We start from the raw sequence: 113,920 nt of genomic DNA on the forward strand, positions 1-113,920 counted from the left end.
CCTTGATGAGGCCGTACAGGCTCTCGCTCGCCCCATAGGACTCCCGCACCAGGAAGACGCTGAGGACGTTCACCGCGCACATCGCGGCGATCACCGCGCTGAGGCCGAAGACCATCGCGGTCAGCAGCCGGTCGCCGCCCAGGCGCCACGCCACGCGGCCCGCGCCGGCGTGAGCGGTGAGGTCGCGGCGCACGCCGCCGCGGCGGGTGCGGATGTCGCAGCACAGCAGCACCCGCGTCACCGCGCAAGCGGCCGCCATCCCCAGCGCGGCCCCGATCCCGTTGGCGCCGATGAGGAACCCGGCGGCGGCAGGACCGGTCGCCAGGCCGACGAGCGTGCCCGTCTGGACCATCGCGATCGCGCGCGGCAGGTCCTCGCTCCTGGCCATCACCGGCACGAGCGCGCTCACGACCGGCTGGGTGATCGCCGTGCCCGACGCGTTCAGGATGACCAGCGCGAACAGCACGTACAGGTTGTCGGTGAACGCCATCGCGACGATCGCGGCCGTCTGGAGCAGCCCCGAGGCGGCCATGAGGGTGCGGCTGTCGAAGCGGTCGGCCATGCGCCCGGTGAGCGGCGCGAGGACGACCAGGGGGAGGGTCGCGCAGATGATCAGCGCGGCGACGGCGAAGCCGCCGTACCCCTCGCTCTGGAGGCGGAGGGTGAGGGCGAAGTCGGCCGTGAACATGGCCGTTCCGGCAAGGAACGCGCAGGTCGCGGCGGTGTAGACGTCGGACCAGCGGGTCCCGTCGACGAAGGATGTGAAAGACATATTTCGAAGATACGCCTTCACAGTCAGATGCGAAAGAGGTTTTTCAGATTTTCTGAAGGAAGTTTTTCAGACTTCGCGGTCCGGGTCCGCCGCCTTCTCATCCGGACTCGCGGCCCGCTGGTCCAGGTGCGGGAAGAGACGGAACAGGTAGTTGAAGACCTCGGCGCCGTCGTCGACGTCGACGCCCTTCTCGGCCCGCTCCCGCGTGATCTCCCCGTACTCGTTCTCGAGCTCGTGGAACCGCCGAATGAACTCCCTCGCCTCCTCCATCGTCAACCGCAGCCGCCCCTGCGAGGTCACCGACGCGTCGCGGTACTTCGGATCCATCTCGAGCCGCAGGTCCAGCCAGCGCTGGAAATTGCGCTCCTGCTGGTCCGTGAACGTCTGCCCCATGGCCCGCTCGATGATCAGGTCCCCCTCCGAGGCGTTCTCCTCGGCCGAGATCGAGAAGCTGTGCAGCTTCAGGCGCCACACCCGCTCGCGGGCGTCACCGCGGCTCGGGGCCTCCTCGATGAACCCGGCCTTGGCCAGGGTGCGGAGGTGGTAGCTCATCGCGCTCGGCGTCATGCCCGCGACGTCGGCGATCTCGGTCGCGGTCGCCCCGTCGAAGCCCTGGACGCGCCGGGTGCCGAGGAAGTCGAACACCGCCATGCGCGCCGGGTGCGCCAGCGCCTTCATCCGCTCGGGGTCGGAGATCTTCTCCTGCTCCGGGAACCGCTTCCCGCGCGCCGGCGGCGTCGGCGGCGCGGGCGGCATCGGCACCGCAGGCGGCGCCAGCGCTTCGGGCGGCACCGGCCCCGCCAGCGGCGTCGGCCGCTCGGGAGGCGCCGGCGGGACGGGCGCCGACGGGGCGGACGGCCTCGTCGACCCCTCGTCCGGATGCGAAGCAGATGTTTCAGACATGGCTCAAGCTAACCACGCCGTCGGCCGTCGCCGTACGGCCGTTCCGGGATCAGCTCCCCGAATAGGTCGCGGCGCTGGCGGCGGTGGCCGCGGTGACGGCCGCCATGACCGCCGCCTGCGCGGCCTTGACCGCCGCGACGGTCGCCTCGCTCGCCCATGAGCCTTCGCTGATCGCCTTGAGCGCCTTGCGGGTCTCGGACTTCTTGCGTTCGGGGAAGACCACGCGCTCCATGTTCAGCGCGTACACCAGCGACGCGAGCGCGGCGGTCCGCACGTCCCCGGCCCGCCTGAGGTCGACCGCCGAGTTGAGCCGGAGCCGGACGGCGGCCTCGGAGCCCCGGTCGCGGGGCAGGTGGCGGCTGTACGGGAAGAGCCCGAGCGCCTTCTCGCGCTCCTCGCGCAGCAGCCCCCGCGCGGTCATGTCGGCGAGGACCCTGCGCTTGAGGCCCTTCGCGAGGCGTTCGACGGTGGACTTCGGCTTGCGCGGCTTGTCGGCCGCCAGAGCGGCGAGCGCCTCGTCGAGCACCCGTTCGCCGACCGGCGCCCGGTCGCTCACGCGCACCCTCCCGTCGGCCACCTCGACGCGTTCGGCCAGCGCCAGTTCGAGCACGACCGCCCCGGCCATCCCGAATTCCAGGTAACCGGCGCGGCTGCGTCCGGTCCTGTCGTCGTAGGCGAGCAGGACGAGTTCATCGACAAGCGTGACCATGTCCTCCAGACTAGGCCGCGCCCGCACGCCGTGGGGTCTGCGCGTGGTCCGAATCGACACGGCCGGCGCGAGGCCGGGGCGCCGCCGGGGCGGGCGGTGTCAGTTCGGGGCGCCGCCTTCGCGGAGCGCGGCGAGCCACGCGGTCGCGTCGGCGAAGTCGCCGTCGGACAGGCCCTCCGGCGGCGCCACGGGCCGGTCCGAGTGGTCCCTGGGGTAGGAGCCGAGGTAGCGCACGTCGGCGCAGATGCGGCGCAGGCCCGTGAGCGCCTCGCCCATCCGCGCGTCGGCCAGGTGTCCGGTGCAGTCGAGGAAGAACGCGTACCGGCCCAGGCCCTCGCCGGTCGGGCGCGACTCGATGCGGGTGAGGTTGATGCCGCGGATCGCGAACTCGGTGAGCACGGCCAGGAGCGCGCCGACCCGGTCGTGGTCGATGTAGACGGCCAGGGAGGTGATGTCGTTCCCGCTCGGCTCGGGCGGGGCGGTGGGGCGCACGACGTGCACGAAGCGGGTCTCGGCGCTGGAGGAGTCGCCGATGTCGAAGGCCTGCACGGGGAGTCCGGCGGCTTCGGCGGTGAACGGCGCGCACACGCAGGCGTCGAACTCGCCGTCGACGACGCGCTGGGCGGCCTGGGCGGTCGAGAGGGCCTGGTGGACGACGGCGTCGGGCAGTTCGCGGCGCAGGTAGCCGCTGACCTGCGCGAGGGCGTGGGGGTGTGAGGCGACGGTGGCGATCCGGCCGGGGGCCTTGGCCGAGGCGAGCACGAACGTCACGGGCAGTACGACTTCGCCGACGATCACGAGCGGGTCGCCGCTGACGAGTTCGTCGACGGTGACGGTGACCGTGCCCTCCTGGGAGTTCTCGAGGGGGACGAAGCCCGCGTCGACCTCGCCTCGCCGCACGGCCTCGAGGACGTCGACCTGTGAGGCCATCGGAGTGGTGGTGGCGCCCTTGGCGGCGGGCAGTCGGCGGAGCGCGGCCTCGGTGAAGGTCCCGCGCGGTCCCAGATAGGCGAACTCCATGGGCCAACGCTAGCAAGCGCGGCCGGGCCGGGGCCGCGAGCTGGGCTTCGACGCCGCGGCGGACCGCCGCTCCTGAGACCGCCGTCTCATCGGCGACCCGCCGCAGCCCGGATCGCCGCTGTCGCGTATGCTTGTCGAGCCCGAGCGGAATTCCGCGGTGGTAAGCCAATGAAATCGAATTGCGGCACTTGATGCCTCATGCCAGGATCATTGAGCGCCCCCATCGTCTAGGGGCCTAGGACGCCGCCCTTTCAAGGCGGTAACACGGGTTCGAATCCCGTTGGGGGTACAGGCCAGACGCGGCGCCGGTCACACGGCGGGCGGATGGTATAAATGAATAGGTCTAACGACCTGAGAAGGGCTCGAAAGAGTTCCGGACAAGGTCCCGTAGAGCAGCTAGGAGTGCTCGCCACCCTGTCAAGGTGGAGGTCGCGGGTTCAAATCCCGTCGGGACCGCAGTGAAAACCCCCAGGTGATCCTGGGGGTTCTTTCGTGTCCCGGGCATCTTCGGCAGCCGTCTTCGGCGTCCATATTGCTCGGGCGGCGGCCGCGCCCGGCGACGCCCCGGCCCGGTCAGGGCCGGATCCGCGGCGGCGCCGGTTCGTCGGGGAGCGGCTCCCCGGAGTCCGGGTCCTGCGGTTCGGACGGCTCGTCCGGGATCGGGTCGCCCGGGCCGGGTCCTCCCGGCTCGTCGGCGACGTCCGGTTCCTCGGCGGCCAGCTCCTCGTCCAGGGACGGGCCGCGGCGCTCCTCCTCCGGCGTCATGCCGAAGGCGGCGGCCTCCCGGTACCCCTCGGCGTTGAGGATGTCGTCCTCGAGCGACTCCTCGTTCTCCTCCTCGTCGTCGATGAAACCGAAGGTCTCCTGCTCACCCGCCGCGTACGGCGTGTTCTGGTCGGACATCGCAACCTCCCTGCTCGGTCCTCTCGGGCCATGATCGCGGCATACCCGCCGCGGCGCGGGGTATTCGCGCGTTCGGGGGCCTCGGGCGGCCAGGAGGTGAGGGGGACGGCCGGTTCCCGGCCCCGGGACGGGTCCAGAGCGCACCGGGCGGCCGACGCCGCCCACGGGGGCAGAGTCGGGCCCGCGCAACCTGGAGGACATCTTCGAGCGCGTCCGCCGCGGCCCCGGTGCACCGCGCCGGGCCCGTCTTCGCGCGATCGCGGGGCGCCGCCGCCGCCGGGGAGGGGCCGACCTGCTCCGCGAGCGTATCGGCGGCGCCGCCGGGCGGGGCCCGACCGCGCCCCGACGGACGTGATCCATTTTGGTCACGGCCTGTGATCTCATGATCGCGAGTGAATTTCAAGGCACGTTCACCGCAGGTTCACTTTCTTCGTTAACCTTGTGATGTATGACGAATAACGACCCTGTTCCCCTCGTAGAGGCCGGTTTGCCGCCCGACCGGTTCCTCGACCGGGAAGAGAGCTGGCTGCGGTTCAACGGCCGGGTCCTGCGCCTGGCGCAGTCTCCCGAACTGCCGCTGCTCGAACGGGTCAGATTCCTCTCGATCTTCTCCAACAACCTCGACGAGTTCTTCATGGTCCGCGTCGCCGGGCTCATGCGCCGCCTCGCCACCGGCCTGCCCGTGCGCACCTCCTCGGGCCGCTCGCCCCACGCGCTCCTCAACCGCATCGCCCGCCTCACCCACCAGCTGAGCCTCGAACAGGCCGAGTACTTCCGCGACGAGATCGCCCCCCTCCTCGCCAAGGAGGACATCGCGATCGTCCGCTGGGCCCACCTCGAGGACGCCGAGCAGGCCCGGATGCACGAGCTGTTCCGCACCCGCATCTACCCCGTGCTCACCCCGCTCGTCGTCGACCCCGCCCACCCCTTCCCCTACATCTCCGGGCGGTCCCTCAACCTCGCCGTCCAGGTCCGAGACCCCCGCAACGGCGTCAGCCGCTTCGCCCGCGTCAAGGTCCCGCCGCTCCTGCCCCGCTTCATGGCCGTCGCGCCCGGGCGCTTCACCCCACTCGAGGACGTCATCGCCGCGCACCTCGCGCAGCTGTTCCCAGGCATGGAGGTCCTCGGCCACCACACGTTCCGCGTCACCCGCAACCAGGACCTCGAGATCGACGAGGACATCACCGAGAACCTCCTCCAGACCCTCGAACGCGAACTGCTGCGCCGGCGCTTCGGGCCGGTCGTGCGCCTCGAGGTCGAGGACACCATCGACCCGCGCGTGCTCGACCGCCTCACCGCCGAGCTCGGCGTGGACGAGGAGGCCGTCTACCAGGTCCCCGGCCCGCTCGACCTCGCCGGGCTCGACGCGCTCGCCGACCTCGAGCGCGCCGACCTGAAGTACCCGCGCTTCCGGCCCTCCGAGGCGGTCCTGCCGCCCGACGCGGACCTGTTCGCGGTCATGCGCGACCAGGACGTCCTCGTCCACCACCCCTACGACTCGTTCACCGCCTCGGTGGAGCGGCTCATCGAGGAGGCCGCCGCCGACCCGCAGGTCCTGGCGATCAAGCAGACCCTGTACCGCACCAGCGGCAAGTCCCCCATCGTCGACGCGCTCATCAGCGCCGCCGACGCCGGGAAGCAGGTCGTCGTGGTCGTGGAGATCAAGGCGCGCTTCGACGAGCAGGCCAACATCGACTGGGCCCAGAAGCTGGAGCAGGCCGGGTGCCACGTCATGTACGGGATAGTCGGCCTCAAGACGCACTGCAAACTCGCGCTCGTGGTGCGGCAGGAGTCCGACGGGACCCTGCTGCGCTACAGCCACGTCGGCACCGGCAACTACCACCCCACGACCGCGCGCCTCTACGAGGACTTCGGGCTGCTCACCACCGACCCGAAGGTCGGCGAGGACGTCAACGCGGTCTTCAACCACCTCACCGGGTACTCCCGGGACGAGGACTACCACCGGCTGCTGGTCGCCCCGCACTCCCTGCGCAAGGGCCTCATCGAGCGGATCGACCGCGAGATCGAGAACCACCGCATGGGCCTGCCCGCGCGGCTGCGGTTCAAATGCAACTCGCTCACCGACGAGGGCATCATCGACGCGCTCTACCGGGCCTCCCGGGCCGGCGTCGAGGTCGACCTGTTCCTGCGCGGCATCTGCGCGCTGCGCCCGGGCGTGCCCGGCCTGTCCGAGAACATCCGAGTACGCAGCGTCCTGGGCCGCTTCCTCGAACACTCCCGGGTGTACGTGTTCGAGAACGGCGGCGACCCGGAAGTATGGTTGGGCAGCGCGGACCTCATGCACCGCAACCTCGACCGCAGGGTCGAGGTGCTCGTGCGGGTCGAAGGGGACGCCCACCGCGCGCAGCTGACCTCGCTGCTGGACCGCGGGATGGACACCGACATCCGGACCTGGAGGCTGGGCCCGCTGGGCCTGTGGACCCGGGAACGGGGCGGGGGCGACCTCCAGGAACAACTCATGCAGGAGCACCGTTGATGCAACCCGAGATCTTCGCCGCCGGCGCCGTGCTGTGGCGCCCGGGCGAGGACGGGCCGGAGCTGGCCCTCATCCACCGGCCGAAGTACGGCGACTGGACCTTCCCGAAGGGGAAGCTCAAGCGCGGCGAGCACCTGCTCGCCGCCGCGCAGCGGGAGGTCTTCGAGGAGACCGGGATCCGGCCGGTGCTCGGACGCCCGCTCGCGCCCTCCTTCTACGACAAGGAGGGCCGGCTCAAGCGCGTCGACTACTGGTGCGCCACGCCCGCCGCCGAGGAGGCCGTGGGCGAGGCGGTGGACCCCCGGGAGGTCGACGACCTCGAATGGGTCCCCCTGGCCGACGTGTCCGACCGGCTCACGTACGAACGGGACCAGCCGGTCCTGGAGGACTTCTCCCGCGAGGCCGCCCGCGACACGGTCCCGCTCATCTTCATCCGGCACGCGCTCGCACTGTCCAAAGCGGACTGGTTCGACCAGGACGAGCTGCGGACCCTCAACCAGCGCGGGCGCGAACGGGCCCAGCAGCTCGAGGTGCTCCTCTCGGCCTTCCCGACCGGGCAGGCGTTCAGCTCCACGAGCGCCCGCTGCCTGGAGACCCTGCTGCCGTACTGCGCGGCCGAGGGCATCGCCTTGACCGGCCTGCCCGAGTTCACCCCCGGCACCGCCAAGCCCGGTGACGCGACGGCCCGGCTGGACGAGGTCATCGCCTCCGGGAAGCCCGCGGTCATCTGCGGGCACGGGGAGAGCATCGACGAGCTGGTGGCCTACGCGAGCGGGAGGCTCGGCACCCCGGTCCCCGTGGGCCCCTTGGAGAAGGGCTCGTTCGTGGTCTTCCATACGTTCGAGGGCCGCCTGGTCGCCACCGAAGTGCACGACTGAGGCCCTCCCGGGGTCGGTACTGCCCGGGCCGTGGCCCGGTGGGATCTGTTTCGTTGCGCGTGTTCGATGCGGTCGGTCTGGCGCGCCTGTTGTTCTGGCCGGTGGGGTGTCGGGCTCGGCCGAGCCCGACACCCCACCGCCGCTCCGCGGAGGAGCCGGCACCGGGCGGGGACCGCGCGCGGGTGGATTCCCGCGCGCGGCCGCGGTATGGCGACGTTCGCGAATACCCTCTTGTCGCCGCCATCCCGCCGGTGCCGAATGGCTGCTTTTTTGCTATCTATGCAACACGAAGCGCCACCGAACGGCAACAGAAAGTTCGCCGCCTGTGGATAACTTCGTCGTCCTCAGCGTCTCAGCTGCTCAGTCGCCTGTGGATAACTCCTACCGGGTCAGGCGGATCGATTCGACGTAGACGCCCCCGGCCCGGAAGCGCAGGAACAGGTGCTGCGTGCCCGCCGCGCCCTCGAGGGGAGCGGCGACGTCGGTGAAGGCCTGGCGGTCGCCGGTCTTCGGGACCTCGACCTCCGCCAGGAGCGGGCCGTCCGGGCCCGCGGCGCGGACCTCGATCACCGGGTCGGCCAGGTCGGCCCATGCCGCTCCCGTTGTGGCCGTGCGCAGTTCGATGCCCGTGGCACCGTCGAGGGCTACGTTGGTGAAGCCCACGTAGTCGCCCGCCCGGCGGGACGCCGTCGAGTGGTAGCCGCCCTCGCGCTTGAGCGTGTGCAGCTTCGAGACCTCCCAATAGGTCACGCCTTGCGCGATCGTGGCCTTCTCCCAGACGTTGGCCGCCTCCGAGAGGTCGAGCGGGGCGATCGTCTCGCCCTCGATGCGGATCTCGGCCCCGGGCCCCGAGCCGTTGCCCGCGACGACCGCGTACGTGCCGGTCTCCACGACCCGCCTGCCGTTCACCACGTCCCACACGAACAGGTCCTGCGGGTCGACCGTGATCGCGACGCGCCGCGTCTCGCCCGGGGCGACGTCCTTGACGCGCTGGAAGCCCGCGAGCTGGAGCCCGGGCACCTGATCGCCGTACACCGAGTCCTTGGACGCGGCGTAGACCAGCGCGACCTCGTCGCTGGTGCGGTCGCCGGTGTTGCGCAGGTCGAACGAGACCTGGAACGGCGTGCGGGCGTCGGCCGACGCCGGGACGTCGAGCGCGCCGTATTCGAACGTCGTGTACGTCAGGCCGTGCCCGAAGGCGTACACGGGCTCGGCCTGCGAGTAGCGGTAGGTGAGCCCCGCCGCGATCACGTCGTACTCGAGCATGTCGACCTCGTCGACCCGCCACGGCTCGGTGTTCGGGCCCGGCTTGGGCAGGGAGGCCGTGTCGGCCAGCCAGGTCGAGGTGAGGCGCCCTGCCGGCGCGTAGTCGCCCGCCAGGGCCTCGGCCAGGGCGGTGCCGGCGGCCTGGCCGGCGTGCGAGGTGTAGAGGATCGCGGCGACGTTCGGGTCGGCGGCGATGTCGCCGATCGCCAGGGGGTAGGCCGAGACCACGACGACGACGGTGCGGGCGGGTTTGGCGGCGGCGACGGCGCGGACGAGGTCGGCCTGGCGCGGGGCGAGGTCGAGGCCGGGCCGGTCGAAGCATTCGCGGGCGTTGACGAGCGGGTGGTTGCCGACGAAGACGACGGCCCAGTCGGCTTCGGCCGCGACGGCGGCGGCCGCGGCGGGGCCGTCCTCGACGAGGGTCTCGGTGAGTTCGGTGCCGTGGTCGCCCTTGCTGAGCGGGAGGGTGCCGTCGGCGGCGAGGCGGGGGCGGTAGGGGCCGTCGGGTTCGGAGGGGACGTGGTTCATGCCGAACAGGTCGGCGGTCTCGGCGCCGCGCACGTAGTGGAAGTTCTGGTGGGTGAACCAGGCGTTGGCGTCGATCATCGCGTCGTCGTCGGCGCGCAGGAGCGGGCCGGTCGCCTCGCCGGAGGCGCCGGCCTGGTTGGCGAAGCTGGCGGGGCCGTCGTCCCGTTGGAGGAGGTTCGCGGCGATGAAGCGGCCGGTGCCGTTGTGGCGGAACATGTGCTGGTCGTGGGCCCAGTCCCAGACTTCGAAGGTCTCGTCGTCGCCCAGGGTGTCGGCGGTGGCGGCGAGGGCGCCGTCGTCGCGGACGGTGACGTATTTGCCGCCGGCTTTCCAGGCGATGCGGTCGCCGCCGGTGTGGTGGGTGAGGTCGGGGAATCGTTCCTTTAGCGCCGCGAGGGGGGTGGTGCGGCGTTCGGCGGGGACGAGGGGGCTGTAGTAGTCGCGGAGGTTGAGGTCGGCGAGGGGGCCGAGGACGGCGATGCTCGCGTTGTCGGGGAGCGGGAGGGCGCGGTCGGCGTTCTTGAGCAGGACGAGTTGTTCGCGGGCGGCCTGGAGGGCGAGTGCGGCGGCCTCGGGGCGCAGGTGCGGGCGGGGGTCGGCGGGGATGCGGTTGTACTCGCAGGCGTCGCCGTCGAGGAGGCCGGTGCGGACGAGGAAGGTGAGCCAGTCGCGGGCGGCCCGGTCGATGTCGGCGGCGGTGAGGCCGAAGAGGCCGCGGCGGACGGCTTCGGCGGCGCCTGCGACGAAGGGCAGGTCGGAGCCGTCGTGGAAGTGGGTCTGGCCGGCGTGGAGCATGAGGCCGGAGGCGTAGACGCCGATCTCGTCGCGGTCGATGTCGCGGCCTTCTTCGGCGGCGAGGGCCTTGGGGTAGGGGAGGTCGGCGTCGGGCTGCTCCCAGGTGTCCCAGGGGGCGCCCTTGGCGGTGTGGAGGTTGACGCCGTCCCAGCCGTCGGGGAGGAAGAAGAAGACGCCGTCGGGGGTCCATTCGTCGCGGAGGGTCGCCAGGATCGGGGAGATGATCGAGGGGACGCCGTTGACGAGGTTGTAGGCGGTCATGGCGCCGTGGACGGCGCCGGCCTCGACGGGCTTGCGGTAGGGGACGGCCTGGTACTCGTGGAGGGCGCGCACGCTCATGGACGCGGAGGTGCGGTGGCGGTGGTATTCGTGGTCGTAGCCGAGGAAGTGCTTCATCTGGGGGAGGATGCGCACGTAGTCGGGGTGGCGTCCGCGCAGTCCCCAGGCGTAGGCGGTGGTCATGGCGGCGACGTGGAGGGGGTCTTCGCCGAAGCCCTCTTCGAAGCGGCCGGCGAGGGGGTTGGAGCGGATGTCGGCGACGGGCCCGAAGCCGGCGTAGACGCCGGTGTCGCGGGCGCGGGTCTCGTGGGAGACGACGTCGCCGATCTGTTCGAGCAGGTCGGTGTCCCAGGTGGCGCCGAGGCCGATGGCCTGGGGGAAGAGGGTGGCGTCCGCGTGGTGGCCGGAGCCGTGGAGGACCTCGTTGAACCGGTTCTGGAGTGCGGGGAGGGTGAAGCCGTCGGCGAGGACGGTCTCGGGGACGCCGTTGAGGCAGGCGGCCTTCTGCTCGTCGGTCATGAGGGCGAGGAGGGCCTCCACGCGTTCGGCGACGGGCCGGTTCGGGTCGAGGTAGTCGGGAGCGCTCATGCTCGTCCAATCGGTCGGCGTCTGATGTGATACCCCGACATTACGACGGACGACCGAACTAATTCAAGTGAGTTGAGGCGAGACCCGCATGAGCGCCCGGACACACCAGCGCACGGCAGGGCACGGCGCGAGGCCGCACCGTCCTACGCCGGTTGGTTACGATTCTCCCCATGAGCCCCGGCCCCCAAGGAACTTCGCTCGGCGTCGACTTCGGCACCTCGCACACGATCGCGGTCGTCCGCCGCGCCGACGGGAGCGTGCGACCGCTGCTGTTCGACGGCGCGCCGCTGATGCCCTCCGCGGTGTGCGCCGACCCCGACGGCGGGCTCCTGGTCGGCCGCGACGCCGTCCATTCGGGACGCCGGCACCCGGAGCGGTTCGAGCCCAACCCCAAGCGACTCATCGACCGCCCCTCCACGCTCCTGGGCGAGCGCGAGTACCAGGTGGCCGACCTCATCGCGGCCGTGCTCGACGCGGTCGCCGACGAGTGCCGCCGCGTGGTCGGGCACCCCGCGCAGGTCACCCTCACCGTCCCGGCCGAGTGGGGCCCGGCGCGCCGCCGGGTCGTCGAGGACGCCGCCGCCCGCTCGGGCCTGGGCCAGGTCCGCCTCGTCCCCGAGCCGGTCGCCGCCGCCACCTACTACGCCGAGGCGCTCAAGCACCGCATGGCCGTGGGCGCCTCCATCGTCGTCTACGACCTCGGGGCGGGCACCTTCGACGCGAGCGTGGTGCGCCGCACCGGCGACGGCTTCGAGACCGTCGCCCTCGACGGGCGAAGCGACCTGGGCGGCCTGGACATCGACGCGGCCCTCATCGAGCACCTCGGCGTCACCTACGGCACCCGCGACGGCTGGAAGCGCCTGATCAACCCGACCACGATCGAGGAGCGCCGCCACTTCCGCGAGTTCCAGGAGGAGGTCCGCAGCGCCAAGGAGCGGCTCTCGCGCCATCAGCAGGCCGACATCGCGATCCCGCTGTTGGACGTCGAGGCGCACCTGACGCGCACCGAGCTCGAGCGGATCGCCGCGCCCCACCTGGAGCAGACCATCCGGGTCACGCAGGCGGTCATCCGCTCCGCGGACCTGGACGTGGCCGACAGCGCCGGGGTGTTCCTCGTGGGCGGCGCCAGCCGCATGCCCCTGGTCGCGACCATGCTCCACCGCTCGCTCGGCCTGGCCCCCACCGTCCTCGACCAGCCCGAGGTCGTCGTCGCCGAAGGCAGCGTCCTGTGGACGCAGGCCGGCCCGGGCACCGCCACCTTCCCCCTCCAGTACCCGGCGACGCCGGCGGCGAGCGCCTACGCCCCGACCGCGCTCACCCCGCACGCCTCGCCCCAGCAGGCGCCCCCGCACACCGAACCCGCAGCGCCCCAGCAGCTTCCGTCGGCTCCCTACCGGCCCACCCCGCAGGCCGCGCCGTCTCCGCAGGAGGCGCGGAACGCCGCGCCCGTCTCGCCCCCGGGCACGAACTACCAGCCGCCGCGGCAGGACCCGGGCCGGGCCCTGCCGCCGCGCGCGCAGCAGACCCCGCCGGTCGCGGTGTCCGGCGGCGACGACCCGCCGCCGCGGACCGAGGCGCAGCGCCTGCGCGCCAGGCGCGTCGGCAGGCGCCTCATCGCCGGGTTCATCGCCGTGGACCTGGTCATCATCGCGGGCCTCGCCTGGTACTTCAACCGCGACAACGGGGACGACGACTCGGGCGGCTCCTTCGACGTCGAGGCCGGCGGCTACTTCGACGCGGACTGGGATCCCGCCGTGGCCGGCACCATGGTCAGCGAGGCCGTCGGCGCCCACGACGGCGCCGTCATCTCCTTCGCCGCCGTCGACACCGAGGACGGGCAGATGCTCTTCTCCGCCGAGTCCGACGGCACGATCAAGCAGTGGTCGATGGACGCCGGCGACCTCGTGAGCACCTACACCGTGGAGGACGGCATCGACCGGATCGAGGCCACCGCGACCTCCGAGGGCGAACCGATGATCGTCGCGGTCGACCACGGCTACTCCCCGCACGTCTGGACGCCCTCGACGCAGGAGTTCCGCTACTCGGGCACCCCGGAACTGGCCGGCGACGTCGGCCGGATCGCCGTCGGCATCGACGACGGGACACCGGTCCTGGGCATCCTCAACGAGGAGTCGTTCGAGCTGTTCGGCATCGAGGGCGGGGGCACCTTCGGCGTCAGCCCGATCCCCGGCAACAACGGCTGGCCGAACTTCTTCACCTCGACCGAGGGCGGGTATACCGGCCTGGTCGCGGTGGACCCGTCCCACCGGCTGTCGGAGATCGACAGCTCGGGCGCGGGCATCGTGGGCTACCTCGATGACACCGGCGACTGGCCCGAGGACGTCGCGGTGGCGGCGCTGCGCGTCGTCTACTACGACGGCGCCGCGCACGCGATGATGCTCGGCGAGGACGAGACGCTGTACTTCTGGAACCTCGAGACGTACGAGCCGGCGTTCAACCCGGTCCTGCACGCCGGCGCGGGCGACCGGTTCCACGACCGGATCCTCGACACCGAGGCCGGCCCCGCGTTCATGTACGTCGACGCCGCGGCCGACGCCTACCTCCAGGACTTCGCGGCGTCCGAGCCGATGCCCCTCGACAGCGCGACCACCGGGGACGTCACCGGCCTGGAGGACCTCACCGCCAACGACCAGCGGATCGCCGTCACCGGCGACGCGGACGGCAACATTCAATTCTGGAGTCTGGGACTGTGATCATCCTGGTCGTCGCGGCGGTCATCGTCGCGGCCGCAACCGCATACGCCATCTGGGCCATGGGCCAAGAGCGCCGCATCGAGACCACCGTGCGCCTCGACGCCCGCGCGAACGAGGTCTGGGCGGTCCTCACCGACTTCCCCGCCTACGGCGAGTGGAACCCGTTCCTCACCGCCGTCTCCGGCCTCCTCGCCGAGGACGAGCGCCTCGACGCCACCTTCACCCAGGCGAACGGGAAGACCAGCCGCTTCCGGCCCCGGGTCCTGCGCGTCTCCCCGGCCCGCCAGATCCGCTGGCTCGGCAAGCTCGGCCCCGGCGGCCTGTTCGACGGCGAGCACTACTTCGTGCTCGCCCCGCAGGAGGACGGCACCACCGTCCTCACCCACGGCGAACGCTTCACCGGCGTCCTCGTGCCGCTCCTGGGGCGGCTCCTGGCCGACACCGAGCAGGGCTTCACGGCGATGAACGACGCGCTCGCCGCCCGCCTCGCGGCCCTCGGCGACGGCCCGGACGGCGACGCCCTCGACGACTGAGCCTGGCCGCGACCGCAACCGGCGCGTTTCGACCCCGCCCGGTTCGACCCTGCGCGTTTCGACCCCGCCCGGTTCGACCCTGCGCGTTTCGACCCTGACGCGACGGATCGCGCCGCGGCAGGTGCCGCGGCGCGATCCGCCTCATGCAGTCCCCCGGAACCGGGCTGCGCCGCAAACGGCGCGCCCCGGCCTCCGCGGTTTAGCCCAGCAGGCCCGCGCCGGCCAGTTCGGTCGCGCCGGAGACCGTGTCGGCCGCCGAGCCAGCAACACCTTCGGAGGTGGTGTTGCTGACCAGGCCGCCGGTCAGGCCGCCGACGACGGGCACGTTCGAGGCCACGCCGCCGACCGTGTCGAGACCGGGAACGGGGAGCGCCTCTTCGTTGAGGTCCACGTCGGCCGCCTCGGCGGTCGCGAGCTCCTTGTGGCTGTCGTGGTGGTCGTGGCCGCCGGGGATCTCCGCGTCCGAGCCGCCGTCGCACGAGGCGCTGGCGTAGCCGAGGATCGCGATGGCGTTGCCGCACACGTTGATCGGGGCCTGGATCGGGGCGAAGACCTGGTTGCCGTTGCCGAGGCCGACGTTGTCCTGCGTGGTGAGGTCGCCCGCACCGGCGTAGTCGGCGTCGGCGCCGCCCTCGCAGCCCGCGTCCGAGACCCCGCCGATGGCGACGGCGTTGCCGCAGGCGTTGATCGGGGCCTGGATCGGCGCGAGGAGCTGGTTGCCCGACAGCGCGCCCCAGTTGTTCTGGGTGGTGGTGTCGTGGCCGGTCGACTCGGTCGTGCGCCCCGACTCGACGGTGCCGGATTCGAGCGTGGCGCTGGAGCCGCCGTCGGACCAGCCGTTGGCGACGCCGCCGACGGCGGCGGCGATGGCCGAGACCTCGACCGGCGCCTGGATCGGGGCGAAGACCTGGTTGCCGTTGCCGAGGCCGGTGTTGTTCTGCGTGGTGAGGTCGCCCGCACCGCCGAACTCGGCGGTGGAGCCGCCCTCGCAGCCGGCGTCGGCGGTGCCGAGGACGGCCGCGGCGACGCCGCAGATGTTGATGGGCGCCTGGATCGGCGCGACCACCTGGTTGCCCGACACGGCTCCGACGTTGTCCTGCGTGGTGACGTCAGGACCCCAGGCGTGAGCGGTGCCGGCGCCGGCGACGAGGACGGCCCCCGCAGCGACGAACCCGGTCTGCGCGGTCTTGCGTGCCCATGAGTAGTTCACGAAGTTTCACCTTTCAGGGAAATCGTTCTTGCTGTTCCATCACGTGTCCCCCGTGAAGCTCCGTGGCTCCAATAGCTTTGTGCGCGTTCGAGAAGGCGGGCTGGGTCTCGCCTGAACGGGGTGCATTGAAACCGGGAGAGTTATCGATTCGGCGGCGGGCCGCCCGGGCGGCGCGTGCCCCGGCCGCGTTCGCCCCCTGCGACGGTGCACCGTCGCGGGGAGGTCGTGCGGTCTGGAGCGCGGCCGGACCCGGGCGGGTCCGCGAGCCGTGGTCGGCCGCCGGCTCTGCGAGCGAGGCGGCCGGTCGTGTACGCCCTAGAAGGGCAGCGGGACCGGAAGGCCGCCGCCGAGGCCGCTGAGCAGGTCGCCCAGCGGGTCGCCCGCGTCAGCGGGCTGGTCCTTGTCACCCTTGTCCGGGTTGACCTGGTCGACGGTCTTGTCGACGTCCTTGGCCTCGGCGTCGGGGCCCGAGGGCATCACCGCGCCCAGGCCCGGGATCGCGTCGACCGGGATCGCGTTGAGCCCGGGCACCTTGTCGGTGACGCCGCCGGCCAGGCCGGTCACCGCGTCAGGAGAGACCGGGAGCCCCCCGAGGGCTTCCGGCGTCGCCATGACCAGGTCGTCGGCCGATTCCTCGACGTCGGCGGTCCCGGCGGCCTGAGCGGCCGTACCCGCGAGCAGCAGAGCCCCCGTGGCGAGGCCTCCGACGAGGCCCGCCGTACGCGCAGTGCGCATCTTCATCTGCTTTGTTGCCTTTCTCCGTACCGCGGAGCATTGGTCGGCGCTGGGGAAGCAGCACGAATCGACCGCCGCGCGGTGCAAGATCGCTGAATTGTCAGTCGTTCACCAGCGGGTCGGGCAGTACGTTCGCCGTGGGGCGCCCGCTGCTGCCGACGGCGGCTCTCAGCCGCGACCTCGCCGGCTGGATCTCCGGCGGATCGAGAACCGCTCTCGCTGTCCGGTGGACCGGTGACACTCCGGCCCGGCCGCGTCGGGTTGGTGACGCGGCCACCCTGACTAACTGGAGTGGCACGGAGGCGGTTACGCCCAGACGCGAAGAAATTCGAAAAAGATGCGTTGTTGCGGCCCCTGAATGTGGGGATGACTCATATGCCCGTTCCGGACGCGAAGCGGCCCTCCACGCGAATGTGAAGGGCCGCAACTCGAAAGAAGGATCAGGCGCTCATCGGCGCCACTGCTCGTGGCCGTTCGGCGGCGCGGCCTGCGGGTACGGCTCCACCTTGCGCAGGATCATGGTGTCCGTGCGCCCCGCCCCGCCGTCCCGGTCGCCGCCGCCGCGCCTCTTGCGGATCAGCTTGACCGTGCGCGCGACGACGAACCACAGGAAGAGCGCTCCGATGACGCCGAGCACGAGCTTGGAGAGGATGCCGGAGTACTGGTCGATGATCGGCTGGATCGTCGGCCCGAACGCGAAGCCCAGGCCGATCCAGATCGAGTTCCACACCACCGACCCGACGAGCGTGTAGCCCGTGAACTTCCAGAAGGGCATCTTCTCGATGCCCGCCGGGACCGAGATGGCGCTGCGCACCAGCGGCAGGCAGCGCCCGGCCAGGACCGCGATGCCGCCCCATCTGGCGAAGACCTTCTCCGAGCGCTCGAAGTCCTTGAGCTCCAGCAGCGGAACCTTCTCGAACAGCCACCGGGTGCGCTCGCGGCCGAACGCGTAGCCCACGTAGTACAGGATGTACGCCCCGAGCATCGACCCGATCGCGGCGCAGAGCATCACCAGCCAGAAGTTCATCTTGCCGTCGTAGGCGAGGTATCCGGCCACCGGCAGGATCAGCTCGGAGGGGATCGGGGGGAAGACCGACTCGATCGCGAGGGCCAGGCCCACCCCGACCTCGCCCAGGCTCTCCATGAGCCCGAGCACCCACTGGATGAAGTCGCCCTGCCCTTCGGCTTCGGGAATCTCAGTCGACGCGGTGGCCATTGCCAGGCCTTGGCTGAGGAAGTTCACGCCGCCAGCGTATCCGGCTCGCGTTCGGCCCCGCTTCGGTCGTCTGACCGACTCCCGCGCACCCGCTCGGGGCCGCCGCCCGACCCGTCGCGGCCGGGTGTCGCGCGATGTGCGGGCCCGGGCCATACTTAGTGGTAATTCCGCGCTTCTTACGGCTCGCACGCACACCGTCGGCCCGATCAGCGCTGTCGGATCGCAGTTGGAGGGGCTTCGATGAGCCGCACGGTCGGGCCGTACCGGGACGTCGCGACCGCCCGCGTCGAAGGCGCCTACGAGCTGTGCGAGGGCCAGGACGAGAACGGACGCCCCGTCCAGATCCTCACCCTCGGATCGACCTCCTCCAAGGACCCGGCCCGCCGCGGCCTCCTGTCCGACACCGTCGCCTGGGCCTACGCCACCGCCGGACCCGAGGACGCCCCGATCCTCGTCGCCGACCTCGAAGCCGAGCAGCCGTACGTGGTCGTCCTGCGCGACGCGCGCCTGCGCGGCGCCGACCGCATCATGGACCGGCTCCTGGCCCTCGGCCCCGCCACCGGGCCGCTCCCGGTCGGCCCCGCCGCCGCGGCCCAGCGCGCCGCCCACCAGCTGGCCGCCGCGCAGCGGTCCGCCGCGCCCGCCTCGCCGTCGGGCCCGCCCTCGCCGCCCATGTCGCCGCCGGTCATCATGATCGCCCCGCCCAAGAAGCGCTCGCAGCTCAAGCCGATCCTCATCGGGATCGGCTCGGTCGTGGTCATCCTCGCGCTCGTCGTCGGCTTCTGGGTCCTGCTCTCCGGCGGCGACGCCGACGAACCGGACGGCTCGGTCGCCGAGGACACCGGCTCGGCCGCGCTCGACGAGGACGCCGGCCAGCCCACCGAGGGCGCCGAGGCCGAGGAGGGCGACCGGACGCCGCACTGGGACGCCGAGGCGCCCTCCGAGCGCGTCGGCGGCACCGTGTTCGACGAGAACGCCGACACCCAGGTCATCGCCTACGAGAACTGGCCGTTCGCCTTCAAGGTCCCCGCGGGCTACGCGTGCGTGCAGGACGGGCAGTCCGCGGTGTGCACCGCCGGCGAGTCCGACTCGGCGATCACCGTCGGCTGGGAGGAGTGCCGGGGCGAATGCCCCGAGGCCGCCCGCGAGGCGATGCGCGAGGCGCTGCCCTACCAGCCGCTGAGCAACCTGGGCAACGGCGACATCGGGCTCGCCGAGCGCACCGAGGTGTACGGGCGCTGGCGCGGGTCGATGAGCGTGTTCGTGACCTCCTCGGACGGGGCCTTCCACGCGTTCACGAGCGCCGACGTCGAGACCGACCGCACCGAGGAGACCTGGCAGGTCTTCAACGACGTGCTCAACCAGGCGATGGCGCGCACCGAGGCGTCTTAGCGGTCCGCGACCGGACCGCCGAGGGCCTCAGTCGCCGCGTCCGTCCCAGGCGGTCAGCGCCGCGTCGATGATCTCGGTGGACGAGGGCGCCGGCTGCGGGATGGCGCCGCCGAGGCCGTGCTGTGCAAGCAGCTCGAGGTAGCGCTCGCTCGCGTAGGAGCGCAGGAGGTTCTGCGCGGCCTCCTGCTCGTCCTCGGACAGGCCGGCGCGCACGAGCATGGGGTATTCGAACTGGGCGACCTGCGCGGACCCGGTCGGGATCTGGAGTTCCGCGCCGCCCGCCGCGTTGGCGGCGGCGACCTCGGGGGCGGACATGACGGGGGTCCCGTCGCCGCCTTCGACGGTGTGGCCGTCCACGCCGAACAGGATGATCCACATCAGGCTCGCGGCGTGGGCGCGGGGGTCCTGGAGGGCCACGTCGGCCTCGTCGGGGAGGAGGTCGTCGGTGCCGGTCCCGGCGGGCACGGCCATGCCGACCGCGGCGGTGGCGGTGGACTCCTGGAGGACGTCCCACTGCCCGGGGAGGTCGGAGCCGGGCATGTTGCGCCACAGGGCGGTCTCGGGGACCCACACGTCCGCGTCGGACGCGCCGATGTCCCCGGAGGCGACGGCCTCGACGGTGATGTCGGCGCACACGTCGGAGCCGCGCGAGGGGGCCCCGCCGCCGGCGGCGACGAACTCCTCGATGACGGCGGCCATCTCCGGGGCCGCGGCGACCGTGAGGTCGACCTCGGTCCCGCAGGACTGCACGTGCGCGATGGCCGCGTTGAGCGTGTAGGCCGTTACCGGCGCGAAGACGGCGAGCAGGGCCACGCCGCCGAGGAGGCGGCGTCCCTCTTTCGAGAGGCGCCCCCGTCTGCGGTGAATGCCGGCCATGTGACGAGTGTATGACTTGGCGGGAGCGCAGTCGAGTTCGCGTTTTTCAGTTATCCCATGCGGACCGTGAGCGACAGCCCTTGCGGGGCTGCGGGACGGCGTCCCCCGCCATGGTCTCGGCCGGGGTCCGGCTCAGGCCGACCCGGCGCCTCGCCAGCTGGTCGAGACCGGTTCGGCGCCGGTCGGCCGTTCGCGTCCGCGGGGCTTCAACGGCGCCGGGGGCGCCGCTTCGGCGGCGTCAGCAGGTCGGCCACGATCCGCATCGTCTCGGGGACGAGGCGGAAGTAGGCCCACACACCGCGCTTGTCGCGCTGCACGACCCCGGCCTCGGCCAGGATGCGCAGGTGGTGGCTGACGGTCGGCTGCGACAGCCCGAGCGGTTCGGTGAGCTCGGCTACGCATGCCTCCTGCTCGGGAGCCGCTTGGATGAGGCTGATGAGCTGGAGACGGTTCGGATCGGCGAGTGCTTTGAGGACACCCGCGATGCGCTCTGCGTCGGATTTGGAGAGCGTTTCGCCGCTGACCGGCGAGACGGGAGTCTCAGCCTCGACGGTGACTCGCACCATGATCGTGTTCCTTCCGGATTGGTTCCAGTCGGTACTGGATCGGCCGCACTGCCATTAATCCAGTTCCAACCCTGAATATGCCCTCGCGTTGTGGCCGGGCGGTAACGACGACGCTTCCGGCTCGCAAAGGGTTTCGGTTCCTATGGATCGCGAGGGGACTGCACCAAGTTCCGCTTCGGATCCACCGCCGAGATTACGCCTGCTCCGCCAGTGGGGGCTACCGCCGCCACGGGATCGGTTCGCAGGCCACAGGATCGTTTATTCAGTTAATACCAGGCTACCAGGAGTTATATCTAAATTCCCCTATATTTAAGCGGTTGCCGCATGTTCGGTGAGAGCCGATTCACGTGCCGACACGAATCGAAGTCCCAACATATAGAACATCCCTGATCATGGAGCTTAGCGCGAGGCGCGCCGGATTGCGGCCCGCATATGTTTCGGCGCGGTTACATGGGCTTGAGAATCCACACATTCGAGAGGGTCTGACATGAAAAAAGGACGGGGCCGCCGGCCCCGTCCGCGTCGCATTCCCATTCAGTCCCGGGGGCGGGCGGTGGATCCGCGCTCGATGAGCTCGGCCTCGACCATGAGCTCCTCGGGGTAGTCCTCGTCCTCGACCAGCGCGGCCTCCAGGGCCTTGACGCCCATGTCGTGCAGCGGCAGGGCGACCGTGGTGAGCGAGGGGGTGAGGTCGCGCACGACCGGGATGTCGTCGAAGCCCGCGACCGAGACCTGCCCGGGGATGCTCACGCCGCCTTCGCGCAGCGCCGTGCACAGGCCGGTGGCCTGCACGTCGGAGGTCACGAACACCGCGGTGGGGAGCTTGTCGCCGTCGAGGAGGCTGCGCCCGGCCTGGTAGCCGCCGTCGCGGCTGAACTCGGCGGGGACGTGCACGATCTCGGCCTCGTCGGGCAGGGCCGACAGGAAGCCCTCGCGCCGTTCGCGGACGACCTGGAGCTGCTCGGGCCCGGCGACGACGGCGAAGCGGCGGTGGCCCAGTTCGGACAGGAACCGCGCCAGGGCGGCGGCGCCCTCGCGGTTCGCCGGGCGCACCACGCGCCCGGGCAGTCCCGGCTGGCCCACGCTGACGACGGTGGCGCCCAGTTCCAGCAGGTCCGACAGGTGCTCGGAGAGGCGCTGCTCGGCGGCCTTGTCGGTGGTGCGCGAGCCGGCCACGATGACCGCGCGCGGCCGGTAGCCGCGCAGCGAGTCCAGGTGCTGCACTTCCGAGTCGGGGTCGATGCCGGTGTCGGCGATGAGCACGCGGACGTTGCGGCGGGCCGCCTCGGCGAGGACCCCGCCGGCGATCTGGCCGAAGTAGGGGTCGGTCACGTCGTGCAGGAGCAGGGCCACGGTCTGGGACGTCGCGCGCGCGAGCACCTGGGCGCCGACGTTGGGGGCGTAGCGCAACCGGCGGGCCGCCTCCCGCACCCGTTCGCTGAGCTGGTCGCTCACCCGGTGCGGGGAGCCGTTGAGCACGCGAGAGGCGGTGGCCACCGAGACGCCGGCGGCTCGGGCGACATCGGCCAGTCGGGCCGGTTGTTTGCGTTCCATCTCGCTGAGGCTACTCATCTGCGGAAAGCGCTGCTCAAGCGGTCCTCAGGCGCCGTTCTCTCCACACTCGCCACACCACATACGCCACGGCAGCAACGCCGACGCCGGCGGCGGCGACCTTGACCGGACTGGGTCCGGACAGGGGCTGGCGCAGGGCCACGGGGCGCCGGAACGTCAGCTGCGGCCACCCCTCCTCCTGCGCGAGGCGGCGCAGTCCGCGGTCGGGGTTGACCGCGCGCGCGAAGCCGACCGCCCGCAGCATCGGCTCGTCGGTGATCGAGTCGGAGTAGGCGAAGGAGGCGCCGAGGTCGATGCCGCGCTCGTGGGCGAACCCGCGCATGGCCGCGGCCTTGGCCGGGCCGGCCGCGTAGAAGTCGATCTCGCCGGTGTAGCGGCCGTCGTCGCCGATGACCATGCGGGAGGCGATGACGTCGGTGGCGCCGAGCATCCGCCCGATGGGCGCGACCATCTCCTCCCCGGAGGCGCTGACGAGGACGACCGCGCGTCCCGCCGAGCGGTGGGCCTCGATGAGGGCGGCGGCCTCGGCGTAGACGGCCGGGGCGATGAGCTGGTCGAGGGTCTCCTCGACGATCGCGCGGACCTCGGCGGCGGGCCAGCCGCGCGAGAGCTCGGCGATGGAGTCGCGGGTGCGCGCCATCTGCACCTCGTCGGCCGAGCCGCCGAGGCGGAACAGCAGGTGCGAGTAGGCGACCTTGAGGACGTCGCGGCGCGCGAGCAGCCCGCCCTGGTAGAGCGGGCGGGAGAAGGCCAGGCTGCTGGCCTTCGCGATGATGGTCTTGTCGAGGTCGAAGAAGGCCGCTCCCGGACGCGACCGGGACGGCGCCAGAACCGGTTCGAGCGAGAGTGCCGGCGATCCGTTGATCGGCTCCGCTGCGTTCATGCCGCAAGTCTAGACACGGCGGCAACCCCGTTTCGACCTCTTGTCCCGCAGCGCCCGCGGTGTCGCACCGCCGTCCCGCGGCCGACCCCGAGGGGAGGCGCGGGGGGCTTTCGGCGGGCGCGCGGGCAGCGCCCGGGGGCCGGAGCGCGGGCCCCCGAAGACCAGGGTGCCCGCGGGGTGCGACAGTTCGGGCCCGCCGCGGCCCGGCCCGTGTCCGAGGCCACGTCCAGCGGGTACGGCCGCAATGGTTCACCGCGGCTGTCGGTGCCGGGCCGTAGGCTGGCGCCATGTCGAAGAGCCAGCGAATCGCCTACGCCTGCGGCGCGTGCGGAGTCCGCGTCCCCAAGTGGGTCGGGCAGTGCCCCGACTGCGGCGAGTGGGGGTCGATGGAGGAGACCGCCGCCCCGCCCCGGCAGGGCGTCGGCGGCGGCACCTCGGCCGCGCCGACCGCCCGGCGGCCGGCCAAGCCCGCGATGCGCATCGGCACCGTCTCCGCCGCGCAGGCCGCGAGCCTGCCGACCGGCATCGGCGAGTTCGACCGCGTCATGGGCGGCGGCCTCGTCCCCGGCGGCGTCACCCTCATCTCCGGCGAGCCCGGCGTCGGCAAGTCCACACTGCTCCTCGAAGTCGCCCACCGGTTCGGCGAGGCCGGGTACGGCAAGGCCCTCGTCGCCACCGGCGAGGAGTCCGCCTCGCAGGTCCGGCGCCGCGCCGACCGCACCGGCTGCCTCTCCGAGGAGCTCTACCTCGCCGCCGAGACGGACCTGGGCGCCGTCCTCGGCCACGTCGAGGACGTCAAGCCCGGGCTGCTCGTCCTCGACTCGGTCCAGACGGTCATCGCCCCCGACACCGACGGCGTCCCCGGCGGCGTCACCCAGGTCAAGGCCGTCGCCAGCGCGATCACCGCTGAGGCCAAGGCGCGCAACATGGCCGTGATCCTCGTCGGTCACGTCACGAAGGACGGCGGCATCGCCGGGCCGCGGGCGCTGGAGCACCTGGTCGACACGGTCGTGCACTTCGAGGGCGACCGGCACTCGATGCTGCGGCTGCTGCGCGGGGTGAAGAACCGGTTCGGGCCGGCCGACGAGGTCGGGTGCTTCGAGATGACCGAGGACGGGATCGTGTCGCTCGCGGACCCCTCGGGGCTGTTCCTCGACGACGCGCCGACGGAGCCGACGCCGGGCACGTGCGTGACGGTGACGATGGAGGGGCGCCGGGCCGTTCCGGTGGAGGTGCAGGCGCTGCTGGGGAAGTCGGTGAAGGACGGGGCGATTCCGCGGCACACGGTGTCGGGGCTCGACCAGGCGCGGTTGAACATGGTCCTGGCGGTGCTGACGCGGCGCGGGGGGATGCGCCTTCTGGACCGGGAGGTGTACGCGACGACGATCGGCGGGATCAAGGTGCGCGAGCCGGCTTCGGATCTGGCGCTGGCGCTGGCGCTGGTGAGCGCGGATCAGGAGATCGCGGTGAGCGCGGACCTGGTGGCGATCGGGGAGGTGAGCCTGACCGGGCAGGTGCGGCGGACGGTGAACGCGGACCGGCGGATCAGCGAGGCGGCGCGGCTGGGGTTCAAGTCGGCGATCGTGCCGAAGGGTTCGGTGTCGGAGCGGCACAGGGGGATCGAGGTGGTTGAGGTCGAGACGATCATCGACGCGAAGCAGGCGGCGGCGCGGGCGTGGGCGCGGCGCGGCTGATCGGTTGAAGGTCGGGGGTTCCGGGCCTGCGGTGCGCGGGTGAACGATGCTTCCGGTGAGCCCTTGACGGGCGGCGGCGGTCGCGGATCTGGGTGCGGAGCGGCTCGTGCCGCGGGCGCGGACCGCAACTGAGGCGGGTGCGGTCGGCGGCTTCGGCCGGCTTGGTTCCCCGAACGGGTGACCGTCGGCGGCCGGCGGGCCCGGATTGTCGGACCCCCGGGGCACCATGGAGAACCGGGGGGCCAACCCCGAGGTCCCGGTGGACGTTCGCGCTGCCCGGAAGGTGACCCGGCTCGCGGCCGTCGTGGCGCCCGTGCGGCGCCGGATCGTCGGACCCCGAGGGCACCATTGCAGACCGGGGGCCCGTCCCCGCGGGTCCCTTCGGTTTTCGGGGTGCCCTCGAGTGGAGCGGGGCTCTTACACTCGGTTCATGGAATTCCCCTTCAGCGCCTCGACGTTCGTGCTCGGCGTCGTCGCCCTCGGCGTGCTCATCAGCATCGGGCTGTCCTTGACGCCGCGAGCGCGCGCGGACAGGGCCGCGGCCCGGCTGCACCGGCAGGAGATGACCGAGCTGCGCTCGCGTGTGGCCGCCAACGCCCGCCGGACCTACGACAAGCAGTTCCGCGGCTCGGCCCGAAACGTCCACCGGCGGCGTTACTCGTCGCACTCGTCCGGCGGGGACGGGGGCGGGGGCGGCTACGGCGGCGACTCCTCTTGCGACTCGGGGGGCGGCGGAGGCGACGGCGGCGGGTGCTGACCCGTCCTCGGTCCGCGCGCCCGACGGCCGCTTCGGCGTCGCCGAGGGGGCGTTCGCGGGCCGCGGCCAGGCCGTCGAGCCGGTGGTCGAGTGCCCTCCCCGCCCGGCGTCCGTTCCCCGGGCGCTAGAGGCCGAGCTTGGCCAGGTCGGTCCGGGAGGCGACGCCGAGTTTCGGGTAGGCCTTGTACAGGTGGTATCCGGCGGTGCGGGGGCTCAGGTACAGCTGCTCGCCGATCTCGCGGTTGCTCAGGCCCGCCGCCGCGAGGCGGACGACTTGCAGCTCTTGGGGAGTGAGCTTGTCGGCCAGGGCCGGGGCGGCCTCGACGGGGCCCGCGTCGCCCGCGGCGCGCAGCTCCCGGCGCACCCGCTCGGTCCACGGTTCGGCGCCGAGTCGCTCGAACACCGCTGCGGCCGAACGCAGGCGGGTCTTCGCCTCGTTGACGCGCCGGGCCCGGCGCAGCCATTCGCCGAGCACGAGGTCGGTGCGGGCGGTCTCGAACGGGAAGCCGTCGTCCTCCTTGTGGAGTGCGGCGGCGCGCTCGAAGTGGGCCCCGGCGTCGGCGTCGGCGTCGGCGGCCAGGAGCCCCCTGGTGCGTTCGACCACGGCCGCCAGGTGCGTCTGGCCCGAGGCCTCGGCCCATTCGGTGTACCAGGCGAAGGCGCCCGCGACGCGGTCGGCCTCGCCCGTCCGCACGGCCGCCTCGACGGCCACGGGCACGAACACGAGGGCGTCGCCGGGGGCGCCGGAGTCGAGGTGGCCCATGAGCCGGTCGAGCGCTTCCTCGTTGCGTCCCAGTGAGAAGTCGAGGAGGGCCTGGGCGATGTCGATGGTGACGGCGGTGTCGGCGGGGGAGGCGGCACGGGCGGCCTCGACGAGGTCGCGCACGCGCTCCTCGTCGCCGCGCAGCGCCGCGATCGGGGCGAGGATGTAGGCGCGGGCCTTCACCAGGCCGATGGGCTGCCCCAGTTCGGCCGACAGGCCCATGGAGTCGGCGGCCATCGCCTCGGCGTCGCGCCACCGTCCCCTGTGGAACTCGGTCATGCCGTTGAGGGCCAGCGCGCGCGGCAGGGCCCCGGCCGCGCCGGTCTCGCGCGCGGCGCGCACCGTGGCGGAGGCGGTCCGCTCGGCGGCGGCGATGTCGCCGGTGAGCGTCTGCCACCAGGCGACCATCCCCCGGTTCTCCGGGCTCACGGCCGCCCCGAACGCGGCGTGGATGTCGGTGAGCCGGCGCAGGGCCTCGACCGCCTCGGTGATCGTGACGGCGCAGGAGCGGTTGAACCCGGCGGTGGCCTTGGCGAGGTCCCGCACCCACGGGGAGTGCTCGATCGCGAGGCGCTCGGCGTGCTCGGCGGCGACCTCCGCGCGGGAGAAGTCCCCTGCCTGCCAGGCGAGTTCGACGGCGCGGAACAGCGGGTAGCCGGCGGCTTCGGGCTGCGTGGCCGTGTAGTGGTCGGCCGCCTCCATGTAGAGGCGGTAGGCCTCGCGGACGTCGTTGTTCCAGGACGCGACCATCGCGGCGATGAGCGTCGCCCGGGCGTGCACGGACCGGTCGCCGGTGGACCGCCCGATCTCGGCGCACAGCGCCCACGCCTTGGGGCCGTTGCCGCCCGCCGCGGCGGCCTCGGCGGCGCGCAGGAGCCGGCGGGCGCGTTCGGGCCCTTCGGGAGTGAACGCGGCGGCGCGCTCGAACACCGCGTACTCGACGTTGTGCCCGCCGCACGAGGAGATGCACTCGGCGGAGGCCTCGAGTGCGGCGGCCACCTCCTCGTCCGGTCCGGTCGCGGCGGCGGCCAGGTGGAAGGGGCGGCGGTGGTCGTCGTGGTCCATGACGTCGGCGAGGACCCGGTGGGCCTCGATGCGGCGGAAGACCGGCGCGCCCTGGTAGGCGGCGGTGCGGATGAGCGGGTGGCCGAACGCGAAGTGCCCGGCCTGGTAGCGGACGAGGTCGTCGGCCTCGGCCGGGGCCAGGTCGGTCAGCCCGGCGCCGAGCTTCGCGGCGGCGTCGAGGACCAGGCCGGTGTCGGCGGTGTCGTCGGCGCTGATGAGCAGCAGCAGGGTGCGGGTCGGTTCGGGGAGGCGGTCGATGCGGTCGCCGAAGACCTGCTTGAGGCGGCTCGTGGTCGAGCGCGAGCCCGTCCAGTCGGCGGCCATGCGCGCGTCCGACTCGACCGGCGGCAGTTCCAGGAGCGCGAGCGGGTTGCCCTCGGCGGAGCGCAGGATCCGGCCGCGGGACGAGGGCGGCAGGGCGCCGAGGCGTCCGGCCAGCAGCGCTCCCGCGGACTCGTCGTCCAAGGGGCCCAAGCGCATCTCGTCGAGGCCGGGCGTGGGGAAGTCGGGCGCGTAGCCCTCCCGCACGGTCAGGAGCACCCCGACCGCCTCGGCCGTGAGGCGCTTGGCGAGGAACAGCAGCACGGCCGCCGAGTCGGGGTCGAGCCAGTGGGCGTCGTCCACGACGCACAGCACGGGCCGGTGCGAGGCGGCCTCGGCGAGCAGGCTCAGGGCCGCGAGGCCGACGGTGAACTGGAAGTTCGCGGGCGGGGCGGCCTTGTCGGGCGCGGCGGCGAGGCCGAGGATCCGCGAGAGGACGCACGCGTGGTGCTCGGGGATCGCCTCCAGGTGGCCCGACAGCGGCAGCAGGAGCGCCTGGAGTCCGGCGAAGGACCAGGCGTGCTCGGATTCGACCCCGGTGCAGCGCAGCACCGTGAAGTCCCCGGCCCTTTCGGCGGCGGCGGCCGCCAGGCTCGACTTGCCGATCCCGGCCTCGCCGCGCACCACGAGGGACCAGCCCCGCCCCGCCCGGGCGGCGGTGATGCGGTCGTCGAGGGCGGCGGTCTCGGTGTCGCGTCCGTACAGCACGCGTCCAACGGTACCGCCGCCCGTCCGTTTCGCCCGGTCCCCGGACCGGGTACTAGGACGAATGGACTAGAACGGGTTCGGCATCGGGGTCGCGGACCGCGCGTTCGCCAGCGCGCGCCCCCACCAGTGCAGCTCCTCGAGGAGGGTCTTGGCGGCGGGCTCGTTCTCCGCGAACTTCGTGAACTGGCCGCGCTCGTCGAAGTCCTGGTAGAAGCGGGGGAACGCGATGGTGTTGCGGATGGTCATGGTGCGCAGCTCGGGGAAGATCTGGCGCAGGTGCTGGGCGGCGTTCTGGCCTCCGGTGATCTTGCCGCCGTAGGTGATCATCGCGACGGGCTTGGCGGCCCACTCGTTCATGTAGTAGTCGATGGCGTGCTTGAGGGACGCGGGGATCGACATGTTGTACTCGCCGGCGACGACGACGAACGCGTCGGCGCGGTGGAGGCGCTCGGACAGGGCCGCGACGGGCGCGGACGGGTCGCTCTCGGTGGACCACATGTCGTGCTCGGTGAGGTGCTGGGGCAGGTCGGCGTCGAGCAGGTCGATGAGGTCGACGTCGAAGCCGCCGTGGCGGCGGGCGACGCCGGTGATCCATTCGGCGGGGGCGGGGGCCCAGCGGCCCTCGCGGGTCGAGCCGATGATGACGGCGAGGTTGAGTCTGTCGCTCATGGTGTTCCGATCCTTGGCCTGGTTGGTACGCCTTCGACGGTATGGGCGGTTCGACGGGCGGGACATCTGTCGGCCGACTGGGCGGCGACTGGACCGGCGGGTGACGGATGGCCGGTCGCCGGTGCCGGTCGGGTGACGGATGCGGGGTCGGTCGCCCTCTTCGTAGCGTGGCGTCCATGACTTCCACTGCTGCGGCCCCGGAGGCCGCCACCGCGCCGTCCTCCACCCGATGGGCGACGATCCTGGCCGTCGGCTTCGCCCAGCTGGTCGTCGCCGGGGGCATGTCGAGCCTCGCCGTGGGCCTGCCGCCGATCCGCACCGAGTTCGCCGTGTCGGAGGCGGCCACCGCGTGGGTGCTGCTCGCGTACGCCCTCCCGATGGGGGCGGTCGCGATCGCGGCGGGGCGGCTCGCCGACCGCGCCGACCTGCGGGCGGTGGCCGTGTTCTCGATGAGCGCGCTGATGATCGGCTCGGTGGCCGCCGCGCTCGCTCCGACGTTCCCGCTCCTGTTGGCCGCCAGGGCGGTCGGCGGTCTGCTCGGGGGGCTCCTGTTCGGCATGACCGGGCGGATCATCGTCACTTCGGCGGCGGCGCACCAGCGGGGCCGGGCGATGTCGGTGATCGCGCTGCTCATGACGATCGGGGGCATGGGCATGGTCGGCGCGGGCGGGTTGATCATCGCCGCGTTCGACTGGCGGGGCCTGTTCTGGGTGTTCACCGCGTTGTCGGCGGTGGCGGTGGCCGCGCTGGCGATGGCGGTGCCGAGCAACGGGACGGGGCTGCCGCGGCCGGACCGGCCGCTGCTGGTCGACATCGCGACGTCGGGCGGGGCGATCGCGGCGTTCCTGCTGGCGTTCGAGTACCTGGACTCGGCGCCGTGGGTCTCGCTGGGGGTGCTCGCGGTGAGCGCGGCGCTGGCGACGGTGTGGGTGCGGCAGCCGTCGTCGGGGCCGACGGTGGCGCTGCTGCGGTCGCCGGTGATGGCGGGGGCGCTCTTGTCGCTGACACTGCTGTCGGCGGTGACGGGTCTGCTGAACTTCAGCATCCCGTTCCTGATGACCGACGTGCACCGGGTGCGTCCGGAGCTGGTGTCGATGGTGATGCTGACGTTCATCGGCGGTGTCGGGGCGATGACGCCGCTGGCCGGGTGGCTGGCCGACAGGTTCGGGCCGGGGCGCGTCTCGCTGGGCGGGGCGGGCCTGGTCGTGGTGGCGATCGTGCCGCTGCTGTTCGTGGACGGGGAGACGGGCCTGGTGGACCTGGGTTCGCGGATCGCGTTGCTGGGCTTGGCGTTCGGGATCTTCAACACGCCCATGAACACGCATCTGCTCGCGTCGGCTCCCGCGGAGCAGTCGGGGACGGCGGGCGCGTTCATGGCGACGACGCGGACGGTCGGGACGTCGCTGGGCCCGGTGGTGGCGGCGCTCATGTGGGGTTTGGGGGCGACGGCCCTGGACGGCTACCGCATGTCGGCCTGGGCGATCGCGGGGATCCTGGTGCTGGGGGCCGCGCTCCAGCTGACGACGAAACCGTGGCGCACGCCGGTGCCGGCCGCGGCCTGAGACGAGCGGCGGGCGGAGGCGCCGGCGGGCGCCCCCGCTCCGTTCTCTGCGACTTCGCCAGGTCGGATTCGCGCGGTTCGGCCTCGCACCGTTCGGTTTCGCGCAGTTCGGTTTCGCGCTGTTCGGCGGGGGTTTCGCGGGCAGCGCGGAGCGGGCTTTTCGAGCGGATCTCCCGACTTATTCGCGGGCCCCCGGTTCAACGACCGTGCCACACGGGTACGACAAGTCGTCGAACGGCGCACGGGTCCCGCGCGTTTCGGCGCAGGACCCGTGCAGTGCTCGTGTTCGGGGTCTAGAGGTCGAGCTTCGCCAGTTCGGTGCGGGAGGAGACGCCGAGTTTCGGGTAGGCGTTGTAGAGGTGGTAGCCGACGGTGCGGGGGCTGACGAAGAGCTGCTCGCCGATCTGGCGGTTCGTCAACCCGTCCGCGGCCAGGCGCACGACCTGGAGCTCCTGCGGGGTGAGCAGTTCGGCGAGGTCGGGTTTGGACTCGATGGCGGTCGAGTCGCCCGCGGCGCGCAGTTCGCCTTGGGCCCGTTGGGTCCACGGGACGGCGCCGAGCCGTTCGAACACCTCGGTGGCCTCGCGCAGGTGCGCTCGCGCCTCGTTGATGCGGCGCACGCGGCGCAGCCATTCGCCGTAGACCAGTTCGGTGCGGGCGCGTTCGAACGGGTCGATGTCGTCGGCGCGGTGCAGTTCGACGGCGCGCGCGAAATGCGTCCCCGCCTCGGCCTCGGTCGCCATGAGCGCCCGGCACCGCTCGACGAGGGCCTCCCAGTAGGAGCGGCCCGTCGCGTCGGCCCAGTCGGCGAACCAGTCGAAGGCCTCCTTGACCTCCGCGAGCCGCCCGGACCGGAACGCGGCCTCCACCAGGGTGGGCACCTGCGTGAGCACCTCCATGGGGGTGACCCCTTCGGCGATGCGCAGCAGCCGGTCGAACGCGGCCTCGTAGCGCCCGAGCCCCAGCTCCAGCAGGCCCAGGGCGGTGTCCGCGGGGATCACCGAGTCCTCGGGGGCGTCCTCGATCGCGGCGGCCACGAGTTCGCGGCAGCGCCGCTCCTCGCCGCGGATGGCCGCGATCGGCAGCAGCACCCAGATGCGGCCCTGCATGAGCGCCCGGCGGTCGTTCTGCTCGTGCGCCAGCTCGATCGCGCTGGAGGCCGACGCCTGCGCGTCCGCGTACCGCCCGTAGTGGAACTGCGTCTGGGCCTGCACCAGGAGCGCCTGCACGAGCGGGCTCAGCGCCCCGCGCTCGCGGCAGGCCCGCACCTGCTCGGCCGCCGCCTGGTACGCCGCCGGCACGTCGCCCGCGAGGAACCGCCAGCGCGCGGCCAGGACCTGGTCGAACGCCTGGAAGTCCTCGTGGAGCGGCTGGTAGTAGTCGTAGAGGGAGCGCAGCGCGTCGACCGCCTCCCCGGCGGTGTCGTCGGGCTGGCGGTTGAGCCCGGCGGCGGCGCGGGCGAGCCGGCGCACCCACGCGTTGTTGGAGCCGCCGTACTTGGAGGCCAGGCCCGAGGCGTACTTGACCTTCGCGAAATCGCCGGTCTCCCAGGCGTTCCACACGCCCCGCAGCAGCGGGTAGCCGGTGTTCTCGTGCCCGGTCGCGGCGTAGTGCTCGGCCGATTCCATCCACACGTCGAAGCCCTTGGAGTGACCGGCCCAGGAGAGGATCGTGGCCCGGATGAGGGCCGCGCGGGCGAGGAGCACGTGGTCGTCGGTGAGGCGCTCGGCGGCCTCGGCGAGTTCGATCGCCTTGCCGGTCATCCCTGCGGCGTAAGCGCATTGGGCGGCCTCGACGAGGCGGCGGCCCCGGCGGCAGGGGTCGGGGGTGAAGCTCGCGGCGCGTTCGAGGGCGGCCATCTCGGCGACGCAGCCGCCGCGTTCGGCCTCATAGGACGCGATGGATTCGAGTGCGGCGGCGGCCTTCTCGTCGAATCCGGTGGTGGCGGCGGCGAGGTGGCGCGCGGCGCGGATGTCGTCGTCGCCGAACGCCTCGGAGAGCGCCCGGTGGGCCTCGATCCGCCTCGCCCGCGGCGCCGAATGGTAGGCGGTGGAACGGATCAGCGGGTGGACGAACTCGATGCGCCCCCGGTGGTACCGCAGCAGATCGTCCACTTCGGCCGGTTCGAGGTCGGTGAGGCTGGCGCCGAGGAACTGCGCGGCCTCGGCGATGACGGCGGTCTCGCCGGTCTCCTCGGCGGCCGCGAGCAGCATGATCGTGCGGGTCGACTCGGGGAGGGCGATGATCCGCTCGGTGAACGCCTGCTTGATGCGCGAGGTCGTGGAGTAGCGGCTGTTCGAGGTGTCGGCGCCCAGCAGCGACTCGTCGTTGTCGGCGGCCGGGAGCTCCAAGAGCGCCAGGGGGTTCCCCTCGGCCATGCGCAGGATCCAGTCGCGGCCGGTGAACGGGATCTGGTCGGCGCGCATGTCGATGATCGCCTGGGACGCGGGCAGGTCGAGCGGCCCGAGGGTGAGCTCGGGGATGCCGGGGGCCGGGAAGTCGGGGGCGAAGCCGTCGCGCACGACCAGGACCATCGTGATCGACTCGGTCGACAGTCGCCGGGCGGCGAACAGGAGCGCGTTGGTCGAGTCGCGGTCGAGCCAGTGGGCGTCGTCGATGACCACGTACACCGGCTGCTTCGCGGACGCGTCGACCAGGAGGTTCAGGAGCGCGAGGCCGACCTGCAGCGAGTGGGCGCCGCCGGTGCCGTCGCCCATGCCCAGGGCGGTGCGCAGCGCGTCGGCCTGCGCGGCGGGGAGGCGGTCGATGTGGTCGAGCAGCGGGTGGAGCAGCATCTGCAGGCCCGCATAGGACCAGGTGTGCTCCGCCTCGACGCCGAGGGTGCGCAGGACGGTGAAGCCCTCGGCGCGGGGGATGACGGCGTCGACGATCGCGGACTTGCCGATGCCCGGCTCGCCCCGGACGACGAGCGCGCCGCCGTGGCCGAGGCGGGCGCCGTCCATAAGCGCCTGGATCGCGTCGAGTTCGACGTCGCGTCCGACCAGCGCGGTGCGCGGCGTCGCGGGGTCCCAGTCGGGAGCGTCGTCCCGGGTCTGGCGCGCGGCGGACTGCGCGGCGGGGCCGGATCTGAACTGCACGGCGTCTCCATCCTCAGGACGACCGGGGACGCCGCAAGCGTATCCGCGCCCCGGCCCCGGTCGCATCTGTCATTCGACTGGGGTCGACCGGGGCCGCCGCCACCTGGTCGAACGCCCGGGCCTACCGGGTTCGCGCACCAGTCGCCGGGACCGGTCGTTCGACCGGGGCGCCCGGACGCGAACCGCCCTAGCGTCGTTCCCATGACCGCTACGACTGAGACCCGCATGGACCGCCGCAGGGCCCGCGACACCGCGCCGCCGCGCTGGGCGCCGGCCCTGTGGGGCGCGTACGCCCAGGCCGTGGCCTTCGCGGCCGCCGCGGTGACCGCGTTCCTGTCATCCGACGTCGCCGCCGGCTTCGACGCGGAGGCGGCGACGCGGTGGTGGCCCCTGGCGGCGTTCGCGGTCGGTTTCGTCGCCGCCTCGAACGCGGTGCGGCACACCGGCGGGCTTGCCGGTGCGCGGCGGAACGGTTCGATCGCCTTGGCGGTCATGGTGTTCGCCGCCCTGGCGCTGGCGCTCGCCCCGTTCTTCGCATTCGCGGTGGGCGCGGCCGGAGTGCTGGGCGCGGCCGCGGGCCTGACCGTGATGATCGCGGGGCGGGTCGTGGCGGCGGCCGAGATCGGGGACGGTTCGGCCTCGGTGACGCTGTCGGCGGCGGCCCTGCTGGGCGGCATCGCGGCGGGCGTGGGGGCGCTGTTCGCGCTGCCGCTGTACGGATGGCGCGGCGTGTTCGGGCTCGTGGTCGTCCTCGCCGCCCTCGCCGCGTGGCAGTTCGCCGCGTATGTCCCATCGGAGCGTGAGCGTTAGCGAACCGTGACGTGAGCTTCGACAGAAGTACGTGTGGTCTTTGAGGTTCGAATGCAACGATGAGTCGTCCGGGTATTCGGAGGTTTTACCCGGCACGCGGGCACCGGCCGTCCTGTGGCGGTGTCCGAACGAGGGCCCTGGGGAGGTTCGAGACCCCGGGGCCCTCGCCATGCCCCCGCTCGACGGCCGCTTGCGGGCCGCTCGGCCTGAAGGGGGCTTCAGGCCGCTTCAGGTCCGCTTAAGGTTTCGGTGACAGACTCGTCCTGGGTCCGGCGCGCAGCACGCCGGATTCGAGGGGTCGGCTCACGATCTCCTGCGCGAGTCCGGCGGTGCGGATGAGCGCGTCGAGGTCGATGCCCGTGGCGACGCCCATGTCGTGGAGCATGTGCACGACCTCCTCGGTGGCGACGTTCCCGGTGGCGCCCGGCGCGAACGGGCACCCGCCGATGCCGCCGACGCTCGCGTCGAACTCGGTGACGCCGCGGTCGAGCGCGGTGAGCAGGTTCGCGAGCGCGGTGCCGCGGGTGTCGTGGAAGTGCATGAGCATCGGCAGGCCGGTGCCGACGGCGTCGAGCAGGTCGGTCACGCGGCGGGGCGTGCCCATCCCGGTGGTGTCGCCGAAGGCGACCCGCCCGGCCCCGGCGGCCTCGGCCGCCTCGACGATGCGCGCGACCTGCGCGGGGTCGATGTCGCCTTCGAAGGGGCAGCCGAAACTGGTGGCGATGATGACCTCGACCGAGGCCAGGTGCTCGCGGGCCAGCGCGCAGATGTCGGGCAGTTCGGCGAGGGACTCGGCGACGGAGCGGCCGACGTTGGCGCGGTTGTGGGTCTCGGAGGCCGAGACGACCACTTCGACGGCGGTGAATCCCGCGGCGAGGGCGCGCTCGACGCCTTTGCGGTTGGGCGCCAAGGCGGAGTAGCGGATGCCGGAGTGCTTCTCGACGGCCGCCCAGACTTCGGCGGCGTCGGCCATCTGCGGCACGGCCTTGGGGCTCACGAAGCTGACGGCCTCGATGCGCGACAGGCCGGTGCGCGAGAGGGCGTCGATGAGCCGGATCTTGTCGGCGGTGGGGACGGGCGGTTCGTTCTGGAGTCCGTCGCGGGGGGCGACCTCGCGCAGTGAGACCCGGTCGGGCTGGTGCATGGTCGCCTCCTGGGGCCGCCGTCGGCCGTCGCCTACGAGCCCATGCTAACCCGAAGTCCCGCATCGCGGGACGGGCGAGTCGCGGAGCGTCTACGCGAATCGGACATCCGGAGCGCCCCCGACTCAACGGTCCCTCGGGGGTCCGACGATGCGCGAGGGGATCGGCGCGAGGGGATCGGGAGTGTCTCGGCGGATCCCGGCAAATCGGGCGCCGACGACGCGGCCGCCGCCGCTCGGGCAGGCGGGAATCAACGGCCCGGCGGCCTCGGCGTCCTAGCCCGGGTCGAGGGCCCGCAGGGCCGCCGCTCGCAGGAGCGCGGCGGTCTCGTCGGCGCTGACCTCTTGGCCCAGCGACAGGTACGGCGTCGAGTTCATCAGACCGAACGCCCCGTGCGCGAGCACCCTCGCCTGCTCCGGCTTCAGGCCCGGCCGCAGCCGGCACAGCACCCCGACCCACTCCTCGACGTACACGCGCTGCAGCTTGCGCACCTCCCGCCGCGGCTCCTCGGGGAGCCGGTCGAGCTCGTGCAGGTGCAGGATGACGATCTCGGGCGAGTCGATGACGACCTCCAGGTGGAAGTCGACGAGGGCCTCCAGCGCCGCCTGCGGCTCGTCCGAGTGCAGCGACGCCCAGTGCCGCCCGCCCGACAGGAGCCGCTCCGAGACGGGGATGAGCGCGTCGGCGAGCATCTGCTCCTTGCCGCCCTTGAAATGGTGGTACAGCGCCGGCCCGGTGATGGAGGCGGCCGCGCCGATGTCGTCCATCGACACCCCGTGGTAACCGTGCTTGGCGAGCAGTTTCACGGCGACGTCGAGGATCTCGCGGCGGCGTTTGGAGCCGCCCCGCCCATCGGCTGCATTCATTTCCACCCCGATGAGGTTACTCGGGCGTAGTCGCCGGAGGAGGGAGCAAAAGCCCACTTTCGCCGGCGCACGCCCCCCGGAAACGCACCGGCCGCACCCCGATCCCGGGATGCGGCCGACTGTCGAGCAGCGCCCTGGTGCGAGCGTTGCGGTACCCGCCGCGGGAGGCCAGACACATCGCCTCCCGAGGCGTTCGCTACTGGTCGGGGCCGCGCATGCGGCGCTCGGCCTCGCCCATCGCACCGGTCGCCGGAGCGGCCGGAGGCGCCGGGGCCTCCCCCATCGTGCCCGGCGCGGGAGCCTGCGTGTCCGCGGCCGCCCCGTAACGCTCCGAGCTGTAGGTCTGCGACATCGACCGGGCGGTCGGGTCCTCGGAGGTGTTGGCGTCCTTCATCTTGGCCGCCTCGTCCTCGGCGCTGGAGAGCATCCGCTCCCAGCGCTGGCGCATCGGCCCGATGAGGCCGCCGCCGACGCCGACGATGGTCACGCCCGCGACGATCGACAGGACGGTCCACATGATCGGCGTCGTCACGGTGGTGGCGATGCCGACCTGGCCGAACGCGGCGACCGCGCCGAAGAAGATGATCGCGACCTGGCTGATGCGCGCGACGGTCTTGCCGTAGCTGGTGTCCGAGAGCATCCCCTCGACCAGTGCGTACACGGCGTTGGCGATCGCGAAGGCGACCACGACGATCACGAGTGCGACGAACAGCAGCGGCAGCCAGCCCACGAGCTGGTTGAGCAGGGTCGACACGGGGTTGTTCCCGAACGCCCCGAACGCGAGCTGGAGCGTGAACAGCAGCAGCGCGAAGTACACGAGCTTGCCGAGCAGGTCGCTCAGTTCGAATTTGCCGGTGAAGCGCCGCAGGCCCGACCGCTCGCCGAGCCTGTCGAGGCCGACGCGGTTGAGCAGCTTGCCGACGAGCCTGCCGATCAGTTTGCTGACGAACCAGCCGACGACGAGAATCGCGAGGAACGCCAGCGCACGCGGCAGGAACGCGACGACGCTGTCCATCATGTTCTGGAAGCTCTGCGAGATGTCCATTACCGCAGGGTAGGCCCGATAGCACCGTTGTTCAGGCGTTTCGGGCCAGAAACCGATGACACCGGTGTAAGCACGAGCGCGCCGTGCGGCGCGGGCGGCCTACGTCGGCCAAGTGCGCCAATGCATCCAGGACTTCGAGGGGGTGGGGCCGCGCTGGTCCTGGTAGCGGGAGAAATGCGCCCCGGCGCCGTAGGGGCGCTCGGCGGGGCTGGTGAGCCCGAACAGGCACAGCTGGCCGATCTTCATGCCCGGCCACAGCGTGATGGGCAGGTTCGCGACGTTCGAGAGCTCCAGGGTCACATGTCCCGAGAAGCCCGGGTCGATGAATCCGGCCGTGGAGTGGGTGAGCAGGCCCAGGCGCCCGAGGCTGGACTTGCCCTCGAGTCGCGCGGCCAGGTCGGCCGGGAGCGTGATGACCTCGAGGGTGGAGGCGAGGACGAACTCGCCGGGGTGGAGCACGAACGGCTCGTCGTCGGCGACCTCGACCGCGGAGGTCAGGTCGTCCTGCTGCTTGGACGGGTCGATGTGGGTGTACTTCTGGTTGTTGAAGACCCGGAAGCGGCGGTCGAGGCGCACATCGATGCTGGAGGGCTGCACGAGCTCGTCGTCGAACGGCTGAATGCCGAGGCGGTCGTTCTTGACGGCATCCAGGATGTCGCGATCGCTAAGCAGCATGCGCCCAGGCTAGTTGAAGCCCGACTCCCAGCTCACGGGCCCCCGGGAGGGACGGCGTAGGCCACGGTGCCGAGGTCGTGGAAGTCCCAGCCCTCCGGTGTCAACCGCTCACACTGGTCGATGTCCTCGGCGCAGACGATCGCGTCGACGTCCTCGGGGTCGGGCGGCTCGAGGCCGGGCACGACCGAGTCGAGGGCGACCAGTTCGGTGCCGTCGGGCAGGAGGATCCACCACGGGTACTCCCAGGAGTCGTTGCCCTGGACGATGCCGACCGTGTCGGGGTCGGTCGCGGCGACCGCGGCGGCGGCCTGCTCGTACTGCGGGAGCCATTCCTGGCGGCGCACGAAGCGCTCTTCGAGGTCGGTGAGGCTGAAGACCGAGAACGTTCCGGCGAGGCGCCGCGGGTAGCCGTAGGCGACGGTGAGGAGCCCGGCGAGGGACGCGGCGACGGCGACTGCGGTGATGAGCGCGCACGCGGCGCGGCGGCGCCTGCGGTCGGCGACCGTGGTGGCGATGCCCTTGACGAGTCCGGCCGCGAGGAGTCCGGCGGCGGGGGCGCCGAGGACGATCAGGAACACGACGAGGCGGTTGACCCACGGCTGCCACGAGACGGTGCAGACGAACCCGAGAAATGCGACGGCGAGGGCCGCGGCGTACCAGCGGCGCAGGCGCGGGCCCTTGGCGGCGAACCAGATCAGGCCCGCGAGGGTGGCGAGGCCGGTCAGCGGGTAGGCGGCGCGGTCCTCGTCGGGGTACCAGGCGGGGACGGGGAACTCGGTGGTGCCGAAGGTGATCCGGGGGTCGTTGACGTCGACGCCCATGAGGCCCGCGAGGCCGCCGATGGCGGCGGCGACGCCGTCGGAGAGGAACGGGATCGGCGTGTCGAGGCCGGTCTGGGCGATGCGCAGCGCGTTGACCAGCAGCAGGCGCGGGTCGGCGGTGTGGACGCCGATGGACTCGCGCAGGACCGGCGGGCCGAGCGGGTGCCCGAACGCCTCGTGCATGCGCAGCAGGAAGGGCCCCACCAGGATGAGGCCGATCGCGACGATCGCGAGCGAGGCGGCCACCGTCGCGGCCCGCGAGGCGAGGGCGCGGGAGGCGTCGGGGCGCGAGCAGCGGCCGGGGCTGCGCCCGCACAGGCACGGGCGGCGGCGGTGCCCGTCGCGCACGAGCCGTCCGACGCCCCAGATGAGCAGGAGCGGGCCGGCCGCGAGCAGGCCGGTGGTCTTGGTGACGGCGATGAGGCCGAGCGCGAGCCCGAGGTAGAGCGCGTCCGCGTGCGGGGCCGCGGCGCGCAGCAGCGGGCCGGAGCCCGCGCCTTCCCCTGGGCGGGTGAATTCGTCGAGCACGATCGTGGCGAGGCACGCGACCCATGCGGCGGCGACGAGGTCGACCTGGGTGCTGGAGGCCTGGAGGAGTACCTCGGGGGTGGTCGCGATGACGAAGACGGTCGCCAGCTGCGCGACGGGACCGCCGCCCAGCTGCGCGGCGATCCGGGACGCGGCCAGGATCGCGCCGACGCCCGCGAGGTACTGGAGCAGGTTGTAGGCGCCGTCGCCGCCGGAGAGCAGCCGCAGGTGGGTGAGGAGGTATTCGGAGCCGGGGCCGAGGTCGGCCTGGCGGTGGATCTCGGTGGGAAAGACGGCGACCGAGGCGTTCTGCACCCAGTGCTCGATGCGCGGCAGGTGGTAGGTCTGGGAGTCGAAGTTGTTGGGGGAGGAGCCGATCGCGAGCACCGCGACGGCGATCGCGAGGATCGCGATGACGCACGCGAGGCCCCACTGCCACGCGGGGGCGGCCGCGGCGGCGGACTTGGTGCGCCGCCACGTGCGCCGGGTGGCGCCGCGCCGGCTGCGCAGTTCCTCCCGGATCGCGTCGAGTGACTGCCCGCCCGAGGGTGCGACATCTCGGACACAGCGGACGAGAACGGCCGCAACGATCGCGACAGAAGCCGCAATCCAGGCAATGAGGACAGTGGTCGCGGTGAGCGCGGTGAAGGCCGAGGCGGCTTCGACGACCGCGACGGCGAAGGCGCCCAGGACGAGCGCCGCGCGCAGGACCGCCAGGCGCGCGGGCGCGAGCACCGCCCCGTCGCGGGGGCGGACGGCGTAGGCCAGGGCGGGAAGCAGCACGAGGAGCCACAGGACGAGCAGCACCGCTCCATTCAACACGACCGTCCCGGCCGGTGCCGCTCTGGCGGTAGCGCGTTATGGTTGTGCAATCGTGTTCGGACGCGCGGGGATGGAGCAGCGAGATGCTGTTGTCGATACTCGTTCCGGTATTCAATGAGGAACGCCTCGCCGCCGGAACCCTCAAGGAACTGCTCGCGGTGGACTTCCCCTGCGAGACGGAGGTCGTCGCCGTCGACGACGGCTCCCGGGACCGCTCCTGGGAAGTTCTCCAATCCTTTGAGGACAATGAGCGGGTGCGGCTGATCCGCCACGACCGCAACAAGGGCAAGGGCGCGGCGATCCGCACCGCGGCGAAGGCCGCCCACGGCGACTACGTCGTGGTCTTCGACGCCGACGGCGAGTACGACGCCGCCGACCTGCCCCGCCTGCTCCTGCCGGTCCTGGAGGGCAAGGCCGAGGTGGTCTACGGGTCGCGCTCGTTCGGCTCGCACTCGGCGTACTCGTTCTGGTACGTCATGGGCAACAAGGGCATCACCCTCGCGGCGAACATCCTGTTCAACTCGTACATCTCCGACCTGGAGACCTGCTACAAGCTGCTGCCGCGCCAGATGTACCTCGACATGAACATCCGCTCGGGCGGCTTCGGCATGGAGGCCGAGCTGACGGCGAAGCTCCTCAAGAAGGGCGTCAGGCCCTACGAGGTGCCGATCTCCTACACCGCGCGCAGCCGCGAAGAGGGCAAGAAGATCACCTGGACCGACGGCGTCCAGGCCCTGTGGCTCCTCGGCCGCGAGCGCATGCGCCGCTCCAAGCGCTGACCGACACTCCTTCCCCGGCTTCCGCGCGCCTGGCCGTACCGCAACGCGACCGGTCGACCGACAGATGTCGCTACCGTCGCCCCGTTCGTAGCCTCGGCGAGGACAGGCCGCCGGAGCCCCGGCGGCCCCTCACCGAGGAGGCGCCATGAACGACCAAGTGCGGCAATGGATCGGGGCCAACGCCCATCCCCTGCACGACCTCAGCGCCCTGCCCGGCATCGTCGGCGACGCCGCGATCGTCGGCATCGGCGAGACCACCCGCGCGGCGCACGAGATCGACCGCCACCGGCTGCGCGTCTTCCAGGTCCTGGTCGAGGAGCTCGGATTCCGGGCCCTCGCCGTCCACGACGGCGAGATCATCGGCGAGCGCATGGACGACTACGTGCGCGGCTCCGGCGAGGACCCCGAGACGATCCTCGGCGCGGCCTGGCCGCCGTGGCGCACCCGCGAGACCGTCGAGGGCCTCGATTGGATCCGCTCCTACAACCGCGAGCACCCCGCGGACCCGGTGCGCGTCTTCGGGATCGACCCGGCCGGTGCCCAGGCGTTCCACTACGACGCCGTCACCGACTACGTCCGCCGCACCGCGCCCGAGCGCCTCGACGCGCTCAAGGCGCACCTCGCTCCCCCGCGCAGCGCGCACCGGATCGACGAGCACGTGCAGCGCTTCCGCGGCATCCACCCCGGCCGGCCCTTCGCCGACTCCGCCCGCGACGCCTACGACCTCGTCGCGTCCCTGCCCGAGGACGCCGAGCGCGAGCACATCCTGCGCTATGCCCGGATCCTGGTCGACCACCACGCGAACTCGATCGCCGCGGGACTGGACTTCGGCGCCTACATGGCGGACGCCGCCGCCGCGATCCTGCGGTTCCACCGCGCCACCGGCGCCAAGACCGTGCTCTGGGACGGCGTCGCGATCACCGCGAACGCCCGACGGGCGAGGGTCGCGATCAACCCCGGCAAGGCGTTCGCGAGCGTCGGCGGGCACCTGCGCGAGGCGCTCGGCGCCGGATACCTCTCGATGATGATCGGGTTCGGGGAGGGGGAGATCCACGAGGGCGTCCGGGTCCCCGCCCCGCCCGCCGACTACGTCGAGGCCCGGCTCGCGCGCGACGAGGCCTACTACCTCGACCTGCGTTCGGCGGCACCGGAAGCGGTGGCGCGGTGGCTGCACGGCTCCCGCAAGGTCAGGGTGATCCCCGGCGTCTACGATCCGGCCGAGGACGAGAAGCACCACGTGGTCGCCGACGACTTCGCCGCCTGGTTCGACGCGGTCGCCTACCTGCCGCGCATCGGCCCGACGACGCTGCTCGAGCCCGCCGCATAGCCGGGCGGGACGCCCCTCAGGGCCGCCCGGTCGGGCCTTGAACGCCTGCGCGCGTTCAGGATTCGAGGATCAACACGTCCAGGCGGCGGGGAAGCCGACTTCGCAGCCGAGGCGTTCGAGGAATCGGACGACCGCTCTGGGCGTCTCGGGGTAGAGGGCGTCGCAGGTGATGAGCAGTCCTACGCGCGGCACGGTGCGGTCACCTCGGTTCCGGCGGTCGGACGGTGGTCCGGGCGGAGGCCCGGGGTGCGGCGCTTGCCGCGTCCCGGAACGGCCCCTCGGACCGGTCCCGGGAGTTCGGGGCCGGGAATTCGGGGCCGGGCTGCGGTCCGGGTCGCGCTTCGGACCGAATCCGCTCGGCGCGGCGATGCCGACACGGTCCCGGGTGTCCGGGGCGAGGGGCGGTTCCGACCGCGTTTCGGAACGCCGCCGCTCAGAGCGGCCGGTCCGGTCCCGGACGCCCGGGACCGGAATGCGGTCCGGGTCGCCGATGCCCCTTGCGGCACTAATGGTTCAGTTCGCGGCGCAGGGTCCGATGCATTCAGTCGTCATCGTACGGCCTTGGCGCGCTTGGGTTTCGCCGCGGTCTCGCCGTTCACCGCGCTGAAGGCGGCGGCGTGCCGGGTCCGGGAGCGTTCGAGGTGGCGGCGCATCGCCTCCTCGGCGGCGCGCGGTTGCCGGACGACAATGGCCTCCGCGACCGCCAGATGCTCGGCTTCGGTCTCCTCGATCGACTCGGGCTTGATGTAGGCGCGGTGGAGGTGCAGGTGGGCGTCGAGGCGGCGGATCGCCTTCTCGATCTGGACGCTGCCGCTCAAGGCGGCGACCTCGTTGTGGAAGCGCCGGTCGGCCTCGGTGAACAGCAGCTTGTCGGCGTCCGGCGGCGGCGTGAGGGCCGCGGCCAGCAGGTCGTCGGTCTCGAGCGGCCCGGCCGCACCGGTGCCGCTCGCCGGCGTGCTTCGGGCGCCGGCCCTGCCTCGGACATCTCCGCCGGTCGCGCGCTCGGCGGCGCGGCGGGCTGCCAAAGGTTCGAGCATCATCCGGAGATCGAAGAGGTCGGCGAACTCGGCGGTCGACAGCAGCGGCGCGACGGTGTAGCCGCTCAGCGGACGGCGGGCCAGCAGCCCCTCGGACTCCAAGCGCGCCAATGCCTCCCTGATCGGCGTCTGCGAGAACGCGAGCTGTTTGGCCAGGCCGTCGATGCTCAGCTTCGCTCCGGGGGCGAGCTCGGAACGCATGATGCGGGACTTCAGATCGGTGTAGGCGTCGTCCGCGAGGGTGCGCTTTTCGGGACCGGTCGAAGTCACTGACATGCGGAAGATCCTATAGGATAGTGTCGCGACAGCCCGGCAGTACGCCGAGAGAACGTTGAATCGCCCCATATGTTCGCATTGGAGTTTGCCGTGGACGCCACGCGACCAGGCCCGGATCAGCGACCGCGAGACGGTCTGTCTCGGGCATCGCGGACTCGTCCGCGTCGACCCGGTGCGTCGACGCGTCGAGGGCCGCAAACGGGCACTGCGCCGGCCGCACCGCTCGGCGGACGCCCCCGGCCGGCCGCCGCACCTTCCGGAGGCGCGCGATGAGCGACGCCACCGCACCGCTCTCCTTCCGCCGGCTCGGAAGCACCGAGGTCTCGGTGACCGCGGTCGGGCTCGGGTGCGCGCCGCTCGCCGGGCTCTACACGCCCGTCGACCCCGCCGCCGCCACCGCCACGGTCGACGCGGCCTGGGCCGGCGGCATCCGGCATTTCGACACCGCGCCCCAGTACGGCGCCGGGCTCTCAGAGACGCGCCTCGGCGACGCGCTCGCCGGCCGCGACCGGGCCGCGTTCGCCCTGTCCACCAAGGTGGGCCGCGTGCTGGTCGACCACGAGGGCCCGTGGGAGATCTGGGGGGAGCCCACCGGCAAGGCCGCGGTCTTCGACTTCTCCTACCGGGCCGCGTTCGCCTCCCACCTCGAGAGCCTCGAACGCCTCGGCGTCGACCAGATCGACATCGGCCTCATCCACGACGCCGACGACCACGCGGACGAGGCCCTCGCCGGGACCTACCGCGCCCTCACCGAACTCAAGGCCGCCGGGCGCATCGGCGCCATCGGCATCGGCATGAACTCGACCGAGGCCGCCGCCGGCCTCATCTCCCGCGCCGACTTCGACACCGCCCTCATCGCCGGGCGCTACACCCTCCTCGACCAGTCCGCCCTCGCGAAGCTCTACCCCCTCTGCCTCTCGCGCGGCGTCTCGGTGATCGCCGCGGGCGTCTTCAACTCCGGCATCCTCGCCGACCCACGGCCGGGGGCGACGTTCAACTATGCCGCCGCGGACCGACGACTTCTGGAGCGGGCGCAGGCGATCGACACCGTCTGCGACCGATACGACACGCCGCTGCGCGCCGCCGCGCTCCAGTTCACCGCCGCCCATCCCGCCGTCGCGTCGATCCTCGTCGGCGCGCGCACCCCCGAAGAGGTCGACGACGCCCTCGCGATGTACGCCCACCCGATCCCCGGCGCGCTGTGGCACGACCTCAAGCGGGCCGGGCTCCTGGCCGAGGAGGCACCCGTACCCGCATGAGCACCGCTCCCGTCATCGACGCGCACCACCACGTGTGGACCGCCGACTATCCCTGGCTCGCAAGCAAGCCCGAGTTCGCGCCGATCCGGCGCGACTACGGCGTCGCCGACCTCCGCGCCAACCTCAAGGACGCCGGGGTCGACCGCACCGTCCTGGTCGAGGCCGGCTGGGGACACCCCTCCGAGACCGTCGAGTTCCTGCACCTGGCCGGGGCCGTCGACGAGATCGCCGGGGTCGTCGGCCATGTCGACCTCCTCGAACCGGGCCTGGCGAACACCCTGGCCCGCTACGCGAACCACCCCCGGGCCCGCTTCCTCGTGGGCCTGCGCGACCAGATCCAGGACCGCCCCGACCCCGACTTCCTCGCCCGGCCCGAGGTCATCGCCGCCCTGACCGCGGTCGCGGACGCCGTGCCGACGTTCGACCTCGTCGTGCGCGTCGACCAGCTCCCCGCCGCCGCCACCGCGGCCGCCGCCGTCCCCGGCCTCACCTTCGTGCTCGACCACCTCGGCAAGCCCGAGGTGCGCGACGGCGCCGAAGGCCTGCGCCGCTGGTGGGAGGCCGTCGCCCCGCTCGCCAAGCAGCCCAACGTGACCGCGAAGCTCTCCGGGCTCGTCACCGAAGCCGACTGGCGGCGGTGGACCCCGAACGACCTGCGCCCGTTCGTGCAGGCCGCCCTCGAACTGTTCGGACCCGACCGCCTCATGTTCGGATCCGACTGGCCCGTCTGCGAACTGGCCGCCACCTACACGCGCGTCAAAGACGCCCTCACCGAGATCCTCGGCGGCACCGACCCCGACGTCTTCGGCGGCACCGCCGCCCGGACCTACCAGCTAGGAGAGCAATGAAGTACCTGCGCATCGGCCAGCCCGGATACGAGACCCCTGTCGCGCTCCACGAAGGCAGGTACTACGACCTCTCCGGGCCCATCGGCGACATCGACGGAACGTTCCTCCAACGCGGCATCGCCACCACGGCGGGGTTCCCCGAGATCGACATCAGCGGGCAGCGCATCGCCCCGCCGATCAGCCGCCCGAACGCGATCGTGTGCATCGGCATGAACTACGCCGCCCACTGCGCCGAGTCCGGCGTCGAGCCGCCCGCCGAGCCGGTCGTGTTCTACAAGCACCCCAACACGATCGTCGGCCCCGAGGACGATGTGGAGATCCCCCGCCGCTCGACCCGGACCGACTGGGAGGTCGAGCTCGGCGTCGTGTTCAACAAGCGCGTGTCCTATCTGGAGTCGGAGGCGGAGGCCCTCGACTGCATCGCCGGGTTCGTGGTCGCCAACGACCTGTCCGAGCGCGAGTTCCAGATCGAGCGCTCCGGCGGCCAGTTCTCCAAGGGCAAGGCCTGCCCGACGTTCACCCCGCTCGGACCGTGGCTGGTCACCCCCGACGAGATCGCCGACGTGCAGGGACTCCGCATGTGGTCCAAGGTGAACGGCGAAGGCCGCCAGGACTCCAGCTCGAAGGACATGATCTTCGGCGTCGCGCACCTCATCTGGCACATGTCCCAGTTCATGGCCTTCGACGCGGGCGACCTGCTGCTCACCGGCACCCCCGAGGGCGTCGCGCTCTCCGGCCGCTTCCCGTACCTCAAGGCCGGAGACGTCGTCGAAGTCGGCATCGACGGCCTCGGCTCCACCGCGAACCCCACGGTGCAGGCTTGACGATCACGAGCATCGACGTCGTCGACGTCCGCTTCCCGACCTCGCGCAGCCTCGACGGCTCCGACGCGATGAACCCCGACCCCGACTACTCCGCCGCCTACGTCGTGCTCCGCACCGACAGCGGGCACGAGGGCCACGGGTTCACCTTCACCATCGGGCGCGGCAACGACCTCTGCTGCGCCGCGATCGAGACCCTCGGCGAGTACGTGATCGGCACCGACGTCCACAGCACCGCCGACCTCGGCGACCTGTACAGGCGGCTCACCCACGACTCGCAGATCCGCTGGCTCGGCCCCGAGAAGGGCGTCATGCACCTGGCCGCAGCGGCCCTGGTGAACGCCGCCTGGGACCTCGCCGCCCGCCGCTCCGGGTACCCGCTGTGGAAGTACCTCTCCCTCCTGACCCCCGAGGAGATCGTGGAGTGCGTCGACTGGCGCTACCTCTCCGACGCCCTCACTCCCGAAGAGGCGCTGGAGATCCTGCGCGCGGCCGTGCCCGGCAAGGCCGAGCGCGTCGAGGAGATCGAACGCGACGGCTACCCCGCCTACACGACCTCGCCCGGCTGGCTCGGCTACGACGACGCGAAGGTCGTGCGCCTCGCCCGCGAAGCGGTCGCCCAGGGCTACCAGCAGATCAAGCTCAAGGTCGGCGCCGACCTGGAGGACGACCGGCGCCGCTTCGCCGCCGCCCGCGCCGCCGTCGGCCCCGACATCCGCATCGCCGTCGACGCCAACCAGCGCTGGGACGTCGACCAGGCCGTGTCCTGGATGGCATCCCTCGCCGAGTTCGACCCGTGGTGGATCGAGGAGCCGACCAGCCCCGACGACGTGCTCGGCCACGCCGCGATCCGCAGGCGCCTGGCTCCCGTCAGGGTCGCCACCGGCGAGCACGTGCACAACCGGGTCATGTTCAAGCAGCTCCTCCAGGCCGGGTCGATCGACTTCCTCCAGATGGACGCCGCCCGCGTCGCCGGCGTGAACGAGAACCTCGCGATCCTCCTGCTGGCCGCCAAGTTCGGCGTCCCCGTGTGCCCGCACGCGGGCGGGGTGGGCCTGTGCGAACTCGTCTGCCATCTGTCCATGTTCGACTACACGTCGGTCAGCGCCTCCATGGACGACAGGGTCATCGAGTACGTCGACCACCTGCACGAGCACTTCACGGCCCCCACGGTGATCAAGGGCGGGCGCTACACCGCGCCCACCGAACCGGGGTTCTCGGCCGAGATGAAGCGCGAGAGCCTGCACCGCTTCGCCTTTCCGAACGGCCCCGAATGGAGCAATCAATGAGCGGCACCTTCGACGGCCTCACCGTCGCGATCTCCGGCGGCGCCTCCGGCATCGGCGCCGCCGCCGCGGACGCCTTCGCCGCGCGCGGCGCGAACATCGCCGTGCTCGACCTCAACGCGAACCCCGACCACTGGTCCCAGACCTGCGACGTGTCCGACGACCACCAGGTGCGCCAAGCGGTCGCGGCCGTCGCCGCGCACTTCGGCGGCATCGACGTGCTCGTCAACAACGCCGGGATCGGCGCGGTCGGCACCGTCGAGGAGAACTCCGACAAGCAGTGGTTCCGCGTCCTGGACGTGAACGTGCTCGGCATGGTCCGCCTCGCCCGCGCCTGCCTCCCGCACCTGCGCGAGTCCTCGGCCCCGGCCATCGTGAACACCTCTTCGATCGCCGCGACCGCCGGCCTCGTCAAGCGCGCCCTCTACTCCGCCTCCAAAGGAGCGGTCCACTCGCTGACCATGGCGATGGCCGCCGACCATGTGGCCGAAGGCATCCGCGTCAACTGCGTCGAGCCGGGCACCGCCGACACCCCCTGGGTGCAGCGCCTGCTCGACCAGGCCGAAGACCCGGCCGCCGAGCGCGCCCGCCTGGAGGCCCGCCAGCCCACCGGGCGCCTGGTCAGCGCCGAAGAGGTCGCGGCCGCGATCGTGTACCTCGCCGACCCGTCCAACAAGGCGCTCACCGGCACGGCCCTGGCCGTGGACGGCGGCATGTCCGGGCTGCGCCTGATCCGATAGGCGCCCGCGCAGCGCGCAGTCGGGTTCGTGTCTGCCGCGGGCTGCACGACCGGGCGCTCAGCGATGGGACGCAGGGAGATCGACCCGGCGTTCGTCACCAGGGCCTGGCCAGTATGCAAGCGGCAGTGATGAAGCGGTGGGCGCCGATCCTTGGTGCATTGCCGGAACTGGGCCAGTGTTCGGGTGGCGGCAAAGCGGCGGCGGGGATCGGTCCTCGATGTGTCGCTGGGATCGGTTCGGTCTTGCTCGGGTGCAGGCGATCAGCAATAAAGGGCTGAAAGGCCGGTTCTTGGTGCGTTGCCGAGGCAGGGCCAGTGTTCGGGCGCGCAGCGGGGAAGCGGCCGGTAGCCAGTCCTGGCCGTGTTGCCGTGGCCGGGCCGGTCTGGGGCTGGTGTTCAAGCGGGCAGCGATGCAGGAGCGGCGAGTGGCCGGTCCTCGGTGGGTTGCCGAAGCTGGGCCGGGCGTGGGCCGGTGCTCAGCGACCAAGCGCCGGGTGGCGCTGGTCCTGGTGCGCTGGTGAGCCCGGCGGCGCAGTGCTGGAAGGTTCAACCGCAGCGACGCAGCGATGCGGCGGTGGGGTCGGTGCGCTGGCAGATTGATCCGCGGTGCATCACCGAAGCCCGGCCGTGCTTCAGCTGGTGTACGAGCACGCAGCGATAGACCAGCGGACTCGGTTCTGGTGCGCTACTTGGCCCGGCGGCGCTCCGCCTCGAGTGCAACCCGCAGCGAAACAACATCGAGCGCCGACCCCCGATGCGGTGCCCAATCTGAGCCGGTCTTGGGCCGGTGTTCGGGCGGCAGCGAAGCAGCGGCGAGGATCGGTCCTCGGCGTGTCGCCGAGACCGGCGCGGTCTTCGCTCGGGTGCAACCGATCAGCGATGAAGGGCCGGAAGGCCGATCCTTGATGCGTTGCCGAGGCGGGGCCGGTCGCCGGTCGCGGTTCGCGCATCAAGGAAGCGGCCGGTGGCCGGCACCGGCTGTGTTGCGGTGTCCGGGCCCGGTCTTCGGTCAATGTCCAAGCGCGCATCAAGGAAGCGGCTGGTGGCCGGTCCTGGGTGCGTTGCCGAGGCCGGACTCATATCGGCCCGGTGTTCGGGTGCGCAGCAACGCAAGAGCGGCGGGGGCCGGTGCCCTGTCGCATGGCCGTAATCGAGCGGGGCCGGGGGTAGCGGACCGGTGCGCAACCCGCAGCGAAGCAACATCGAGCGCCGACCCCCGGTGCGCTGCCCGGACTGGGCCGGTCTTCGGTAGTGGTTCGAGCGCGCAGCGAGCATGCGGCCGGTGGCCGATCCGTGGCATGGCGCCGAGCCCAAGCCCGGGGTCGGGGCTGGGTCGATTTGGCGTAGGGCCGCGGTGGAGCGGCGGCCCTGCCCCGTGCCCGGTGGCACTCGTCCGCCGATCCCGGCCCAGCATCGGACCGGTCGCCGAAGACGCCAGCCGTCCGCCCTCCAGCAAGGCGCGTGCAGCACAGGCACTCGCGTAGCGCGCTGTAGCGCAGGGCGCGGTCGCGTCGGTGAGGGTCGTCATCGTGTTCGCACCTCCTTTCGAGCATCGGTCGCTACGCTGGCCCCGTCGCACCGGGCGCGCTGTGGTTGCCGCACTTGCGCTGTCGCGTGCAGATGGCAGCGATCGGGCCGGTCGCCGGTCGGGCGTTGGCATTGTCGTTGGCGTCAGCACACGGTGCCCGTGTTTGGGCGTGCGGGTGCTGCACCGGGGTGCGGCGGTGGTGGGTGTTGGTGGTGCTGCTGCTTGCGGTGGTGGGTGTTGGTCGGGACTGTCGGGGTGCGCGTGGATCGGGCGCAGATGCCAACCGGTCGTGATCATCGCAGGTGGCGCTTCAGAGGGCCTTTGCCTACGGTATGTGCCTCGTTGAAAACACCAGCCTCCCGGCGCTCGAGGTGATCCCGGCCGAAAGGGCTCCCCCACCCAGTCCGGCCGCCTTGACCGGATAGCTGCGGGGTCCCGATAGCACTCCGAGGGCGACACCCCCCAACCCTGCTCAACCGAGCAAAGTGGCAGTGTCGGGGGCTCCTACAGAGGAACGGCTCTCGGCCAGAGGCTTGGCGTAGTCTGCTTACACCGGCCGCCGCCTGTATGAATCCCTTACCCTTGTGCGTACCCCAATTCTCTCTCGCACCGGTACCACCCGCAACACCCACACGGGTAGAGACCACTCGCGTTTCCCCGCTATTCCCCTTGCGCCGCAAACAAACTCGACCTCACCGGCATCGCCGGTCCGGACGCCGCACCCCGGCCGCCCCCGGCCCCGCCCCGGACCCCGGCCCACGCCCCACCTCCTCGTCGCCGCCCGCCCGAACACCCACCAAGACGGCGCCCGAATCAGCAATGCACCCCGACCCACCCACCACCACTCCGTCGCCGCCGCACTTCGTCTCTCACCTGGACCCGCAACGCCCCTCAGCGGGCTGCCGCAGCGACCACGATCGTGCTGTAGCGCATGGTGAACGAGCCGCCGAGGGCGTCGAGCGTCTCGCGGGTCGACTCGAGGAGCCGCTCCATCTGGTCGGGCTCCAGGCTGCTGTAGCCGCCCGAGGTCGGGATCCCGTCGAGCCAACCCTCGGTCGTGTAAAGCCGCTCCCAGTCGTACTGCCGGCGTTCGGGTTCGGTGAACGCGCCGGTCTCGCGAATGCCGCCCTCGGCCCTGGCGAACATCGGCTCGTAGGTCTCCAGCATCGGCCGCGCCCAGAGGTCCGGGAAGTCGGGGAACAGGTCCCGGTGGATCGCGCCGAACGCGGCCGCGACCTCGGGCGGCGGCTGGAACACGTTCCAGCACAAGGCGAGTCGTCCTCCCGCTCGCAGCACCTCGGCGGCCCTCGCCGCTCCGGCGACCGGGTCGATCCAGTGCCAGGTCTGGGCGGAGACGACCGTGTCGAAGACCCGCCCCTTCGCGTCCCAGTCCTCGAAGCGGCCCGTCTCGACCTCGATGCCGTGGCCGCGGGCGAGGGCGGCCATGCGCTCGTCGACGTCGACGCCGAGGACATCGCAGCCCTTCGCGGCGAAGAGCCGGGCGGCGATGCCGGTGCCGACGCCCACGTCGAGGACGGCGGGGCCGGGACTCGCGGCGATGACGGCGTCGACCATCGCCGCCGGGTAGGTGGGCCGGGCCCGGTCGTAGCGGTCGGCCTCCGCACCGAAGGAGGTGGCGGCCCGGCGCAGGTCCGGGTAGGGGGCGGCGCCGTCTCGCGGCGGTATAGTGACCATGCGCCCACTATAAATGGGCGATTGCCCACTCGTCAACGCCCGGACATCGGGACGCCCACGACCGAAACGAGGAGACCATGCCCACCGGTGTGCCCATGGGAGACGCCCGGGAGCGGCTGTTCGACGCCGCCGACCGCATCCTGCTGCGCGACGGACCGAGCGCCCTCACCAGCCGGGCCGTCACCGACGAGGCCGGCGTCGCCAAAGGCGTGCTGCACAAGCACTTCGCGGACTTCGACGGCTTCCTCGCCGCGTTCGTGCTCGACCGGGCCGACCGGCTCGACGAGCGGGCCGCGGCCCTGCTGCGGGCCGCCGGTTCCGGCACGGTCGCCGGGAACCTCGCCGAGGCCCTGACCGCGGTGTTCGGCTCGGTCGCCGTGGCCGTCGTCGCGCTGGTGACCTTCCGCGACGAGCTGCGGGCGCGGCTGCGCGAGACCTGGCCCGCGGGCGTTCCGGTGCTCACCGAGATCGCGGTGATGATCCGCGACTACCTTGCGGCCGAACGGGAACTGGGCCGCCTCGCGCCGGGCGCCGACCCCGAGGGGCTGGCCCCGATGCTCGTCGGCACCGCGCACCTGCTCTTCGGCGACCGCACCGGCGCCCCGCCGACCGAGGCGGCCGTGCGCAGCGCGGTCGACGGCGTCATCGGAGCGGTCCTCGTCTGAGGGCGCACTCGGGCGGAACGCACCCGTCGTGCCGTCCTCGACCGGATCGTGTTCGTCTGCGGCGTGTGCGCCGGCGGACAGCGCTGGTCCCCGTCCGCCGGCGCGGAACCCGACGCTGGTGTCGGCCTGCCGCGGGAGGACGGCGTCGAACGGCCTTGCGTCGGGAGTATGGATCGATCACTATGCGCTACAACAGTTTTCGTGATCATGATATTCCCCTATAGAGACCTCCTGACCCATGCGTTCAGTTGCCTCGACTACGGGATCCCCCGTCCGGCGCCGTTCGAACCCCCTCCCGGAGCCCCTGGGGGGAGCGCCGCAGGCACGGCGCGGATAGGCTGGGGTCTATGGACACTGCCTCGTATTTGCGATGCTTCCTGCGCGAACTCGATGGATTCAGGGCATGCCTGACCAAGGGCGACCTCACGGTGCCGATCGCCTACCGCGAGGATCCGGACTACCCCCTCGACCTCGCCGGGCTGGCCGCGCGCGTCGGCGCCGCGAACCTGTTCGTCGCCGCCACGGTCACCGACTTCAGCGGCGCGGACTCGCCCCCGGACGGCACGCCGCCGAAGACGCCCGACGACCGCGCCGAACTCGTGCGCTGGGTCGAGGGCACCGGCGAAGTGCTGGTCATGGCCCTGGACACCGAGCCCGGCACGCCCGCGTGGGGCTTCTACACGCCCCCGAACGCGGGCCACTGGCAGCGCTCGATCGCCGTCGAGACGATGCTGCACCGCTGGGACGCCGAGCAGGCGCTCGGCGAGCCCGGTCCGCTCGACCCCGAACTGTCCGGCGAGGGCATCACCGAGGTCTTCGACGTGCTGGCGCCCAGGCAGATCGGCCGCGGCAAGGCCTGGCCGCCCGACGCCTGCATACGGCTCGACGCCACCGACACCGAGGACTGGTGGACCTTCGGCCCCGGCGACCCGGTCGCCGAGGTCCGCGGCACCGCCGCCGACCTGCTGCTCCTGCTGCGCGGGCGCAAGACCGCCTACGACGAGGCGTTCGCCTGGAGCGGCGAGCGCAACACGGCCCTCTCGGTGCTCAAGGGGCCGTTGACGTGAGGGTGTCGGTCGGCGCCGCCGCGCCAGCGCGGAACCCGTCGACCATGAGCGTGAACCACCGCTCGCGCAGCGCCGACGGCTGCTCGGTCGGCACCGTCACGAAGAACATGTAGCAGTCCTCCGCCGTGAGGTCCGGGCGCAGGTCGCCCTGGGCCTTGCCCGCCGCGATGATCCGCTCGATCGCCTCGGTGCCGCGCCGCAGGTGGCTCTCCTCGTCGTACACGGCGCCCAGCTCGCGGGCCGCCGCCTTGACCGCCTTGTTGCTGGAGGCGTTCTCCATGATGAGGCGTGCGAACGCGATGAACTCGTCGATCGCCCGCGCCCCGGACGCGATGCGGTCGGCCGCCGCGACGACCTCGACCGTCATGTCCTCCAGGCACTCGTCGACCACGGCCTTGACCAGGTCGCCCTTGGTCGGGAAGTGCCGGTAGAGGGTGCCCACGGCCACGCCCGCGTCGGCGGCGATGGCCTCCATCGGGACCTCGGGCCCGTGCATGATGATCTGCCGGGTCGCGGCCTCGGTGATCTTGGCGCGATTGCGGGCGGCGTCGGCCCGCAGCGGCCGCTCCTGTGGCATCCGATCCCCTCTCTCCGTGGAACATCATAAGCACCGGCCCTCGACTTGCCATAAGATGAATCATGGTTCATTATTATGATGAAGTCAGGTTCATCTTACGTGAGGATCCGCCATGAACGCCGAATGGACCACCGCCGACATCCCCGACCAGACCGGACGCACCTTCATGGTGACCGGCGCCAACTCAGGGCTGGGCCTGGAGACGGCCCGCGCGGTCGCCGCCCGCGGCGCACGCGTCGTCATGACCGTGCGCAGCGAGGAGAAGGGCCGCGCGGCCGCGGCCGACATCATCAGCACCGCGCCCGACGCCGACCTGGAGGTCCGCCGCCTCGACCTGGCCGACCTCGACTCCGTCAAGGCCTTCGCCGCCGACTACGACGGGCACCTCGACGTCCTGGTCAACAACGCCGGCATCATGATCCCGCCGCGCCGCCTCACCAAGCAGGGCCACGAGTCCCAGTTCGGGACCAACCACCTCGGCCACTTCGCGCTCACCGGGCTGCTGCTCGACCGCCTCGGGAAGGGGCAGCACCCGCGCGTGGTCACCGTCTCGTCCCTGGCGCACCTCAGCGGCAGGATCCACTTCGACGACCTGACCGGGGAGCGGAGCTACGGGCCGGTGCGGTACTACGAGCAGTCCAAGTTCGCCAACATGCTCTTCACGCTGGAACTCGACCGGCGCCTGCGCGCGGCGGGCAGTCCCGTGCGCAGCCTCGCGGCGCACCCGGGCTTCTCGGACACGCAGCTGATGCAGAGCGCGAACGCACTGGTCAGGGCCGCAGGCAAAGTGGTGATGCCGTTCGTGACACAGTCGGCAGCGGCCGGCGCGCTGCCCCAGCTGTACGCCGCGACCGACCCGCGCGCCGAGGGCGGGCAGTACTTCGGGCCCGGCGGGCGCAGGGAGCGCAAGGGCTGGCCGGTGCTCGTGCAGCCGGCGCCCACCGCCGAGGACCCCGGGACGGCGAAGCGGCTGTGGGAGCTCTCCGAGACCCTGACGGGCGTCCGCTTCCCGCTCACCGCGGCGGCGTGAGCGCCGGTCAAGCGGGTTCGCGGACCTCGGCGGCGTCGATGACCTCGCCGAGGATCTCCCTGGTGCGCAGCAGGTCCTGGATCTGACGGTCGATGCGCTCGCGCTCGACCTTCAGCTCCTGTGCGAGCGACTCGGTCGTGCGCTCGTTCGGGCCGCCGTCCTGGTCGCTCATGCACGGCAGGACACTGTGGATCGTCGCCGAGTTGAGCCCGGCCGCGAACAGGATCTGGATGCGCACCACCCGGTCGACCGCCCGCTCGGGGTACTCCCGGTGGCCGCCCGGCGTACGCTCGGCGTCGAGCAGGCCCTGCTCGCCGTAGTAGCGCAGGGACCGCTCGCTGACGCCCGTGCGCCGGGCCAGTTCACCGATTCGCATGGCCTGCCTCACATTCCCTTGAACCTGCCATTGGTGTCAGGTTCTACGGTACGCCCATGACGCACTCAGCCGAGGCCGACAGCCTCTTCGCACCGGCCCGGGTCGGGTCCCTGGAGCTTCCGAACCGCCTGGTCATGGCCCCCATGACCCGCAACCGCGCCGAGGACGACGGCACGCCGCCGCCGCTCATGGCCGAGTACTACGCGCAGCGCGCGAGCGCGGGCCTCATCGTCACCGAGGCCGCGATCCCCGCCCAGGTCGGGATCACGACCCCGAACGTCGCCGGGATCTACACCGAGTCGCAGGTCGCCGGGTGGCGCGGGATCGCCGAGGCGGTGCACGCGGCCGGCGGCCGGATCTTCATGCAGATCGAGCACGGCGGGCGCGTCGGCCACCGCGACAACAGCGGCCTGGACCCGATCGCGCCGTCGCCGATCGCGCTGCCCGAGGGCATCCACACGCCGAGCGGCCGTCAGGACTCGCCGGTGCCGATCGAGATGACCGCCGAGGACATCCGGACGGCGGTGGCGCAGTTCGCGGCCGCGGCCCGCAACGGGGTCCGCGCCGGCTTCTCGGGCGTCGAGGTCCACGCGGCCAACGGGTATCTGCTGCACCAGTTCCTCGCGGACGGGACGAACCGGCGCACCGACGGGTACGGCGGGAGCGTCGCGAACCGGATCAGGTTCGTCGTCGAGGTGGTGCGGGCGGTGGCCGACGCGGTCGGCGCCGAGCGGGTGGGGATCCGGATCTCGCCCGGGAACCGGGTCAACGGCATCAGCGAGTCCGACACCGACGTGCTGTACCCGGCGCTGATCGACGCCATCGCGCCGCTCGGCATGGCGTACGTGCACACCGTGTACACCGAGCCGGACGCGCCGTGGTTCACCGCGCTGCGGCGCCAGTGGAAGGGGACGCTCATCGCGAACCCGGTCCTGGGCCGGACGCTGCCGATCCCCGAGGACGGGGGACTGTCCAAGGCCCGGAGGCTGATCGAGGCGGGCGCGGACCTGGTGTCGCTCGGCCGGGCGTTCCTGGCCAACCCGGACCTGGTGGAGCGCCTGCGGATCGGCGCCCCGCTGAACCCGGTGCGCGAGGAGGGCCTGGAGTACACCGGCGGCCCCGACGGCTACACCGACTACCCGACCCTCGCGGCGTCCGAGGCTTCGCCGAGCCGATCGGCTTCGGCCGCATCGACGTTGGGGTCCGCCCTGCGATAGGCGACCGCGATCGCCAAGGCGTCCGCCGTGGTCCGGCGGGCGAAGGCGTTCAGGAGGCCGGCGAGGGCCGCCGCGCCCTCGCCGAGGGCGTCGGGGTCGATGCCGACCAGGACCGCCCAGGACACCGCGAGGTCGATCTCCGGTTCACCGGCGGCCGCGTTGGTCCAGTCGATGAGGTAGGGGCCCTCGTCGGTGACGATCACGTTCTCGGGGTGCAGGTCGAGGTGGAGCACCTTCGGCGTTCCCTTGCCGCCCAGCTCGATTCCGCGGGCCTCGGTCGGCAGCCATGCCGGGGCGTCGATCTCGTGGAGCCGGTCGTGCAGGTCGAGGAGCACGGCTGAGGCGCCATCCGCGCCGAGCCCTCCGCCGACGACCTCGGCTCCCAGGGTGCGGCCGTGGAGGCGCCGCATGGTCAGGTCACCGCCGTCGACCGCGAGCACTTCCGGCACCGGAAAGCCCGCCTGGTGCAGATGCCGCATGAGCCGCGCCTCGCCGCTCACGTCGAAACCGCTGCGCCGCAGGACCTTCCGCTCGCCGAGCGCGAACACCTGTGAGGCCCTGCCCCCGCCGATCAACTCCATGGCCCGAGCCTAGCGCCGCGCGGGCTCCGGTCCGGGAGGGAGCGTGCCGCGCGCTCCTATGTGATCGGTAAGGTCGGGTGGCACGACTCACATCACCGCCTCGGCTCTCCGGGTCGCGGCGGCATATTGAAGGACGAAACCGGCAATGAGTAGACCTTCAGCACCCCGTTCCCACCGCCTGAACCCGTGGCGGGGGACCGCTCGGCAGCGCGTCGCGGTCGTGGCCGCCGCCGCGATCCTCCTCGTCTCGGGCACCACCGTCGCCGCGGCCCTGGCGTTCTCGCCGGGCGATCCACCGGACGGGGAAGCCGCCGCGGCCGCCTCGGGCGGCGCCGACTCGGCCTCGGCCTCGTCGGACGGCGGGGCCCCGGTCCCGTCGGGCGACAAGGCCTCCGCGAGCCCGCTCGCCGCGGGCGAGTGCCGGCGGCCCGTGGGCCCGTCGCCCGAGGTCACGGTCACCGAGGTCGACACGGGCACGGACGTGGCCGGCTACGGCGGCGAGGGCGACACCGAGCCCCTGCCGATGGCGATCGCGGCGCGGCCGGGCGGCTCCTGGCTCGCGTGGCTGGGCGCCGACGACCAGGTGCACCTGGCGAGACTCGACTGCGACGACCGGATCGACGGCGACGTGATCGACCTCGAGGGCATCGACCTCCAGGACGTCGCGGCCGACGGGGACGGCGTCGTGGTGCTCGTGACGCGCGAGGGCTCGTGCGGGGACGGGCCGCTGTGCGGCGGGGAGTCCAGCCCGTGCAACACGATGCACATGGTGCGCTTCGACAATGCGGGCGAGCAGCAGTGGGGGCGCCAGGTCACCAACCTCGGCGACGGCCTGGCGGGCTACGACGACGGCGCCCGCTTCGTGTGGTGGTACCAGCACCACGGGCGCCTGGCCACGGACGGCTCGAACTGGGCGGCGTACTTCGGCGTGGCGATCACGGTGTCGAACGGCGGCTGCGTGGACGTCCACCAGGGCGACCGGATGCAGGTCGTGGACGCGGACGGGAACCTCGTCGACCACGCGGACGCGTTCGAGGTCGGATGCAGCCACAGCTGGACCACGCGGATCGCGTGGAACGAGGACGCCGGCGAGTTCGGCATGGTGTGCGCCACCGACAACGAGTGCCGCATCGCCCGGCCCGCGTACCGGACCGTGGCGGCCGGGACCTGCGACGGGACGCTGTTCGGCGGCGACCTCGTGGCGGCGGGCGACGGCGGGTACTGGACGGCGTGGAGCCAGGGCGGCGCGGTCCGCCTGGAGCACTTCGACGGCGGCGCCTCGGACTCCACTGTCGACACCGGTGTCGATGCCCCGCATCCGCACCTGGTGTCGTACGGGCCCGACCTGATGCTGCTGGCCTGGGAGTCCGGTTCGGGGATCGAGGCGCGGGTGTACGACTCGGGCGGCGGCGCGGTCGGCGACGCGTTCGCGATCGACGTGCCCGACCACGACTACCAGGCGTTCAAGGCCTTCGACGACGGCAGCGCGGCCTACGCGGGCGCCGGGGGCGGCTCCTCGATCCTCATCGCGCGCGTGATGCCGATGAGCGGCTGAGAAGCGGTGCGCCTGAGCCGCCGAGCGACCCGGCCGCTGACGACCGCCGGCCCCGGGCGCGCCTGCCGCGCCCGGGGCCGTGCGGGTGCGAACGGTCAGCAGTCGGTGTAGCGCTTGGGGAGTTTGAAGCCGTAGTCCTTCATGACCTGGCGCAGGACGTCCGGGTAGTCGGTGATGATGCCGTCCACGCCGTCGTCGACGAGCTTGCGCATGGTGGCCTCGTCGTCGACGGTCCACGGGATCACTTCGATGCCGTGGTCGTGGGCGTGGTCGACCATGGCCTCGGTGACGTACGGGACGTAGTCCGCGTCGCCGACCTTCCCGTTCTGCGGGGAGCCGTGGACGGGCGAGAACGCGTCGGCGCCGAAGGAGTCGATCGCGGCGATCGGGTCGCCGCCGAAGTCGTCGATGTCGATGCCGCCGAGCCAGGGCGAGGCGCCGGGCCGGCCGGTCTGGAGGAACGTGATGTTGGTGAGGGCCACGAGCGGCAGCTCGGGGGCGGTGTCGCCCATGAGCATGAGGGTGCCCCAGTCGAAGCTCTGGATGGTGACCTGGCGGCTGATGCGGGCTTCGCGGATGTCGGCGGTGACGGCCTCGACGAAGGCCTCGCGCGGCGCGGTCTCGGTGGGTGCCCCGGCCTCGACCTTCGTCTCGATGTTGAGCGTGACGCCCTTGGCCTTGTAGTCCTTCACCAGGTCGAAGACCTCGGAGAGGAGCGGCATGGGCTCGCCGGGGCGCGTCTGCTGGCCGGGGAAGGCGGCCTGCGCGAGGGAGCCGCAGTCGAGGGTGCGGACCTGGTCGAGGGTGAGGGTGTTGACGTACTTGCCGACGTAGGGGTATTCGGGGTCGCCCTGGAAGGCGGGGGCGGTGTCGAGGCACTTGGCGCCGGAGACCCTGCGGTCGTGGGTGACGACGGCGTGGCCGTCCTCGGTGATCTGGACGTCGAGCTCCAGGGTGCTCACGCCCAGCTCGAGGGCGTTGGCGAAGGCGGGGAGGGTGTTCTCGACGACGAGGCCGAGGCCGCCGCGGTGGGCCTGGAGGTCGAAGTCGCGGCTCGGGTGGGCCGCGGCGGGTGCCGCGGGAAGGGCGGCGAGGAGGGCCGCCGCGGCGGCGGCCGCGGCGATGGGGAGGATGCGTCTCATGGCCTCAGCCTCGCGGCGGCGGCTGACCCCGCCGTGAACGCGTTCACACGTTCAGGTGACTTCTTCGTCGGTGCGCGGCTTTCGGGCGGATTTCTGTCGCACCCGCGCGTGACGATGGAGCGGCAGGATCGTTCCCCGGGTGGGTGGGGGTTTGGGATGGTATTCAATCGTATTCGACGCCGCGCTCGGATTCGTCCGCCGGACCGCTCCGGCCCGGTGCCGGGCGTCGGAACGTGACCGGTATCGCGGAGTATCGGCGCAGCTCATTCTGCTTGCGTCCCAAACCACACCATATATACCGACCTGATAACAAATTCGGTCCAGTTCGGGTGTGGCGGCATCAAAATTCACTTTCACCGGCGAACATCCATCTATGTCTTCTGAATCGAACCGGTCGACGACCGCGCGCAGGAGCGACGCCATCACGGACCGCGGCGTCACCGTGCGTGACGACGCGGTCGTCCGGCAGATCATCACGCCGCTGCGCCGCTACATCCCGGTCGGCTGGTTCGATTGGGAACCGTACGGGAAGCGGCCGACGAGCTGGTGGCCCGATCTGCTCATGTTCCTCGGCTTCCTGGGGCTCGCGTTCTTCGTGAGCTACCCGTCGTGGCTGGTGCGCCTCGACTGGGAAGTGCGGTTGTGGGCCGTCGACGCCAACGACGTGGTGTGGCTGCGCGACATCGCGAAGGCGGGGGCCGAGTTCGGCCAGGCCCGCACGGTCGCCACGGTCACGCTGCTCATCGCGATCTGGTGCGCGCTGCGGTCGCGGTCGATCCGCCCGCTCCTGATGTACGTCATCTCGTTCATCACCCTGGCGAGCATCCTGGGCATGAAGCACCTGCTGGGCCGGCCGCTGTCCCAGCACCCCTTCGCCCTCAAGGAGGTCTCCCCGGACGGGCCGCTGCTGTTCACGTACCACCCCGAGGGCGGGGGCTCCATCCCCGACGCGACGGCGTTCCCCTCAGGGCACGCCGTGAACTCGATCCTGCTGTTCGGGCTCATCGTGATGCTCGTGGGCGGGGTCCTGCCCGCGTGGGCGCGGTGGACGCTGCTCATCGCGCCGCCGGTGATCGTGTTCTCCTCGCAGGTGTTCCTGGGCCAGCACTGGCTCTCGGACGAGCCGGCCGGGTTCCTGCTGGGCCTGATCATCATCCGCAGCGCCAAGCGCGTCCCGTGGCACACGATCCCGCTGGGACCGCTGTCGGTCTTCGACCCGGCCACGAGGCGGACGATCCTCATCTCGACGCTGCTCATCGTCGGCGTCATGCTGACGCCGACGCTGCACCTGATCCCGGCGCTCATCTCGTCCGCGATGCTGCCGGTGCTCGGACTGATCTGGCTGTGGCTCAGCATCAAGGCCAAACGCCACCGCGAGGCCCTGGAAGCGGCCTCCGCGGAGGCGGAAGGTGCGGAAGAGGCGCAGGACCCGGGTCCCGAGAAGGACCCTCAGGCCCTGGACCCGGAGATCCCTACCCAGCCGTCAGATAGTCGCCCGCCAGCTTGACGCCCGCGTCGCCCGCGGCCACCTCGCCGATGGTCCAGGCCTCGACGTGGCGCGCGGTGAGCACGGCCAGCGAGCGGTCGACCTGGTCGGGCGCGACGATGGCGACCATGCCGATGCCCATGTTGAACGTCCGCTCCATCTCCTCGTCGCCGATGCCGCCGACGCGCTGCACGACGTCGAAGACCGGGTTCGGGGTCCAGGTGGCGCGGTCGACCTCGATCTGGAGGCCCTCGGGGAGGGACCGGACCAGGTTCCCGGCGATGCCGCCGCCGGTGATGTGCGCGAAGGCGTGCACGTCGCACTCCTTGGCGAGCTCGAGGCAGTCCTTGGCGTAGATGTGCGTCGGCGTCATCAGCTCCTCGCCGAGGGTCCGCTGGTTGCCGAACTCGGGCACGACGGTGCCCAGGTCCATGCCGCCGACGCCGAACAGGGCCTCGCGCACGAGCGAGAAGCCGTTGGAGTGGACGCCCGAGGCGCGCATGGCGATCGCGACGTCGCCGGGCTTGACCCGGTCGGGGCCGAGCAGCTGGTCGGCCTCCACGACGCCGACGCCGGTGGCGGAGATGTCGTAGTCGTCGGGGCGCATGACGCCGGGGTGCTCGGCGATCTCGCCGCCGATGAGGGAGCAGCCCGCGTAGCGGCAGCCGTCGGCGATCCCGGCGCCGATGTCGGCGATCCTCTCGGGGACGACCTGGCCGGTCGCGATGTAGTCCAGGAGGAACAGCGGCTCGGCGCCGCAGACGACGAGGTCGTCGACGACCATGGCGACCAGGTCGATGCCGACCGTGTCGTGGATGTCGAGCTTCTGGGCGATGACGAGCTTGGTGCCGACGCCGTCGGTGGAGGAGGCGAGCAGCGGCTTCTTGTACTTCTCGGTGTCGAGCGCGAACAGGCCGGCGAACCCGCCGATGCCGCCGACGACCTCGGGCCGCACGGTCTTCCTGATCAAGGGCTTGAGCGCCTCGACCGCCCGGTCCCCGGCGGCGATGTCGACGCCCGAGGACTGGTAGGAGATGGTCCTTCGAGTGGTGGAGGCGCTGCTCACGCTGTGGTCCCTTCCCGCACTTGCGTGCTCACTTCGGTGGTTCGCGGGGTCTGGCGCCCCGGAGTGTCGGGGTGCGGTTCCATGAGGTGCTTGCCGATGAGGTCGGCGGCCGGCAGTTCGATCGGGTAGTTGCCGTCGAAGCAGGCCATGCACAGTCGGGACGCGGGCTGCTCGGTGGCGCGGACCAGGCCGTCCATCGAGACGAAGCCGAGCGAGTCGGCGCCGATCTGGGAGCGGATGCCGTCCACGTCGAGCGAGCCGGCGATGAGCTCGGCCCTGGTGGCGAAGTCGATGCCGTAGAAGCACGGCCATTCGACCGGGGGGGCGGAGATGCGGATGTGGACCTCGACCGCCCCGGCCTCGCGCAGCATCCGCACGAGCGCGCGCTGGGTGTTGCCGCGGACGATCGTGTCGTCGACGATGACCAGGCGCTTGCCCTTGATCTGGTCGACCAGGGGGTTGAGCTTGAGGCGGATGCCCAGCTGGCGCAGCGACTGCGAGGGCTGGATGAAGGTGCGGCCCACGTACTGGTTCTTGGTGAAGCCCTGGCCGTAGGGGATCCCGGACTCCTCGGCGTAGCCGATCGCGGCCGGGATGCCCGACTCGGGGACGCCGATGACCAGGTCGGCCTCGACCGGGTACTCGCGGGCGAGCGTGCGGCCGACCTCGACGCGGGTGGCGTAGACGTTGCGCCCGGCCAGTTTCGTGTCGGGGCGGGCGAGGTAGACGTACTCGAACAGGCAGCCCTTGGGCTCGGGGTTCGCGAAGCGGGTGGAGCGCAGGCCGTGCTCGTCGATGGTGAGCAGCTCGCCGGGCTCGACCTCGCGCACGAAGGTCGCGCCGATGGTGTCGAGGGCGGCGGTCTCGCTGGCGACGGCCCAGCCGGAGGCGAGGCGCCCGAGCACGAGCGGGTGCACGCCCTGCGGGTCGCGGGCGGCGTAGAGCGTGTTCTCGTCCATGAAGACCAGGCAGAACGCGCCGCGCAGCTTCGGGAGGACGCGCTCGGCGGCGGCCGAGACGGACTCGTCGGGGTGGGCCGCGAGGAGCGCGGTGACCAGGTGCGTGTCGGAGGTGGTGGTGCCCATGTCGATGCCGAGATGGTCGACCTCCTTGAGGAGGTCGGCCGTGTTCACCAGGTTCCCGTTGTGGGCCAAGGCGATCGCCGTGCCCGTGGAGGAGGACCTGATGGTCGGCTGGGAGTTCTCCCAGGTGGGGGCGCCGGTGGTGGAGTAGCGGGCGTGGCCGATGGCCAGGTGGCCCTGGAGCGGTGCGAGGGTGGACTCGTCGAAGACCTGGGCGACCAGGCCGAGGTCCTTGTAGACGACGGTGCGGGCGCCGTCCGAGACGGCGATGCCCGCGGCCTCCTGGCCGCGGTGCTGCAGCGCGTATAGCCCGAAGTAGGTGAGTTTCGAGACCTCTTCCCCGGGGGCCCAGATGCCGACGACGCCGCAGGCGTCGCGTGGGCCGGGATTGTCGGGATCGAGTTCCGTGGTGAGTCGACCGTCACCTCGGGCCACTGCAACTCCTCAGTTGGCTGGGGCAGGTCCGCGGCTCGCAAGCTTCGCCGCGGCTGAATGGAATCCAGTTCACTGACGTACCCGTTTCCGGGTCAGTCCGAACCGCCAGTCTCAGTCTATCGGACCTGCGGGAAGTCGCCACCCGCCAACGACGGCGGGTGTGTGCCGTACCCCTCCCCGACAAGGTGAAATCGGCCGCGAAGCGGCCCGGCGGGGCCGGATTCACCGCCGGCGGCAAGCGGCCCGCAAAAAATGAACGCCGCGGCGGGCACAGCCCGCCGCGACGTTCGCGGTCGTTCGCGGTCGGTCCCGGCTACCAGGAGCGGGGGCGGTCGTCCCACTCGCCCCAGCTGCGGCGCTCGGTGCGCCGCGAGTCCGGGTCCTCGTCCTCGCGGGGCTCGCGCTGCTGCTCGCTCCCGTAGGGCGCCGGCGGCTGGGACTGCGACGGGTCGCCGTGCTGCGGCATCGCGCGGGTCGCCCCGTACTCGCCGGTCGGCGGCGCGGGCTGCTCCTGCGGCGCGTACGGGTCCCGGCGCATCGACTGGCTCGGGTACGGGTCGCCCCCGGGCGGCGCGCTCTGCGGCGCGTTCGGCGCCGAGTGCGAGCCGTAGCCCTGCGGCTGGCTCGGCTGGGCACCGTACCCGGCGGGCTGGCTCGGCTGGCCGGGCTGGCTGCCGTACCCGGCAGGCTGGCTCGGCTGACTGCCGTAGCCCGGCGGCTGGCTGGGCTGGTTCGGCTGGGCGCCGTAGCCCTGCGAACCGGGCCCGTACTGCGGCGCGCTCGGCGAGCCGAAACGCTGCTCGGGCTGCGCGGCGGGCGCGTTCGCCGGGTTCTGCGGCTCGAACATCGAACCGGTCGCAGGCGGCGGCGGAGGCGTCGGCGACGGGTGCGGGCGGGTCGCGCCCGGATCGGCCCCGTACGGGCTCACCCCCGGGTGCGGCCTGGTCGCGTTCGGGTCCGCGTACGGATTGGGCGGCGCCGAAGGGCTCGGCGGCGCGGACGCGCCGGGGTGCGGCCGCGTCGCGTTCGGGTCCGCGTACGGGTTCGGCGGGGCCGACGGGCCCGGGTGCGGGCGGGTCGCGCCGGGATCGGCGAACGCGCTCGGCGGGGCCGCCGCGGGCGGCTTCGAGAGGTTCGCCTGCGGCATGATCTGCGTGGCGTCCGACGCGCCCGGTCCGCCGGGCTGCTTGACGACCGGGAGGATCGTGGTCCCGTCCGGGCCGAGGCCCGGTGCGCCGGGTGCGGCGCCGAAACCGGCCTGGGGCATGACCTGCGTGGAGTCCGAGCCGCCGTACGCGGGGCCGAACTGGGTCGGCGCGGCCGGGTTGCCGGGGCCGTCGACGAGGCCGCCGGGGTGGATCATCGTGGGCGCCTCCGAACCGGGCGCGGGCCCGGCCTGGTAGACGCCGGGCGTCCCGACCTGGGCCGCGGTCGGCTGGTGCTCGGGCGGGCCGCCGGGGGTGAAGCTCTCGCCGTCGTCGTCCTTGTCGTCCTTGCCGCCGCGCAGCAGGAACACGATGCCGATGATGCCGCCGACGACCAGCAGGGCGCCGATCACGATGAGGAAGATGAGCGTGCCGGAGATGCCGGTGTCCTTCGGCGGCGGCGCGCTCGTCTCCTCGGCGGGCGTGGGCGCGGCGCTGGTCGGCGGCGCGGAGGACTCCTCGGCCTCGACCTTCGTGAGCGTCACGTTCCGGTTGAACGTGGTCGAGCCCTCGTTGACCGAGAACTCCTCGGTCTTCTCCTCGAACCCGTCCTTGGTGATGACCATCGTCATGTCGCCGGGGGCGATCGGGTTCGAGCCGTCGCCGGTGAACTCGTAGCCGCCGTCGCCGCCGGTCTCGGTCTCGTGCTCGCCGCCCTCGCCGTCGGTGAGGACGAGCTTCGCGCCCTCGACCGGCTCGGCGTTCGAGGAGACGGTGCCGCTGATCGAGGTGATCGAGGCGGAAGCCGTGCCCCAGACGGTCACGGACGTCTGGGTCGCGCCGCCGGGGAACTCGACGTTGAGCGCGCCGGTCTGGGACTGCCCGTCGGGGAGGTCGGCCTCGCCCATCGGGGAGACGATGAACTGGACCTGGCGCATCTCGCCCGAGGTCATGCCCGCGCACTTGACGGAGCTGTCGCCGCTCGCCTCGCACCCGCCGCCCACGCTGACGTAGGCGAGGTTGTCGAGGCCGGCGACGCTCGCCTTGATCTCGGCGTCCTTGGGGCCCGTGCCCGGGGGGAAGACGGCCGTCACGTCGACGACGACCGTGGCGGTCGCACCGCCGATCTCCAACTGCGGGTCGTGGCCCTGGGTTATCGCGGCGGTGAAGTCGCCCTGCGCCATCGCTGCCTGCGGGAACGTCAGCATGCCGAGCAGAGCGCCGACCACGACCGCGAGGCCGGAGAGGCGCCTCGGCAGCCCACCCCCGACCCTCCGCCGGGCCCGCGGGACGCTAGTCTGGGTCCCGCCCGGTTCGGCAGCTACGGTCATCTACATCCCCTCCTGGGCATGTGCCATCCAGCGCTCACTCGCGGCGTCTGCCACGGGCGGGCACGACGAACCCACGGAAGCGGGCCGTCGTCGCCACTATGCCTGGTCTCAATTCGGTTACGGGACCGGGGGGCGCGCGGCGCGGTGTACGGCGCGGCGCATGCGTTCGGTCCCTCGCTCGCTCCTGAGCAGGCCCGTTCGGCAACGGGCCGTATCGGGCAGTCTAACGTGGTTCGGAGGTTTCCCCGTGGACGCTGTGGCCGACGCCATCGCCGCGATCGACAATGACGAGGCTCCCGATCGGGAGACGCTCAAGGCCGCGGTGCGCGAACTGCTCAAGGCCCTGGCGGACAACGCCCCGGGTCATTCGGTGGAAGTGCGGGTGCCGCCGTACGGCGCGGTGCAGTGCGTCGAGGGGCCCCGGCACCGCCGGGGGACGCCGCCGAACGTCATCGAGTGCGCGCCGCTGGTGTTCCTCGAACTGGGTACGGGCCGCCTCGGCTTCGCGGCCGCCGTCGCCGCCGGGAAGGTCGCGGCCTCGGGCCAGCGGGCCGACCTGTCCGAGCACCTGCCGCTGGCCGGGCCCCACGGCGAAGATCTGGACGGGAACGCGTAGGGGCCGCCGGTCCCCGCCCGCTTCCCACACCTCTTTATATGCGCGCGAAGCCGCCCCGGCCATTTCGGCCGGGGCGGCTTCGTCGTCTCGCTCGGTGCTACTCGCCCAGGCGGGATCCGATGCGGCCCTTCCAGGCCGCTTCGAGGTCGCCGCGGGTGAGGTCGAAGTGGTCCCTCAGGTGCAGGCCGTCGGTGTTCGCGTCGGTGACGCCCAGCGGCGTGATCGGCAGGCCGCGCTGCTCGCACGCGGTGCGCACGGCGAGTTCCTGGCCGCGCGGGATGACCACGAGCACCCGCCCGGAGGACTCCGAGAACAGGTACGTGAACGGGTCGGCGCCCTCGGGCAGGAGGATCTGCGCGCCGAGGCCGGAGTGGCAGATGGCCTCCACGAGGGCCTGGGCGAGCCCGCCTTCGGAGAGGTCGTGGGCGGCGGCGAGCTGCTCGGTCCCGGCGAGGCGCCCGAGGAGTTCGGCGAGCTTCATCTCGTGGTCGAGGTCGACCTTCGGCGGGACGCCGCCGAGGTGGCCGTGCTTGACCTGCGCCCACTCCGAGCCCGAGAGCTCTTCGAGGGTGGTGCCGATGAGCGCGATGGTGTCCCCGGTCCGGCCCAGTCCCAGCGGGATGCGGCGCGCGACGTCGTCGATCACGCCGAGCACGCCGATGACGGGCGTCGGGTGGATCGCCTCGCGGCCGGTCTGGTTGTAGAAGGACACGTTGCCGCCGGTGACGGGGATGCCGAGCTTCTGGCAGCCGTCGGCGATGCCGGTGACGGCCCGCTCGAACTGCCACATGACGTGCGGGTCCTCGGGGGAGCCGAAGTTGAGGCAGTCGGAGACGGCGATCGGGGTCGCGCCGGTGACGGCGACGTTCCGGTACGCCTCGGCGAGCGCGAGCTGCGCCCCGTGGTACGGGTCGAGCCGCGCGAAGCGGCCGTTGCCGTCCAGGGAGATCGCGATGCCGACGCCGGTGCGCTCGTCCAGGCGGATCACGCCCGCGTCGTGCGGGGCGCCCAGGACGGTGTTGCCGAACACCGAGGAGTCGTACTGCTCGGTGATCCAGGACTTGTCGCACAGGTTGGGGCTGGCGGCCATGTCGAGGACGGTCTGGCGGATCTCCTCGTCGGTGGCGGGGCGCGGCAGCGTCTCGGCGCGGTCCACGGCGATGAGCCCGAGGTCGTTCGGCTCGGTGAAGGGCCGGTTGTAGACCGGGCCCTCGTCGGCGAGCGACTTCGGGGGGACGTCGACGACGGTCTGGCCGTGGAAGTCGACGACGAGGCGGCCGGTGCCGGTGACGGTGCCGATCGCGGTGGCGAGCAGGCCCCAGCGGCGGGATCGGGCGAGGACCTCTTCGGCCTTGGCCGGGTCGACGATGAGGAGCATCCGCTCCTGCGACTCGGAGGCGAGGATGTCCTGCGGCTCCATGCCCTCGGCGCGCAGGGGCACGAGTTCGAGGTCGACGTGCATGCCGCCGTCGCCGGCCGCCGCGGTCTCGGACAGGGCGCAGGTCAGGCCCGCGCCGCCGAGGTCCTGGACGCCGACGACGAGGCCCGCGTCGAACAGTTCGAGGCACACCTCGATGAGCAGCTTCTCGGTGAACGGGTCGCCGACCTGCACGCTCGGGCGCGCGTCGCCCTCGCCCGACTCCGAGAAGGTCGCGGAGGCGAGGACGGAGACGCCGCCGATGCCGTCGCGGCCGGTCTTGGCGCCGAGGAGGATCACGATGTTGCCCGTGCCGCTGGCCTGCATCGACTGGAGGCGCGAGCGCGGCATGACGCCGACGCTCAACGCGTTGACCAGCGGATTGCCCTGGTAGCACGGGTCGAAGTAGGTTTCGCCGCCGATGTTGGGCAGGCCCACGCAGTTGCCGTAGTGGCCGATGCCGTCGACGACGCCCGGGAGGACCCGGGCGGTGTCGGGGTGGTCGATGGCGCCGAACCGCAGCGAGTCCATGACCGCGATCGGGCGGGCGCCCATCGCGATGATGTCGCGGATGATGCCGCCCACGCCCGTGGCCGCGCCCTGCTTGGGCTCGACGTACGACGGGTGGTTGTGCGACTCGACCTTGAACGTGACGGCGATGTGGTCGTCGATGGCGACGACGCCGGCGTTCTCGCCGATCCCGGCCAGCAGGCGCGGGGTCCGCGGGTTCTTCTCGCCGAACTGGCGCAGGTGCACCTTGCTCGACTTGTACGAGCAGTGCTCGGACCACATGATCGAGTACATGGCGAGCTCGGACTGGGTCGGGCGGCGGCCGAGGACCTCGCGGATGCGCTGGTACTCGTCCTCCTTGAGGCCCAGTTCGGCCCAGGGCTGCTTCTCGTCGGGGGTCGCGTCGGCGACGCCGACGGTGTCCACGGCGACGTTCAGGTCACGGGTCATCGACGCACTCCCTCACTGAGGTGGGCCAGGACGGAGGCGACTATGCCGAGGCCGTCGGTGGACGGCCCGGTGAGCGCCTCGACGGCGTGTTCGGGGTGGGGCATGAGGCCGACGACGTTCCCGGCCTCGTTGGTCACCCCGGCGATGTCGCGCATCGAGCCGTTCGGGTTGTCGAGGTAGCGGAAGACCACGCGGCCCTCGCCCTCCAGGCGGTCGAGGACCGCCTCGTCGGCCACGTAGCGGCCCTCGCCGTGCTTGGCGGGGAAGACGACCTCGTTGCCGGGCTCGTACAGGCGGGTCCAGGCGGTCCGGTCGGTCTCCACGCGCAGGCGCGCGGGGCGGTTGCGGTAGCGCAGGTGGGCGTTGCGCACCAGGGCCCCCGGCAGCAGGTGCGATTCGCACAGCATCTGGAAGCCGTTGCAGACCCCGATCACGGGCATCCCCTGGCCGGCGGCCGCCTTGACCGTGTCCATCACCTGCGAGAAGCGGGCGATGGCGCCGCACCGGAGGGCGTCGCCGTAGGAGAAGCCCCCGGGCAGCCACACGCCGTCGACCCCGTGGATCTGGGCGTCGTCGTGCCACAGGGCGACCGGCTCGGCCCCGGCCAGGTGCACCGCGCGGGCGGCGTCCCGGTCGTCGAGCGAGCCGGGGAAGGTCACGATCCCGATGCGTGCGGTCATGCCGCCTCGATCGAGACGGTGAAGCTCTCGATGACGGGGTTGGCCAGGAGCTGGTCGGCGATCACTCGCGACTGCTCCTCGACGTTCTGGGCGTTCTGGTCGAACTCGATCTCGACGCGCTTGCCGATCCGAACCGACGCGACGTCGTTGACGCCGAGGCGGGGCAGCGCTCCGAGGACGGCCTCACCCTGGGGGTCGAGGATTTCGGACTTCAGCATCACGTCGACCACTACACGGGCCACGGTCGCACTCCTGTCGGTCACATGGACGGGACAGGGCAAGCATATTCATCTGCCGTGACCTGGGCCAGCGCCGCGCGGCGCGAACAGTGCCAAGTCACAGCGGTCAGAGGATGCCGCCGGGCCGGTACGCGGCCGCTTCGGGGTGCGCTTTCGCCGCCGCCGTCACCCTTTCGGTGACACGGTCGACCTGATCGCCTGCGGCACCGGTGAATTCACCCGTATTCGCGACGAGGGCGTCCAGGCCGGCCCGGTCCAGGGGCAGTCGCGGGTCGGCGGCGAGGCGGTCGAAGAGGTCGTTCTCGCGCAGGCCCTCCTCGCGCATGGCGCGGGCGACGGCGACGGCGTGCTCCTTGATGGCCTCGTGCGCGTCCTCGCGGCCGGCGCCCTGCTTGACGGCCTCCATGAGGACCTTTGTGGAGGTCAGGAAGGGGAGGTAGCGGTCGAGTTCGGCGTCGATGACGGCCGGGTAGGCCCCGAAGTTGTCGAGGACGGTGAGGAACGTCTCATATAGGCCGTCGACGGCGTAGCAGAGGTCGGGGAGCGCGACGCGGCGGACGACCGAGCAGGACACGTCGCCCTCGTTCCACTGGTCGCCGGCGAGTTCCCCGAGCATGGCCGCGTAGCCGCGGGCGACGACGGCGAGGCCGTTGACGCGCTCGGAGGAGCGGGTGTTCATCTTGTGCGGCATGGCGGACGAGCCGACCTGGCCGGGCGCGAAGCCCTCGGTGGCGAGCTCGGCGCCAGCCATGAGGCGGATGGTGAGCGCGGTCGAGGAGGGCGCGGCGACGGCCTGCACGAGCGCGGTGCCGACCTCGTAGTCGAGCGAGCGCGGGTAGACCTGGCCGACGGAGTCCATGACGCGCTCGAAGCCGAGGTGGGCGGCGATGCGCGACTCGAGTTCGGCGAGTCGGGCGGTGTCGCCGTCGAAGAGGTCGAGCATGTCCTGGGCGGTGCCGACCGGGCCCTTGATCCCCCGGAGGGGGTACCGCTCGAGGAGGTCCTCGATGCGGTCGTAGGCGGCGAGGAGTTCCTCGGCCCAGGTCGCGAAGCGCTTCCCGAGGGTGGTGGCCTGGGCGGGGACGTTGTGGCTGCGGCCGGTCATGGCGAGGTCGCGGTACTGGGCGGCGCGGGCCGCGAGGCGCACGAGGGCGGCGACGGTGCGATCGCGGACCAGTTCGAGGGACTGGCGGACCTGCATCTGCTCGACGTTCTCGGTGAGGTCGCGGCTGGTCATGCCCTTGTGGATGTGCTGGTGGCCGGCGAGGGCGGAGAACTCCTCGATGCGGGCCTTGACGTCGTGGAGGGTGGTGCGCTCGCGCTCGGCGATGGAGGCGAGGTCGACCTGGTCGACGACGGCCTCGTAGGCCTCGACGACGCCCTCGGGCACGGTGACGCCCAGCTCCTGCTGGGCCTTGAGCACGGCGATCCACAGCCGGCGCTCGGCCTTGATCTTCCCGACGGGGTCCCAGATGCCCCGCATCTGGGCGGAGGCGTAACGCTCGGCGAGCACATTGGCAGTCACGGGGCAATGATGACACCCATGCTTGCCAGCAAGAAACGCGAGTAGTCCAGGTCAGGGACTCGTTCACAGCCGGACCCGCCGAAGTCATGCTCGCGAGCAATGCCGGTCGGAGAAGGCTCAAGGCGAACAACATCCCACTCCTACCATCCCAAACCCCCACCCACCACGGGGAAAGGTAGGGCCAGCGTCCTGCGCGGGTGCGACAGGATCCGCCGCCCGCGGCCCGCGTGTCGCCCGAAAGCGTGAGGGCACGCGATCGGGGCTCGCGGACCGCCCAGTAATCGGAACCACTCGGCGTGGCGGTGAACCAGCACGTAGCGGCCCCGTAAACTAGCGGTGTGCGAGTACTCCTGATCGGCTCCGGCGGCCGCGAGCACGCCCTCGCGGCGGCGCTGGCTTCGGACGAATCCGTCACCAAGCTCATCTGCGCCCCCGGCAACCCGGGCATGGCCGCGCTCGGCGAGTGCGTCCCGGTGAACCAGACCGACCCGGCCGCCGTCGCCTCGCTGGCGGTGACCTCCGCCGCCGACCTCGTGATCGTCGGGCCCGAGGCGCCGCTCGTGGCGGGCGTCGCCGACGCGGTCCGCGCCAAGGGCATCCCCGTCTACGGTCCCAGCGGCGAGGCCGCCCGGATCGAGGGCTCCAAGGCGTTCGCCAAGGAGATCATGGCCGCCGCGGGCGTGCCGACCGCCGCCGCGCGCGTCTGCCGCACCCGCGAGGAGGCCGAGGCCGCGCTCGACGAGTTCGGCGCGCCCTACGTCGTCAAGGACGACGGCCTCGCCGCCGGCAAGGGCGTCATCGTCACCGAGGACCGCGAGCAGGCGCTCGCCCACGCGGTCGACTGCGAGCGCGTCGTCATCGAGGAGTACCTCGACGGCCCCGAGGTCTCCGTGTTCGTCGTCAGCGACGGCAAGACCGCGAAGGCGATGCTCCCGGCCCAGGACTTCAAGCGCATCGGCGAGGACGGCACCGGCCCCAACACCGGCGGCATGGGCGCCTACTGCCCGCTGCCGTGGGCCCCGGACGACCTGGTCGCAGAGGTCATGGAGCGCGTGGCCCAGCCGACGCTGGCCGAGCTGGCCGGGCGCGGCATCCCGTTCGTCGGCACCCTGTACTGCGGGCTGGCCCTGACCGCCAAGGGCCTCAAGGTCGTCGAGTTCAACGCGCGCTTCGGCGACCCGGAGATCCAGGCGGTCCTCGCGCTCATGGAGACCCCGCTGGGCGAGCTGCTCCTCGCGGCCGCGACCGGCAGGCTCGCCGACGTCGGCTCCCTGTGGTGGCGCGAGGGCGCCGCCGTGTGCGTCGTGGTCGCCAACGAGGGCTACCCGGGCACCACGGTGACCGGCCGGCCGCTCTACGGCGCCGACGAGGACGGGGTGTTCCACGCCGGGACGGCCCTGGACGCGTCGGGCCAGCTCATCGCGACGGGCGGCCGCGTGCTCGGCTGCGTCGGCACCGGCAAGTCGGTCGCGCAGGCCCGCCAGGAGGCGTACGCGCTCGCCGAGGGCGTCAAGCTCGAAGGCGGCTACTTCCGCCGCGACATCGCCGCGAACATCTGAGACGCCGCGAGGCCGTCTCGCATGGACGGGCAGGACATGCACCGGGGGCCTCCCCGGCCGCTGCCGAGTTCGGAGCCGGGGATGGTGAGGACCTTGATCCCGGCGCGCTCGAGGCGGGCGTTGGTGACCGTGTTGCGCTCGTAGGCGACCGCCAGTCCGGGCGCGAGGGCGAGGGTGTTGTTGCCGTCGTCCCACTGCTCGCGTTCGGCCGTGACCACGTCGCGCTCGCCGGTGTGGATGATCTCGATGCGGTCGACCCCGATCGCTTCGGCCGCCGCGTCGAGGAACCGCCTGGGGCCCTTGATGTCGAGGCTCGCGCCGCCGTCGCGGCTGGAGAGCGTGAACGCCTCCAGGCGCTGCTCGGCAGGGGCGTACATGACCATGCGGTCGCGGTCGACCATGGTGCAGACGGTGTCCAGGTGCATCGTGGCCCGGCGCTGCGCGATCGGGACCACGAGCACGGTGTGGATCTTCCCGTGCTCGAACGCCTTGCGCGCCAAGCGCTCGGCGCCCGCGGGGGTGGTGCGCTCGCCGACGCCGACGGCGAGCACGCCCGGCGCGAGGGCCAGTACGTCGCCGCCTTCGAGGTGCTCGAGCGAGGGGTCGTAGAGCTTCGGCACGGCGGCGAAGCGCGGGTGGTGGTGGTAGATGATGCCCGTCAGCGTGGTCTCGCGGCGGCGCGCGGGCATCGCGAGGCTGGTCACGGCGACCGCGTCGCCGACCCACACCGAGGAGTCGCGCGTGAACATCATGTTCGGCAGCGGGTCGATCACGAAGTCGGTGGGCCGCATCATCTTGTGCCGCAAGGAGCTCGAGGTGCCGAACTCCTCCTTGGTGAGGCCTTCGATGAGGACCGCCGCGAGGCGCTCGGGCTCCAGGTCGGCCAGGTACGCGGCGAGCTCGTGGCGGAGGGTCTGGCCCAGGCGCGGGTCGGCGGTGACCGAGACGGTGACGGCCTCGCGGGCCTCGGGCAGCTCGAAGCACTCGCTGAGCAGCGCGGCGACGTACAGGACCTCGACGCCGTGCTCGAGCAGCGTGCCCGCGAACCGGTCGTGCTCGGCCTGCGCCCGCTCGACCCAGGGGATGCCGTCGAACAGCAGCGCGCCGGTGTTCCGCGGTGTCAGGCGGCGCAGTTCCCCGCCCGGGCGGTGGAGCATGACGCTGCGAAGGCGTCCCACCTCGGAGTCGACTCCGTAGGCGGGCGCGTCGTTGGCACTCATGACCTGAGGGTAGACGCGCGGGGGACGAAGATCAACTTTTCTCTGTTAACGTGGACAGACTGAGCGTTACGACTACCCCCGGGAACGCCCAATTGACGCAACTCGAACTGGTCATACCGCTACGGGCCACCGCGCCCGGACCCAACGGCAGGGGACTTGATCCGGCGCTGTCCACCTGGCGCGCCGCGGTGACGGCCAGCGCCGACGCGTGCCTGCTGCTGGCGGCCGACACGCGGATCGTGGCGATCTCGCTGGAAGCGCGGCACATCCTCGGCCTCGCGCGCGACGTGGACGCGGTCATGCCGCGCTTTCTCGATGCGGGCCTTCGCTTCCTGGACTTCTCGGCGGGCGCGCACCCGCTCGTGGACTCGGAGCTGGCGCGGCTCGCGCCCGTGCAGGCGCTCCAGACCGACGCGCTGGAGCGCAGCCTGATGCGCATCGACCACCGCGGCGTGCACCGGACGTTCGACGTGACGGCCTCGCCGCTGCACTCGCCGCCGCGCCTGGACGCGGTGGGGTCGCTGGCGTTCTTCACGCCGATGGGCCCGGCGTGACTCAGTCGGCGTTCAGGTCGTAGACGACCGCGGTGTCGGTGCGTTCGACCTCCACGCCGAACGGCTCCGCCTCGGTGTCGAGGTCCGACCAGTCGCTGCCGGGCAGTGAGCCCGGGAGGACCACCACGGTCTCGATGCCCGCCTCGCGCAGCGACTCGATCGCCTCGTCGCTGGGGAAGCCCTGCGACATCGAGCGCAGGCCCGCCTGCTCGTCGGGCGTGAACGCCGCGACGCCGTTGGCGACCTCCACGAATCCGTCGGTGCTCCAGTACTGCACTTTCGTGTCGCCGCCGCCCGAGGGCAGGAACAGCACGGGGCCCTCCAGTGCGGACATGTCGACCGGCGCTTCGGGCACCGGCGCGTAGGGGGCGACGGTCAGGCCCTCCCACAGGACGAGGCCGATCGGCAGGAACAGGAGGGCGTGGACGCGCCTGGGCGCCTTCACTTTCAGGCGCTTGTCGATGCGGGCGGCGTGCGCGACCGCGTCGGCCTCGTCGGCGATCCGGGTGAGCGTTCCGGCCGCGAGGACCGCGAGGATCAGCGTCAGGTAGATCGCCAGTCGCCCGGGCGTGCGGATCGCGTCCCAGCCGGGGGCGTACTCGTACAGGGGCGCCCACGCCCACGCGCCCTGGTCGAGGAAGTTGGGGCCCATGCTGACGGCGAAGACGGCGGCGGCGCCGAGGGCGAGCCAGAAGCGCTGCCGGCCGGTCCAGCACGACCACACCAGGCCCGCGACGGCGAGCGCGACGAGCGTGAAGCCGACCAGGAGCGCCTGCTCGGGCGCCCAGGTCAGGTCCGCGCGGGCCGCCTCGTGCGCCGCGCCCCACACGCGCGACTCCTCCGGGGCGATGATGAAGCTCTGCCAGGTGGGGCTGAACCAGCTGATGTAGTCGGCGTCGCGGACCGCCTCGGGGTAGGCGCGGGCGACCACGGCGTGCTTGTCGGCGATCCACAGGACGCCGAGGCTGAACACGACGCCGCCGACGCCGTCCGCGGCGAGGGTCCGCCAGCGCAGGCGCGGGCGCAGGGCGAGCCAGTGCAGGCCCACGACCACGCCGACGCCCAGGAGCAGGTAGACGAACGGGATGCCGAGTCCGGCGCCGATCGAGAACTGCCACAGGGCGGTGAGCCATCCGGCGAGGATCCAGCCGGGCCGCTGGCGTTCGGCCTTGAATCCGCCGCGCAGGGACCAGCCGTGGCCGCGCGCGAGCATGGCCAGCGCGAGGGCGATGCCGCCCATGGAGAGCACCTGGAGGTGTCCGGCCTGGCCGAGTTTCCAGGGGGCGTAGGCGAACGCGGCGGCGGCGACGGCCGATCCGGCGACGCGGGCGCCGAGCTGGCGCAGGAGGGCGTAGGCGCCGAGGAAGGCGAGGGCGAACGTCCCGATGTACAGGAGGTTGTAGACCACGAGGGCGCTCTGGGGCCCGGTGATGAACAGCGCGAAGGGCGCGTAGCCCAGGAGCGTGTCGGTGAAGAGGTAGGCGTCGGTGAGGGGCCAGAAGCTGTTGGTGTCCCAGATCCCGGCGGGGTTCTCGCGCAGGGCGTGGCCGACCCAGCCGAGGATGTAGGTGAGCAGCAGCGGGTCGCCGGTGTCGTGGGGGATGACGTCGTCGAGGTCTTTGGCGAGGGGCCAGGTCATGGCGACGGCGAGGAGGACGCTGAAGAGTCCGGCGAGGGTCCATTCCGAGCGGGCGCCGCGGCGCAGCGCGCGGCCGGTGCGGCGCCAGCGTCCGGGCGGGGCGGTCTCGGGGCCGGGCGCGGCGTCGTCGTCTTCCGAGGCGGCGGCGAAGCGCTGCCAGCGCTCGTGGTCCTCGGCCGGTGCCGGGGCGGCCGCGTCCTCGGTGCCGGGCGCGGGGGCCCCGTCGTCGGGCTCGCGCCCGTCCTGGGGTTCGGTTGCGGTGATCGCCATGGGGTTCTCGCGGTCTCCCTCGGTGCTGTCTGGGCCACATCCTACGGACGGTCGCTTCGCTCCATACGGGCGCATGAGGGCGGTCGGGCGGGGTGTCGGGGCGAATTCCCGGCGGGCGGGGCCGTCACCTTTCCGCCGCCGGTTCGTTGAACGGGGTTGAGACCTGATTCGCGCGACACCTCGGGTCGGCACCCGTACGAAGACGCAGTTGGAGATACGCAGGCATGGGAAGACACACAACGAAGCTCGGTCACCAGTCCCGGGCCCAGACGCGTCCTCCGCTGCCGTACCCGGTGAACGACGGCCGGGTGGCGCCGGTGATCCAGGAGGCGATGGACCGCCGGTCGAAGCGGCGGCGCTCGCGCCTGGCGGCGATCTCGGCGGCCTCGATGCTCGCGGTCGGCGGTGCCGCCGGCATGAGCATCGCCACGGCCGAGGAGCCGGAGGCGGGCAGCGGCGGTGAGATCGTGTTCAGCGGCGACTGCGGGACGCTCGGCCTGGTGTCGGCGTCGTCGGCCCCGGACTCGTCCGAGGTGACGGTGGAGCAGGGCTCGCAGGTCAGCTACCGCAACGATCTGGGCACGGCCGCCGAACTGTACGTGGGCGACGAGGTCTACGACATCGACTCGGGCGCCGCGGTGGTGTTCGCGATGAACCGTTCGGCCGAGGTCGCGATGGTCCCGACCTGCCACGGCCTGTTCGCCGAGTACGAGTCGGCGCAGGTGCTGGTGGTCGAGGCGCAGTCGGAGGAGGAGGACGGGTCGGGTTCCCAGGAGCCGGATTCGCACGAGCTTCCGGCGGTCGACGAGGACGGGGCCGAGCCGGCCTCGGACCCGCAGGACCACGGCACGGGCGAGGGCACGGCCCGGCAGGGTCCCGACGCGGACGCCGCCGAGGACGAGCCCGGGGCCGACGCCGAGGAGGCCCCCGAGGACGAGGTGAACGCGTTCGGCCCGCCTCCGGGCACGGAGGAGGACCCCGGCGCGGGCGGGGAGCCCGCCGTCGAGGGCGAGGTCGTGGCGGTCGACCCGAAGGCGGTGGCCGACGGCGCGAACGGCCTGCTGGCCCTGGTCGCGATCATCTGCCTGGTGGGTGTGGCCGCCGCGGTGGCGCGCACCCTGCTCAAGCAGCGGGCGACGGCATGACGGCCCTCGCCCCGCAGTCCCCGGCGCCGCAGGCGGCCGCCGCGTCCGGTTCCGCGCATGGCACGCCGGCCTGGTCCGGCGGGCGGGTGCGCAACCGGCGCGACCGGCAGCGGGCGGCCCGGTGTTTCGCCGGTCCGGAGCCGGCCCGCGCCGCGCGCGCTGCGCGGTCGCGGCGACCGGAGTCCAAGGCGCCGTCGGGGCCCGCGCGAGCGGTGCCCTTCGCGGCGGTGCCCGGAGCCTCACTCGGGTTCGGCATGGCGGAGTCTCCGTGAGGCACTGCGGCTCGGGCAATCGTTGATGGTCATTTCCTCCCCAGGTCCCACTCCGAGAGCCCGGACCAGTGCCTCACGGCCCCGTCCGATCGAAGACTGCTGAGCGGCGCCCGTCCCTGTGACGGGCGCTTCGGCGTTGGCGGGCGCCGGCCCTGCGAGGGATGATGGAGGGAGCAGGGTCCGCGGGCGCGTGACCACCAGTGATGCGCAACCGTTACCGAACTCTCGATTGACCCTGCTTGTGATCGCTTCGGTGTCTGCTTTAGCGTGGGCCGCAGCACTTCGTCCGCGTCCTCGCATTGAAGATCGGGTTCCCATCTGTGAGCTCCAAGCACGCCTCCTCCTCGCGACGGCTCTGGCCTTATCTCGCCGTGCCGGCCCTCGCCGTGCTCGTCGCGGCGACGATCTTCCTCACCAATTCCGCCCGGGACGACGGCGGGGAGGGCGGCGGCGCCGAGGAGAGCCTGCCCGGTTCGCAGGCCGACGACTCGGAGCTGTCCGACTCGTCCATGCAGCCCTCCGAGGAGCAGCTGCGCCAGGCCGCCCAGGAGCAGTTGCAGACCGACCTCGACCAGGCCGTGGGCGAGTTCATCGCCGGTCTGGACGACGAGAACTTCTACGCCTCCGTCGCGGTCGACGACGGCGAGTTCCAGCTCGACTACGAGGGCGACGTCCAGTACGACACGGCCTCGATCGTCAAGGTCGAGATCCTCACGATGATGCTGGAGCACTACGGCACGCTCGGCGAGGTGCCGGACTGGGTCATGGACTCGGCCGAGCTGATGATCCGCAACTCGGACAACGACGCGACGAACGACGTGCTGTACGGCGGGACGTTCGACGACGGGCACGCCGCGATCGCCCAGGCGCACATCGACTTCGGGCTGGAGAACACGAACCCGAACGAGACCGAGCAGTGGGGCAAGACGCAGACGACCGCGATCGACCAGCTGCGAGTGCTCGAACTCGCGCTGTACGAGGAGGGCGGGGTGCTCGACGCCGAGCAGGTCGAGTACGCGCGCTCGCTCATGGGCGACCTCGCCGACTTCCAGGAGTGGGGCGTCTCGGCGGCGGCGCACGACGGCGAGACCGTGTGGATGAAGAACGGCTGGGACACCCGGGACGTCATGGGCGGGGAGTGGGTCGTCAACTCGATCGGCGTCATCGCCGGCGACACCGACCAGCCGATCGAGATCGCGATCATGACCGGCGGTTCGGCCTCGGACGCCGAGGGCATCGAGCGGGTCGAGGAGCTCGCGGAGATCATCCGCACCGTGGTCGACACCGATCCTTACGCTTGATTACCCTCGCGGGATGAGCGATCTGATCTCCGCGCTGAGCGAGGCCGGTCTCGAACCCGTGACCGATGCCGACATCCTGGCCGCGCACTCGGTGGACCACGCCGGGCTCGTGCCGCCCGGGCGCGCCGCGGTCCTGGTGCGGGCGAGGTCGACCGAGACGGTCAGCGCGACCGTGCGGATCGCCGCCGAGTACGGCGCCCCCGTCGTGGCCCAAGGGGCCCGCACCGGGCTCGCCGGTTCGGCCACGGCCGTCGACGGCGCGGTCCTGCTCGACCTCTCCGGGATGGACGCGATCGTGTCGGTCGACCCGGTCAACCGGCTCGCGGTCTGCCAGCCGGGCGTCCTCAACGCCGCGATCTCCGCCGCCGCAGCCGAATTCGGGCTGCGCTACAGCCCCGACCCCGGCTCCTGGCAGATCTCCACCATCGGCGGGAACATCGCCACCGGCGCCGGCGGCATGTGCTGCGTCAAGTACGGCACCACCCCCGAATACGTGCTCGGCCTCGAAGTCGTGCTCGCCTCCGGGGAGGTCATGCGGTGCGGGCGCCGGACCGCGAAAGGCGTCGCCGGGTACGACCTGGTGCGCCTGTTCTGCGGTTCCGAGGGGACCCTGGGGATCATCACCGAAGCGACCGTGAAGCTCTCACCGGTCCCGGCCGAGCGGCTCACGCTCGCCGCGGTCTTCGGCACCACCGCGGACGCCGGGCGCGCCGTCACCGCGATCATGGCCTCCGGCGCGCAGCCGAGCCTGCTCGAACTCATCGACAACACCCACCTGCGGGCCCTCGAAGCCCTGCGGCCCATGGGGTTGCCCGTCGAAGCGGCCGCGCTGCTGCTCGTCGGCGCCGACGCGAACCCGAACGAGGAGCTGACCGCGATCGAGGCGCTCTGCCGCGGCGCCGGCGCCTCGGAGGTCTACCGGGCCACCGACGCCGAGGAGGCCGACGCGCTCCTGGAGTCGCGGCGCAGCGCCTACCACGCGATGGAGCGGCTCGGGACGGTCCTGGTCGACGACGTGGCCGTGCCGCGCTCGCGCCTGGCCGAAGCGCTCGACGGCGTCCAGGCCGCCGCGGCCAGGCACGGCGTCGTGATCGGCGTGATCGCCCACGCCGGGGACGGCAACCTCCACCCGAACATCATCGTGCACCCCGAGGACCCCGCGTCCCTCGCCGCCGGGAAGGCCGCGTTCGACGAGATCCTGGAGATGGCACTCGCCATGGGCGGCACCATCACCGGCGAACACGGCGTCGGCATGCTCAAACGCGATTGGCTCGCAAAGGAACTCGACCCGGTCAATCTCGCGGTGCAGCGCCGGATCAAAGAGGCGCTCGACCCGCTCGGCATCCTCAACCCCGGCAAGGTCCTCGCAGGCTGAACCGGGCGCGGCGCCCTTGGCGAGTGCGGAAGCAGTGGGAGCGGAGTACGAGGTCCATTGGTACCGATACGGTTTCGTGTCGGTCCTGTGACACATTAATGGGGCCGCAGCGCTTGCCCATTCGCTGCGGCCCCGATAAAGTGGAGGAGCTCCACTTTTCATTGGCACCAGTAGGGCTGTGCCCGATTGCCCTTACTGGTTTTGTGCCCCCGGATTGTTCCGTGCCTCCCGGAAGACTGCCCATGTCCGTCCGTTTGGCTTGTCGGCGTGACCGGAACACTCATTACTATGAGGACCGTCTCTGAACGTGGCCTGTGCCGAGCCTGGGAAGAACCTGGGAAACGATATTCAACCGTTACGAAGGCACCGCGAAGCCCGCGAGTTTGTCCAGCTCAGCCGTGATGTCAGGCCGCTGCGCGACCGGCTCCCCGTCGATCTGGGTGATGAAGGCCACACCACGGACCGAGGAGCTGAGCCACGCGGCCTCCGCGTTCTTCAAGTCCCCCACCGAGATCAGGCGCTCGGCCGTCTTCAGCCCGGCCTTCGGCGCCTGCTCCAGCAGGTACGCGCTCGTGGTCCCCGGGAGGATCCCCGACGAGGTCGGCGTGGTGCACAGGGTCTCCCCCTCAAGCCACAGGAGCGAGGACGTCGGGCCCTCCAGCGCGAAGCCGTCGGCCGAGACCCACAGGGCGTCGTCCGCGCCCTGCGTCTTCGCCCACCGGGTCACGGCCATCATCGACGCGTACGACAGCGCCTTCACGCCGCCTAGAAGCCACGGGGCTTCACCCCGCGCGTCGGCATTCACCCCCAGGGTCGCCGTGGCGACCTTCAGGCCGTCGCGCCGCGGCAGGATCCGCTCGCGCGGCACCGGGTCCACCGTCGCGTAGACGGTGAGCGGCCCGCCGTGCTCGCGGCCCCGCGTGGCGACCAGGCGCAGAGCGCCCTCGCCCTCGGCCCGCTCGCGCCAGGCCTCCAGGGCCTGCTCGGCCAGGAGGGCCATGTCCGCCTTCGCGGGCAGCTCGAACTCCATGCGCCGCGCGGAGTTCGCCATGCGGTCGAGGTGCTCGGAGAGCAGGAAGGCCTGCCCGTCGCGGATGTTGATGGTCTCGAAGACGCCGTCGCCCCGGAGGACTCCGAGGTCGTCGGCGCACAGGAGCGGCGCGTCGGAGTCGACGACGCCGCGGTGCAGTACTGCGGTGACTAGTGCCATGGCCTCATTCTGCCCCTCGGAGCATGCGCCCGGTCCAGGGCGGGCGCAGTACGATGCACTCATGCCCACCGAAGCCGAGGCCGAGACCGAGCTCGCCGCGGTGCTGCGCTCCAAGGGGCTGCGCATGACGGCGCAGCGCCAACTCGTCCTGGAGGCGGTCCGCGAACTCGGGCACGCCACGCCCGAGCAGATCCACGAGCGCATCCGCGGCCAGGTCGAAGGCGTGAACATCACCACCGTCTACCGCACCCTCGACCTGCTCGAAGAACTCCAGCTGGTCTCCCACACCCACCTCTCCCACGGCGCCCCCACCTACCACCTGTCCGGCGACAGGGGCCACGCCCACCTGGTGTGCCACCGCTGCGGCCGGATCACCGAAGTCGAGCCCGCCATGTTCGCGAACGCGCGCGAGGAAGTCGCGGACGCCACCGGTTTCGTCATGGACGTCGGCCACGTCGCCGTCTTCGGAACCTGCGCCGAATGCCTGGAGAAGCACGAATGACCGAGAACACACCGTCCCCGCTGCTGGGCGCCCCCGGCGCCGTCGCCACCGAGAGCGGGCGCACCGCCTGGCACTACGGCGGCCCGCTCACCGAGCAGCGCACGGCCATGGACCCCGCCGCGGGCACCCTCTTCGACCGCTCCGACCGCGACGTCATCTCGGTCGCCGGCCCCCAGCGCCTCGAATGGCTCCACTCGCTCACCACCCAGCACCTCACGAGCCTCAAGCCCCACCAGGGCACCGAGACGCTCGTCCTCTCCCCCACCGGCCGCATCGAGCACCACGCGAACGTCTACGACGACGGCGAGACCACCTGGCTCGACACCGAGCCCGGCCGCGGCGAGGCCCTCCTCAAATACCTCGAGCTCATGAAGTTCCGCACCGAGGTCGACATCCGCGACGCCTCCGGCGAATGGGCCCTGATGACCTACGTCGGCAAGGACACCGGCGAGCACCCCGGCGCCGACGACTTCGCCAAGGGCCCGGTGAGCCAGCCCGTCCCGATCGCGAAGTTCGCCTCCAAGGACCTCCTCGCCGTCCCCACCACCGTCAACCCCGGCGTCGCCCTGCCCCGCGCGGGGTGGCTGCGCCGCACCGACGCGCTGCGCCGCCCCACCTTCGACCAGCTCGTCCCCCGCGACGGCATCGGCAACGCGCTCACCGAGGACGAACCGGTCCCCTTCGCCGGCACCTGGGCCTACAACGCCCTGCGCGTGGCCGCGAAGCTCCCCGCGTTCGGCGTCGACACCGACGAGCGGACCGTCCCGCACGAGGTCGCCCACTGGCTCGCCGCCGCCGTGCACCTCGACAAGGGCTGCTACCGGGGCCAGGAGACCGTCGCGAAGGTCCACCACCTCGGCCAGCCGCCCCGGCGCCTCGTCATGCTCCACCTCGACGGCACCGTCGAGCAGCCGCCCGCCACCGGCACCCCGGTAACCTTGGACGGCAAGGAGATCGGCTTCATCGGCACCGCCGTCCAGCACTTTGAGCTGGGGCAGATCGCGCTCGCCATGATCAAGCGCTCGGTCGCCGCCGACCCCGACGCGGATCTCATCGCGGGCGATCAGGCCGCGCGGCAATAACGACGGGATTAGCCTCGCGGTATGACAGCTTCCTACCGCGGCGGCGAACTCGTCGCAGAGATCTGCCGGTCCGGCTTCACCGAGAGCCTCCACCGGGGCAGCGTCGCCGTGACCGACCCCGCCGGGCACCGCGTCGCCGCGATCGGCGACGCCGACCACCCGGTCTTCCCCCGGTCCTCCAACAAGCCCATGCAGGCCCTCGCCATGCTCCGCGCCGGATGGGAGCCCGCCTCCGAGGCCGACCTGGCCATCGCGGGCGCCAGCCACCGCGGCGAACCGGTCCACCTCGAGCGCGTCCGCTCCGTGCTCGGCCACGCCGGACTCGGCGAGGAGCACCTCCAGTGCCCGCCCGACCTCCCCGGCGACCCCGACGCCCGCAACGCGGTCGTCGCCGCGGGCGAAGGGCCCCGGCGCCTGTACATGAACTGCTCGGGCAAGCACTCGGGGATGCTCGCCGCCTGCGCCGCCGCCGGCTGGGACCCGGGCGCCTACCGCGACCCCGAGCACCCGCTCCAGCGGCTCATCACCGCCACCGTCGAGGAGCTCACCGGCGAGAGCGTCGGCGCGGTCGGCGTCGACGGCTGCGGCGCGCCCGTCCTGGCCGTCTCCCTCACCGGCCTCGCCCGCGCGTTCTCGCGCCTGGTCGAGGCCCCCGAGGGGACCCCGGAGCGACGCGTCGCCGACGCCATGCGCGCCAACCCGATCCTCGTCGACGGCACCCGCGGCCCCGACCACCGCATGATGGCCGCCCTGCCCGGGCTGCTCGCCAAGGGCGGCGCCGAAGGCGTCCACGTGATCGCCGCCCCCGGCGTCGGCGCCGCGGCCGTGAAGATCGACGACGGCGGCGGTCGGGCCTCCACGCCCGTCGCACTGCGCGCGCTCACCACCGTCGGCGGGCTCGCCGTCCCCGAGGGCGCCAAGCCCGAGGTCGACGCGCTCCTGTGGCCGGAGGTCCACGGCGGCGACCAGCCGGTCGGGCGCCTGCGCACGCTCCTGTGAGTGTCCTAGGACTCAAGCGGGGCAATACCCCGTTGTAGTGCGGAACCGAAGCACGGTAATATCGTCGCGTCGCAAGTACTGACACTCGCGCGAGTGGCGGAATGGCAGACGCGCTGGCTTCAGGTGCCAGTGTCCGTAAGGACGTGGGGGTTCAAGTCCCCCCTCGCGCACAGGCAGGGCCCGATGGTTTCGACCACCGGGCTCTTGTGCTATCCCGGCCCCTTCCCTCCGGCCGAATCGCGACCGGGAACACCCCTCCGGTCTCCCGCGTTAGGCTCAGGGAAGAGGACCGGAACCGGCATCACCGCGGGGCCAGGGGAGTCCCGCCACGACGGTGCATCGAAACGACAGTGGGGCCACAGCGACCATGAGCAAAGCGAACACCGACCCGGAGCAGGACGGCTACGACGAGCGGGACGGCGAGGACGATGAACTGCTCATCGTCGACGCCGAAGGGAACCCGGTCACGCTGGCCGAGGCGGCCGCCGCCGCGACCAAGGACCGGGACGAGGACCGCTACGAGTCCGACCCGACCAAGCTGGTCCCCGAGCCGGCCAAGGTCATGCGCATCGGCTCGATGATCAAGCAGCTCCTCGAGGAGGTCCGCGGCGCCGAACTCGACGACAAGGGCCGCCAGCGCCTGCGGGACATACACGCCCGCTCCATCACCGAGCTCGAGACCGGGCTCGCGCCGGAGCTGCGCGACGAGCTGGAGCGGCTCTCGCTCCCGTTCAGCGCCGACGAGATCCCGTCCGAGGCCGAGCTGCGGATAGCGCAGGCGCAGCTGGTGGGCTGGCTCGAGGGGCTGTTCCACGGCATCCAGGCGGCGCTGGTCGCGCAGCAGATGGCCGCGCGGCTGCAGCTCGACCAGATGCGCTCGGGCGAATTGAAGGCGCTGACCGCGGGTGGGGAGGATCTCCCTCCGCAGCTGCGGGCCGTGATGGCCGAGCGCGCCGCGCGCGGTGACGATGCCGACCACAGTCCCGGTCAGTACCTGTAGCCGTCGCGAATGCCTTAGACTCGGCCCTGCCTTCCTGGCGGGGCCGCTCGCCTTTTCCCGGCAGCGTATGGCTCGCGGGTTTCGCCAGGAGCGGTTTGCGAGCCATAATTGGCTGCAACCCGACCCTCCCGCCGCCGGGTGAGACCACTGGAGAGCTGAAGACCGTGCTGTACAAGACGCTGCAATGGACGGCCGCTCCGACCATCAAACTCATCTACCGGCCGTGGATCGACGGGAAAGAGAACATCCCCGAGACCGGTCCGGTGATCCTGGCGTCCAACCACCTCTCCGTGGCCGACCACTACTTCCTGGGCCTGACGACCAAGCGGCACATCGCGACGATGGCGAAGATCGAGTACTTCACGGGCGCGGGGCTCAAGGGCAAGCTCATCTCCTCGACCGTGAAGGCGCTCGGCCAGGTGGCCGTGGACCGCTCGGGCGGGCGCAAGTCCGCCGCGTCGCTGGAGCCGTCGCTGGAGGTCTTGGAGGAGGGCCGGGTGTTCGCGATCTTCCCCGAGGGGACGCGTTCGCCCGACGGGCGCCTGTACCGGGGCAAGCCGGGCGTGGCGCGGCTGGCGCTGACCTCGGGTGCGCCGGTGGTGCCGATCGGGCTGATCGGCACCGAGAAGGTCCTGCCGATCGGCGAGTCGCGCCCGCGCGTGGCGCCGGTGGGCGTGCGCGTGGGCAAGCCCCTCGACTTCGCGCGCTACAAGGGCATGGAGAACGACCGGGTGGTGATCCGGGCGGTGACCGACGAGGTGATGGACGCGATCCGGCGCCTGACGGGCCAGGAGTACGTCGACAAGTACGCGAAGCGGGCCGGCTCGTCCAAGGAGGGCGAGGACTGATCCTCCCGCCCGCTCGGCGGGTGTGCGGCCCGGTGCGGTGCACCGGGCTTTTCGCGTTCCTACCGGGTGGGGGTCTCGCCGGGCGTGCTCGTCGCCGTGCCGATCGCGGTCGGGTCGGCGGTGGGCGCGGCGGTGCCGGTGGTGCCCGCGGCGGTGGGGGTGTTCTCGCCGACGGTGTCGGGCCCGGTGGGCAGGTCGCCGAGGTCGGTGACGGTGACGCCCCAGACCTCGACGGGCACGGGCGGGACGTCGTCGTAGGCGACGGTGGTGGAGAGTGCCGCGATCTGGTCGAGGACCTCGTATCCGTCGACGATGCCGCCGATGACGCTGACGCCGGCGGTCGGTATCGCCGCGCCGCGGATGAGGGCGAAGGCGCTGCCGGCGCGGCCGCGGTCGTCGGTGACGAGCGCGAGCACGTCGGCGACGTCGTTGCCGGCCATGCCGGTCTCGGCCTGGAAGCGCCAGCCGGGGCCGTAGGTCTCGTCGGTCTCCTCCTCGGCGGCCGGGTCGAGTCCGGGGCTGCCGCAGCGCAGGATCGCGGTCGGGTCGACCGACTGCGTGGTGAGCCGGTCGCACGCGTGCGAGGCGTAGAAGCCGGTCTGGGCCAGGTGGGTGAAGGCCTCGACGCCGCAGGGGGCGAGGTCGCCCCAGAGCAGGACGGCGATGTCGCCGTAGTTGGTCTGGACGGTGGCGATGGAGCGCTCGGCGGGAGCGCCGGGCTCCATCGGGTCGACGCCGCCGGCGTCCTCGTCGGCCTCGGTGATGTTGCACCGCGCGGAGATGACCTCGCCGAGGTCCTCGGGGGCGGGGTCGTCGTCGCGGAAGGCGAGCCAGGCGACCGCGCTGATCGATCCGGCGGTGAGGAGGACGGCGCCCAGTCCGGCGAGGCCGCGCTTCCAAGAGCTGCCGCCCTCGCGCTGCCAGGGGGCGGTGCCGCGGTAGGGGTCGGCGGCGACGGGGCTGGACTCGTATCCGGCACCGCTTCCTAGGCGCTCGTGCTCGGTCTCGCTCCGGGGGCGGCTGGGCTCCATGAATGTGAATCGTACGGTGCGTCGTCTCGCGCGAGGTAGGCGTATCCGACGCATATCAGGCCGTAGGAGAGGGCGACGCCGACGAGGGTGCCGGGGGCGTAGCCGTCCCTGGGGACGACCAGGGCCGCGGCGAACAGGCCCGCGAGGTAGCCGACGTTGTAGACGGTGTCGTTGACGCTGAAGACGCGGCCGCGGTAGGCGTCCTCGACGCTGCGCTGGATGCTCGTGTCGACGGTGATCTTGACGCCCTGGGAGGCGATGTTGACCAGCAGGACCGCGACGGCGAACATGACCGGTTCCATGGTCCCGGCCAGGGCGGCGACGACGACCGCGCACAGGGCCATGAGGACGACGGTCCAGTTCTTGGGGCCCCACGCGCGGGTGGCGCGGGGCGTGCTGAGGGCGGCGGCGAGCACGCCGATGTTGCCGAGGACGGCGAGCACCAGGAGCCAGGAGATCGTGGTCCTGCGGGTCGGGTCGGATTCGAGGTCCCAGAAGAAGCCCATGAACAGGGCGATCGCGATGATGAACACGATGCCGTACAGGAACCGGTGCAGCCCTTGGACGGCCATCACCAGGGCCGGGCCCCTGCGGCGGCCGAGGTGCTTGAACCCCTCCCACATGCCCTTGTTGGTCGCGGCGAGACCCTGCCACAGGCCGCCTCCCGACGCGTCCTCGACCGGGCCGAGGTCGCCGCGGCGAAACGACGCCGAGACGATGAACGCCGAGGCGAGGTAGCCGCATCCGGCCGCGAGCGCGAGCATCGAGTACGAGATGTTCGAGTCCACGAGCTTGGCGACGCCGGTGGTGGCGAGGCCGAGGCCGTAGGCGAGGGCGCCGAGGGTGGAGGCGAGGGAGTTCGCGGTGACCAGGTCGCCGGGGGGCACGACCTGGGGGTGGCAGGCGCCGAGTCCGGCGAGCACGAACCGGTTGGCGGCCAGGACCACCATCGCGCACAGGACCCACGTCCAGTTGAAGCCGCCGGCGAGGGTGAGGGCGATGACGATCATGAGGGCGGCCCGCGCGAGGTTCGCGCCGCCGATGAGGTTGCGGCGGCTGAAGCGGTCCAGGACGGTGCCGACGTAGGGGCCCAGCAGCGAGTAGGGGCCCAGGAGGAGGGCGACGGCGGCGGCGTACCGGAACGGGTCGGAGGCCTCGCCGAGGGCGGGGTTGAAGAACACCGACAGCGCGAGCGAGGCCTGGAACATGCCGTCGGCGGCCTGGGAGGTGAGCCGCACGGCGAGCAGGTGCCGGAAGCGGCGGTTGCCCGCGAGGCTGCGAACGTGCCCGTCGGTGCGCATCGTCCGAGGATAACTCCGGTGTATGCCAAGGGGGACCCCATTTCTCGCGAAGGCGCGGACCGCGGTGCGGTCCGGCCCGGCGAAGGGGTCCCCCTCGGGAGGCGTGCTGCGCTACAGCCCGGCGATGAAGTTCTCGACGGAGACGCGAGCCTCTTCGTCGGAGAACTGCTTGGCCGGGGACTTCATGAAGTAGCTCGAGGCGCTCTCGACCGGGCCGCCGTGGCCGCGGTCGAGGGCGATCTTCGCCGCGCGGACGGCGTCGATGATGACGCCCGCGGAGTTCGGCGAGTCCCACACTTCGAGCTTCAGCTCCGCGTTGAGCGGGACGTCGCCGAAGGTGGTGCCCTCGAGCCGGATGTAGGCCCACTTGCGGTCGGTCAGCCACGGGACGTGGTCCGAGGGGCCGATGTGCACGTCGGCGCCCCGCATCTCGTGCGGGATCTGCGAGGTGACCGACTGGGTCTTGGAGATCTTCTTCGACTTCAGGCGGGTGCGCTCCAGCATGTTCATGAAGTCCATGTTGCCGCCGAAGTTCAGCTGGTACGTGCGGTCGAGGCGCACGCCGCGGTCTTCGAAGAGCTTCGCGAGGACGCGGTGCACGATGGTCGCGCCGACCTGCGACTTGATGTCGTCGCCGACGATCGGGATGCCGGCGGCGGTGAACTTCTCGGCCCACTCGGGGTCGGAGGCGATGAACACCGGGAGGGCGTTGACGAAGGCGGCGCCGGCGTCGATGGAGGCCTGCGCGTAGAACTTCGCGGCGGTCTCCGAACCCACGGGCAGGTAGCAGACGACGACGTCGGCCCGGGCCTCTTTGAGCGCGGCGACCACGTCGACGGGCTCCTCGGAGGACTCGGTGACCATCTCGGTGTAGAACTGGCCCAAGCCGTCGTGGGTGGGGCCGCGCAGGACCGGGATGCCGGTCGGGGGCACCTCGGCGAACTGGATGGTGTTGTTCTCCGAGGCGTTGATGGCGCTGGAGAGATCCTGGCCGACCTTCTTCGCGTCGACGTCGAATGCGGCGACGAACTCGATGTCGTTGATGTGGTAGTCGCCGAACTGGACGTGCATGAGGCCGGGAACCCGGTCCTCGGGCTTGGCGTCGCGGTAGTACTCGACGCCTTGAACCAACGAAGAGGCGCAGTTGCCCACGCCGACAATGGCTACGCGCAGCTTACCCATCGCGCATGCCTCCTTTGCCTTGTTTATTTGGGTCTCCGGCGCTCGCAGCCGGATCGGGTGTTCCCTGGGCCGGGGCGGAGTCGATCCGTCCCGGTTCGGCGATCGGATCGCCGAAATCGGTGCGCTGCCGAGGGCCGCGGCCCTCTTCCGTGGCGATGAGCTCGTTGAGCCATCGGACCTCCCGCTCGGCGGTCTCCAGGCCGTGCCGCTGGAGCTCGAGCCCGTAGGCGTCGAGCCGCTCGGCGGTGCGCGAGAGCGCCTCCCGGATCCGCTCGCGGCGCTCTTCGACCCGGCGGCGCCGGGCTTCGAGGATGCGCAGGCGGGTGGCCGGGTCGGTGCGGGAGAAGAACGCGAAGTGCACCCCGAACAGGGCCTCGTCGGCGGACTCGGGTCCGGCCTCGGCCATGAGTTGGGAGAAGTGCTCTTTGCCCTCGGGTGTGAGCCGGTAGACCTTGCGGGCCCTCCGGCCGGTCAGCAGCGGTTTCTCAATGGTCCCCTCGACCGGGGTCTCCTCGACGATGAGTCCGCGCTGACGCATCCGCTTGAGGGTGGGGTAGAGGGAGCCGTAGCTGAACGCGGCCCTGATGGCCCCGAGCAGGGCCAGGAGGCGTTTGCGCAGCTCGTAACCGTGCATGGGGGTCTCGTGCAGGAGCCCCAATACGGCCAGCTCAAGCATCTCGTCCCTCCTCTCACACGGCGATCTAACAAAGCGATGTATCGGAGCGATACATCGGAGTGAGCATAGCGTGCCGTCGGAAATCACGTCAAGGCGCGCCTCCGCGCCCTGTTCAGGGGGGTCTGCATCCGTTAAGCTCGGCCCCACCAAGCGATCTAGCAGAGTCCTCTCAGGTTCAGTGTGCGAAACTGCGAGACGACCGGCCACCCCCATGCCGGGAGTAGACCTTTGCGAACGCCGGTCCGCCGGGCGCGTCCCCCTCGGGATGCCGCGCGCCGGGTGCACCGGGCCGACCGGCAAGACCCGGCCCAAGCCTGGGTTGTACAGCACGTGGATGGTTGAGCAATGAGCGACTACGGATATCGTCCGGCCCCGCCCCCCGAGGACGGACGGCCGCGGGGCGGCGGCCAGCAGGGCGGTCGCGCCCAGGGCAACCCCTCGGGCAACGCCGGCTCCGGCCAGTCCGACTACGGGTGGGGCGGCGGCCAGCCGCAGTCGCCGCAGGGCCGCGGCGGCGCGCCCCGGCCGCGTCCGCAGCAGCAGCCGTACGGGACCCCCGCCTCGGGCTCGGCCTCGGTCGGCCGCGCCTCGGGCTCGGCGTCCGTGGGCCGCGGGTCCGCCTCCGTCGGCCGCGCCTCCGGCTCCGCGTCCGTGGGCGGCGCCTCGGGCGCCGCACCCGTCGGCGGCCCGGGACGCACCGGCCGCGCGTCGGTCGGCTCCGCCTCCGTCGGCTCGGCCTCGGTGGGCTCGGCCTCGGTCGGCTCCGCCAGCGTCACCTCCGCGCGCCCGGGCGGGCGCGAGGACCGCGCCGGCCGCGCCGGATCGGGTCCGGGCGGCAGGCGCCGCGCCGGCAAGGGACCGCTGGGCGAGGCCGACCTCGACCCCGACACCGGCAAGAAGAAGCGCAAGCGCCTGGGCCGCAAGATGTTCGCCACGTTCATCGCCCTCGGCGTCCTCCTCGTCGGCGCCGTGACCGTGACCGGCGCCTACTTCATCCAGAGCGCCCCGCAGCTGGAGAACGTCTTCCGCCAGGGCGAGTCGTCGGCGTTCTACTACGCCAACGGCACCACCCAGGCCGGCGCCTACGGCGACACCCTCCGCCTCCAGGCCGAGGTGGGCGAGATCCCCGAGACCGTCACCGACGCGCTCGTCTCGCTCGAGGACCGCAAGTTCTGGGACCACGGCGGCGTCGACTACGTCCGCACCATGGGCGCCCTGGTCAACAACGTCACCGGCGGCGAGACGCAGGGCGGCTCGACGATCACGCAGCAGTACGCGGGCATGGTCCTCGAAGCGCGCGAGGAGATCTCCTACGACCGCAAGGCCCGCGAAGCGGCCATGGCGATGAAGATGGAGTCGGAGTACTCCAAGGATGAGATCATCACCGCCTACCTCAACATGGCCTACTTCGGCCGGGGCGCCTACGGCATCGAGGCGGCGGCGAAGAACTACTTCGGCGTGGAGCTGAAGGACGTCACCTACGACCAGGCCGCGTTCATGGTCATGCAGGTCAAGTCCCCCAACGGCTACTACGACCCGTACTACACCGACGCGTACGACGAGGGGGCCGCGCAGGGGCGCTGGAACTTCGCGATGAACTCGCTGGTCGAGACCGGCGACCTCTCCCAGTCCGAGCGCGACGAGTTCGCCTACCCCACGCCGATCGACGAGTTCAACTCCTCGGGCTCCTGGGGCGGCAACACCGACGTCGGCTTCCTCATCAACGAGCTCGACGGCTACGTGTTCGACGAGCTCCTCGACCGCTACGGCATCACCAGGGAGATGCTCAAGGGCGGCGAGGACAACCCCGAGGGCGGCGGCTACACCGTCACCCTCACCGTCGACCCGGAGATCCAGGCCGCGCTCAAGTCCACCGGCTCCCGCGGCGACATCGCGGTGGAGACCAACGAGGCGGGCGAACCGGTCGACGCCGACGGCGCCGTCGTCGACGCCGCCCAGGCCGAGCGGATCCTCACCGACGAGGGCTACGCCCAGTTCGTCAACAGCAACGAGGACGCGGCCCTGGAGAAGTTCCCCGAGTACATGATGACGGCGATGGTCGCGATCGACCCGGAGACCGGCGCCGTCCTCGGCTACTACGGCGGCGACAACGGCTTCGGCGTCGACAAGGCCGGGGCCGAGTCGCCCCACCCGCCGTCCTCGACGTTCAAGATGGTCACCGCCGCCACCGCGCTCGAGAGCGGCGACTCGACCGAGTCCTGGTTCAACGGCAGCTCGCCCCGCCAGTTCGACTCGCTCACCCTCGACGACGTCGAGGAGTGCATCGGCGGCGGCGACTACCCCGACTGCACGCTGCGCAACGGCAGCCAGAACTCGCAGGTCGAGATGACCCTGACCGACGCGGTCCGCAAGTCGAAGAACACCCCGATGTACTCCATCGCCGAGCAGTACGACGCCAGCACCATCCTCGACCTCGCCGACCAGATGGGCCTGTCGGTGATGAACCAGGCCCGCACCATCGAGGACGACGAGGGCACGCCGCACGACGTCAGCATCAACTACGTGATGAACGACGACGGCACCTACACCCAGCACGGCACCGCCGTCGACGCCGAGGGCAACTCGGTCGTGGACGCCTCCGGCAACTGGGACATCTACGCGGACATCCAGGTCGACGAGAACTGCAACCCGATCGTCAACCTCGACGGCCTGTTCCTGGCGGCCGACGAGGCCGTCCCGTGCGACATCGGCGGCAAGAACCCGACCGACCCGTTCTACAACCACATCGCGTTCGGCCAGTACCCGACGAGCGTGCGCGACATGGCCTCGATCTACGCCACGATCGCCAACAACGGCTTCTACAACGAGTCGCACTTCGTCGCCGAGGTCAAGGACAACACCGGCCAGGTCGTCGAACCGTTCGAGGGCTCGCTCGACTCCGGCCAGGTCATCTCGGAGGAGACCGCCCGCAACCTCCAGTGGATCGGCTCCGAGATCTCCGGCGAGTCCGCCACCGGCGAAGAGCTCGATCGCGACTACTTCGGCAAGACCGGCACCTGGGAGGCCGGCGGCAAGGACAAGGACGGCGAGGACTACCCCGACTCGTACAACGCCCACGCCTGGTACGTCGGCGCGATCCCGCAGCTGTCCATCGCCGCGTGGGTCGGCAACCTGACCTCCGAATCCGACCCGATCGCCGACGTCGACGACGATCCGAACAACGTCTTCGGCTCCAACACCGCCTATCCGGTGTGGTTCACCGCCATGGACCGCGTCCTCGACAAGAAGGACTGGGACAAGGAGGAGTGGGACGGCAGGGTCGAAGACCAGGGCAACGTGACCAGTTGGGACATCGAGAACGCCGGCGGCCCGCTCGAAGGGGGCGCGTTCTGCGCCGCGAAACCCGACGACGCCCTGTGCGCGGGCGTCCAGGACGAACAGGCGCAGCAGGAATGCGAAGCGGACGGCGGCACCTGGGACGGTGAGGCGTGCCAGGAGGGCGAAGAGGACGACGACACCGAGCAGCCGACGTCCGATCCGACCGACACGCCGACCGACGACTCCACCGACGAGGAGTGCGGCGGATTCATGCAGCCGCCGTGCGACGAGGAGACCCCGTCCGAAGAAGGCAGTACGACGCCCGAAGACGACGAGGACAACGGCGGCTGACGCCGACCGACCACCGCCTCCTCGGCGGGTATCGCCACGACGGCGGCATGGGCCACAATAGGGCCCATGCCGCCGTCTTCCATCGAGCCGCCGCCTTCCGCCGAGCAGCCGAACCCCGCGCCGCCCCCGGCCGCGCCCACCCTCACCGACCGCTTCGCCCGCTTCGCATCGGGCTTCATCGGCGGCCCCTTCGGCGACCACGCCGTCGACCCGCCCCGGCGCCGGTACTGGACGCCGCTGCGCGTCATCCTCCTCACCGGCCTGATCGCCTTCGCCTTCAACTGGCTCCAGAAGTACCCCTGCTCAGCGGGCGGATGGGTGGACTGGCAGCAGTACACCGGCGCCTGCTACACCGACATCCGCGCCCTCTGGGGCGCCGAGAAGCTCAGCGAAGGCGCCGTCCCCTACCGTGACCACCCGGTCGAATACCCGGTACTGACCGGATGGTTCATGGGGATCCTCGGGCAGCTCGCCTTCCGCATCGGCTCGGTCATGGGCACCGACGGCGGCCCGATCTTCTGGCACCTCAACGCGATCGTCCTGTTCATCTGCGGCGCCGCGGCCATCAGTGTGCTCCACAGGATCCGCGAGGACAACCGCCGCACCGACGCCCCCGGCCCGAACCCGCCCGCCTCGCGCCACGACGCCGGCGGGCACGGCGAGGACGACGCCGGGCGGCACCGCAAGACCGACCCCGCGCTCGCGCACGCCAGGCCCTCGCGCCCGTGGGACGCGATGATGCTCGCCGCCGCACCGGTCGTCCTCGTGACCGCCACCGTCAACTGGGACCTGTTCGCCGTCGCCCTCGCGATGCCGTTCTTCCTGTACTGGCAGCGCGGGCGCCCCGTCATGGCCGGACTGTTCCTCGGCCTCGCCGTCGCCGCGAAGTTCTACGCGCTCCTGTTCATCGGACCGCTGCTCATCCTCGCGCTGCGCCGCAGGCGGCTCCTGCCCGCGCTCAAAACGGTCGCGACCGCCGCCGTCGTGTGGGCCGCGATCAACGCGCCCGTCGCCTACCTGTGGCCCGACTCGTGGATGCGGTTCTTCGAGCTCAACTCCGAGCGGCCCGTCGACTGGGGCACCGGCTGGTACGTCGTCCGCGGCCTCACCGGCTGGGAGGCCCTGTGGGACTCCGCGTTCGTCAACGACCTCTACCTGGTGCTGTTCGCGCTGTCGTGCCTGGGGATCGCCGCCCTCGGATACTTCGCGCAACGACGCGACCCGATGGACGACGTGGCGCCGCGCCTCGCGCAGCTGTGCTTCCTCGTGCTCGCCGCGTTCCTGCTGTTCGGGAAGGTCTGGTCGCAGCAGTACGTGCTGTGGCTGCTGCCGCTGGTGGTCCTGGCCCGGCCCAAGTGGGGCCTCTTCCTGATCTGGCAGGCCGCCGAGCTGTGCTACTTCATCGCGTTCTACGGGAAGATGCTGCAGGTCTCGGCCGAGGACGGCCGCGGCATCCCCGAGGGCCTGTTCCTCGCCGCCGCCGCCTCGCGCTGGCTCGCCGTCGCCCTCCTGTGCGCGATGGTGGTGCAGGAGATCCTCATCCCGCGCCTGGACGCGGTGCGATCCCTTCCGCTGCGGCCCATGCGCGCAGCTCGGCCTCCGCTTCCTCGCGCGGCATCGGCCCCCGCTCCAGTCGAAGCTCCTTGAGGTGGGCCCACGCCCGGCCCACTTCGGGGCCGGGCGCCAGGCCCAGCAGCTCCATGATCGCGTTGCCGTCGAGGTCGGGGCGGACCGCGCGCAGGTCCTCCTCGGCGCGCAGCCGCGCGATGCGGTCCTCGAACCTGTCGTAGTCGCGGCGCAGGCGCTCGGCCTTGCGGCGGTTGCGGGTCGTGCAGTCCGAGCGGACCAGGACGTTCAGCCGCTCGAGTTCGTCGCCGGCGTCGGTCACGTACCGGCGCACGGCCGAATCGGTCCACCCGGTCTCGTCGCCGTCCGAGTAGCCGTAGAAGCGCAGGTGCAGTGCGATGAGGAGCGACACGGCCTGCACGTCGGCCTTCGGGAACCGCAGTTCGCGCATGCGCCGCCGGGCCAGGCGGGCGCCCGCGACGTCGTGGTGGTGGAAGGTGACGCCGGCCGCGCCGACGCCCTTCGGCTCGATCTTCTTCGTCTCCGGCTTGCCGATGTCGTGCAGCAGCGCCGCGAGGCGCAGCAGCAGGTCGGGGCCGTCGGTCTCCAGTTCGATCGCGTTGCGCAGCACCTGGAGCGAATGCTCGTAGACGTCCTTGTGCTGGGCGTGCTCGTCGATCTCCATGCGCAGCGCCGGCAGTTCCGGCAGGAACTGCTCGGCCAGGCCGGTGTCGACGAGGAGGCGCAGGCCCACCACCGGGTCGGGCGCGAGCATGAGCTTCACGAACTCGTCCCGGATCCGCTCGGCGGTGATCCGCCCCAGTTCGGGGGCCATGCGGTGCATGGCGTCGAGGGTGAGCGGGTCGACCTCGAAGCCCAGCTGCGCGGCGAACCGGGCCGCGCGCAGCATCCGCAGCGGGTCGTCGGCGAACGAGGACTCCGGCGCCGCCGGGGTCCGGATCGTGCGCCGCGCGATGTCGCCGATGCCGCCGAACGGGTCGCAGAAGACGTGCCCGGGCAGCGAGACCGCCATCGCGTTCACCGTGAAGTCCCGGCGCTCCAGGTCCTCGACGAGATTGTCGCCGTAGCGGACGATCGGGTTGCGGCTGACGCGGTCGTAGGCGTCGGCGCGGAACGTGGTCACCTCGACCTGCTCGCCCCGGAAACGCCCCCCGATGGTCCCGAAATCGGCGCCCGTGGTCCACACCGTGGAGCAGCAGCCGCGCAGGATCGCCTCGGTCGCCTCCGGGCGCGCGTCCGTCGTGAAATCGAGGTCGCTCACGGTGCGGCGCAACACCGCGTCGCGGACCGGGCCGCCGACCAGGTGCAGCTCGTACCCCTCGCCGGCGAACACCCGACCCAGCTCATCGGCTATCGGCGGGACCGTGATTTCCTTACCGCTACTGTTGTCAGACATCGCCGGGCAAGCTTAGCGGAGAGTGCGAGAATGGCCGAACCTAGCGCGAGACCGGGTCCGGGCCCGGATCCGGGCTTCACACAGCAGCCGCCAGGCTCCCGCCCCTACGCGAACCCCCACTACGCGGCCGGACCCCAGACCGGCAACGGCTACGCCCCCACCGGACCCGCCCCGACGCCACCGCCCCCGGCGCCGAAGGGCAAGAACGTCGTCCGCTCCAGCCTCCTCATGGGCGCCGGCTCCCTCGTCTCCCGCGTCACCGGCTTCGGGCGCACCGTCGTCGTCTCCGCCGCCATCGGCGCCGGGCTCCTCGGCAACTCCTACACGACCGCCCAGTACTTCCCCCAGATGATCTACGAGCTCGTCCTCGGCGGCGTGTTCGCGAGCATCATCATGCCGCTGTTCGTCAAGGCCCACAAGAACGACCCCGACGGCGGCGACGCCTTCGCCCAGCGCCTGCTCACCCTCGCCGCGCTCGTCCTGGGCGCCGCCGCGATCCTCGTCACCCTGTGCGCACCCCTCATCGCCCGCGCCATGGCCGAACCCGTCCAGTACGAGCTGGTCACCGAGTTCTCCTACCTCATGCTCCCCGCACTGCTCTTCTACGGGCTGTTCGCGATCCTCTCCGGCGTGCTCAACTCCCGCGAGCACTTCGGCGCCCCCATGTGGGTGCCGATCATCAACAACCTCGTGGTCATCACCGTCGGCGCCGTCTTCTTCGCCGTCTACACCCGCGACGCCGTCCCCAACGCGGCCGGCGAGGTGTTCGCCGCCGCCGACCAGGTGACGAACGGCATGATCATCCTGCTCGGCGCGGGCACCACGGCCGGCGTGGTCATCCAGGTGCTGTGCCTGGCCCCCGCGCTGCGCCGGGCCGGGTTCTCCTGGCGGCTGCGCTTCGACTTCAAGCGGCTGCCGCTGCGCGACATCCGCCGCATGGCCGGATGGACGCTGCTGTTCGTGGCCGCCAACCAGATCGCGGTCATGGCCGTGATCAAGGTCGCCAACGCCGCGGCCGGGAACGCCGTCGGCGACCAGTTCGTGCCCGGCACCACCGTCTACAACAACGCCTACCTCATGATGATGATGGCCCACGGCATCGTCGCCGTCTCGGTCATCACCGCGCTCATGCCGCGCATGACCCGCGCCGCCGACGACCGCCGCTGGCCCGAACTGGTCGAGCACCTCTCCTCGGGCATCCGCCTAGCGAGCTTCCTGCTCGTGCCGATCAGCGCCGCGTTCATCGCCCTCCACGAGCCGATCGCCCTCGCGATCTTCCAATGGGGCGCCTACGACAACGCCATGGCGGTCGCGACCGGGCGGGCGCTGCTCATGGTCGGGATCGTGCTCATGCCGTTCTCGATCAGCCAGCTGCAGATCTACGCGTTCTACGCGCAGACCGACACCAAGACCGTGGGCCTGTTCAACCTCCCGGTGATCGCCATCCGCATCGGCGGGTACCTCCTGGCGTTCGCGTTCCTGCCCCTGGCATGGGTCGTCGTCGGCCTCCTCGCCGCGAACGGCGTCTCCTACCTGGTGAGCCTCCTGCTGTCGATGAGCCTGCTGCGCAAGCGGGTCGGACTCCTCGGCATGCGCCGGACCGCGGCCGGACTGGTGCGATCCGGTGCGGCGGCGGCCGTCGCGGGCGCGGCGGCCTACGGCGGCTGGCTCCTGTGGCCCGACGTGTCCGACTCGAAGCTCGGGCAGCTGCTCGCCGCGGCCGTCCTCGGCACGGCCCTGCTCGGCGTGTATCTCGCCGCCTGCCTGGTATTCCGCGTCACTGAGATGGCGTCGCTCCAGGCAACGGTGCACGCAAGGCTGCGACGATGAGGCAAGTACCATCCATACGTGCACTCTGGCCGGACGCGCGTACTCGAACGGATCGCGAACCGACCCGTCCGGCCCCTGAACGCAACCGGCCGCGGCCGGCGAGGCCCCTCAGCGGGGTCGCATTGAGAGGGGAGGACCCCGCATCATGAGTTCTGCCGAAGTGCCGTCCGTGGGCGACCTGCTCGCGGAGCGGTACCGCCTCGAAGAGCACGTCGGAGGCGCGAACGGGCACCGCCAGCTGTGGCGGGGCGTCGACGTCCTCCTGCACCGCTCCGTCGCGGTCGTCCTGCGCTCCCCCGGCGGCGAGGACGCCGCCCCCACCATGACCGCGGCCGTCGCCGCCTCCCGCGCCCACGTCGACTCCATGGTCGACGTCTACGACGCCGTCGACGAGGGCCGCTTCGCCTACGTCGTCAGGGAATGGGTCAACGGCTCCTCCCTGCGCGGCGTCCTGGAGCGCCAGACCCTCTCCAGCGCCCACGCGATCGAACTCGTCGCCTCCGTCGCCGACGCCGTCGCCGCCCTCCACGAGGGCGGCGTCACCCACGCCGACCTCCACCCCGGCACCATCCTCCTCTCCGAGGACGACCGGGTCATGGTCACCGAGCCCCGCAACGAGCCCGGCAACACCCCCGTCGAAGACGTCCGCGCCCTCGGCGCGACCCTCTACGCCTGCCTCACCGGCACCTGGCCGCGCGTCGTCGCCGCCGAGAACACGGGCCTGCCCGACGCCGCCACCGACGAATGGGGCCGCGTCCTCGACGCCGGCACCGTCGTCGCCGGCCTGACCCCGCGCATCTCCCAGCTCACCGCCGACCTCCTCGACCACACCCAGGCCCCGCCGTCCGCCGCCGAACTCGCGGTCGAACTGCGCCGCCTCGCCGAGACCGGCGGCGCCGAGGCCGTCTCGGTCCAGCCCGCGGCCACGAGCATGCTCGGCTCGATCAACCTCGCCCGCTTCAAGGCCGACACCCCGCCCGCCGGCATGAAGCGGCTCGCCGTCATCGCGGCCGTCATCGCCGCGGTCATCTTCGGCGGCGTCGTCACCAGCGCGCTCGTCTTCGGCGACGGCGACGACCCCGCCGACGCCGCCGACCAGGTCACCGGCGCCGACACCGGCACCGACGCGACCGAGGACGACACCGAGGTCGCCGCCCCCACCGAAGTCGAACTCGACGCCGACGCGATCCGCGTCGTCGACCCGCCCGACGGCGACCGCGACCAGGGCGAAGGCGTCGAAGCCGTCATCGACGGCAACGCCTCCACCGGCTGGTCCACCAACACCTACTACAACGACCCCGGCTTCGGGAACCTCAAGCCCGGCATGGGCATCCTCATCGACCTCGGCGAAGCCCGCGAAGTCGCCTCCGTCCGGGTCCAGATGACCAGCGCCGGCGCCACCGTGGGCCTCCTCTCCGGCGACGAGGACCCCGGCGACTCCTCCGAAGGCGACCAGGCCATCGTCGACGACTTCGCCGTCCTCGCCGAACCGGTCACCGACGCCGACACCAACATCGAGCTCCAGGCCGGCGGCGAGGCCGCCCGCTACGTCGTCGTCTGGATCACCGAGCTGCCCGAGAGCAACGGCGGCTTCAAGATCACCGTCTCCGACATCAACGTCTTCGTCCGGTAAGCGCGAGACCGCCCATGCCCGCCCCCCTCCCGCCCCCGCCCGGACCCGCCGCCCCCGGCGGCCCGGCCCCAGGGGACGAGGGACCCAGCGACACCGCGCTGCTGCGCCGCCACGTCGAAGGCGACCGCGAGGCCTTCGGCGAGCTGTTCCGCCGCCACCGCGGCCGCCTCTGGGCCGTCGCGGTCCGCACCCTCGCCGACCCCGAGGACGCCTCCGAAGCCCTCCAGGACGCGATGATCAAGGCCTACCAGGGCGCCGGATCCTTCCGCGGCACCGCCGCCGTCACCACCTGGCTGCACCGCATCGTCGTCAACGCCTGCCTCGACCGCCTCCGCGCCGCCGGGCGCCGCCCCACCGTCCCCCTGCCCGAGGACGACCTCGCGGGCATGCCCCGCGCCGCCGACCCCGCCGGCGACCCCCAGCACTCGGCCCTGCGCCTGAGCGTCCACCGCGCACTCGCCGAACTGCCCTTCGACCAGCGCGCCGTCCTCGTCTACATCGACATGCTCGGCTACCCCGTCGAAGAGGTCGCCGCGATCCTCGACGTGCGCCCCGGAACGGTGAAGTCGCGCGCCTCCCGCGCCCGCAAGCGCCTCGCCGCCCGCCTGCCCGAATTCGGGCCCGCCCCCCGAAGGAACCCGCCGCCCCGACGGGGCGTCGAACCAGGAGCCACCACCGCGACGGGCCGAGAGGAGGGGAACCGATGAGCCAGCAGCGCCCAGGCGACGCCGAAGCCGAGGTCGGCCGCGTCCTGCACCAGGCCTCCGGCGGCTACCCCGACCTCCCCGACGCGGTCGCGCACCGCCTCGACCGCGTCCTGGAATCCCTGCCCGCCGCGGGCCACCTCCACGGCGCCCCCGCCGAACCGCCCGCCCGCGAAGGCCTCCTCGAACGGTGGGCCGAACGCCTGCGCCCCAAGCGGGTCCGCTACGCGATCCTCAGCACCGCCGCGGCCGTCCTGGTCACCGTCGCCGGGGTCGGCATCGCCCTCGAATTCGTCGCCGCCCCCGACGGCGACGCCGGCTCCTCCGCCGCCCAGGACCTCGACGCCGGAGAGGACCACGCGGACGAGGAGGCGGCCCCCGAGGCCGAGACCGGCGACGACGAGGCCATGAGCGGGGAGACCCGCATGCCCGAGGACGAACTCGACGGCCTCATCAGCGACGTCGAGACCTTCGCCACCGGCAGCGACTACGACGCCGACACCGACCTGCTCGAGGCCATGCGCTCGCTCGGCGACGCCGGCACCGACGGGGAGATCCCCGCCGAACTCGCGGACCTGGCCGCCGGCGGCGACTTCTGGCACCGCTGCGAAGAGGCGATCAACGCCGAGTACGGGAGCCTGCTCCTGGCCGTCGACTTCGCCCGCTACGAGTCCCGGCCGGCGATGGTGGTGCTCCTGGCCTCCGACGCGGGCGAGACCGCGGTGGCCCTGACCCCCGCGTGCGGCGACGGCGTGATCGAAGCGCTGGCCGTGCAGCCCTGACCGCGCCCGCCCCTTCCGCCGCCGGGCCGGGGTGAGCTTGCCCACGATCGTGTAACCCGCCTGTCACAAGCCCGCGACAGCGTCGGGACGTGGAATTTCGGGTCAATAGGATGGCGTTGAAGCAGCCAGACCCTATTGCACTCCCGGGAGCCGTCCCTGGAGCGCCGAACCAGCACAGGAGCGAACCCGGTGAGCGAAATCCGCGACGTCATCATCATCGGCTCGGGCCCGGCCGGCTACACCGCCGCGCTGTACACCGCCCGCGCCGATCTGCGCCCGCTCGTGTTCGAGGGCTTCCAGTTCGGCGGCGCCCTCATGCAGACCACCGAGGTCGAGAACTACCCGGGCTTCCCCGAGGGCATCATGGGCCCCGAGCTCATGGACTCCTGGCGCAAGCAGGCCGAGCGCTTCGGCGCCGAGCTCGTCTCCGACGACGTCACCCGCGTCGACCTCTCCGGCGAGATCAAGAAGGTCTGGGTCGAGGACCGGGAGTTCCAGGCGAAGGCCGTGATCCTGGCGACCGGTTCGGCCTTCCGGCCCCTGAACGTCCCCGGTGAGAACGAGCTCATGGGCCGCGGCGTCTCCGCGTGCGCGACCTGCGACGGGTTCTTCTTCCGCGACCAGAACATCGTCGTGGTCGGCGGCGGCGACTCGGCGATGGAGGAGGCCACGTTCCTCACCAAGTTCGCCGCGAAGGTCACCATCGTGCACCGCCGCAGTGAGTTCCGCGCCTCCAAGATCATGGCCGAGCGCGCCCTGGCGAACCCGAAGATCGAGGTCGCCTGGAACACCGCGGTCGAGAAGGTCAACGGCGAGGGCGGCAAGGTCGCCAGCGTCGACCTGGTCGACACCGTCACCGGCGAGCAGCGCAACCTGGACGCGACGGGCCTGTTCATCGCGATCGGCCACGACCCGCGCTCGGAGCTGTTCAAGGGCCAGGTCGAGCTCGACGAGTCCGGCTACGTCAAGGTCGCCGCCCCCTCGACGCACACCAACGTCCCCGGCGTGTTCGCGGCGGGCGACCTGGTCGACCACACCTACCAGCAGGCGGTGACCGCCGCCGGCACCGGCTGCGCGGCCGCGCTCGACGCCGAGCGCTACCTCACCGCACTCGAAGACTGACACCCGCTCGTTCACACACACAGGAGGATGCCCATGGGCGCCATCAAACCAGTCAGCAGCCAGGCCGAGTTCCAGGCCGAGGTGCTGGAATCCGACAAGCCGGTACTGGTCGACTTCTGGGCCGAATGGTGCGGGCCCTGCAAGAAGGTCTCCCCGGTGCTCGAGGAGCTCGCGACCGAGTCGGACGCGATCGTGTTCCGCAAGCTCGACACGGACGCGAACCCGGAGATCACCCGCGAGTACCAGGTGATGAGCGTGCCGACCATGATCCTGTTCAAGGACGGTCAGCCCGCGCAGCAGCTCATCGGCGCCCACCCGAAGGCGGCCATCCGCAAGTTCCTGGGACAGTAAGCGACCGATCGGGAAGGGCGCGGCGCCGTCGGCGCCGCGCCCTTCCGCGTTCGCGGGGTTCGATCAGCGGTCGAAGAAGTCGCCGTCGCGCTGCGTCCCGGGGCGGTCCAGGCGCGAGCGGCCCGTGGTCGCCTCGCCGAAGAACTGCTCCAGCTCGGTGTCGTCGAGGCGGAACCACTCGACGGGGTCGTGGAGCTCCATCGCCTCCTCGGCCTCCACGCTCCGGTCGATCGCCGAGCGCAGCTCCAGGCGCAGCCGCGGGTAGCGCGGGTCGCTGCGCACGGTCTTGAAGCCCACCGAGCGGTAGAAGTCCGCGGGGACCAGGCACGCGTTCGACTCCCCGCGCGCGTCCCCGAACGTCTCGATCGCGTAGATCCCCCGCCGCGCCACGTCGGCCGCGACGGTCTGCACCAGCTGGCGGCCCAGGCCCGTCCCGGCGTAGGCGGGGCTGACGAACGCGGTCATCAGCAGCGCCGCGTCGGGCGAGACCGGACCGGACGGGAACTCCATCGAGCGGGGCACGAACTTCGGGGAGGCGTACGTGACGTACCCGGCCACGGCCTCGCCCTCGTAGGCGATGCGCCCGCACCCGCCCCACTCCAGGAGGGTGTGCGACAGCCACGCCTCCTTCTCGAGGGCGGGCTCGCCGACCTCGCGGGCCGCCTCCGCGCGCAGCGGGGACAGCTCCCAGAACACGCAGGCGCGGCACCGCCCCGGAACATCTTCCAGGGAGTCGAGTGTGAGGTTGACCATGCGCCGATGCACCCGTCCACCCTACGTCGCGAAGCAGTCCACATGACGGAAAACACGCGCGGCCCGCACCGGGTGTGCTAGTAGAGTGGGTCGATCACCACCGGGGTCCCGTAGGCTGGTCAGAGCGCCTGCCGCGCCCCCCGCGGGCAGCCGCGGGACACGGCCCGGCGCCGCAGTCGCGAGATCCCGCCGCGCCATGTCGTCCAACGACACTACGCACGACCCGCGACCTCCGATCGCGGGCGACGAGGACCACCAGAGGAGGTCTCCGCGTGTCCGGTACCACACTCGACGATTACACCGGTCGCTACGCATCCCGGGTTCACGGGATGGCACAGTCGGAGATCCGCGCACTGTTCTCGGTCGCATCGCGCCCCGAGGTCGTCTCCCTCGCCGGGGGCAACCCGTACACCGCCGCGCTCCCGATGGACGAGCTCGGCGAGATGTTCACCCGCCTGCTCTCCCAGGTCGGCGCCGAAGCCCTCGGCTACTGCCCCGGGCAGGGCAGCGTGGCGCTGCGCGAGGTGCTGTGCCGCGTCCTGGAGGAGGAGTCGGGCATCCGCGCCTCCGCCGACGACCTCGTCCTGACCACCGGCGCGCAGCAGGGACTCGACCTGCTCGCCCGCACCTTCCTCGACCCGGGCGACATCGTCCTGGCCGAGGGCCCGACCTACGTCGGCGCCCTGGGGGCCTTCCAGGCCTCCCAGGCCGACGTCAGGCACCTTCCCATGGACGACGACGGGCTCATCCCCGCCGGCCTGGAGGAGGGCCTCGCGGCGCTGCAGCGGGAAGGGCGCCAGGCGAAGTTCCTGTACACGATCCCGACCTACCAGAACCCGGCCGGCGTCACGCTGTCCGAGGAGCGCCGCGACGAGATCCTCGCGATCGCCGAGCGGCACGGCCTGCTCGTGATCGAGGACGACCCGTACTCGATGATCAACTTCGACACCGCCCCGCCGGCGCCGCTGCGCGCCCGGGCCGAACGCGGCGTGATCTACCTGGGCACGGTCTCGAAGATCTTCGCGGCGGGCCTGCGCCTGGGGTGGGTCCTCGCGCCGCCGGCCGTGCGCGACAAGCTGGTCCTGGCGATCGAGGCGTCCATCCTGTGCCCCTCGGGGCTCACGCAGGAGGCGACGCTGCGGTTCCTCACCGAGATGGAGTGGCGCCAGCAGGTGAAGGTGTTCAACACCCTCTACCGGGACCGGCGCGACGCCCTGCTGGGCGCGCTCGCCGACTACATGCCCGAGGGCATGCGGTGGACCGTCCCGGGCGGGGGCCTGTTCATCTGGGCGACCCTCCCCGACGGCCTCGACTCGAAGGCGATGCTGCCGCGCGCGCTCCAGGAGCGCGTCGCGTACGTCCCGGGGACCGGTTTCTACGCCGACGGCAACGGCCGCAGGGAGATGCGCTTGAACTTCTCGACCCAGACCTCCGAGATGATCCGCGAGGGCGTGCGCCGGCTGTCCGGCGTGGTCGCCGGCGACATCGAACTGCGCGACACCTTCGCGGGAGGGGCCGCATGAAGGCGGGCGCCGCGGCGTCGGACGTCCGCGTGCTCATCCTCGCCGGAGGCATGTCCTACGAGCACGACGTCTCGCTGAAGTCGGGCCGCCGGGCCGCGGACGCCCTGCAGCGGCAGGGGATGAACTGCGAGGTCCGCGACCTCGACGGCGAGCTGCTGCCCGCGCTCGGGGAGTTCCCGCCCGACGTGGTGCTGCCGCTCGTGCACGGCTCCCCCGGCGAGGACGGCTCGCTCCAGGCGGTGCTGGAGCTCTCCGACATCCCGATCGTGGGCACCGGCTCGATCGGCGCGCGCCGCGCGTGGAACAAGATCACTGCCAAGGACCTCCTGCGGTCGGCCGGGATCCCCACGCCGGACTGGACGTCGATGCCGCGCCAGGCTTTCTCGGACTTCGGGGCCCGCAAGCTCCTGGACCGGATCGCCGCGAAGATGGGCCTGCCGCTGGTCGTCAAGCCCAACTCCGGCGGCTCGGGCCTGGGCGTGCACGCGGTGCACAAGGAGGACGACTTCCCGTCCGCGATGATGGGCTGCTTCTCCTACAGCGACGAGGCGCTCATCGAGTCGTTCGTCGAGGGCCGCGACATCGCGGTCGGCGTGGTCGACCTCGGCGAGGGGCCGACGGCGCTGCCGCCGGTGGAGATCGCGCCGCTGCACGGCGACTACGACTACGCGGCCCGGTACAACCCGGGGGCGACGCGGTGGACCGTTCCCGCGGACATGGACGCGGCCGTGGCGGCGCGGGTGGCCGAGGTCGCGGTGCACGTCCACCGGACGCTCGGCCTGGGCGACATGTCGCGGGTCGACCTTATCGTGGACGACGCCGGCGCCATCCAGGTGCTGGAGGCGAACGTCGCGCCGGGCACCACCGAGACGTCCCTGCTGCCCATGGCGATCGAGGCCGCGGGCCTCGACTTCGGCGAGGTCCTGGCGACGATGGTCCGCCGGGCGCTCGCCCGGTCCTGACCCCGCAGCGAACAAGAGAGCGCCGATGTTTCACGTGAAACATCGGCGCTCTTCGCGTCTGGGCGGCTGATCGGTCAGTCGTCGGCGAGCCAGGCGGCGATGTACTCGAGGTTCATCTGCCACTCGTGCTCTTCGACCGGGGGCAGGATCTCGTCCCACATGGTCATGAACGGGCCGCGCAGCTGCAGGTAGCCGGCGGGGCGGGCGAGGAACCACTGCTGGAGGTGCGCGGTGCCGTCGCCCCACCGGTTCACGTGGACCTGCGCCACCGATTCGAGCGAGCGGATCGCCCGTTCGAGCCGCACCGTGAGCACGCCCAGTTCGGCGGCGTGCATCGTCGACAGGTCGCCGAGGTCGAGGTGCGCCCGGGGCTCCAGGATCACCACTACGGGCAGCCCGCTGGGCGAGGGCGGGCTCTTGAGCCGCCATCGCTCGTTGGACCACAGGTAGGCCGAATCGGGGGTGTGGCAGGCCGCGCACTGCTCTTGTCGGTCGCCGCGGCGCGGCGGCTCGGCGGCCACCGGTTCCTGCAGGGGTTTGATGCGAAGGTCGCCTTCGAACGGGAAGGCGGGCCAGTCGACGAAGGCGGGCAGGGTCGGCCGGACGCCGCGCGCACGCTGATCGGGGTGTGGTCGGGAGGGGTTCGTCAGGTCGGGGTCGGTATTCGGGCCGGGGGTACTCGCAGCTGCCACCATCGAAAAATACCGCATGGATGCGAGACTGGAAACAGCCGGAATCCACCTTTTGACAGATTTCACCTGGGTCACGCGTTCAGCACCCCTCCGGACTCCCGACAATGGACCGATCCATAGTCCGCACACCTGGCGAATCGTTAGCAGACAAGGGTTTTCGGGGCCGATGGTGACGTGCGCCCATATGGCGGGAAGCCCCTGTCGGAAGGCCCTCCCGGTAGGGCAAGCTGGTAGGCGTGCAAGCAACAGTGACGACAAGTTCCACGCCGGAGGCGACGCCCGTTTCGGGCGATGACATCGCCGTCCTGGTGGACCCGCCGGTCACCGCAGCGCTCGTTGACGAACTCAGCCATCTCTGGGTGAGAGTGACGAACGCCGGCGGTTCCGTCGGGTTCGTCCCGCCGGTCAACATCGACGAGGTTCGCCCTCACACCGTTTCCATTCTCGCGCGAGTGATCGACCAGACTGACACGCTGGTCGCTCTTAAGGAAGGAGCCGCCATTGTCGCTTGGTGTGTTCTCACATCAAACGACAGCCCGCCGCGACAGGGCTGGCGGACCATGCGCCACGTCCAGGTCGACCCCGCCCGGCAAGGCGGGGGACTCGGCGGCAAGCTGCTGGCGGCAGTCGACCAAGTCGCTCGCGAAGAACTGAAGCTCGACGCGCTGACCCTCAAGGTCCGCTCGGGCACCGGGGCCGACGCGTTCTATCGCCGGCACGGATTCACTGAGGTCGGACGTCTGCCGCGCGCCGTGCGCATGGCCGATGACGACTACCGGGACGACATCATCATGTGGCGGGAACTCTTCTAGCGGAGGACCCGGACCACGGATTTCCGGACCAGCGATCGGGGCGATGTTTCACGTGAAACATCGCCCCGATTCTTTGCGTTCAACGGGCACTTTCACCCGGACGGGTGAGGCGCGAGGCCCCGTTCCTGTCGCACCCGGGCGATATTTTTAAGCCAGGGGTCCCCCGGGGGGACATTTCGGGAAAATCCTGTTTCATGTTCTCGCCGGGTTCTCGCGGGGATCCGCGGCCGTGGGCCGGATCGGCTGGGGCCCAATGGGTTCGGGCCCTCGCCGGTCAGTGGTGGGGTTCAGTCGACGCCGATCTGCTCGACGATCCGGTCGAGGTCGGCGAGCGAGCCGAACTCGATGACGATCTTCCCCTTCTTGCGGCCCCAGGAGATGCCCACCTGCGTCTCGAAGTGGTCCGAGAGGCGCTCCTTCAGCTCCTCCAGGCCCGGGGCCTTGATGCGGTCCTTCTGCGGGCGCGCGGCGGAGCCGCGCGGCTCGTCGAGTTCCGGCTTCTCCTCCAGGCGGTTGGCCGTCACCAGCTCCTCGGTGCTGCGCACCGACAGGCCCTCGCTGATGATTCGCTCAGCGATGTGCTCCTGCGTGTCCGCGCTGTCGAGACCGAGCAGCGCGCGGGCGTGCCCCGCCGTCAGGACGCCCGCGGCGACCTTCGTCTGCACCGTCGGCGGGAGCCCCAGGAGGCGGATCATGTTCGAGATCTGCGGGCGGCTGCGGCCGATCTTCTTCGACAGCTCCTCCTGCGTCACGTTGAACTCTTCGAGGAGCTGCTGATAGGCCGCGCCCTCTTCGAGCGGGTTCAGCTGCACGCGGTGGATGTTCTCCAGGAGCGCTTCGCGGAGCAGCTCCTCGTCGGCGGTGCGGCGCACGATCGCCGGGACCGCGTCCCAACCGAGCGCCGTGGCGGCCCGGAGCCGCCGCTCCCCCATGACGAGTTCGAAGCGCGCACCGTCCTCCCGCGGCTCCTCCGCCGTGCGCTCGCGCACCGCGATCGGCTGGAGCATCCCGACTTCGGTGAGGGAGGTCTGGAGTTCGAGAAGGTGGTCGTCGTCGAAGATCTGCCGCGGCTGCTTCGGGTTCGTGCCGATGTCGCCGATCGGGATCATCTGGAAGCTCGCCCCGGGCACCGGCACGAGTTCCGGTCCCTCCGATGTTTCACGTGAAACATCGGGAGTCGCGGGCGATGTTTCACGTGAAACATCGCGTTCGGCCGGAGCCGGCTGACGCGGGGCCGCGACCGGAGCCGGCGCTTCCTCCTCGTCGTCCTCGACCGTGACATCCGACAGTCCGGTCGGGATGAGGGCGCCCAGTCCTCGACCGAGCCCTCCGCGCTTCGCCGCCGCCATCGACTAGTTGCCGCCCTTCTGGTTCTTGCCACCGCGCCGCGGGGAGAGCTTCGCGCCTCGGCGCGCGATCTCCTCGGCCGCCTCGAAATAACTCGTCGCGCCCCGCGAGCCGGGGTCGTACGTCATGATCGACTGCCCGTACCCGGGCGCCTCGGAGACGCGGACGGAACGCGGCACCACCGCGTCGAGCACGATCTCGCTGAAGTGCCCGCGCACCTCCTGCTCGACCTGATCGGCGAGCTTGGTCCGCTTGTCGTACATGGTGAGCAATATCGTCGAGACGCGCAGGCGCGCGTTCAGGTGCGCCTTGATGAGCTCGATGTTCCGCAGGAGCTGACCCAGGCCCTCGAGCGCGTAGTACTCGCACTGGATCGGAATGAGGACTTCCTCGGCGGCCACGAGCGCGTTCACGGTGAGCAGGCCGAGCGACGGCGGGCAGTCGATGAGGATGTAGTCGAGCTCCCCGCTGAAGGTCTCGATGCTCTTCTGGAGCCGCGCCTCACGGGCGACCACGTTGACGAGTTCGACTTCCGCGCCGGCCAGGTCGATCGTGGCCGGGATGCAGTAGAGCGAGGGAATGCCGTCGACGGGCGTCGCGATCTCGTCGAGGGACATGCCCTCGACGACGGCCTCGTACACGCTCGGCGTGCCGGCGCCGTGCTCGACGCCGAGTCCGGTCGAGGCGTTCCCCTGCGGGTCGAGGTCGATGACCATGACCCGGTTCCCGTGCAGCGCCAAGGCGACCGCGAGGTTCACCGTGCTGGTGGTCTTGCCGACGCCGCCCTTCTGGTTGGCGATGGCGATGACCCGGCGGCGCGGCGGCCGCGGCATGGTGACCGCACCGGAAGGATTGAGGACCCGCACGGCCCGCTGCGCCTCGCGCGCGAGCGGCAGGTCATCGTCGAGCGGATCGGGCTGCTTCGGCAGCTCCGTGTCGGCCTTCGCCTGCTTGGCGGACCGCGTTTCTTCGGGCGCCAGATGCCGCCCGCTCCTGCCTCGCTGCGATGTGGATCTGCGCATCCCGTCCCGCTCCCCGCCGTTGTCGGACACCCCGTCCGGCAGCCGGCCCGGCGCTGCGACGCCCGCACCCGACTCCCTCGCATCCGATTCTGGCCCAACCTGACCGGGGCCCGGGGCTGCGCCACCCGGCGCCGGGGAAGTTTCTCGATAGCGGTGCCTCCGGGACGGGGGCGCCTCCTCGGCCACCGCGGCGTCCAGGAGGTTCTTGATGCGCCGCTCGGCCGGGGTATCGCCGCCGAGGGCGCTCGAGTGTTCACGATCTTCGGAGGGAAGGGGGTCGCGCACGTTCACCGCCACAGACTACGGGCCGAATGTTTCACGTGAAACATCGCCCTGCTTGGAGAAGCTTACGAGCCATACACTATCCGAACCCTGCGCAGCCCGCCGAGCGCAAAGCGTTGAAGACACAGTGAAAAGTGCCGCAATGAGGGTCTCATTGCGGCACTGACTTGCGGGGCAAGGATATCGGTGTTGTGGTGTTGCAATATTCGTTGCGGGGCTTGGTTATCGGATCCGCTTGATCGTCACTACCGTTGCCGGAACGGTGAACACGGGGTCGGCGAGTTTGCCCTCCCCGCAGACGGTGATCTCGGCTTTGCCGCCGCCGGCCCGCTTGATGAGGCCGCCGGACTCCGTGACCTCAAGGGAGGCGCCCTGACCCTTGATCGCGGCCATCATGCCGCCGACCTTCGCGAGCGGCAGGCACCAGCCCACCAGCTTCGACAAGGGCGCCACCGCGCGCGACACCACGACGTCGGCCCGCCCTCGCGGATCGACCTCGTCGGCGCGGGCCCGCAGCACCTCCAGGTTCGGGATGCCGATCGCCTCGATCACCTCGTGGAGGAAGTCCACGCGGCGCTGCATCGGCTCGACCAGCGTCACCCACAGATCCGGCCGGGCGATGGCCAGCGGGATGCCGGGGAGGCCGCCGCCCGAGCCGACGTCGATCACGTCGGCCTTCTCGGGGATCAGCTCCTCGACCACCGCGCTGCTGAGGACGTGCCGTCCCCACAGGCGCGGCACCTCCCGCGGTCCGATGATGCCGCGCTCGATGCCGATGGTGGACAGCAGTCCGACATAGGCCTCGACTCGGGCGATGCGCTCCTCGTCGTCTCCGAACACAGAGGCCAATGTTTCACGTGAAACATTGGCCTCGGCGATCTCGGAGCTCGTGGGCTCCTCAGTCATTGGTTACCTGTACCTACTCCGGCTTCGCGCTACTCGGGCTTCACAACGACCCGGCGGCGCGGTTCGGCGCCCTCGGACTCGCTCTGCACGCCTTCGGTGGCGTTGATGACGTCGTGGACGCACTTGCGCTCGAAGGCGCTCATCGGGTCGAGCTTGACCACAGAGGCGGTCTCGATGACCTGCTTGGCGGTCGTCTCGGCCAGCTCCTGCAGCTTCTTGCGGCGCCCGGCGCGGTAGCCGCCGATGTCGAGCATCAGGCGGGAGTGGCCGCCGGTCTTGCGGTACACCGCGAGGCGGGCCAGTTCCTGAAGCGCTTCGAGGGTCTGGCCCTTCGGGCCCACCAGGCCGCCGAGGTCTTCGCCGACGATCTCGACCTGAGGACGGTCGCCGACCACCAGCTCGTCGATGTCCCCGTCGAGGTCGAGGATGTCCAGGAGGCCTTCCAAGTAGTCGGCCGCCACTTCGCTCTGCTCAAAGAGGTCGTCTTCGGAGGCCACCTCGTCCTCCCGCACCGTTGCTCCCATAATTGCCAACTCGTCTCTATCGCTTGTTTTAAGCCTAGTTTGCACCATTGTGGCTGATCCGGCGGCGCCTGCGCAGTCCCCCGGACCGTCCCCCTAGCCTTTTTTCTTCTTGGAGGCCTGCTGCGCTCCGCTGACCTTCTTGGCCCGTGCGATGCGCTCCGCCCGTGAGAGGTTCTTGCCCGAACCGGGTCCGCCCTTGGCCGTCGACGTCGGCTCCTCGGAGCCGTTCAGCCCGGTGCCGTTGACCGGCTCCGTCGGCTCCTTGGGCTTGAGCGGCTGCGACTTCGGCTTCGAGACCGGCTTCTTGCCCGGCTTGGGCGCCAGGTCCTTGCGGCGCTGCTCGGCCTCGCGCTGCTCTTCGAGCATCTTCTCGTGGGCCTTGGAGCCCGGTTTCGGCGGCTTCGCCGAGGCGCTCTGCGCGGGCGGCGGGTACTTGTGCAGCACGTACTGCTGCTGTCCGAGCGAGAAGAGGTTGTTCACCGTCCAGTAGATGACCACGCCGATCGGGAAGGCGCCGGCGGAGAAGATCATGATGACCGGGATGCCGTAGAGCATCACCTTCTGGATCATCCGCTGGTTCGGGTCCTCGTTCCAGCCGGTCTTGAGGATCATCTGACGCGTGGTCAGGAAGGTCGTGAGGATCATCGCCGCGCCGAGGACGCCGGCGACGAGCTTGACGTTGACCGAGGAGGAGCCGACCGATTCGAGCTGGTCGGCCGGGGTGAGGAAGGTGCTCCAGAACGGCGCGCCCATGAGCTTCGCGTGGACGTAGGAGAGCCAGTCCCCGGTGTTCCCCGCGTCGATGCCGGTCCAGCCGTAGGAGTCGGTGAACTTCGTCTGCTCCGGGTCGGGGCGGCGCAGGACGTGGAACAGCGCCAGGAAGACCGGCATCTGGATCAGGATGGGAAGGCAGCCCATGAGCGGGTTGG

The 113,920-nt window shown here is 71.7% G+C and carries 94 protein-coding genes, 3 tRNA genes and 1 pseudogene (2 of these 98 only partly in view); 47 read left to right on the forward strand and 51 right to left on the reverse strand.

Annotated elements, in window-relative coordinates; translation table 11 throughout:
* The 4 genes from BLQ63_RS10190 to pheA form a co-directional block, all read right to left on the reverse strand.
* A protein-coding gene (locus BLQ63_RS10190) for an MFS transporter (protein WP_091032972.1) crosses the window boundary here: on the reverse strand, positions 1–772 show its 5' portion. It extends 524 nt beyond the left edge of the window; 772 of the gene's 1,296 nt are visible here — the first part of the coding sequence; it begins with the start codon at positions 770–772; its stop codon lies beyond the left edge, outside the window.
* Positions 773–838: 66 nt separating this feature from the next.
* Positions 839–1,675 (reverse strand): winged helix-turn-helix domain-containing protein, encoded by an 837-nt coding sequence (locus BLQ63_RS28820; protein ID WP_218125189.1) that lies wholly within the window; start codon positions 1,673–1,675, stop codon positions 839–841.
* A 49-nt stretch (positions 1,676–1,724) separates the two neighbouring features.
* Positions 1,725–2,384 carry a GOLPH3/VPS74 family protein gene (locus BLQ63_RS10200; protein WP_091032978.1) on the reverse strand — a complete coding sequence of 220 codons (660 nt, stop codon included), beginning with the start codon at positions 2,382–2,384 and terminating at the stop codon, positions 1,725–1,727.
* 99 nt (positions 2,385–2,483) lie between these two features.
* Complete coding sequence (gene pheA, locus BLQ63_RS10205) at positions 2,484–3,404, reverse strand: prephenate dehydratase (protein ID WP_091032983.1); 921 nt, start codon at positions 3,402–3,404, stop codon at positions 2,484–2,486.
* Between the two features lie 216 nt (positions 3,405–3,620).
* Here pheA and BLQ63_RS10210 point away from each other — a divergent pair.
* Both BLQ63_RS10210 and BLQ63_RS10215 read left to right on the forward strand, forming a co-directional pair.
* Positions 3,621–3,693, forward strand: a tRNA-Glu gene (locus BLQ63_RS10210).
* 92 nt (positions 3,694–3,785) lie between these two features.
* Positions 3,786–3,860: transfer RNA gene (locus BLQ63_RS10215), tRNA-Asp, on the forward strand.
* A gap of 117 nt (positions 3,861–3,977) precedes the next feature.
* Here the strand turns inward: BLQ63_RS10215 and BLQ63_RS10220 are convergent.
* Positions 3,978–4,307, reverse strand: coding sequence for a hypothetical protein (locus BLQ63_RS10220; protein WP_091032986.1), 330 nt, complete (start codon positions 4,305–4,307; stop codon positions 3,978–3,980).
* Between the two features lie 448 nt (positions 4,308–4,755).
* Here BLQ63_RS10220 and BLQ63_RS10225 point away from each other — a divergent pair, with 448 nt between their 5' ends.
* Both BLQ63_RS10225 and BLQ63_RS10230 read left to right on the forward strand, forming a co-directional pair.
* On the forward strand, positions 4,756–6,804 hold the full coding sequence (locus tag BLQ63_RS10225) for an RNA degradosome polyphosphate kinase (RefSeq protein ID WP_091032989.1): 2,049 nt from the start codon (positions 4,756–4,758) through the stop codon (positions 6,802–6,804).
* Positions 6,804–7,682, forward strand: coding sequence for an NUDIX hydrolase (locus tag BLQ63_RS10230; protein ID WP_091032994.1), 879 nt, complete (start codon positions 6,804–6,806; stop codon positions 7,680–7,682). Before BLQ63_RS10225 ends, BLQ63_RS10230 begins: the two co-directional genes overlap by 1 nt.
* Positions 7,683–8,063: 381 nt before the next feature.
* Here BLQ63_RS10230 and BLQ63_RS10235 read toward each other — a convergent pair whose 3' ends face one another.
* Positions 8,064–11,138, reverse strand: a complete 3,075-nt coding sequence (locus BLQ63_RS10235) for a glycoside hydrolase family 3 protein (RefSeq protein WP_091032997.1) — start codon at positions 11,136–11,138, stop codon at positions 8,064–8,066.
* A gap of 170 nt (positions 11,139–11,308) precedes the next feature.
* On the opposite strand from BLQ63_RS10235, the gene BLQ63_RS28370 reads away from it, so the two are divergent.
* Complete coding sequence (locus BLQ63_RS28370) at positions 11,309–13,852, forward strand: Hsp70 family protein (protein WP_091033002.1); 2,544 nt, start codon at positions 11,309–11,311, stop codon at positions 13,850–13,852.
* Positions 13,849–14,385: an SRPBCC domain-containing protein gene (locus BLQ63_RS10245; protein WP_218125190.1), complete on the forward strand. Its 537-nt coding sequence runs from the start codon at positions 13,849–13,851 to the stop codon at positions 14,383–14,385. Before BLQ63_RS28370 ends, BLQ63_RS10245 begins: the two co-directional genes overlap by 4 nt.
* A 199-nt stretch (positions 14,386–14,584) precedes the next feature.
* On the opposite strand, the gene BLQ63_RS10250 is transcribed toward BLQ63_RS10245, so the two are convergent.
* The 3 genes from BLQ63_RS10250 to BLQ63_RS10260 form a co-directional block, all read right to left on the reverse strand.
* Positions 14,585–15,595 (reverse strand): chaplin family protein, encoded by a 1,011-nt coding sequence (locus BLQ63_RS10250; RefSeq protein ID WP_091033006.1) that lies wholly within the window; start codon positions 15,593–15,595, stop codon positions 14,585–14,587.
* 315 nt (positions 15,596–15,910) lie between these two features.
* On the reverse strand, positions 15,911–16,330 hold the full coding sequence (locus tag BLQ63_RS10255; protein ID WP_143014838.1) for a hypothetical protein: 420 nt from the start codon (positions 16,328–16,330) through the stop codon (positions 15,911–15,913).
* Between the two features lie 448 nt (positions 16,331–16,778).
* Complete coding sequence (locus BLQ63_RS10260; protein ID WP_218125191.1) at positions 16,779–17,573, reverse strand: DedA family protein; 795 nt, start codon at positions 17,571–17,573, stop codon at positions 16,779–16,781.
* Between the two features lie 213 nt (positions 17,574–17,786).
* Between BLQ63_RS10260 and BLQ63_RS10265 the strand changes: the two genes are divergently transcribed.
* Positions 17,787–18,938 carry a flagellar basal body-associated FliL family protein gene (locus tag BLQ63_RS10265; protein ID WP_091033014.1) on the forward strand — a complete coding sequence of 384 codons (1,152 nt, stop codon included), beginning with the start codon at positions 17,787–17,789 and terminating at the stop codon, positions 18,936–18,938.
* 27 nt (positions 18,939–18,965) lie between these two features.
* Here BLQ63_RS10265 and BLQ63_RS10270 read toward each other — a convergent pair whose 3' ends face one another.
* From BLQ63_RS10270 to BLQ63_RS10285, 4 genes are all read right to left on the reverse strand, one after another.
* Positions 18,966–19,814, reverse strand: coding sequence for a hypothetical protein (locus BLQ63_RS10270; protein ID WP_143014839.1), 849 nt, complete (start codon positions 19,812–19,814; stop codon positions 18,966–18,968).
* Between the two features lie 206 nt (positions 19,815–20,020).
* A complete protein-coding gene (locus BLQ63_RS10275) occupies positions 20,021–20,380 on the reverse strand; it encodes an ArsR/SmtB family transcription factor (protein WP_091033022.1) in 360 nt (119 codons plus the stop codon).
* A 534-nt stretch (positions 20,381–20,914) separates the two neighbouring features.
* Complete coding sequence (locus BLQ63_RS10280) at positions 20,915–21,934, reverse strand: LacI family DNA-binding transcriptional regulator (protein WP_177154868.1); 1,020 nt, start codon at positions 21,932–21,934, stop codon at positions 20,915–20,917.
* A gap of 34 nt (positions 21,935–21,968) precedes the next feature.
* On the reverse strand, positions 21,969–22,835 hold the full coding sequence (locus BLQ63_RS10285) for an HAD family hydrolase (protein WP_091033032.1): 867 nt from the start codon (positions 22,833–22,835) through the stop codon (positions 21,969–21,971).
* Positions 22,836–23,122: 287 nt separating this feature from the next.
* Between BLQ63_RS10285 and radA the strand changes: the two genes are divergently transcribed.
* Complete coding sequence (radA, locus tag BLQ63_RS10290; protein ID WP_091033035.1) at positions 23,123–24,529, forward strand: DNA repair protein RadA; 1,407 nt, start codon at positions 23,123–23,125, stop codon at positions 24,527–24,529.
* 430 nt (positions 24,530–24,959) lie between these two features.
* On the forward strand, positions 24,960–25,286 hold the full coding sequence (locus BLQ63_RS10295) for a hypothetical protein (protein WP_091033038.1): 327 nt from the start codon (positions 24,960–24,962) through the stop codon (positions 25,284–25,286).
* Between the two features lie 124 nt (positions 25,287–25,410).
* Here the strand turns inward: BLQ63_RS10295 and BLQ63_RS10300 are convergent, their stop codons facing one another.
* Together BLQ63_RS10300 and BLQ63_RS10305 are read right to left on the reverse strand one after the other, a co-directional pair.
* Positions 25,411–28,143: an ATP-binding protein gene (locus BLQ63_RS10300; protein ID WP_091033042.1), complete on the reverse strand. Its 2,733-nt coding sequence runs from the start codon at positions 28,141–28,143 to the stop codon at positions 25,411–25,413.
* A gap of 66 nt (positions 28,144–28,209) precedes the next feature.
* On the reverse strand, positions 28,210–28,812 hold the full coding sequence (locus BLQ63_RS10305) for an NADPH-dependent FMN reductase (RefSeq protein WP_091033046.1): 603 nt from the start codon (positions 28,810–28,812) through the stop codon (positions 28,210–28,212).
* Between the two features lie 176 nt (positions 28,813–28,988).
* On the opposite strand from BLQ63_RS10305, the gene BLQ63_RS10310 reads away from it, so the two are divergent.
* Entirely contained in the window at positions 28,989–30,374 is a 1,386-nt protein-coding gene (locus tag BLQ63_RS10310; protein WP_177154869.1) for an MFS transporter, read from the forward strand.
* A 292-nt stretch (positions 30,375–30,666) separates the two neighbouring features.
* Here the strand turns inward: BLQ63_RS10310 and BLQ63_RS10315 are convergent, their stop codons facing one another.
* Positions 30,667–33,471, reverse strand: coding sequence for a helix-turn-helix transcriptional regulator (locus tag BLQ63_RS10315; RefSeq protein WP_177154870.1), 2,805 nt, complete (start codon positions 33,469–33,471; stop codon positions 30,667–30,669).
* Between the two features lie 201 nt (positions 33,472–33,672).
* Between BLQ63_RS10315 and BLQ63_RS10320 the strand changes: the two genes are divergently transcribed.
* Positions 33,673–34,281 carry a hypothetical protein gene (locus tag BLQ63_RS10320; protein WP_143014840.1) on the forward strand — a complete coding sequence of 203 codons (609 nt, stop codon included), beginning with the start codon at positions 33,673–33,675 and terminating at the stop codon, positions 34,279–34,281.
* A gap of 238 nt (positions 34,282–34,519) precedes the next feature.
* On the opposite strand, the gene BLQ63_RS10325 is transcribed toward BLQ63_RS10320, so the two are convergent.
* The 5 genes from BLQ63_RS10325 to BLQ63_RS10345 all read right to left on the reverse strand — a co-directional run bounded on the left by BLQ63_RS10325 (position 34,520) and on the right by BLQ63_RS10345 (position 40,165).
* Positions 34,520–35,425 carry a hydroxymethylglutaryl-CoA lyase gene (locus BLQ63_RS10325; RefSeq protein ID WP_091033062.1) on the reverse strand — a complete coding sequence of 302 codons (906 nt, stop codon included), beginning with the start codon at positions 35,423–35,425 and terminating at the stop codon, positions 34,520–34,522.
* Between the two features lie 273 nt (positions 35,426–35,698).
* Positions 35,699–36,289 (reverse strand): TetR/AcrR family transcriptional regulator, encoded by a 591-nt coding sequence (locus tag BLQ63_RS10330; protein WP_091033066.1) that lies wholly within the window; start codon positions 36,287–36,289, stop codon positions 35,699–35,701.
* Between the two features lie 196 nt (positions 36,290–36,485).
* Positions 36,486–37,334 carry a mechanosensitive ion channel family protein gene (locus tag BLQ63_RS10335; RefSeq protein ID WP_091033070.1) on the reverse strand — a complete coding sequence of 283 codons (849 nt, stop codon included), beginning with the start codon at positions 37,332–37,334 and terminating at the stop codon, positions 36,486–36,488.
* A 99-nt stretch (positions 37,335–37,433) separates the two neighbouring features.
* Complete coding sequence (dcd, locus tag BLQ63_RS10340; protein WP_091033075.1) at positions 37,434–38,009, reverse strand: dCTP deaminase; 576 nt, start codon at positions 38,007–38,009, stop codon at positions 37,434–37,436.
* A gap of 32 nt (positions 38,010–38,041) precedes the next feature.
* On the reverse strand, positions 38,042–40,165 hold the full coding sequence (locus tag BLQ63_RS10345) for a hypothetical protein (RefSeq protein ID WP_091033078.1): 2,124 nt from the start codon (positions 40,163–40,165) through the stop codon (positions 38,042–38,044).
* A gap of 98 nt (positions 40,166–40,263) precedes the next feature.
* Here BLQ63_RS10345 and BLQ63_RS10350 point away from each other — a divergent pair, with 98 nt between their 5' ends.
* Positions 40,264–40,959, forward strand: coding sequence for a glycosyltransferase family 2 protein (locus BLQ63_RS10350; protein WP_091033083.1), 696 nt, complete (start codon positions 40,264–40,266; stop codon positions 40,957–40,959).
* Between the two features lie 145 nt (positions 40,960–41,104).
* On the forward strand, positions 41,105–42,286 hold the full coding sequence (locus tag BLQ63_RS10355; RefSeq protein ID WP_091033087.1) for an erythromycin esterase family protein: 1,182 nt from the start codon (positions 41,105–41,107) through the stop codon (positions 42,284–42,286).
* A gap of 72 nt (positions 42,287–42,358) precedes the next feature.
* Here BLQ63_RS10355 and BLQ63_RS29620 read toward each other — a convergent pair.
* A pseudogene (locus tag BLQ63_RS29620) lies at positions 42,359–42,478 on the reverse strand ((Fe-S)-binding protein); the annotation flags it as partial.
* Between the two features lie 356 nt (positions 42,479–42,834).
* On the reverse strand, positions 42,835–43,599 hold the full coding sequence (locus BLQ63_RS10360) for a GntR family transcriptional regulator (protein ID WP_177154871.1): 765 nt from the start codon (positions 43,597–43,599) through the stop codon (positions 42,835–42,837).
* A 269-nt stretch (positions 43,600–43,868) separates the two neighbouring features.
* Between BLQ63_RS10360 and BLQ63_RS10365 the strand changes: the two genes are divergently transcribed.
* From BLQ63_RS10365 to BLQ63_RS10385, 5 genes are read left to right on the forward strand one after another with little or no spacing between them, the layout of a single operon-like run.
* A complete protein-coding gene (locus tag BLQ63_RS10365) occupies positions 43,869–44,858 on the forward strand; it encodes an aldo/keto reductase (protein ID WP_091033092.1) in 990 nt (329 codons plus the stop codon).
* Positions 44,855–45,706: an amidohydrolase family protein gene (locus tag BLQ63_RS10370; RefSeq protein WP_091033095.1), complete on the forward strand. Its 852-nt coding sequence runs from the start codon at positions 44,855–44,857 to the stop codon at positions 45,704–45,706. The genes BLQ63_RS10365 and BLQ63_RS10370 overlap by 4 nt, the downstream gene beginning before the upstream one ends.
* Positions 45,703–46,530 (forward strand): fumarylacetoacetate hydrolase family protein, encoded by an 828-nt coding sequence (locus BLQ63_RS10375; RefSeq protein ID WP_091033097.1) that lies wholly within the window; start codon positions 45,703–45,705, stop codon positions 46,528–46,530. Before BLQ63_RS10370 ends, BLQ63_RS10375 begins: the two co-directional genes overlap by 4 nt.
* On the forward strand, positions 46,527–47,816 hold the full coding sequence (locus BLQ63_RS10380) for an enolase C-terminal domain-like protein (RefSeq protein WP_245680931.1): 1,290 nt from the start codon (positions 46,527–46,529) through the stop codon (positions 47,814–47,816). The genes BLQ63_RS10375 and BLQ63_RS10380 overlap by 4 nt, the downstream gene beginning before the upstream one ends.
* The gene (locus BLQ63_RS10385; RefSeq protein ID WP_091033100.1) at positions 47,813–48,553 is read left to right on the forward strand and encodes an SDR family oxidoreductase; all 741 of its coding nucleotides are present in this window, start codon (positions 47,813–47,815) and stop codon (positions 48,551–48,553) included. Before BLQ63_RS10380 ends, BLQ63_RS10385 begins: the two co-directional genes overlap by 4 nt.
* Positions 48,554–50,971: 2,418 nt before the next feature.
* On the opposite strand, the gene BLQ63_RS10390 is transcribed toward BLQ63_RS10385, so the two are convergent.
* Positions 50,972–51,775: a class I SAM-dependent methyltransferase gene (locus BLQ63_RS10390; protein ID WP_091033101.1), complete on the reverse strand. Its 804-nt coding sequence runs from the start codon at positions 51,773–51,775 to the stop codon at positions 50,972–50,974.
* Positions 51,776–51,852: 77 nt separating this feature from the next.
* On the opposite strand from BLQ63_RS10390, the gene BLQ63_RS10395 reads away from it, so the two are divergent.
* Positions 51,853–52,440 (forward strand): TetR/AcrR family transcriptional regulator, encoded by a 588-nt coding sequence (locus tag BLQ63_RS10395; RefSeq protein ID WP_091033105.1) that lies wholly within the window; start codon positions 51,853–51,855, stop codon positions 52,438–52,440.
* Between the two features lie 347 nt (positions 52,441–52,787).
* Positions 52,788–53,507 (forward strand): maleylpyruvate isomerase family mycothiol-dependent enzyme, encoded by a 720-nt coding sequence (locus tag BLQ63_RS10400; protein ID WP_091033111.1) that lies wholly within the window; start codon positions 52,788–52,790, stop codon positions 53,505–53,507.
* Here the strand turns inward: BLQ63_RS10400 and BLQ63_RS10405 are convergent.
* Positions 53,488–54,084 (reverse strand): TetR/AcrR family transcriptional regulator, encoded by a 597-nt coding sequence (locus BLQ63_RS10405; protein WP_091033115.1) that lies wholly within the window; start codon positions 54,082–54,084, stop codon positions 53,488–53,490. The two genes, BLQ63_RS10400 and BLQ63_RS10405, sit on opposite strands and share 20 nt — an antisense overlap.
* Before the next feature lie 112 nt (positions 54,085–54,196).
* Between BLQ63_RS10405 and BLQ63_RS10410 the strand changes: the two genes are divergently transcribed.
* A complete protein-coding gene (locus BLQ63_RS10410; protein ID WP_091033119.1) occupies positions 54,197–55,114 on the forward strand; it encodes an oxidoreductase in 918 nt (305 codons plus the stop codon).
* A 7-nt stretch (positions 55,115–55,121) separates the two neighbouring features.
* Here BLQ63_RS10410 and BLQ63_RS10415 read toward each other — a convergent pair whose 3' ends face one another.
* Positions 55,122–55,490: a MerR family transcriptional regulator gene (locus tag BLQ63_RS10415; RefSeq protein WP_091033121.1), complete on the reverse strand. Its 369-nt coding sequence runs from the start codon at positions 55,488–55,490 to the stop codon at positions 55,122–55,124.
* 56 nt (positions 55,491–55,546) lie between these two features.
* Here BLQ63_RS10415 and BLQ63_RS10420 point away from each other — a divergent pair, with 56 nt between their 5' ends.
* Positions 55,547–56,707 carry an alkene reductase gene (locus BLQ63_RS10420; protein WP_091033125.1) on the forward strand — a complete coding sequence of 387 codons (1,161 nt, stop codon included), beginning with the start codon at positions 55,547–55,549 and terminating at the stop codon, positions 56,705–56,707.
* Here the strand turns inward: BLQ63_RS10420 and BLQ63_RS10425 are convergent.
* Positions 56,626–57,288, reverse strand: coding sequence for a phosphotransferase (locus BLQ63_RS10425; protein ID WP_091033129.1), 663 nt, complete (start codon positions 57,286–57,288; stop codon positions 56,626–56,628). The two genes, BLQ63_RS10420 and BLQ63_RS10425, sit on opposite strands and share 82 nt — an antisense overlap.
* A 145-nt stretch (positions 57,289–57,433) precedes the next feature.
* On the opposite strand from BLQ63_RS10425, the gene BLQ63_RS10430 reads away from it, so the two are divergent.
* Positions 57,434–58,843, forward strand: coding sequence for a hypothetical protein (locus BLQ63_RS10430; protein WP_218125192.1), 1,410 nt, complete (start codon positions 57,434–57,436; stop codon positions 58,841–58,843).
* A gap of 95 nt (positions 58,844–58,938) precedes the next feature.
* On the opposite strand, the gene BLQ63_RS10435 is transcribed toward BLQ63_RS10430, so the two are convergent.
* Positions 58,939–59,985, reverse strand: coding sequence for a glycerophosphodiester phosphodiesterase family protein (locus tag BLQ63_RS10435; protein ID WP_091033132.1), 1,047 nt, complete (start codon positions 59,983–59,985; stop codon positions 58,939–58,941).
* A gap of 373 nt (positions 59,986–60,358) precedes the next feature.
* Between BLQ63_RS10435 and BLQ63_RS10440 the strand changes: the two genes are divergently transcribed.
* Entirely contained in the window at positions 60,359–61,492 is a 1,134-nt protein-coding gene (locus tag BLQ63_RS10440) for a phosphatase PAP2 family protein (RefSeq protein ID WP_091033134.1), read from the forward strand.
* Here the strand turns inward: BLQ63_RS10440 and purM are convergent.
* From purM to BLQ63_RS10455, 3 genes are all read right to left on the reverse strand, one after another.
* Complete coding sequence (gene purM, locus BLQ63_RS10445; protein ID WP_091033137.1) at positions 61,458–62,537, reverse strand: phosphoribosylformylglycinamidine cyclo-ligase; 1,080 nt, start codon at positions 62,535–62,537, stop codon at positions 61,458–61,460. The genes BLQ63_RS10440 and purM overlap by 35 nt on opposite strands.
* Positions 62,534–64,054, reverse strand: a complete 1,521-nt coding sequence (gene purF, locus BLQ63_RS10450) for an amidophosphoribosyltransferase (protein WP_091033141.1) — start codon at positions 64,052–64,054, stop codon at positions 62,534–62,536. The genes purM and purF overlap by 4 nt, the downstream gene beginning before the upstream one ends.
* Positions 64,055–64,367: 313 nt before the next feature.
* Positions 64,368–66,530, reverse strand: coding sequence for a carboxypeptidase-like regulatory domain-containing protein (locus tag BLQ63_RS10455; RefSeq protein WP_091033144.1), 2,163 nt, complete (start codon positions 66,528–66,530; stop codon positions 64,368–64,370).
* A 256-nt stretch (positions 66,531–66,786) separates the two neighbouring features.
* Here BLQ63_RS10455 and BLQ63_RS10460 point away from each other — a divergent pair, with 256 nt between their 5' ends.
* Positions 66,787–67,146: a sterol carrier family protein gene (locus BLQ63_RS10460; protein ID WP_091033148.1), complete on the forward strand. Its 360-nt coding sequence runs from the start codon at positions 66,787–66,789 to the stop codon at positions 67,144–67,146.
* Between the two features lie 97 nt (positions 67,147–67,243).
* Here BLQ63_RS10460 and purL read toward each other — a convergent pair whose 3' ends face one another.
* The 4 genes from purL to purB form a co-directional block, all read right to left on the reverse strand.
* Positions 67,244–69,523, reverse strand: coding sequence for a phosphoribosylformylglycinamidine synthase subunit PurL (gene purL, locus BLQ63_RS10465; protein ID WP_091033151.1), 2,280 nt, complete (start codon positions 69,521–69,523; stop codon positions 67,244–67,246).
* Positions 69,520–70,203 carry a phosphoribosylformylglycinamidine synthase subunit PurQ gene (purQ, locus tag BLQ63_RS10470; RefSeq protein WP_091033155.1) on the reverse strand — a complete coding sequence of 228 codons (684 nt, stop codon included), beginning with the start codon at positions 70,201–70,203 and terminating at the stop codon, positions 69,520–69,522. The genes purL and purQ overlap by 4 nt, the downstream gene beginning before the upstream one ends.
* Positions 70,200–70,445, reverse strand: a complete 246-nt coding sequence (gene purS, locus BLQ63_RS10475; protein ID WP_091033159.1) for a phosphoribosylformylglycinamidine synthase subunit PurS — start codon at positions 70,443–70,445, stop codon at positions 70,200–70,202. The genes purQ and purS overlap by 4 nt, the downstream gene beginning before the upstream one ends.
* Positions 70,446–70,548: 103 nt before the next feature.
* On the reverse strand, positions 70,549–71,967 hold the full coding sequence (gene purB / locus BLQ63_RS10480; RefSeq protein ID WP_091033163.1) for an adenylosuccinate lyase: 1,419 nt from the start codon (positions 71,965–71,967) through the stop codon (positions 70,549–70,551).
* 338 nt (positions 71,968–72,305) lie between these two features.
* Here purB and purD point away from each other — a divergent pair, with 338 nt between their 5' ends.
* On the forward strand, positions 72,306–73,526 hold the full coding sequence (gene purD / locus BLQ63_RS10485; RefSeq protein WP_091033167.1) for a phosphoribosylamine--glycine ligase: 1,221 nt from the start codon (positions 72,306–72,308) through the stop codon (positions 73,524–73,526).
* Here purD and BLQ63_RS10490 read toward each other — a convergent pair.
* A complete protein-coding gene (locus BLQ63_RS10490; RefSeq protein ID WP_091033170.1) occupies positions 73,493–74,746 on the reverse strand; it encodes an arginine deiminase in 1,254 nt (417 codons plus the stop codon). The two genes, purD and BLQ63_RS10490, sit on opposite strands and share 34 nt — an antisense overlap.
* A 92-nt stretch (positions 74,747–74,838) precedes the next feature.
* On the opposite strand from BLQ63_RS10490, the gene BLQ63_RS10495 reads away from it, so the two are divergent.
* Entirely contained in the window at positions 74,839–75,300 is a 462-nt protein-coding gene (locus BLQ63_RS10495) for a hypothetical protein (RefSeq protein WP_143014841.1), read from the forward strand.
* A 1-nt stretch (position 75,301) separates the two neighbouring features.
* Here BLQ63_RS10495 and BLQ63_RS10500 read toward each other — a convergent pair whose 3' ends face one another.
* On the reverse strand, positions 75,302–77,209 hold the full coding sequence (locus BLQ63_RS10500; protein ID WP_091033178.1) for a hypothetical protein: 1,908 nt from the start codon (positions 77,207–77,209) through the stop codon (positions 75,302–75,304).
* A gap of 250 nt (positions 77,210–77,459) precedes the next feature.
* Complete coding sequence (locus BLQ63_RS28375; RefSeq protein ID WP_177154873.1) at positions 77,460–77,627, reverse strand: hypothetical protein; 168 nt, start codon at positions 77,625–77,627, stop codon at positions 77,460–77,462.
* Here BLQ63_RS28375 and BLQ63_RS28380 point away from each other — a divergent pair.
* The 3 genes from BLQ63_RS28380 (at position 77,626) to BLQ63_RS10515 (ending at position 81,302) form a co-directional block, all read left to right on the forward strand.
* Positions 77,626–78,354 carry an ICP22 family protein gene (locus BLQ63_RS28380; protein ID WP_177154874.1) on the forward strand — a complete coding sequence of 243 codons (729 nt, stop codon included), beginning with the start codon at positions 77,626–77,628 and terminating at the stop codon, positions 78,352–78,354. The two genes, BLQ63_RS28375 and BLQ63_RS28380, sit on opposite strands and share 2 nt — an antisense overlap.
* 592 nt (positions 78,355–78,946) lie before the next feature.
* The gene (locus BLQ63_RS10510; RefSeq protein ID WP_091033188.1) at positions 78,947–79,927 is read left to right on the forward strand and encodes a serine hydrolase; all 981 of its coding nucleotides are present in this window, start codon (positions 78,947–78,949) and stop codon (positions 79,925–79,927) included.
* A 13-nt stretch (positions 79,928–79,940) separates the two neighbouring features.
* Positions 79,941–81,302: an FAD-binding oxidoreductase gene (locus BLQ63_RS10515; protein ID WP_091033193.1), complete on the forward strand. Its 1,362-nt coding sequence runs from the start codon at positions 79,941–79,943 to the stop codon at positions 81,300–81,302.
* A 355-nt stretch (positions 81,303–81,657) separates the two neighbouring features.
* Here BLQ63_RS10515 and BLQ63_RS10520 read toward each other — a convergent pair whose 3' ends face one another.
* A complete protein-coding gene (locus BLQ63_RS10520) occupies positions 81,658–82,512 on the reverse strand; it encodes an aminotransferase class IV (protein WP_091033196.1) in 855 nt (284 codons plus the stop codon).
* A 61-nt stretch (positions 82,513–82,573) separates the two neighbouring features.
* On the opposite strand from BLQ63_RS10520, the gene BLQ63_RS10525 reads away from it, so the two are divergent.
* The 6 genes from BLQ63_RS10525 (at position 82,574) to BLQ63_RS10550 (ending at position 86,943) form a co-directional block, all read left to right on the forward strand.
* Positions 82,574–83,014, forward strand: a complete 441-nt coding sequence (locus BLQ63_RS10525) for a Fur family transcriptional regulator (protein ID WP_091033201.1) — start codon at positions 82,574–82,576, stop codon at positions 83,012–83,014.
* Positions 83,011–84,096 carry a CAF17-like 4Fe-4S cluster assembly/insertion protein YgfZ gene (gene ygfZ / locus BLQ63_RS10530; RefSeq protein WP_091033204.1) on the forward strand — a complete coding sequence of 362 codons (1,086 nt, stop codon included), beginning with the start codon at positions 83,011–83,013 and terminating at the stop codon, positions 84,094–84,096. Before BLQ63_RS10525 ends, ygfZ begins: the two co-directional genes overlap by 4 nt.
* A gap of 21 nt (positions 84,097–84,117) precedes the next feature.
* Entirely contained in the window at positions 84,118–85,095 is a 978-nt protein-coding gene (locus BLQ63_RS10535) for an asparaginase (RefSeq protein ID WP_091033208.1), read from the forward strand.
* Positions 85,096–85,182: 87 nt separating this feature from the next.
* A tRNA-Leu gene (locus BLQ63_RS10540) sits at positions 85,183–85,265 on the forward strand.
* 197 nt (positions 85,266–85,462) lie between these two features.
* Positions 85,463–86,095, forward strand: coding sequence for a bacterial proteasome activator family protein (locus BLQ63_RS10545; RefSeq protein WP_091033211.1), 633 nt, complete (start codon positions 85,463–85,465; stop codon positions 86,093–86,095).
* Between the two features lie 95 nt (positions 86,096–86,190).
* Positions 86,191–86,943: a lysophospholipid acyltransferase family protein gene (locus BLQ63_RS10550; RefSeq protein ID WP_245680933.1), complete on the forward strand. Its 753-nt coding sequence runs from the start codon at positions 86,191–86,193 to the stop codon at positions 86,941–86,943.
* 59 nt (positions 86,944–87,002) lie between these two features.
* On the opposite strand, the gene BLQ63_RS10555 is transcribed toward BLQ63_RS10550, so the two are convergent.
* The 4 genes from BLQ63_RS10555 to BLQ63_RS10570 all read right to left on the reverse strand — a co-directional run bounded on the left by BLQ63_RS10555 (position 87,003) and on the right by BLQ63_RS10570 (position 91,133).
* A complete protein-coding gene (locus BLQ63_RS10555; protein ID WP_177154875.1) occupies positions 87,003–87,974 on the reverse strand; it encodes a peptidylprolyl isomerase in 972 nt (323 codons plus the stop codon).
* Positions 87,929–89,275, reverse strand: coding sequence for an MFS transporter (locus tag BLQ63_RS10560; protein WP_091033219.1), 1,347 nt, complete (start codon positions 89,273–89,275; stop codon positions 87,929–87,931). The genes BLQ63_RS10555 and BLQ63_RS10560 overlap by 46 nt, the downstream gene beginning before the upstream one ends.
* A gap of 111 nt (positions 89,276–89,386) precedes the next feature.
* A complete protein-coding gene (locus BLQ63_RS10565) occupies positions 89,387–90,457 on the reverse strand; it encodes an inositol-3-phosphate synthase (RefSeq protein ID WP_091033221.1) in 1,071 nt (356 codons plus the stop codon).
* Positions 90,450–91,133, reverse strand: coding sequence for a PadR family transcriptional regulator (locus tag BLQ63_RS10570; protein ID WP_091033226.1), 684 nt, complete (start codon positions 91,131–91,133; stop codon positions 90,450–90,452). Before BLQ63_RS10570 ends, BLQ63_RS10565 begins: the two co-directional genes overlap by 8 nt.
* Positions 91,134–91,478: 345 nt before the next feature.
* On the opposite strand from BLQ63_RS10570, the gene BLQ63_RS10575 reads away from it, so the two are divergent.
* Together BLQ63_RS10575 and BLQ63_RS28825 are read left to right on the forward strand one after the other, a co-directional pair.
* Complete coding sequence (locus tag BLQ63_RS10575) at positions 91,479–94,763, forward strand: transglycosylase domain-containing protein (protein WP_091033229.1); 3,285 nt, start codon at positions 91,479–91,481, stop codon at positions 94,761–94,763.
* A gap of 66 nt (positions 94,764–94,829) precedes the next feature.
* Positions 94,830–96,410: a glycosyltransferase family 87 protein gene (locus BLQ63_RS28825; RefSeq protein ID WP_218125193.1), complete on the forward strand. Its 1,581-nt coding sequence runs from the start codon at positions 94,830–94,832 to the stop codon at positions 96,408–96,410.
* Here BLQ63_RS28825 and BLQ63_RS10585 read toward each other — a convergent pair.
* Positions 96,301–97,746: a CCA tRNA nucleotidyltransferase gene (locus BLQ63_RS10585; RefSeq protein WP_091033233.1), complete on the reverse strand. Its 1,446-nt coding sequence runs from the start codon at positions 97,744–97,746 to the stop codon at positions 96,301–96,303. The two genes, BLQ63_RS28825 and BLQ63_RS10585, sit on opposite strands and share 110 nt — an antisense overlap.
* A gap of 30 nt (positions 97,747–97,776) precedes the next feature.
* On the opposite strand from BLQ63_RS10585, the gene murJ reads away from it, so the two are divergent.
* The 6 genes from murJ to trxA all read left to right on the forward strand — a co-directional run bounded on the left by murJ (position 97,777) and on the right by trxA (position 104,168).
* Positions 97,777–99,576: a murein biosynthesis integral membrane protein MurJ gene (murJ, locus tag BLQ63_RS10590; protein WP_091033237.1), complete on the forward strand. Its 1,800-nt coding sequence runs from the start codon at positions 97,777–97,779 to the stop codon at positions 99,574–99,576.
* Between the two features lie 145 nt (positions 99,577–99,721).
* A complete protein-coding gene (locus BLQ63_RS10595; RefSeq protein WP_091033241.1) occupies positions 99,722–101,209 on the forward strand; it encodes a protein kinase family protein in 1,488 nt (495 codons plus the stop codon).
* Between the two features lie 14 nt (positions 101,210–101,223).
* Positions 101,224–101,916 (forward strand): RNA polymerase sigma factor SigM, encoded by a 693-nt coding sequence (gene sigM, locus BLQ63_RS10600; protein WP_091033245.1) that lies wholly within the window; start codon positions 101,224–101,226, stop codon positions 101,914–101,916.
* Positions 101,913–102,695: a hypothetical protein gene (locus BLQ63_RS10605; protein WP_091033248.1), complete on the forward strand. Its 783-nt coding sequence runs from the start codon at positions 101,913–101,915 to the stop codon at positions 102,693–102,695. The genes sigM and BLQ63_RS10605 overlap by 4 nt, the downstream gene beginning before the upstream one ends.
* Positions 102,696–102,884: 189 nt before the next feature.
* Complete coding sequence (gene trxB / locus BLQ63_RS10610; protein WP_091033251.1) at positions 102,885–103,817, forward strand: thioredoxin-disulfide reductase; 933 nt, start codon at positions 102,885–102,887, stop codon at positions 103,815–103,817.
* 33 nt (positions 103,818–103,850) lie between these two features.
* Positions 103,851–104,168 (forward strand): thioredoxin, encoded by a 318-nt coding sequence (gene trxA / locus BLQ63_RS10615; RefSeq protein WP_091033254.1) that lies wholly within the window; start codon positions 103,851–103,853, stop codon positions 104,166–104,168.
* A 63-nt stretch (positions 104,169–104,231) separates the two neighbouring features.
* Here trxA and BLQ63_RS10620 read toward each other — a convergent pair whose 3' ends face one another.
* A complete protein-coding gene (locus BLQ63_RS10620; RefSeq protein ID WP_091033258.1) occupies positions 104,232–104,933 on the reverse strand; it encodes a GNAT family N-acetyltransferase in 702 nt (233 codons plus the stop codon).
* Positions 104,934–105,193: 260 nt separating this feature from the next.
* Between BLQ63_RS10620 and BLQ63_RS10625 the strand changes: the two genes are divergently transcribed.
* Positions 105,194–106,444, forward strand: coding sequence for an aminotransferase-like domain-containing protein (locus tag BLQ63_RS10625; protein WP_091033263.1), 1,251 nt, complete (start codon positions 105,194–105,196; stop codon positions 106,442–106,444).
* A complete protein-coding gene (locus BLQ63_RS10630) occupies positions 106,441–107,406 on the forward strand; it encodes a D-alanine--D-alanine ligase family protein (protein WP_091033269.1) in 966 nt (321 codons plus the stop codon). Before BLQ63_RS10625 ends, BLQ63_RS10630 begins: the two co-directional genes overlap by 4 nt.
* A 74-nt stretch (positions 107,407–107,480) precedes the next feature.
* Here BLQ63_RS10630 and BLQ63_RS10635 read toward each other — a convergent pair whose 3' ends face one another.
* The gene (locus tag BLQ63_RS10635; protein ID WP_245680935.1) at positions 107,481–108,098 is read right to left on the reverse strand and encodes a hypothetical protein; all 618 of its coding nucleotides are present in this window, start codon (positions 108,096–108,098) and stop codon (positions 107,481–107,483) included.
* A gap of 236 nt (positions 108,099–108,334) precedes the next feature.
* Here BLQ63_RS10635 and BLQ63_RS10640 point away from each other — a divergent pair, with 236 nt between their 5' ends.
* Positions 108,335–108,910, forward strand: a complete 576-nt coding sequence (locus BLQ63_RS10640) for a GNAT family N-acetyltransferase (RefSeq protein ID WP_177154876.1) — start codon at positions 108,335–108,337, stop codon at positions 108,908–108,910.
* 287 nt (positions 108,911–109,197) lie between these two features.
* Here BLQ63_RS10640 and BLQ63_RS10645 read toward each other — a convergent pair whose 3' ends face one another.
* The 5 genes from BLQ63_RS10645 to yidC form a co-directional block, all read right to left on the reverse strand.
* Positions 109,198–110,259, reverse strand: coding sequence for a ParB/RepB/Spo0J family partition protein (locus tag BLQ63_RS10645; protein WP_091033275.1), 1,062 nt, complete (start codon positions 110,257–110,259; stop codon positions 109,198–109,200).
* A 3-nt stretch (positions 110,260–110,262) separates the two neighbouring features.
* Positions 110,263–111,279: an AAA family ATPase gene (locus BLQ63_RS10650; protein WP_091033887.1), complete on the reverse strand. Its 1,017-nt coding sequence runs from the start codon at positions 111,277–111,279 to the stop codon at positions 110,263–110,265.
* A gap of 504 nt (positions 111,280–111,783) precedes the next feature.
* Positions 111,784–112,467 (reverse strand): 16S rRNA (guanine(527)-N(7))-methyltransferase RsmG, encoded by a 684-nt coding sequence (gene rsmG / locus BLQ63_RS10655; RefSeq protein WP_091033279.1) that lies wholly within the window; start codon positions 112,465–112,467, stop codon positions 111,784–111,786.
* A 29-nt stretch (positions 112,468–112,496) separates the two neighbouring features.
* Complete coding sequence (locus BLQ63_RS10660; protein WP_218125195.1) at positions 112,497–112,991, reverse strand: Jag family protein; 495 nt, start codon at positions 112,989–112,991, stop codon at positions 112,497–112,499.
* 93 nt (positions 112,992–113,084) lie between these two features.
* On the reverse strand, positions 113,085–113,920 hold the 3' portion of the coding sequence (gene yidC / locus BLQ63_RS10665) for a membrane protein insertase YidC (protein WP_091033287.1). 292 nt of this gene lie beyond the right edge of the window; only the last 836 of its 1,128 coding nucleotides appear in the window; the start codon falls outside the window, past its right edge; the stop codon is at positions 113,085–113,087.

It is taken from the genome of Glycomyces harbinensis, from assembly GCF_900101745.1.
GTDB classification, from domain to species: Bacteria; Actinomycetota; Actinomycetes; order Mycobacteriales; family Micromonosporaceae; genus Glycomyces; species Glycomyces harbinensis.

Bases quoted from the DNA above. Each gene is read 5' to 3' on its own strand.
- BLQ63_RS10565 (WP_091033221.1), bottom strand. From the start codon at position 90,457: ATGGGTAAGCTGCGCGTAGCCATTGTCGGCGTGGGCAACTGCGCCTCT.
- BLQ63_RS10225 (WP_091032989.1), top strand. From the start codon at position 4,756: ATGACGAATAACGACCCTGTTCCCCTCGTAGAGGCCGGTTTGCCGCCC.
- BLQ63_RS10515 (WP_091033193.1), top strand. From the start codon at position 79,941: ATGAGCGATCTGATCTCCGCGCTGAGCGAGGCCGGTCTCGAACCCGTG.
- BLQ63_RS28375 (WP_177154873.1), bottom strand. From the start codon at position 77,627: ATGCCGGCGGCACCGCCGACCGCGAGCATCGAGGCCGCCGAGATCGCC.
- BLQ63_RS10265 (WP_091033014.1), top strand. From the start codon at position 17,787: ATGAGCCGCACGGTCGGGCCGTACCGGGACGTCGCGACCGCCCGCGTC.
- ygfZ (WP_091033204.1), top strand. From the start codon at position 83,011: ATGACCGAGAACACACCGTCCCCGCTGCTGGGCGCCCCCGGCGCCGTC.
- BLQ63_RS10295 (WP_091033038.1), top strand. From the start codon at position 24,960: ATGGAATTCCCCTTCAGCGCCTCGACGTTCGTGCTCGGCGTCGTCGCC.
- BLQ63_RS10325 (WP_091033062.1), bottom strand. From the start codon at position 35,425: ATGCACCAGCCCGACCGGGTCTCACTGCGCGAGGTCGCCCCCCGCGAC.
- BLQ63_RS10660 (WP_218125195.1), bottom strand. From the start codon at position 112,991: ATGGGAGCAACGGTGCGGGAGGACGAGGTGGCCTCCGAAGACGACCTC.
- radA (WP_091033035.1), top strand. From the start codon at position 23,123: ATGTCGAAGAGCCAGCGAATCGCCTACGCCTGCGGCGCGTGCGGAGTC.
- BLQ63_RS10335 (WP_091033070.1), bottom strand. From the start codon at position 37,334: ATGGACATCTCGCAGAGCTTCCAGAACATGATGGACAGCGTCGTCGCG.
- pheA (WP_091032983.1), bottom strand. From the start codon at position 3,404: ATGGAGTTCGCCTATCTGGGACCGCGCGGGACCTTCACCGAGGCCGCG.
- BLQ63_RS10545 (WP_091033211.1), top strand. From the start codon at position 85,463: ATGAGCAAAGCGAACACCGACCCGGAGCAGGACGGCTACGACGAGCGG.
- BLQ63_RS10405 (WP_091033115.1), bottom strand. From the start codon at position 54,084: ATGCCACAGGAGCGGCCGCTGCGGGCCGACGCCGCCCGCAATCGCGCC.
- BLQ63_RS10440 (WP_091033134.1), top strand. From the start codon at position 60,359: ATGTCTTCTGAATCGAACCGGTCGACGACCGCGCGCAGGAGCGACGCC.
- BLQ63_RS10395 (WP_091033105.1), top strand. From the start codon at position 51,853: ATGCCCACCGGTGTGCCCATGGGAGACGCCCGGGAGCGGCTGTTCGAC.
- BLQ63_RS10595 (WP_091033241.1), top strand. From the start codon at position 99,722: ATGAGTTCTGCCGAAGTGCCGTCCGTGGGCGACCTGCTCGCGGAGCGG.
- BLQ63_RS10425 (WP_091033129.1), bottom strand. From the start codon at position 57,288: ATGGAGTTGATCGGCGGGGGCAGGGCCTCACAGGTGTTCGCGCTCGGC.
- BLQ63_RS10415 (WP_091033121.1), bottom strand. From the start codon at position 55,490: ATGCGAATCGGTGAACTGGCCCGGCGCACGGGCGTCAGCGAGCGGTCC.
- BLQ63_RS10280 (WP_177154868.1), bottom strand. From the start codon at position 21,934: ATGGAACGCAAACAACCGGCCCGACTGGCCGATGTCGCCCGAGCCGCC.
- BLQ63_RS10285 (WP_091033032.1), bottom strand. From the start codon at position 22,835: ATGAACGCAGCGGAGCCGATCAACGGATCGCCGGCACTCTCGCTCGAA.
- BLQ63_RS10275 (WP_091033022.1), bottom strand. From the start codon at position 20,380: ATGGTGCGAGTCACCGTCGAGGCTGAGACTCCCGTCTCGCCGGTCAGC.
- BLQ63_RS10360 (WP_177154871.1), bottom strand. From the start codon at position 43,599: ATGTCAGTGACTTCGACCGGTCCCGAAAAGCGCACCCTCGCGGACGAC.
- sigM (WP_091033245.1), top strand. From the start codon at position 101,224: ATGCCCGCCCCCCTCCCGCCCCCGCCCGGACCCGCCGCCCCCGGCGGC.
- BLQ63_RS10255 (WP_143014838.1), bottom strand. From the start codon at position 16,330: ATGCGCACTGCGCGTACGGCGGGCCTCGTCGGAGGCCTCGCCACGGGG.
- BLQ63_RS10270 (WP_143014839.1), bottom strand. From the start codon at position 19,814: ATGGCCGGCATTCACCGCAGACGGGGGCGCCTCTCGAAAGAGGGACGC.
- BLQ63_RS10500 (WP_091033178.1), bottom strand. From the start codon at position 77,209: ATGGCGATCACCGCAACCGAACCCCAGGACGGGCGCGAGCCCGACGAC.
- BLQ63_RS28825 (WP_218125193.1), top strand. From the start codon at position 94,830: ATGCCGCCGTCTTCCATCGAGCCGCCGCCTTCCGCCGAGCAGCCGAAC.
- BLQ63_RS10370 (WP_091033095.1), top strand. From the start codon at position 44,855: ATGAGCACCGCTCCCGTCATCGACGCGCACCACCACGTGTGGACCGCC.
- BLQ63_RS10555 (WP_177154875.1), bottom strand. From the start codon at position 87,974: ATGGAGCCCAGCCGCCCCCGGAGCGAGACCGAGCACGAGCGCCTAGGA.
- rsmG (WP_091033279.1), bottom strand. From the start codon at position 112,467: ATGACTGAGGAGCCCACGAGCTCCGAGATCGCCGAGGCCAATGTTTCA.
- BLQ63_RS28820 (WP_218125189.1), bottom strand. From the start codon at position 1,675: ATGTCTGAAACATCTGCTTCGCATCCGGACGAGGGGTCGACGAGGCCG.
- BLQ63_RS28370 (WP_091033002.1), top strand. From the start codon at position 11,309: ATGAGCCCCGGCCCCCAAGGAACTTCGCTCGGCGTCGACTTCGGCACC.
- BLQ63_RS10605 (WP_091033248.1), top strand. From the start codon at position 101,913: ATGAGCCAGCAGCGCCCAGGCGACGCCGAAGCCGAGGTCGGCCGCGTC.
- BLQ63_RS10420 (WP_091033125.1), top strand. From the start codon at position 55,547: ATGACGCACTCAGCCGAGGCCGACAGCCTCTTCGCACCGGCCCGGGTC.
- BLQ63_RS10410 (WP_091033119.1), top strand. From the start codon at position 54,197: ATGAACGCCGAATGGACCACCGCCGACATCCCCGACCAGACCGGACGC.
- BLQ63_RS10645 (WP_091033275.1), bottom strand. From the start codon at position 110,259: ATGGCGGCGGCGAAGCGCGGAGGGCTCGGTCGAGGACTGGGCGCCCTC.
- BLQ63_RS10390 (WP_091033101.1), bottom strand. From the start codon at position 51,775: ATGGTCACTATACCGCCGCGAGACGGCGCCGCCCCCTACCCGGACCTG.
- BLQ63_RS10535 (WP_091033208.1), top strand. From the start codon at position 84,118: ATGACAGCTTCCTACCGCGGCGGCGAACTCGTCGCAGAGATCTGCCGG.
- BLQ63_RS10350 (WP_091033083.1), top strand. From the start codon at position 40,264: ATGCTGTTGTCGATACTCGTTCCGGTATTCAATGAGGAACGCCTCGCC.
- BLQ63_RS10365 (WP_091033092.1), top strand. From the start codon at position 43,869: ATGAGCGACGCCACCGCACCGCTCTCCTTCCGCCGGCTCGGAAGCACC.
- trxA (WP_091033254.1), top strand. From the start codon at position 103,851: ATGGGCGCCATCAAACCAGTCAGCAGCCAGGCCGAGTTCCAGGCCGAG.
- purQ (WP_091033155.1), bottom strand. From the start codon at position 70,203: ATGACCGCACGCATCGGGATCGTGACCTTCCCCGGCTCGCTCGACGAC.
- BLQ63_RS10355 (WP_091033087.1), top strand. From the start codon at position 41,105: ATGAACGACCAAGTGCGGCAATGGATCGGGGCCAACGCCCATCCCCTG.
- BLQ63_RS10560 (WP_091033219.1), bottom strand. From the start codon at position 89,275: ATGCGCACCGACGGGCACGTTCGCAGCCTCGCGGGCAACCGCCGCTTC.
- murJ (WP_091033237.1), top strand. From the start codon at position 97,777: ATGGCCGAACCTAGCGCGAGACCGGGTCCGGGCCCGGATCCGGGCTTC.
- BLQ63_RS10310 (WP_177154869.1), top strand. From the start codon at position 28,989: ATGACTTCCACTGCTGCGGCCCCGGAGGCCGCCACCGCGCCGTCCTCC.
- BLQ63_RS10385 (WP_091033100.1), top strand. From the start codon at position 47,813: ATGAGCGGCACCTTCGACGGCCTCACCGTCGCGATCTCCGGCGGCGCC.
- BLQ63_RS10200 (WP_091032978.1), bottom strand. From the start codon at position 2,384: ATGGTCACGCTTGTCGATGAACTCGTCCTGCTCGCCTACGACGACAGG.
- BLQ63_RS10375 (WP_091033097.1), top strand. From the start codon at position 45,703: ATGAAGTACCTGCGCATCGGCCAGCCCGGATACGAGACCCCTGTCGCG.
- BLQ63_RS10220 (WP_091032986.1), bottom strand. From the start codon at position 4,307: ATGTCCGACCAGAACACGCCGTACGCGGCGGGTGAGCAGGAGACCTTC.
- BLQ63_RS10490 (WP_091033170.1), bottom strand. From the start codon at position 74,746: ATGAGTGCCAACGACGCGCCCGCCTACGGAGTCGACTCCGAGGTGGGA.
- BLQ63_RS10525 (WP_091033201.1), top strand. From the start codon at position 82,574: ATGCCCACCGAAGCCGAGGCCGAGACCGAGCTCGCCGCGGTGCTGCGC.
- BLQ63_RS10570 (WP_091033226.1), bottom strand. From the start codon at position 91,133: ATGCTTGAGCTGGCCGTATTGGGGCTCCTGCACGAGACCCCCATGCAC.
- BLQ63_RS10520 (WP_091033196.1), bottom strand. From the start codon at position 82,512: ATGGCACTAGTCACCGCAGTACTGCACCGCGGCGTCGTCGACTCCGAC.
- BLQ63_RS10435 (WP_091033132.1), bottom strand. From the start codon at position 59,985: ATGAGACGCATCCTCCCCATCGCCGCGGCCGCCGCCGCGGCGGCCCTC.
- BLQ63_RS10575 (WP_091033229.1), top strand. From the start codon at position 91,479: ATGAGCGACTACGGATATCGTCCGGCCCCGCCCCCCGAGGACGGACGG.
- dcd (WP_091033075.1), bottom strand. From the start codon at position 38,009: ATGCTGCTTAGCGATCGCGACATCCTGGATGCCGTCAAGAACGACCGC.
- BLQ63_RS10305 (WP_091033046.1), bottom strand. From the start codon at position 28,812: ATGAGCGACAGACTCAACCTCGCCGTCATCATCGGCTCGACCCGCGAG.
- BLQ63_RS10400 (WP_091033111.1), top strand. From the start codon at position 52,788: ATGGACACTGCCTCGTATTTGCGATGCTTCCTGCGCGAACTCGATGGA.
- purL (WP_091033151.1), bottom strand. From the start codon at position 69,523: ATGACCCGTGACCTGAACGTCGCCGTGGACACCGTCGGCGTCGCCGAC.
- BLQ63_RS10630 (WP_091033269.1), top strand. From the start codon at position 106,441: ATGAAGGCGGGCGCCGCGGCGTCGGACGTCCGCGTGCTCATCCTCGCC.
- BLQ63_RS10320 (WP_143014840.1), top strand. From the start codon at position 33,673: ATGACCGCTACGACTGAGACCCGCATGGACCGCCGCAGGGCCCGCGAC.
- BLQ63_RS10230 (WP_091032994.1), top strand. From the start codon at position 6,804: ATGCAACCCGAGATCTTCGCCGCCGGCGCCGTGCTGTGGCGCCCGGGC.
- BLQ63_RS10585 (WP_091033233.1), bottom strand. From the start codon at position 97,746: ATGTCTGACAACAGTAGCGGTAAGGAAATCACGGTCCCGCCGATAGCC.
- BLQ63_RS10235 (WP_091032997.1), bottom strand. From the start codon at position 11,138: ATGAGCGCTCCCGACTACCTCGACCCGAACCGGCCCGTCGCCGAACGC.
- BLQ63_RS10650 (WP_091033887.1), bottom strand. From the start codon at position 111,279: ATGCGCAGATCCACATCGCAGCGAGGCAGGAGCGGGCGGCATCTGGCG.
- BLQ63_RS10455 (WP_091033144.1), bottom strand. From the start codon at position 66,530: ATGACCGTAGCTGCCGAACCGGGCGGGACCCAGACTAGCGTCCCGCGG.
- BLQ63_RS28380 (WP_177154874.1), top strand. From the start codon at position 77,626: ATGAGCATCGCCACGGCCGAGGAGCCGGAGGCGGGCAGCGGCGGTGAG.
- BLQ63_RS10330 (WP_091033066.1), bottom strand. From the start codon at position 36,289: ATGAATGCAGCCGATGGGCGGGGCGGCTCCAAACGCCGCCGCGAGATC.
- BLQ63_RS10430 (WP_218125192.1), top strand. From the start codon at position 57,434: ATGAGTAGACCTTCAGCACCCCGTTCCCACCGCCTGAACCCGTGGCGG.